Annotated in this window: 105 protein-coding genes, 1 tRNA gene and 2 pseudogenes; 47 read left to right on the top strand and 61 right to left on the bottom strand. The window is 66.9% G+C overall.

The annotated features are described in order from the left end of the window. Positions 1-18: 18 nt before the first annotated feature. Positions 19-897 carry a TauD/TfdA dioxygenase family protein gene (locus RSO01_RS03875; RefSeq protein WP_147146386.1) on the bottom strand — a complete coding sequence of 293 codons (879 nt, stop codon included), beginning with the start codon at positions 895-897 and terminating at the stop codon, positions 19-21. A 159-nt stretch (positions 898-1056) separates the two neighbouring features. On the opposite strand from RSO01_RS03875, the gene RSO01_RS03870 reads away from it, so the two are divergent. Next, positions 1057-2868, top strand: coding sequence for an autotransporter assembly complex protein TamA (locus tag RSO01_RS03870; RefSeq protein WP_147146384.1), 1812 nt, complete (start codon positions 1057-1059; stop codon positions 2866-2868). After that, the gene (locus RSO01_RS03865) at positions 2868-7073 is read left to right on the top strand and encodes a translocation/assembly module TamB domain-containing protein (RefSeq protein WP_147146382.1); all 4206 of its coding nucleotides are present in this window, start codon (positions 2868-2870) and stop codon (positions 7071-7073) included. The genes RSO01_RS03870 and RSO01_RS03865 overlap by 1 nt, the downstream gene beginning before the upstream one ends. Positions 7074-7143: 70 nt before the next feature. Here the strand turns inward: RSO01_RS03865 and RSO01_RS03860 are convergent, their stop codons facing one another. The 14 genes from RSO01_RS03860 to RSO01_RS03805 form a co-directional block, all read right to left on the bottom strand. Next, positions 7144-8274 (bottom strand): glutathionylspermidine synthase family protein, encoded by a 1131-nt coding sequence (locus RSO01_RS03860; RefSeq protein WP_147146380.1) that lies wholly within the window; start codon positions 8272-8274, stop codon positions 7144-7146. A gap of 2 nt (positions 8275-8276) precedes the next feature. Continuing rightward, on the bottom strand, positions 8277-8588 hold the full coding sequence (locus RSO01_RS03855; RefSeq protein WP_170302824.1) for a hypothetical protein: 312 nt from the start codon (positions 8586-8588) through the stop codon (positions 8277-8279). A 1-nt stretch (position 8589) separates the two neighbouring features. Beyond that, positions 8590-9000 carry a DUF350 domain-containing protein gene (locus tag RSO01_RS03850; protein WP_147146376.1) on the bottom strand — a complete coding sequence of 137 codons (411 nt, stop codon included), beginning with the start codon at positions 8998-9000 and terminating at the stop codon, positions 8590-8592. A gap of 18 nt (positions 9001-9018) precedes the next feature. Then, on the bottom strand, positions 9019-9786 hold the full coding sequence (locus tag RSO01_RS03845) for a glucose 1-dehydrogenase (protein ID WP_147146373.1): 768 nt from the start codon (positions 9784-9786) through the stop codon (positions 9019-9021). Positions 9787-9796: 10 nt separating this feature from the next. Further along, positions 9797-10609 carry an enoyl-CoA hydratase/isomerase family protein gene (locus RSO01_RS03840; protein WP_147146371.1) on the bottom strand — a complete coding sequence of 271 codons (813 nt, stop codon included), beginning with the start codon at positions 10607-10609 and terminating at the stop codon, positions 9797-9799. Between the two features lie 49 nt (positions 10610-10658). Further along, positions 10659-11930 (bottom strand): ABC transporter substrate-binding protein, encoded by a 1272-nt coding sequence (locus tag RSO01_RS03835; protein ID WP_147146369.1) that lies wholly within the window; start codon positions 11928-11930, stop codon positions 10659-10661. A gap of 16 nt (positions 11931-11946) precedes the next feature. Next, complete coding sequence (locus tag RSO01_RS03830; RefSeq protein WP_373867868.1) at positions 11947-12783, bottom strand: carbohydrate ABC transporter permease; 837 nt, start codon at positions 12781-12783, stop codon at positions 11947-11949. Next, positions 12780-13709, bottom strand: a complete 930-nt coding sequence (locus RSO01_RS03825) for a carbohydrate ABC transporter permease (protein ID WP_147146367.1) — start codon at positions 13707-13709, stop codon at positions 12780-12782. Before RSO01_RS03825 ends, RSO01_RS03830 begins: the two co-directional genes overlap by 4 nt. After that, positions 13706-14848: an ABC transporter ATP-binding protein gene (locus RSO01_RS03820; protein WP_147146365.1), complete on the bottom strand. Its 1143-nt coding sequence runs from the start codon at positions 14846-14848 to the stop codon at positions 13706-13708. Before RSO01_RS03820 ends, RSO01_RS03825 begins: the two co-directional genes overlap by 4 nt. 91 nt (positions 14849-14939) lie before the next feature. Next, complete coding sequence (locus RSO01_RS47095; protein ID WP_170302823.1) at positions 14940-15635, bottom strand: CBS domain-containing protein; 696 nt, start codon at positions 15633-15635, stop codon at positions 14940-14942. Between the two features lie 20 nt (positions 15636-15655). After that, on the bottom strand, positions 15656-15913 hold the full coding sequence (locus RSO01_RS47090; protein WP_170302822.1) for a hypothetical protein: 258 nt from the start codon (positions 15911-15913) through the stop codon (positions 15656-15658). Between the two features lie 20 nt (positions 15914-15933). Continuing rightward, positions 15934-16230: a glycine zipper domain-containing protein gene (locus RSO01_RS47085; RefSeq protein WP_170302821.1), complete on the bottom strand. Its 297-nt coding sequence runs from the start codon at positions 16228-16230 to the stop codon at positions 15934-15936. Positions 16231-16391: 161 nt separating this feature from the next. Next, on the bottom strand, positions 16392-17924 hold the full coding sequence (gene trpE, locus RSO01_RS03810; protein ID WP_147146360.1) for an anthranilate synthase component I: 1533 nt from the start codon (positions 17922-17924) through the stop codon (positions 16392-16394). A gap of 3 nt (positions 17925-17927) precedes the next feature. Then, on the bottom strand, positions 17928-19862 hold the full coding sequence (locus RSO01_RS03805) for a peptidylprolyl isomerase (RefSeq protein ID WP_147146358.1): 1935 nt from the start codon (positions 19860-19862) through the stop codon (positions 17928-17930). Between the two features lie 122 nt (positions 19863-19984). Here RSO01_RS03805 and tpiA point away from each other — a divergent pair, with 122 nt between their 5' ends. From tpiA to eno, 6 genes are all read left to right on the top strand, one after another. Beyond that, a complete protein-coding gene (gene tpiA / locus RSO01_RS03800; protein WP_147146356.1) occupies positions 19985-20740 on the top strand; it encodes a triose-phosphate isomerase in 756 nt (251 codons plus the stop codon). 157 nt (positions 20741-20897) lie between these two features. Continuing rightward, positions 20898-21272, top strand: a complete 375-nt coding sequence (gene secG / locus RSO01_RS03795) for a preprotein translocase subunit SecG (protein ID WP_147146354.1) — start codon at positions 20898-20900, stop codon at positions 21270-21272. 150 nt (positions 21273-21422) lie between these two features. Then, the gene (gene pyrG, locus RSO01_RS03790; protein ID WP_147146352.1) at positions 21423-23054 is read left to right on the top strand and encodes a CTP synthase; all 1632 of its coding nucleotides are present in this window, start codon (positions 21423-21425) and stop codon (positions 23052-23054) included. A 138-nt stretch (positions 23055-23192) separates the two neighbouring features. Beyond that, positions 23193-23954, top strand: coding sequence for a hypothetical protein (locus RSO01_RS03785; RefSeq protein ID WP_147146350.1), 762 nt, complete (start codon positions 23193-23195; stop codon positions 23952-23954). A 1-nt stretch (position 23955) separates the two neighbouring features. Next, a complete protein-coding gene (locus RSO01_RS03780) occupies positions 23956-24897 on the top strand; it encodes a peptidoglycan-binding domain-containing protein (RefSeq protein WP_147146348.1) in 942 nt (313 codons plus the stop codon). A 138-nt stretch (positions 24898-25035) separates the two neighbouring features. Continuing rightward, the gene (gene eno / locus RSO01_RS03775) at positions 25036-26316 is read left to right on the top strand and encodes a phosphopyruvate hydratase (protein ID WP_147146347.1); all 1281 of its coding nucleotides are present in this window, start codon (positions 25036-25038) and stop codon (positions 26314-26316) included. A 99-nt stretch (positions 26317-26415) separates the two neighbouring features. Here eno and RSO01_RS03770 read toward each other — a convergent pair whose 3' ends face one another. Beyond that, the gene (locus tag RSO01_RS03770; protein WP_147146344.1) at positions 26416-26736 is read right to left on the bottom strand and encodes an antibiotic biosynthesis monooxygenase; all 321 of its coding nucleotides are present in this window, start codon (positions 26734-26736) and stop codon (positions 26416-26418) included. A 1-nt stretch (position 26737) separates the two neighbouring features. Next, positions 26738-27892 (bottom strand): acyl-CoA dehydrogenase family protein, encoded by a 1155-nt coding sequence (locus RSO01_RS03765; protein WP_147146342.1) that lies wholly within the window; start codon positions 27890-27892, stop codon positions 26738-26740. A 68-nt stretch (positions 27893-27960) separates the two neighbouring features. On the opposite strand from RSO01_RS03765, the gene RSO01_RS03760 reads away from it, so the two are divergent. The 9 genes from RSO01_RS03760 to RSO01_RS03720 all read left to right on the top strand — a co-directional run bounded on the left by RSO01_RS03760 (position 27961) and on the right by RSO01_RS03720 (position 36892). After that, positions 27961-28797 (top strand): helix-turn-helix transcriptional regulator, encoded by an 837-nt coding sequence (locus RSO01_RS03760; protein WP_174825913.1) that lies wholly within the window; start codon positions 27961-27963, stop codon positions 28795-28797. A 153-nt stretch (positions 28798-28950) separates the two neighbouring features. Further along, positions 28951-29667: an alanyl-tRNA editing protein gene (locus RSO01_RS03755; RefSeq protein ID WP_147146340.1), complete on the top strand. Its 717-nt coding sequence runs from the start codon at positions 28951-28953 to the stop codon at positions 29665-29667. 62 nt (positions 29668-29729) lie between these two features. Then, positions 29730-30029, top strand: a complete 300-nt coding sequence (locus RSO01_RS03750; protein ID WP_218037228.1) for an FtsB family cell division protein — start codon at positions 29730-29732, stop codon at positions 30027-30029. 195 nt (positions 30030-30224) lie between these two features. Continuing rightward, a complete protein-coding gene (gene pdhA / locus RSO01_RS03745) occupies positions 30225-31274 on the top strand; it encodes a pyruvate dehydrogenase (acetyl-transferring) E1 component subunit alpha (RefSeq protein WP_147146336.1) in 1050 nt (349 codons plus the stop codon). A 6-nt stretch (positions 31275-31280) separates the two neighbouring features. After that, positions 31281-32669 (top strand): pyruvate dehydrogenase complex E1 component subunit beta, encoded by a 1389-nt coding sequence (locus tag RSO01_RS03740; protein ID WP_147146335.1) that lies wholly within the window; start codon positions 31281-31283, stop codon positions 32667-32669. Between the two features lie 16 nt (positions 32670-32685). Next, positions 32686-33993 (top strand): pyruvate dehydrogenase complex dihydrolipoamide acetyltransferase, encoded by a 1308-nt coding sequence (locus RSO01_RS03735; RefSeq protein ID WP_147146333.1) that lies wholly within the window; start codon positions 32686-32688, stop codon positions 33991-33993. 9 nt (positions 33994-34002) lie between these two features. Next, entirely contained in the window at positions 34003-35415 is a 1413-nt protein-coding gene (gene lpdA, locus RSO01_RS03730) for a dihydrolipoyl dehydrogenase (RefSeq protein WP_147146331.1), read from the top strand. Between the two features lie 6 nt (positions 35416-35421). Continuing rightward, positions 35422-36390, top strand: a complete 969-nt coding sequence (gene lipA / locus RSO01_RS03725) for a lipoyl synthase (RefSeq protein WP_147146328.1) — start codon at positions 35422-35424, stop codon at positions 36388-36390. Then, positions 36341-36892, top strand: coding sequence for a type II toxin-antitoxin system RatA family toxin (locus tag RSO01_RS03720; RefSeq protein ID WP_246158016.1), 552 nt, complete (start codon positions 36341-36343; stop codon positions 36890-36892). Before lipA ends, RSO01_RS03720 begins: the two co-directional genes overlap by 50 nt. Here the strand turns inward: RSO01_RS03720 and RSO01_RS03715 are convergent. Beyond that, the gene (locus RSO01_RS03715) at positions 36852-37343 is read right to left on the bottom strand and encodes a CinA family protein (protein WP_147146324.1); all 492 of its coding nucleotides are present in this window, start codon (positions 37341-37343) and stop codon (positions 36852-36854) included. The two genes, RSO01_RS03720 and RSO01_RS03715, sit on opposite strands and share 41 nt — an antisense overlap. A 6-nt stretch (positions 37344-37349) precedes the next feature. After that, positions 37350-38507, bottom strand: coding sequence for a bifunctional 2-C-methyl-D-erythritol 4-phosphate cytidylyltransferase/2-C-methyl-D-erythritol 2,4-cyclodiphosphate synthase (locus RSO01_RS03710; RefSeq protein WP_147146322.1), 1158 nt, complete (start codon positions 38505-38507; stop codon positions 37350-37352). Between the two features lie 126 nt (positions 38508-38633). Here RSO01_RS03710 and dusB point away from each other — a divergent pair, with 126 nt between their 5' ends. From dusB to RSO01_RS03655, 11 genes are all read left to right on the top strand, one after another. Then, positions 38634-39641, top strand: a complete 1008-nt coding sequence (gene dusB, locus RSO01_RS03705) for a tRNA dihydrouridine synthase DusB (protein ID WP_147146321.1) — start codon at positions 38634-38636, stop codon at positions 39639-39641. A 1-nt stretch (position 39642) separates the two neighbouring features. Continuing rightward, on the top strand, positions 39643-40761 hold the full coding sequence (locus tag RSO01_RS03700) for a two-component system sensor histidine kinase NtrB (protein WP_147146318.1): 1119 nt from the start codon (positions 39643-39645) through the stop codon (positions 40759-40761). Next, on the top strand, positions 40758-42236 hold the full coding sequence (ntrC, locus tag RSO01_RS03695; protein WP_147146316.1) for a nitrogen regulation protein NR(I): 1479 nt from the start codon (positions 40758-40760) through the stop codon (positions 42234-42236). Before RSO01_RS03700 ends, ntrC begins: the two co-directional genes overlap by 4 nt. 5 nt (positions 42237-42241) lie before the next feature. After that, the gene (locus RSO01_RS03690) at positions 42242-44473 is read left to right on the top strand and encodes a sensor histidine kinase (RefSeq protein WP_147146314.1); all 2232 of its coding nucleotides are present in this window, start codon (positions 42242-42244) and stop codon (positions 44471-44473) included. A gap of 34 nt (positions 44474-44507) precedes the next feature. Beyond that, on the top strand, positions 44508-45929 hold the full coding sequence (gene ntrX, locus RSO01_RS03685; protein WP_147146312.1) for a nitrogen assimilation response regulator NtrX: 1422 nt from the start codon (positions 44508-44510) through the stop codon (positions 45927-45929). Between the two features lie 5 nt (positions 45930-45934). After that, positions 45935-46798, top strand: coding sequence for a D-amino-acid transaminase (locus RSO01_RS03680; protein WP_147146310.1), 864 nt, complete (start codon positions 45935-45937; stop codon positions 46796-46798). Next, positions 46795-47451: an HAD family hydrolase gene (locus RSO01_RS03675; RefSeq protein WP_170302820.1), complete on the top strand. Its 657-nt coding sequence runs from the start codon at positions 46795-46797 to the stop codon at positions 47449-47451. The genes RSO01_RS03680 and RSO01_RS03675 overlap by 4 nt, the downstream gene beginning before the upstream one ends. Positions 47452-47558: 107 nt before the next feature. Beyond that, entirely contained in the window at positions 47559-47807 is a 249-nt protein-coding gene (gene hfq, locus RSO01_RS03670) for an RNA chaperone Hfq (protein WP_020696000.1), read from the top strand. Between the two features lies 1 nt (position 47808). After that, positions 47809-49158, top strand: a complete 1350-nt coding sequence (gene hflX / locus RSO01_RS03665) for a GTPase HflX (RefSeq protein WP_218037226.1) — start codon at positions 47809-47811, stop codon at positions 49156-49158. 53 nt (positions 49159-49211) lie between these two features. Continuing rightward, positions 49212-49499: a co-chaperone GroES gene (locus tag RSO01_RS03660; protein ID WP_147146308.1), complete on the top strand. Its 288-nt coding sequence runs from the start codon at positions 49212-49214 to the stop codon at positions 49497-49499. A gap of 4 nt (positions 49500-49503) precedes the next feature. After that, complete coding sequence (locus RSO01_RS03655) at positions 49504-50343, top strand: inositol monophosphatase family protein (protein WP_147146306.1); 840 nt, start codon at positions 49504-49506, stop codon at positions 50341-50343. On the opposite strand, the gene mazG is transcribed toward RSO01_RS03655, so the two are convergent. The 10 genes from mazG to RSO01_RS03605 all read right to left on the bottom strand — a co-directional run bounded on the left by mazG (position 50340) and on the right by RSO01_RS03605 (position 60172). After that, entirely contained in the window at positions 50340-51206 is an 867-nt protein-coding gene (gene mazG / locus RSO01_RS03650) for a nucleoside triphosphate pyrophosphohydrolase (RefSeq protein WP_218037225.1), read from the bottom strand. The genes RSO01_RS03655 and mazG overlap by 4 nt on opposite strands. A gap of 75 nt (positions 51207-51281) precedes the next feature. Then, positions 51282-51926 (bottom strand): hypothetical protein, encoded by a 645-nt coding sequence (locus RSO01_RS03645; RefSeq protein WP_147146304.1) that lies wholly within the window; start codon positions 51924-51926, stop codon positions 51282-51284. Positions 51927-52011: 85 nt separating this feature from the next. Next, on the bottom strand, positions 52012-52779 hold the full coding sequence (locus tag RSO01_RS03640) for an MBL fold metallo-hydrolase (RefSeq protein ID WP_147146302.1): 768 nt from the start codon (positions 52777-52779) through the stop codon (positions 52012-52014). Next, a complete protein-coding gene (locus RSO01_RS03635; RefSeq protein ID WP_147146300.1) occupies positions 52770-53573 on the bottom strand; it encodes a TatD family hydrolase in 804 nt (267 codons plus the stop codon). The genes RSO01_RS03640 and RSO01_RS03635 overlap by 10 nt, the downstream gene beginning before the upstream one ends. Continuing rightward, positions 53573-55126 (bottom strand): methionine--tRNA ligase, encoded by a 1554-nt coding sequence (gene metG, locus RSO01_RS03630; RefSeq protein WP_147146298.1) that lies wholly within the window; start codon positions 55124-55126, stop codon positions 53573-53575. The genes RSO01_RS03635 and metG overlap by 1 nt, the downstream gene beginning before the upstream one ends. A gap of 14 nt (positions 55127-55140) precedes the next feature. Next, complete coding sequence (locus RSO01_RS03625) at positions 55141-56274, bottom strand: DNA polymerase III subunit delta' (RefSeq protein WP_147146296.1); 1134 nt, start codon at positions 56272-56274, stop codon at positions 55141-55143. A gap of 4 nt (positions 56275-56278) precedes the next feature. Further along, complete coding sequence (gene tmk, locus RSO01_RS03620) at positions 56279-56926, bottom strand: dTMP kinase (RefSeq protein ID WP_218037229.1); 648 nt, start codon at positions 56924-56926, stop codon at positions 56279-56281. After that, the gene (locus RSO01_RS03615) at positions 56914-58209 is read right to left on the bottom strand and encodes a D-alanyl-D-alanine carboxypeptidase family protein (protein ID WP_218037224.1); all 1296 of its coding nucleotides are present in this window, start codon (positions 58207-58209) and stop codon (positions 56914-56916) included. Before RSO01_RS03615 ends, tmk begins: the two co-directional genes overlap by 13 nt. Continuing rightward, entirely contained in the window at positions 58193-59206 is a 1014-nt protein-coding gene (locus RSO01_RS03610; protein WP_170302819.1) for a septal ring lytic transglycosylase RlpA family protein, read from the bottom strand. The genes RSO01_RS03615 and RSO01_RS03610 overlap by 17 nt, the downstream gene beginning before the upstream one ends. A gap of 93 nt (positions 59207-59299) precedes the next feature. Beyond that, positions 59300-60172 (bottom strand): lytic murein transglycosylase, encoded by an 873-nt coding sequence (locus tag RSO01_RS03605; RefSeq protein WP_147146288.1) that lies wholly within the window; start codon positions 60170-60172, stop codon positions 59300-59302. A 157-nt stretch (positions 60173-60329) separates the two neighbouring features. On the opposite strand from RSO01_RS03605, the gene RSO01_RS03600 reads away from it, so the two are divergent. After that, positions 60330-60854, top strand: a complete 525-nt coding sequence (locus RSO01_RS03600) for a hypothetical protein (RefSeq protein ID WP_147146286.1) — start codon at positions 60330-60332, stop codon at positions 60852-60854. A gap of 60 nt (positions 60855-60914) precedes the next feature. Continuing rightward, positions 60915-61004: transfer RNA gene (locus RSO01_RS03595), tRNA-Ser, on the top strand. A gap of 100 nt (positions 61005-61104) precedes the next feature. Here the strand turns inward: RSO01_RS03595 and RSO01_RS03590 are convergent. After that, on the bottom strand, positions 61105-61446 hold the full coding sequence (locus RSO01_RS03590) for a hypothetical protein (protein ID WP_147146284.1): 342 nt from the start codon (positions 61444-61446) through the stop codon (positions 61105-61107). Positions 61447-62177: 731 nt separating this feature from the next. Continuing rightward, positions 62178-62975 (bottom strand): hypothetical protein, encoded by a 798-nt coding sequence (locus RSO01_RS03585; RefSeq protein WP_147146282.1) that lies wholly within the window; start codon positions 62973-62975, stop codon positions 62178-62180. On the opposite strand from RSO01_RS03585, the gene RSO01_RS03580 reads away from it, so the two are divergent. Beyond that, positions 62938-63462 (top strand): hypothetical protein, encoded by a 525-nt coding sequence (locus tag RSO01_RS03580; RefSeq protein ID WP_147146280.1) that lies wholly within the window; start codon positions 62938-62940, stop codon positions 63460-63462. The genes RSO01_RS03585 and RSO01_RS03580 overlap by 38 nt on opposite strands. A gap of 63 nt (positions 63463-63525) precedes the next feature. Here the strand turns inward: RSO01_RS03580 and RSO01_RS03575 are convergent, their stop codons facing one another. Beyond that, on the bottom strand, positions 63526-64245 hold the full coding sequence (locus tag RSO01_RS03575) for a DUF1428 domain-containing protein (RefSeq protein ID WP_147146278.1): 720 nt from the start codon (positions 64243-64245) through the stop codon (positions 63526-63528). 84 nt (positions 64246-64329) lie between these two features. On the opposite strand from RSO01_RS03575, the gene RSO01_RS03570 reads away from it, so the two are divergent. Next, positions 64330-64791, top strand: coding sequence for a MarR family winged helix-turn-helix transcriptional regulator (locus RSO01_RS03570; RefSeq protein ID WP_147146276.1), 462 nt, complete (start codon positions 64330-64332; stop codon positions 64789-64791). A gap of 36 nt (positions 64792-64827) precedes the next feature. Here RSO01_RS03570 and RSO01_RS03565 read toward each other — a convergent pair whose 3' ends face one another. The 3 genes from RSO01_RS03565 to RSO01_RS03555 all read right to left on the bottom strand — a co-directional run bounded on the left by RSO01_RS03565 (position 64828) and on the right by RSO01_RS03555 (position 67874). Then, positions 64828-65058: a hypothetical protein gene (locus tag RSO01_RS03565; RefSeq protein ID WP_147146274.1), complete on the bottom strand. Its 231-nt coding sequence runs from the start codon at positions 65056-65058 to the stop codon at positions 64828-64830. A gap of 95 nt (positions 65059-65153) precedes the next feature. Next, positions 65154-65480 carry a hypothetical protein gene (locus RSO01_RS03560; RefSeq protein ID WP_147146273.1) on the bottom strand — a complete coding sequence of 109 codons (327 nt, stop codon included), beginning with the start codon at positions 65478-65480 and terminating at the stop codon, positions 65154-65156. 12 nt (positions 65481-65492) lie between these two features. Further along, on the bottom strand, positions 65493-67874 hold the full coding sequence (locus tag RSO01_RS03555) for a tetratricopeptide repeat protein (RefSeq protein ID WP_170302818.1): 2382 nt from the start codon (positions 67872-67874) through the stop codon (positions 65493-65495). Positions 67875-68181: 307 nt separating this feature from the next. Here RSO01_RS03555 and RSO01_RS03550 point away from each other — a divergent pair, with 307 nt between their 5' ends. Next, positions 68182-69168, top strand: a complete 987-nt coding sequence (locus tag RSO01_RS03550) for a Bug family tripartite tricarboxylate transporter substrate binding protein (protein ID WP_147146269.1) — start codon at positions 68182-68184, stop codon at positions 69166-69168. A 157-nt stretch (positions 69169-69325) separates the two neighbouring features. Beyond that, complete coding sequence (locus tag RSO01_RS03545) at positions 69326-70963, top strand: thiamine pyrophosphate-dependent enzyme (protein ID WP_147146267.1); 1638 nt, start codon at positions 69326-69328, stop codon at positions 70961-70963. Between the two features lie 69 nt (positions 70964-71032). Here RSO01_RS03545 and RSO01_RS03540 read toward each other — a convergent pair whose 3' ends face one another. Genes RSO01_RS03540 through RSO01_RS03530 form a run of 3 tightly spaced genes read right to left on the bottom strand, consistent with a single transcriptional unit; the run spans position 71033 to position 73267 of the window. Beyond that, the gene (locus RSO01_RS03540) at positions 71033-71755 is read right to left on the bottom strand and encodes a dienelactone hydrolase family protein (RefSeq protein ID WP_147146265.1); all 723 of its coding nucleotides are present in this window, start codon (positions 71753-71755) and stop codon (positions 71033-71035) included. Between the two features lie 4 nt (positions 71756-71759). Beyond that, positions 71760-72854 carry a mandelate racemase/muconate lactonizing enzyme family protein gene (locus tag RSO01_RS03535; protein WP_147146263.1) on the bottom strand — a complete coding sequence of 365 codons (1095 nt, stop codon included), beginning with the start codon at positions 72852-72854 and terminating at the stop codon, positions 71760-71762. Next, complete coding sequence (locus RSO01_RS03530) at positions 72851-73267, bottom strand: CYTH domain-containing protein (RefSeq protein ID WP_147146261.1); 417 nt, start codon at positions 73265-73267, stop codon at positions 72851-72853. Before RSO01_RS03530 ends, RSO01_RS03535 begins: the two co-directional genes overlap by 4 nt. A 138-nt stretch (positions 73268-73405) precedes the next feature. Between RSO01_RS03530 and RSO01_RS03525 the strand changes: the two genes are divergently transcribed. Further along, positions 73406-74545: an alanine racemase gene (locus RSO01_RS03525; RefSeq protein WP_147146259.1), complete on the top strand. Its 1140-nt coding sequence runs from the start codon at positions 73406-73408 to the stop codon at positions 74543-74545. Here RSO01_RS03525 and RSO01_RS03520 read toward each other — a convergent pair whose 3' ends face one another. After that, positions 74546-75313 (bottom strand): glucose 1-dehydrogenase, encoded by a 768-nt coding sequence (locus RSO01_RS03520; protein ID WP_147146257.1) that lies wholly within the window; start codon positions 75311-75313, stop codon positions 74546-74548. A gap of 60 nt (positions 75314-75373) precedes the next feature. On the opposite strand from RSO01_RS03520, the gene RSO01_RS03515 reads away from it, so the two are divergent. The 4 genes and pseudogenes from RSO01_RS03515 to RSO01_RS48860 form a co-directional block, all read left to right on the top strand. After that, positions 75374-76135: an SDR family NAD(P)-dependent oxidoreductase gene (locus RSO01_RS03515; RefSeq protein ID WP_147146255.1), complete on the top strand. Its 762-nt coding sequence runs from the start codon at positions 75374-75376 to the stop codon at positions 76133-76135. A gap of 50 nt (positions 76136-76185) precedes the next feature. Next, positions 76186-77331, top strand: coding sequence for an MFS transporter (locus RSO01_RS03510; protein ID WP_147146253.1), 1146 nt, complete (start codon positions 76186-76188; stop codon positions 77329-77331). After that, positions 77328-77987, top strand: a complete 660-nt coding sequence (locus tag RSO01_RS03505; RefSeq protein WP_147146252.1) for a DsbA family oxidoreductase — start codon at positions 77328-77330, stop codon at positions 77985-77987. Before RSO01_RS03510 ends, RSO01_RS03505 begins: the two co-directional genes overlap by 4 nt. Before the next feature lie 95 nt (positions 77988-78082). Further along, positions 78083-78286: pseudogene (locus RSO01_RS48860) on the top strand (TetR family transcriptional regulator); the annotation flags it as partial. 388 nt (positions 78287-78674) lie between these two features. On the opposite strand, the gene mfd reads toward RSO01_RS48860, so the two are convergent. Together mfd and RSO01_RS03490 are read right to left on the bottom strand one after the other, a co-directional pair. Continuing rightward, positions 78675-82166 carry a transcription-repair coupling factor gene (gene mfd / locus RSO01_RS03495; RefSeq protein WP_246158013.1) on the bottom strand — a complete coding sequence of 1164 codons (3492 nt, stop codon included), beginning with the start codon at positions 82164-82166 and terminating at the stop codon, positions 78675-78677. Between the two features lies 1 nt (position 82167). Further along, the gene (locus RSO01_RS03490) at positions 82168-82437 is read right to left on the bottom strand and encodes an FAD assembly factor SdhE (RefSeq protein ID WP_147146250.1); all 270 of its coding nucleotides are present in this window, start codon (positions 82435-82437) and stop codon (positions 82168-82170) included. A 74-nt stretch (positions 82438-82511) separates the two neighbouring features. Between RSO01_RS03490 and recG the strand changes: the two genes are divergently transcribed. Both recG and RSO01_RS03480 read left to right on the top strand, forming a co-directional pair. Further along, entirely contained in the window at positions 82512-84593 is a 2082-nt protein-coding gene (gene recG / locus RSO01_RS03485) for an ATP-dependent DNA helicase RecG (RefSeq protein ID WP_147146248.1), read from the top strand. A 213-nt stretch (positions 84594-84806) separates the two neighbouring features. After that, entirely contained in the window at positions 84807-85235 is a 429-nt protein-coding gene (locus RSO01_RS03480; RefSeq protein WP_147146246.1) for a hypothetical protein, read from the top strand. A 348-nt stretch (positions 85236-85583) separates the two neighbouring features. Here the strand turns inward: RSO01_RS03480 and RSO01_RS03475 are convergent, their stop codons facing one another. Further along, positions 85584-86303 carry a GntR family transcriptional regulator gene (locus tag RSO01_RS03475; protein WP_147146244.1) on the bottom strand — a complete coding sequence of 240 codons (720 nt, stop codon included), beginning with the start codon at positions 86301-86303 and terminating at the stop codon, positions 85584-85586. A 183-nt stretch (positions 86304-86486) separates the two neighbouring features. Here RSO01_RS03475 and RSO01_RS03470 point away from each other — a divergent pair, with 183 nt between their 5' ends. The 4 genes from RSO01_RS03470 (at position 86487) to RSO01_RS03455 (ending at position 91024) form a co-directional block, all read left to right on the top strand. After that, on the top strand, positions 86487-87278 hold the full coding sequence (locus RSO01_RS03470; RefSeq protein WP_170302817.1) for an alpha/beta fold hydrolase: 792 nt from the start codon (positions 86487-86489) through the stop codon (positions 87276-87278). A gap of 45 nt (positions 87279-87323) precedes the next feature. Further along, the gene (locus RSO01_RS03465) at positions 87324-88559 is read left to right on the top strand and encodes an LLM class flavin-dependent oxidoreductase (protein ID WP_147146240.1); all 1236 of its coding nucleotides are present in this window, start codon (positions 87324-87326) and stop codon (positions 88557-88559) included. Next, positions 88556-89521: an alpha/beta hydrolase fold domain-containing protein gene (locus tag RSO01_RS03460; protein WP_147146238.1), complete on the top strand. Its 966-nt coding sequence runs from the start codon at positions 88556-88558 to the stop codon at positions 89519-89521. The genes RSO01_RS03465 and RSO01_RS03460 overlap by 4 nt, the downstream gene beginning before the upstream one ends. A gap of 75 nt (positions 89522-89596) precedes the next feature. Beyond that, on the top strand, positions 89597-91024 hold the full coding sequence (locus RSO01_RS03455) for an MFS transporter (RefSeq protein WP_147146236.1): 1428 nt from the start codon (positions 89597-89599) through the stop codon (positions 91022-91024). Here the strand turns inward: RSO01_RS03455 and RSO01_RS03450 are convergent. The 12 genes and pseudogenes from RSO01_RS03450 to RSO01_RS03395 all read right to left on the bottom strand — a co-directional run. Then, a pseudogene (locus RSO01_RS03450) lies at positions 91021-91173 on the bottom strand (CmcJ/NvfI family oxidoreductase); the annotation flags it as partial. The gene RSO01_RS03455 and the pseudogene RSO01_RS03450 sit on opposite strands and share 4 nt — an antisense overlap. A gap of 151 nt (positions 91174-91324) precedes the next feature. Next, positions 91325-92572: a Gfo/Idh/MocA family protein gene (locus RSO01_RS03445; RefSeq protein WP_147146231.1), complete on the bottom strand. Its 1248-nt coding sequence runs from the start codon at positions 92570-92572 to the stop codon at positions 91325-91327. Next, entirely contained in the window at positions 92569-93627 is a 1059-nt protein-coding gene (locus RSO01_RS03440; protein ID WP_147146229.1) for a sugar phosphate isomerase/epimerase family protein, read from the bottom strand. The genes RSO01_RS03445 and RSO01_RS03440 overlap by 4 nt, the downstream gene beginning before the upstream one ends. A 74-nt stretch (positions 93628-93701) precedes the next feature. Continuing rightward, a complete protein-coding gene (locus RSO01_RS03435; protein ID WP_147146228.1) occupies positions 93702-94463 on the bottom strand; it encodes a DJ-1/PfpI family protein in 762 nt (253 codons plus the stop codon). Further along, entirely contained in the window at positions 94460-94966 is a 507-nt protein-coding gene (locus tag RSO01_RS03430) for a hypothetical protein (protein WP_174825912.1), read from the bottom strand. The genes RSO01_RS03435 and RSO01_RS03430 overlap by 4 nt, the downstream gene beginning before the upstream one ends. Then, the gene (locus RSO01_RS03425; protein WP_147146226.1) at positions 94963-96051 is read right to left on the bottom strand and encodes an ABC transporter ATP-binding protein; all 1089 of its coding nucleotides are present in this window, start codon (positions 96049-96051) and stop codon (positions 94963-94965) included. The genes RSO01_RS03430 and RSO01_RS03425 overlap by 4 nt, the downstream gene beginning before the upstream one ends. Before the next feature lie 2 nt (positions 96052-96053). Then, positions 96054-96998 (bottom strand): carbohydrate ABC transporter permease, encoded by a 945-nt coding sequence (locus RSO01_RS03420; protein WP_147146224.1) that lies wholly within the window; start codon positions 96996-96998, stop codon positions 96054-96056. 2 nt (positions 96999-97000) lie between these two features. Next, a complete protein-coding gene (locus RSO01_RS03415; RefSeq protein ID WP_246158012.1) occupies positions 97001-97975 on the bottom strand; it encodes a carbohydrate ABC transporter permease in 975 nt (324 codons plus the stop codon). Between the two features lie 248 nt (positions 97976-98223). Further along, complete coding sequence (locus RSO01_RS03410) at positions 98224-99654, bottom strand: ABC transporter substrate-binding protein (RefSeq protein WP_246158011.1); 1431 nt, start codon at positions 99652-99654, stop codon at positions 98224-98226. 62 nt (positions 99655-99716) lie between these two features. Further along, positions 99717-100814, bottom strand: coding sequence for an ABC transporter ATP-binding protein (locus tag RSO01_RS03405; protein WP_246158009.1), 1098 nt, complete (start codon positions 100812-100814; stop codon positions 99717-99719). 8 nt (positions 100815-100822) lie between these two features. Further along, positions 100823-101470, bottom strand: a complete 648-nt coding sequence (locus RSO01_RS03400) for a GntR family transcriptional regulator (RefSeq protein WP_147146388.1) — start codon at positions 101468-101470, stop codon at positions 100823-100825. Between the two features lie 263 nt (positions 101471-101733). Further along, positions 101734-103776: a DUF4139 domain-containing protein gene (locus RSO01_RS03395; protein ID WP_147146218.1), complete on the bottom strand. Its 2043-nt coding sequence runs from the start codon at positions 103774-103776 to the stop codon at positions 101734-101736. 170 nt (positions 103777-103946) lie between these two features. On the opposite strand from RSO01_RS03395, the gene RSO01_RS03390 reads away from it, so the two are divergent. Next, the gene (locus tag RSO01_RS03390; protein ID WP_147146216.1) at positions 103947-104192 is read left to right on the top strand and encodes a CCDC90 family protein; all 246 of its coding nucleotides are present in this window, start codon (positions 103947-103949) and stop codon (positions 104190-104192) included. 26 nt (positions 104193-104218) lie between these two features. Here RSO01_RS03390 and RSO01_RS03385 read toward each other — a convergent pair whose 3' ends face one another. The 7 genes from RSO01_RS03385 to RSO01_RS03355 form a co-directional block, all read right to left on the bottom strand. Then, positions 104219-104626 (bottom strand): iron-sulfur cluster assembly scaffold protein, encoded by a 408-nt coding sequence (locus RSO01_RS03385; RefSeq protein WP_147146214.1) that lies wholly within the window; start codon positions 104624-104626, stop codon positions 104219-104221. Then, positions 104623-105843, bottom strand: a complete 1221-nt coding sequence (locus RSO01_RS03380; RefSeq protein WP_147146212.1) for an aminotransferase class V-fold PLP-dependent enzyme — start codon at positions 105841-105843, stop codon at positions 104623-104625. The genes RSO01_RS03385 and RSO01_RS03380 overlap by 4 nt, the downstream gene beginning before the upstream one ends. Beyond that, positions 105840-107492, bottom strand: a complete 1653-nt coding sequence (locus RSO01_RS03375) for an NTP transferase domain-containing protein (protein ID WP_147146211.1) — start codon at positions 107490-107492, stop codon at positions 105840-105842. Before RSO01_RS03375 ends, RSO01_RS03380 begins: the two co-directional genes overlap by 4 nt. Then, positions 107489-108217 (bottom strand): XdhC family protein, encoded by a 729-nt coding sequence (locus tag RSO01_RS03370; protein ID WP_147146209.1) that lies wholly within the window; start codon positions 108215-108217, stop codon positions 107489-107491. Before RSO01_RS03370 ends, RSO01_RS03375 begins: the two co-directional genes overlap by 4 nt. Position 108218: 1 nt before the next feature. Beyond that, the gene (locus tag RSO01_RS03365; RefSeq protein WP_147146207.1) at positions 108219-108539 is read right to left on the bottom strand and encodes an XdhC family protein; all 321 of its coding nucleotides are present in this window, start codon (positions 108537-108539) and stop codon (positions 108219-108221) included. A 3-nt stretch (positions 108540-108542) separates the two neighbouring features. After that, positions 108543-109793 carry a vWA domain-containing protein gene (locus RSO01_RS03360; protein WP_147146205.1) on the bottom strand — a complete coding sequence of 417 codons (1251 nt, stop codon included), beginning with the start codon at positions 109791-109793 and terminating at the stop codon, positions 108543-108545. Positions 109794-109934: 141 nt separating this feature from the next. After that, entirely contained in the window at positions 109935-110858 is a 924-nt protein-coding gene (locus RSO01_RS03355; protein ID WP_147146204.1) for an AAA family ATPase, read from the bottom strand. 76 nt (positions 110859-110934) lie between these two features. On the opposite strand from RSO01_RS03355, the gene RSO01_RS03350 reads away from it, so the two are divergent. Next, positions 110935-111678: an SDR family NAD(P)-dependent oxidoreductase gene (locus RSO01_RS03350; RefSeq protein WP_147146202.1), complete on the top strand. Its 744-nt coding sequence runs from the start codon at positions 110935-110937 to the stop codon at positions 111676-111678. Positions 111679-111713 lie beyond the last annotated feature (35 nt).

The raw sequence follows: 111713 nt of genomic DNA, 5'->3' as shown, positions 1-111713 counted from the left end.
GGCCCGCGCTCCCAAAGACTAACCCGCCACCACCGGCTCGCCGACGATCTGCGTGCGGTGCATCAGGCGGCGCAGGCTCTCGTCGAAGGCGTCGCGGCGGTGCATGACGCAGCGATTGTCCCATATCACCAGGTCGCCGGCGCGCCACTTCTGGTACCAGGCGAAGTGATGCTGGGTGGCGTGGGCCCATACCGCGTCCAGCAGGGCCTCGCTCTCCTCGACCGGCAGGCCATGAACGTAGGCGCCAGGCCGACGGCCGAGGAACAGCGCCTTGCGCTTGCTCACGGGATGCAGGCGGACGAGGGGATGCACCGCGCCCGGCGTGCGGCGCACGTCGAGGGTGCGCTGGAAGCCCTTGCGCAGCTCGCCGGCCGAGTTGCGGCTCGAATCGTGGATGCAGGTGCGGCCCTCGACGGCGCGCTTCAACTCCGATGGCAATGTCTCATAGGCCGTGTACATGTTGAGGAAGCCGGTGTTGCCGCCATCGGACGGCACTTCCAGCGCGTAGAGCAGTGAGGCGCGCGGCGGCAGGAGGTTGTAGGACATGCCGGTATGCCAGACGAGCTCGTAGCTCCCCAGTCCGCCGACCGGCTTGCCGTCCTTCACGACGCTCGAGATCACCGTCACCCAGTCCTGGGCATCCTTCTCCAGGCCCGAATCGGTGCGGTCGAAGTTCGCGGCGGCGACCGGCACGCGGTCGAGCTCGCCGAAGCGGGCGCTGAACCGCATCAGCATGCGATCGTCGATGCGCTGCCCCGAGAAGCGCAGCACCAGGTGATCGCTCCACGCCCGCGCGATGCGCTCGAACGCGCCCTCGCTGACCGGCTTGGACAGGTCGACGCCATGCACATCGGCGCCCAGCGCGCCGCCGGTCGGCTGGATCCAGACTTCGCTCATGGTTTTCTCCACACCTCTGGGGAGTTTGCCACGAAACAATCACGCCATGCATCCAATCGCCGCGCCAAGCGTTGATGCATGGAGATCATGCCTGCCCACTGCGCAACTCGTGCCTTCTGGCCCTTTGAGGTCGGCGAAACGGCATGGTTGGCGTGTTTGGTGGCGCTCGCCGCGCTGCTCGCGATGGCGCCCGGCGGGTCGGCCGAGGCACGGACGGCAAAAATCGCCCTCGTCGTCAGCGGAGACGAGCAGATGCAGGCCGACCTCAAGGAACTGGTCGAGCGTTTCGAGAAAGACCAGCCGCTGAGCGGCGACAGCCTCGGCCTGTTGCAAGGCGCACAGGCGGCGGCGGCCAGGATCAATACCGCACTGCGCTCTCGCGGCTACTATGACGCCACGATAAAGGCCACGGTCGATGGCCGACCGATCGCCGAACCCGGCGCGCTGGACGCAATCGATGCGCGGCCGGACAACGAGCCGATCTCCTTCGCCTTCGACATCGCGACCGGCCCGCGCTATCGCGTGGCCGACGTGGCGATCCGCCCGCCGAACGCCCAGACGTCGTTGCCCGGGATCGACCGCGCCAAGCTCGGCCTGTCGCCGGGCGATCCCGCCGACGCAGCGGCCATCCTCGAGGCGCAGGACAAGTTGATCGCCGAGCTGCGCAAGCAGGGCTATGCGCTGGCCAGCATCAAGCGCGATGTCGTGGTCAACCACGCCACGCGCGAGGCCACGGTGACGTTCGTCGCCGAGACTGGCCCGCTTGCTCGCATGGGACCGGTGCGCTTCTCGGGCTCCGACAAGGTCGACATGGTCTGGCTGCAGCGCCGCGTGCCCTTCAAGGAAGGCGACCCTTACGACCCGGCCAAGGTCGAGGCGATGCGCGGGAAGCTCACCTCGCTCGGCGTGTTCAATGCGGTACGCATAAAGCCCGCGGCCACGCTTGACGCCAACGGCGAGCTGCCGTTCGACGTCGAATTGACCGACCGGCTGTCGCGCTCGATCGGCTTCGGCGTCTCCTACGAAACCCAGCTCGGCTTTGCGGTCTCGGGGTTCTGGACCCATCGCAACCTGTTCGGCCAGGCCGAGAGCCTGCGGCTGACGGCCGAGCTCACGCATATCGGGCAGGGCTATGCGATCCTCGACACCGGCTTCGCCTTCCGTGCGGCCTTCCGCAAGCCCGACTGGTGGCTCGCCGGCCAGGATGCCCGGCTGGAGGCCGCCGGGCTGCGCGAGGTGCTCGATGCCTACACGCGCAACGCGGTGACGGCCTATGCCGGCTTCGACCGCGTCTTCTCGCCACGCTGGCGGGCGCAACTCGGCTTCGCCGGCGAGGCATCGCGCATCACCCGCAACGGCATCACCATGGACTACCAGCTGGTCGGCCTGCCGCTGTCGATCCTCTACAACCACGCCAACAGCGACCTCAATCCGACCGAGGGCTATCGCCTCGACCTCGACGTCACGCCCTGGGTCTACAGCCGGGACTTCTTCACCGTCATCCGCCTGACCGGCCGCTACTACTACGATTTCAGCGAGGATGGCCGCAGCGTGCTCGCCACGCGCGCCTCGCTCGGCAGCGAGCCCGCGATCAGCATCGGCGGCATTCCGCCCGACAAGTACTTTTATGCCGGCGGCGGCGGCTCGGTGCGCGGCTTCGTCTATCAATCCGCCGGCCCGCGCGACGCCTTCAACAATCCGCTGGGCGGCGCCAGCGTCGTCGAGACGAGCGTCGAGTTCCGCCAGCGCATCGGCAAGTCGTGGGGCGCCGTGGCGTTCGTCGATGCCGGCAGCGCCTATCCGTATTTCTTCCCCGACGTCTCGCTGTTCGCCCCGCGCGTCGGCGCCGGCGTCGGCGCCCGCTACTACACCGACTTCGGGCCGGTGCGGGTCGATGTCGGCTTCCCGCTGAACCGCCGAGAAGGCGATCCGGCGTTCGGCGTCTATGTCAGCCTGGGCCAGGCCTTCTGATGCGGGCGCGCAGGATCCTGGCGATCGCCGCAGCGGGCCTGGTCGGTCTTCTCGTCATCCTGTTCGGCGCCTTGCAGACTGCGCCCGGTCAAAGTGCCGTGGTCGGGTTGATCTCGAGAGTCGCATCAGGACCGGACGGCGGCCTCGAGATCAGCGGCCTCAGTGGATTCTTTCCTACGGATCTTCGTATCGCGACGATCTCGTACCGCGACCGCGACGGACCCTGGCTGACGGTGGAGAATGTCCACCTTCGCTGGTCTTTCATGTCCTTGGCCCGCGGCCGTTTATCGATCGAGACCTTGAGTGCGGATCGCGTCGCGGTCCTGCGTCCGCCGCTGCCGGCCAAGGAGGAGTCCAAAGACAAGAGCAGCGGGTCGGTGCGACTGCCCGTCGGCATCGACCTCAACGAACTCGAGATCGGCGATCTTCATCTCGCGGCGGCGGTGGCCGGCGTCGATTCACGCTGGAAGCTCAGCGGCCACGCGGTCCTGCCGGCTGACCTCGCCCAAGGCCGAGTGATCCTCAAGGGCACCCGCATCGACGGACCCGACGGCCACTTGTCCGCGGACATCGGCTTCGACGTCGAGAAGCGCACGGTCGATGGCGAGGTGAGCGTGAGCGAAAAGCGCGGCGGCCTCGTCGCGGCGTTGCTGGAGCGGCCGGATGTCGAAGACCTGTCGATACGACTGATCGCCCGCGGCGATGCCCAGGCCGGCAATGCCGAGCTGGTCGTGGCGGCGGGCGAGGCGGCGCGGGCGAACGGCAAGGCGATCTGGAAGCCGGACGGTGCGGCGACGTCGGTTTTGGTCCAGCTCGACACGGCGGGGCCGGGTCTGCCGCAGGGCCGCATCGCCGATGCGGTACGCGAGCCGATCTCGCTCAGCGCCCAGGCCGTTATCGGCGACAAGATCGTCACCTTGGACGCGCTAAAGCTCACCGCCGGCCCGCTCGGGCTGGAGGCATCGGCGCGCTTTGACCGCACGGCCGATCGGCTCGAGGGCACCGTTACGTTGCGGGCCGCCGAGCCCGGTCCCCTCGGGCCGTTTGTCAGCGGCGCGACATGGCGTGGTCTGCACATCGAGGTGAAGCCCGCCCTTACCGGCCTGTCGAGCCGACCGCAGGGAACGATCATGGTCACCGGCGGCGCCGACGATGTCTCGCTGTCCGCCATCGAAAAGCGCCTGCCGCCACTCGGCGCCGTTACGCTGGCCGCGGATATCGGTCTTGCCGAGGACGGCAAGATCACCGCGCGATCACTCGATCTCGGTACGGCGCTGGCGGCGGTGAAGGGCGGCGGCTCATACCTGCCGGAAAGCCAGGTCGGAGACGCCAAGATCACGCTGACGCTGCCGAGCCTGGCGCCGCTTTCGGAGCTTGCCGGCACGCCCCTTGCGGGCAGCTCGATTGTCGACCTGACCGTGAACACCGACCGCGACGGCATCAAACTTGGATGGCGCGGTACGGTGAGCAACGTGACGGCAGACGGCCTGCCGACCGGGCTTGTCACGGCCCCGGTGGAGCTGTCGGGCGTCGCGACATGGCGTTTCGACGAAGCGTGGACGGTGAGCGACGCTCGTGTGGCGAGCGGGGGCGCGGCGCTCGTCGTGACAGGTCGGGGCCGTGCAGCAACCGGCGAGCTCGACTTGGCGCTCGACCTGCCGGCACTCGACTTCCTCAAGGCCGGGGTTGGCGGCGCGGCCAAGGTCACGAGCAATATCCGGCTCGGCAAGGAGCGCACCGACCTCAGGCTGGCGGCCGAACTCAGCGATCTCACGCGCGGACAGATTGCCTCGCGCAAGCTCACGCTGTCGGCGACTGGCTGGCTCGATGCGACGGGAGCGGCGAGCGGCGAGGTCAAGGCGAACGGCGATCTCGCCGCCCAACCGCTGTCGCTCGACGGTCGCTTCTCGCTCGACGCCGCCGGCGGCGTGGTCGTGCCGACCTTCCAGGGGCGATGGGCCAGCGTGGTGCTCGATGTCTCCGATTTCGCCGTGACCAAGGGACGGACCTCTGGCCACGCGCGCCTTCAAGTAGCTCGCCTCGCCGACGCCGCCGACCTGGCGGGCACGCCGCTCGGCGGCTCGCTGGAGGCCGAGGTCGCCGGCGACGATGGCCGGGTCACGGCGCGAGTCCAGGGCAGCGACCTTCGCGTCAACACGCTCGCCATCGGCATACTCGACTTGCGCAGTACCGTTGACGAGCCGATGGCGGCAGCGAAGGTCGACGCCACATTGACCGCCAGCCGCATCGCCGGTGCGGCGGACATCAACAAGTTGAATGCCACGGCGAAAGGCGACCGGCAGGCGATCACCATCTCGCTGCAGGCGGCAGGCGCCCAGACGGTCGCCAACGCCACGGCCAAGGTCGAGCTGTCGGGCGACGATCTTATCGTCGGCCTGAGCCGCTTCGACGGCCGCTATGGCGCGATACCGGTGGCGCTCGCCGGGCCGACGCGCGTTCACATCGCCGGGCCGCGCATCGCCATCGAGCCGACCAATTTGCGCGTCGGCGGGGGACGGCTGAGCGTACGCGGCACGCTCGCCCCGTCGGGCAGCGATCTGCAGCTCGAGATCGCGGCTTTGCCGTTGTCGCTGATCGATGCCTTCGCGCCGGGCACCAATCTCGACGGCACCCTTCAGACCAAGCTTCGGGTTCAAGGCAGCATGGACGCACCGGTGGTCGATGGCACCTACAATGTCACGGGCCTGCGGCTGCGTCAGCCCGAAGCGGCCCTGGTGCCACCGTTGTCGGTGCAGGGATCGGGGTCGCTGATGGGCCGGCAAGCCAGCATCGATGCGCGGGTGAGCGCAAACGCCACGAACCTGACGCTGAAAGGCAAGGCGACGCTGCCGCGGGGCGCCGCGCCGCTGTCCGGCTCGGCCACCATCGGCGGGACCATGGAGCTGGCGCCCTTTGCGCCACTGCTGGGCAACGACATCCGCAATGTCACCGGCCGGCTGCGGCCGGACGTGACGGTCGAAATTTCCGGCTCGCGCGTGACCGGCAACGGCAGCATCGACTTCTCCAACGGCGCCGTCGCGATGCCCGAATCGGGGCTGCGGCTGAGCGGCGGGGAGGGGCGGTTGGTCCTGCAGGGTGACACCCTCCAAATACAGCGGCTCAACTTCCAGACCGTGCGCGGCGGCGGCGTCTCGGCCACCGGCACGCTGCGGATCGACGCGCAGCAGGGGCTGGTGCCCGACCTCACCGTCACCAGCCGCAACGCCCTGCTGGTCAGCCGGCCGGATCTCGTGGCCAGCGTCTCCACCAACATCAAGATCACGGGATCGACCCTGGGCGGGCTCAGCATCGCCGGCCCGGTCACGATCGATCGGGCCGAGATCGCCGTTGGTGCCGAGCAGTCGGCGTCCTTTCCAACACTTGAGGTCCGCGAGATCAACAAGCCCGGCGGCGAGGCGACGGCGACCAACGTCGTACGGCCGCCGCCAGCCAAGCCGGCACCGCGCGCCGCGCCGCCACCGGGAGCCGCGCCGGTTCGCCTCGCCCTGTCGATCCGCGCGCCCCAGGCGGTGTTCGTGCGTGGCCGCGGACTCGATGCCGAGATGTCGGGCCAGCTGGAAGTCGCCGGCACGCCCGCCGCGCCGACGGTCACCGGCGGCCTGACGATGCGGCGTGGCGAGTTCACCCTGCTCGGGCGGCGGCTCACCTTCAGCCGCGGGGTCGTCACCCTCGACAATCTCGACCGCATCGATCCAAGGCTCGACTTCGTCGCCAGCACGACCGTGCAGTCGACGACCATCAATGTCGAGATCGGCGGCACGGCGCGTGCGCCCCTCATCGCCGTGACGTCGGTGCCGTCGTTGCCGCCGGACGAGGCCATGGCGCTGCTGCTGTTCGGCAAGCCGGCGTCGGGGCTGAGTGCCTTCGAACTCGCCCAGGCGGCGCAAGGGCTGGCCGAGCTGACCGGCCAGGCATCCGGCAGCGGCATGTTGAGCCGGTTGCGCACCGGCCTCGGCCTGGACCGGCTGTCGGTCGGCTCAGGCACCAACGCGAACTCGCCGGTCTCGCTCGAGGCCGGACGCTATGTGGCCCCCGGCGTCTATGTCGGTGCGCGGCAGGGCGCCACCGGCAACTCGAGCCGCGGCGTCGTGCAGGTCGACGTGCTGGAGCACGTCAAGATCGAGGGCGACGTCGGCGCCGATTCCAACGGCCGCGTCGGCGTGAAGATGGAGTGGGACTATTAGGCTGGGAGCGCGGGCCTCTGGCCCGCATCATGATCATGAGCGGGCCTGGAGGCCCGCGGTCCGGCAAGATTCAGACAAAATAATGCGGCACGAACCGGCTGTTGTTGTGGGTGATGCGGCGTTCGTCCTCGCGCATGCCGATGCCGGCGGGCTTGCCTTCGATCACCCACGAGCCGACCAGCGCGTGGTTGCCGGCGAACACCGGCAGCGGCTGGTAGGCCTGCCAGACGAAGCCTTCGCTGCCGTAGTCGCCGCCCGCGGTGTCGAACACGCCTGGTCCGACGACGGTGACGTTGTGGCCCTCGCGGCCGAAGATCGGCTTCTTCACGAAGGTTCCGCCGAGGTCGGGATGCTCGCTGTCGAAGGCGGGCAGCAGGTTGGCATGGCCCGGAAAGCCTTCCCACAGCAGCGGCAGCAGCATCTTGTTGCTGAGGATCATCTTCCACGCCGGCTCGAGGAAGGCCGTGGTGTCGGTCAGCACATGCGCGCCGAACGCCTCGCGTGCCATCCATTCCCAGGGATAGAGCTTGCTCAGCACCTGGATCGGCATCTCGTCGAAATCCGTGAAGCGCCGGCCGTTCCAGCCGATCTGCGCGACGGTGAGCGGCTTGCCGGCGAGCCCGGCCTGCAGGGCCGTGTCACGCAGATACTCCGAGGTCGCGAGGTCCTCGGGCTGGTCCTCGAAGCGCGCGAAATGGACCAGGCCCTCGGGCGGCAGGCGGCGCAGCACGCCGCGCCAGGCTTCGATCAGCTTCTCGTGGATCGAGTTGAACTGGTCGGCCTCGGGCTTCACGTCCTTCAGCCAGTACCACTGGATGACGGCGGCTTCGTAAAGCGCTGTCGGCGTGTCGGCGTTGTATTCCAGGAGCTTGGGCGGGCCATTGCCGTCGTAGGCGAGATCGAAGCGGCCGCAGATCGTCGGATCGGATCGCCGCCACACGCGTTCGATATATTCGCCCCAGGCCGGCGGGATGCGCATGCGCTCCCAGAGCTTGCTCGCGACGACGTGCTCGACCGCCTTGAGGCACATTCCGTGCAGCTCCTCGGTCGCGGCCTCGAGCTGGTCGATCTCGTCGGACGAGAAGGCGTAGCAGGCCTGCTCGGTCCAGTACGGCTTGCCGTCCATGACGTAATAGTCGAAGCCGAGCTGCTCGAGCTTGTTCTGCCAGCCCGGGCGCGGCGCCACCGCCTCGCGACGCATCGTCAGCTCGACCCGGACGAGCCGCCTGAGCTGCCCGTCGAGCCGAAGCCGCCGCGCTGGCTCTGCGTCGGCGCAGGTGTGGCCTGGGAGGGGCTTTGCTTGGTCGTCGTCGCCGACTGGCCCGGCGTCGCCGGGGCGGAGACCGACGGGCCGCCGCGGAACAACCAGGGCAGGAGCCAAAAGAAGCCGCTACCGCCTCCGATCGCCGGCGCGCAGGAATAGAGCAGCGCCGCTCCCGCCACGCCCATCAGGACGAGCTTGATGCCGCGCGACATGCGCGGACCGCCGGGGGAATTGGGCGAGGGCATCGACATGTCAGGTCGTGAGACAGGCGGCGCTTATCAAGCCGAAGCAGGCGGCGAATCCGCCGGCCGTGACGCCGGCCGACATCTGGTCGGCTTCGATGGCGCCGCGCAGGTCCGGCAGCATCAGGCGCATCACGACATGAACGATGACCTGCACGACCAGGGCCACCAGCGACCACAGCACGACGTCGACCAGGCTGACCGAATGGGCGATGGTGTTGGCGAGCGGCAGGCAGAAGCCCAGCAGGGCGCCGATCAGGGCGATCGCCGCCGAGGTATTGCCGGCGCGGATCAGGCGAAACTCGCGCCACGGCGTGATCATGACGTAGATCAGCAGGAACAGCCCGGCGAGGGCGAAGCCCACGACCACGTAGCGCACGAAATTGGGGAAGGCCTCTACCAGCCATTGCAACTCGGGCATGGCGAGACTTTCTGCCGGTCAGCCGTGCATGGTCAAGCCACCCGACACGCTGAGCGTCTGCCCGGTGATGAAGGCGGCGTCGTCGCTGGCCAGGAAGCAGACGGCGCCCGGGATGTCCTCGGGCTGGCCGACGCGCTTCATCGGGATGGCGTTGACCAGCGCCGCGCGCATCCGCTCCGCGCGCTCGCCCTCGCCGGCAGCAGCGGCCAGCAGGGGAGTATCCGTGGGCCCGGGACAGACGGCGTTGAGGGTGATGCCCTTGCGCGCCACCTCGCGCGCCACGGTCTTGGTGAAAGCGATGATGCCGCCCTTGCACGCCGAGTAGACCGCCTCCTGCGAGGAGCCGACGCGGCCGGCATCGGAAGCGATGTTGACGATACGCCCATGGCCGCGCGCCACCATGCCCTTCAGCACGAAATGGCTCATGTTCAGTGGCCCGCGCAGGTTGATGGCGATGAGCTGGTCCCACAGCTCGGGCGTGGTGTCGACGAAGTTGATGAAGCGATCCCAGCCGGCGTTGTTCACCAGCACGTCGGTCGGCCCCATCTCGTTCTCGAACTGGCCGATGGCCTTGCCGACCGCCGCGTAGTCGGCGATGTCGACGCTCGAGACGAACGCCTTGCCGCCGGTGTCGGTGATCTCGCCGGCGACCCTGTTGGCGCCGTCGCGGTTCTTGTCGAACACGCCGACCTTGCAGCCATATTCGGCGAAACGACGGCAGATGGCGCCGCCGATCGCACCGCCGCCGCCGGTGACGATGACGTTCTTGCCTGAAAGTCCGCGCATGACGGGTTCCTCAGAGGGGCGAGTAGGGATCGAACTTGGGCTTGCGCTTCTCGAGGTGGGAGGCGAGGCCTTCCTTCACCTCCGGCCCCATGAAGCCCAGCATCTCGAGCGCCGTCGAGGCGTCGAACGAGGGGCCCATCATGCGCAGCCAGTTGTTCAGGGCGTACTTGGTGAAGCGGATCGAGGTCTGTGCTCCCTCGGCGAGCTTGGTGGCGACCTCCAGGCCCTTGGCCTCGAGCTGGTCGTCCTCGACGCACAACGAGACCAGCCCGATGCGTTCGGCCTCCTCTCCGTCGACCGCCTCGCAAAGCAGCAGGTAGTACTTGGCCTTGGCCATGCCGCAGAGCAGCGGCCACACGATCACGGCGTGATCGCCGGCGGCGACGCCGAGCCGTGTGTGGCCGTCGATGATCTTGGCCTTCTTGGAGGCGATCGAGACGTCGGCCAGGATGCCGGCGACCAGACCCGCGCCGACGGCCGGACCACGCATGGTGCTGACGATCGGCTTGGAACAGTTGATGACGTTGTAGACGATGTCGCGCGCCTCCTTCCAGGTCCGCAGCAGCGCGTTGTAGTCCTTCATGTTGTTTTCGATGAGATCGAAGTCGCCGCCGGCCGAGAACACCTTGCCGCCGGCGCCCTGGATGATCACGCAGTTGACCGTGTCGTCGCCGTCGATGTCGCGCCAGACATTGACCAGCTCGGTATGCATGATCGCGTCGGTCGCATTGTACTTGTCGGGCCGGTTCATGGTCACCCGCAGCACCTTGGGATGCGGGCGATCGAACAGCAGGCGCTGGTAGCGTTTTTGCCAGTCGGACATCGAAGTTCCTCCGTTTCCGGAGGAACCTAGCGTTCGAAGACCGCCGTGCCTAGGACTGGCTCGGCAACAACGCCTGCACGTCCTTGGTCATCTGCGGCAGCACGGCGTCGGGCTTGGCCTTCTGGGCCACCACCGACTGCAGGTGATCCTTGATCACATCGGTGATCTTGATGCCGTTGTCGCCCGGGAAGGCGTACCAGCCGGTCGACTTGGGCAGCTGCCTGATGGCGACCATGTGGTTGGGGTTCTTCTCGTAGTACGGCTTCAGGAGCTTGGGATCGTCAGCGGCCGCCAGCGCCGAGGGGAAGTAGCCGGTCGCCTGCACCATCATGGTGGCGCCGATCGGGCCGGTGGCGAACTTGATGTACTCCCACGCGGCCTTCTGCTTGGCGGGATCCTTGGCGAACAGCATGGCGACGTTTCCGCCCAGCGGCAGGCGGCCGTCGGGCTGGGTCGGGAAGGGGCCGGTGATCAGCTTGAACTTGTCGCCGACCTGCTTGGTGACGCCGCCCAGCCGCGAGGTCGAATGGCCCCAGATGCCCATGGTGCCCGAGGTGAAGTCCTGCAGCGACACGCTCTGCGCCACGTCGCGCATGGTGCCTTCGGTCACCATGCGATTCAGCGCGTCGATGGCGCTCTTGCCGGCCGGTCCGTCGAACGCGACCTTCTTCTCGTCGGCGGTCAGCATGGTGCCACCGTTGGAGAAGACCAGCGCCTGCCACATCCAGTTGCCGGTGATGTCCCAGTCGAAATGGAAGCCCTGGACCGGGCCGCCCAGCGCCTTGACCTTGCGCGCCAGCGCGAAGATGCCGTCCCAGTCCGCGGGCAGTGCGGCTGTATCGCCGCCGGCCTTGGTCACGAGATCGGCATTGTAATAGATGATCGGCGTCGATACCGAGAAGCCGATGCCGAGCTGCTTGCCGCCGAAGCGGCCGACGTCGAGCAGGCCGGGCGAATGGCCGTAGTTCTTGAAGTCGGGGTCGGCGGCGATCAACGCATCGAGCGGCTGAGCCAGTCCACGATCGAAGAAGACCCGCTGCCGGTTGAGACCCTGGTAGGCGACGTCAGGCAGCGTGTTGGTGACAGCCGCGCGCAGAGTGGCTTGCGCGGCTTCCTCGTAGGCCGGCAGCGGCGCCAGGAAAGTGACCTTGTATTGCGGGTTGGCCTTCATGAACTCGGCCGCGATCTGTTCGTGCAGGACCTTGAACAGGTCTGGGGTCGAGTAGAGCACCTTGATCTCGGTCTGCGACTGGGCGCGCAAGGCTGGCGCCGCCAGGGTTGCCGCGGCGACGCCGCCGGCGAGCAGTGTGCGTCTCTTCATGGAAGTCCTCCTGTCGTCAGCCTTTCAGGCCGGTGAGGGTCATGCCCTCGATGAAGCGCCGCTGCGCGAACAGAAAGGCGATCACCAGCGGCGCCGTGATGATCGCGGTCCCGGCCATCAGCGGGCCGTAGTCGGTGCCGGCTTCGGTATTGCGCAGGTAGACAGTGCCCAGCGCCGGCATCGCCATGTCGGGCGACGTGACGACCAGCAGCGGCCAGAAATAGTCGTTCCAGTGAAAGACCACGGAGAGGATGCCGAAGGCGACCAGCGCCGGCATCGCCGCGGGCAGCATGATGCGCCAGACGATCGAGAACTCGGAAAGGCCGTCCAGCCGCGCGGCATGGATGAGATCGTCTGGCACCGTGCGGAAGAACTGGCGGATCCAGAAGATGCCGAACACCGAGATGATCGAGGGGAACACTAGCGCCGGATAAGTGTTCAGGAGACCCGCGTGCGACAGCATGATGTAGTGCGGGATCGCCGGCACATGGCCCGGGATCAGCAGTCCCAGCAGCACCAGGGCGAAGAGCGGCTTGGCAAGGCCGAAGCGCAGCTTGGCCAGCGCATAGGCGGCGGGCAGGGCGACCAGCACCTGCAGGGTGAAGATCGCGGCCGTCACTACGACGCCGTTCAGCAGGTAACGGTGCAACGGCACCTTGTTGAATGCTTCGGTGAAATTGCGCGCGGCATCCCATTTCAACGGTAGCAGCCGGATGTCGGTGGTGAAGATCTCGTCGGCCGGCTTTACCGCGAGCGACAGCAGCCAGATGAACGGCGCCAACATGATCACAGCACCGACGGCCAGCACGACGTGGCGGAACACGGCGAAGGGCAGGTGGCGGCGGGCGATCACGAGTAGTGCACCCGCTTCTCGGCGATACGCGCCTTCACCAGCGTCAGCAGCAGGACGAAGGCCAGGAACACCACGGTGATGGCGGCGGCATAGCCCGCGCGGAAGAAGCTAAAGCCTTCCTGATACATCGTGTAGAGCAGGACCTCGGTCGCCTTGTTTGGGCCGCCCTCGGTCAGCACCGCGACGGTGTCGAAGACCTGGAAGCTGCGGATGGCGCTGATGATCAGGACGAACGACAGCGCCGGCCCCAGCATCGGCAAGGTCACGGTGACGAAGCGCGTCCATGGACCGTCGGCTCCATCGACGGCGGCGGCCTCATAGAGATCGCGCGGGATCGACTTCAGGCCGGCCAGCAGCAGCACCATGTTGAGGCCGAGCGCCTGCCAGATGCCGATGCACGCCAGCGAGAACAGAGCCCAGTCGGGATTTTTCAGCCAGTTCTGCTTGGGAAAGCCCAAGGCATCGATGGTGACGTTGATCAGGCCGATGCTGGGATGGAGCATGATCTCCCACACCGTCGCCATGGCGATCAGGGTCGCCGTGACGGGCAGGAAGTAGGCCGCGCGATAGAAGGCGCGACCCGAGGTGCCGGCCTCGATCAGCAGCGCCACGCCGAGGCCGAGACCGACCGACAGCGGCACGACCGCGGCGACATAGAGCACGGTGTTGCCGAGCGACTTCCAGAACACGCGGTCAGCCGCCAGATGGGTGTAGTTGTCGAGGCCGATCCAGCGCAGCGTCGGCGCGCCGAACTGCCAGTCGGTGAAGGACAGCACGACGGTGGCGAGGGTGGGCAGGATCAGGATGCCCAGCAGGCAGACCATGGCCGGTGCGCTCAGCACATAGGCAACGATCGCCTCGGCGCGCGCCTGGCCCGACCGGTGCGTCGTGCGCTCGGTGGCCAGGGGCAGTGCCGTTGTGGTCATAGGCGTCGGCCCGCGCGATCGAACAGCAGGGCGCGGTCCGGCCGCGGCCGCAGGGTCACCGTGGCGTCGGGCGGCACGGCAGCGGCGATCTCCGGCACGCTTCTGGCGACGATGCGATGCTCACCTGCCGTCTCGACATGGACAAAGAGGTCGGACCCGAGATTCTCGCGATGGCGGACCCTGCCGTGGATTCCGCCAGCCCCCAGGCCAGGCGCAACGTCACAATGCTCGGGACGCATGCCAACAGAAACGGCGGTGCCGGCGGGGAGCCGACTCTGGATGGCGAGCGCACCGCCGGGAACATCAATGCCGCCGTCGCTGCGAACTGTTCCGGGCAGGATATTGATCTTCGGGCTGCCGACGAACTCCGCGACGCGCAGCTCGGCGGGGCGGTCGTAGATCTCGGCCGGCGGCGCGACCTGCAGGACCTCGCCGCCCATCATCACGGCGACGCGGTCGGACATGGTCATCGCCTCGACCTGATCATGCGTGACGTAGATACAGGCGACGCCCGAGCGGCGGTGCAGCTCGGCGATCTCGGCGCGTGCGGCCACTCGCAGCTTGGCGTCGAGGTTGCTGAGCGGCTCGTCCATCAGGAAGACGCGCGGGTTGCGCACCATGGCGCGGGCCAACGCCACGCGCTGGCGCTGGCCGCCGGAAAGCTGGCCGGGCTTGCGATCGAGAAACGTCTCGATCTGCAAGGCCTCGGCCGCCCTGCGCACATCGCGAGCGATCGTGCCGGTGGCGGCGCGGGCAACCGGATGCAGGCGCCGGATCAGCGGCAGGCGCTGCCACGACCGCGTGCGGCGCATCAGCAGCGGGAGGCCGATATTCTCGGCCACCGTCATGTAGGGATAGAGGGCGTAGGACTGGAAGACCATGGCCACATCGCGCTCGCGCGGCAGCAGGCCATCGACCGTCTGGTTGCCTAGCGCGATCGAGCCTTCGTCGGCGTGGTCGAGGCCGGCGATAATGCGCAACAGCGTGGATTTTCCACAGCCTGATGGGCCGAGCAGAGTCAGGAACTCGCGCGGCCCGATCTCCAGCGAGATATCGCTCAGCACCCTTGTCTGTCCGAACGACTTGCTGACGCTACGGACGGAGACACCGGATTGAAAGGCATTGGCGGACGAGGTCACGCCCGGTCGTTAACGTTCACCCATTGCGCAACTTTTGCCGTTGCGTTTCAGCAATGTGACCGAATCAATGACAGCCGGGATAACTTGCTCGTCACAGCCCCATTTTGGTCGACGCCGGCATCTGCCGCAGATGGTTGTTCACGCCACGGACGCCCGGCACGTTCTCGGCCGCGATGCCGTAAGCCTTGCGCCCCTGCGCATCGTCGACGAAGCCCCAGAGATCGACGATACCTCCGCTGACGAAGACATGGGTCGGCCATCGCGAGGTCCAGGGACGCTTCTCGAGTGTTTCGACGACGGCCTGTCGCAAGGCCGTGTCGCTTGGCTGCGGCAGCGGCCGGTCGGGCTCACGCGACAGCAGCGCGCACAGCAGGTCGGCGCGGCTCACGATTCCCACCAGCCCGCCGTCGCGAACGATCGGGATGCGCTTGACGCCGTGCCGTTCCATCAGCTCGACCAGCTCGCGCAGCGTGGCATCCGGGCCCGCCGTCACCACCTCCTTGGTCATGACGTCGGCCACCCGCCGCGTATGGGTGGCGACGAAATCGTTGGCAGCCGAGACGTCGCTGTCCAGCAGGCGCGCCAGCCAGTTCTTCCTGGCCGCCGTTCCGATCTCGGCGCGCCGGACGAGATCGGCTTCGCTCACGATGCCGACAACGGCTTTCTTGTCGTCGACGACCGGGACGGCGCTGACGCGCGCGCCCAACAGCAGCTCGGCGGCATCGAAGATCGAATCCCCGACGTTGATGCAGACGATACTTGCAGTCATGACGTCCTTGGCATGCATGGCATTCCTCCTTTCGCGATTCAGCGTCGGCGTACCTGCAGGACGAGGGCCGCGAGCAGGGCGGCAAAGAGATAGGCGCAACCGACGATCAGCGAGGCATGGATGCTCCCCATCGCCTGCGACAGCGCGCGATAACCGGCAAGGGTAAGGAAGCACAGGCTGACGGCGAGCAGGATGCCGACCACGAGATATCCACCCACCGTCGATGCGGCGCGCCGCACGGCCGTGCCGACGGAGAGGGCGCCAAAAGCCGCCAGGGATTTCACCAGGTCCGCCAACAGGGACGATCCTTCCGCACTCATCGCCGCACCAGCACGGCCAGGAGGAAACCGGCCGCTGCCGCCAACGCCACGGCCGCCAGCGGCTGGTCACGAATAGCCTGTTCGAGCTGGCCACGACCCTTGCCCGCCGCGGCAGCAACGGTATCGGCCTTGTCGGCCAGCTCATCGGCGATGCGACGCGCGGCATCGCTGGCAGTCTTGATCGCCTCGGCACCTTCCGCCTTCGCCACTTCCCGAAGCGCTGCCGACAGCTGGTCGAGCTGTTCGCGCAACGCCGTCGGGTAACGGGATGCATCCTTCGCAGACTTGCCCATAGTCGCCTCCTTGCCGGTTGGCGATAAGGCTCGCCGAACTAAAGGCTACGACCGGGAGTTGAGGCGCTGCAGCTTGATCGCCGAGCCGGCAGGGTATTTTCCCGCCAAGCCCATGGCATAGGCAAGCATGGTTCGCGCATGTCAGAGGCCCAAACGGGCCTCTAGCGCCGGATGTTGCCGGCGCTCCACTGGCCGGCGTTGGCGAAACGGACGGCCTCTTCGGCCGCCCGGACCAGGGCGCGGGCCTTCAGCACGCTCTCCTGATACTCGGACTCGAGATCGGAGTCGGCCACGACGCCGACGCCCGCCTGCACATACATCGTGTTGTCCTTCACCAGGCCGGTGCGCAGCATGATGCAGGTGTCCATCGAGCCGTTGGCGGCGAAGTAGCCGGCGCAGCCGGCATAGATGCCACGGCGCACCGGCTCGACCTCGTCGATGATCTCCATGGCGCGCACCTTGGGCGCACCTGACAGTGTGCCGGCGGGGAAGCCAGCCTTGAGCGCATCGATCGCGTCCAGCCCGTCCTCCAGCGTGCCCTCGACGTGGCTCGAGATGTGCTGGAGGTGGCTGTACTTCTCGATGGTGAACTGCTCGACGACCCGCACCGAGCCGATCTTGGCGACGCGGCCCACGTCGTTGCGGGCGAGGTCGAGTAGCATCAGGTGCTCGGCGTGCTCCTTGGGATCGGCCAGGAGCTTGTCGGCGAGCTGCTTGTCCTCTTCGGGCGTGGCGCCGCGCCGGATGGTGCCGGCAAGCGGGCGGATCGTGACGATGTTGTCGCGCAGCCGCACCAGGATCTCGGGGCTGGAGCCCACGATCGAGAAGTCGCCGTAGTCGAAGAAGATCAGGAACGGCGAGGGGTTGATGCGGCGCAGCGCCCGATAGAGCGACAACGGCGGCAGCTCGAAGGGCAGCGAGAAGCGCTGCGACGGCACGATCTGGAAGGCGTCGCCGGCGCGGATGTACTCCTTGCAGGTCGCGACCATCTTCTTGAAGTCTTCCTTCGACATGTTGGCCTGTGGCTCGGGCAGTTCGTCGAGCTCGCTGGCGCTGTCGCGACGGAAGGGCAGGGCACGTTCGAAATCCGAAACGGCATCGGCCAGCCGCTCCTGCGCGGCCTCATAGGCGGCGCGCGCGCTGGTGCCGGCCTCCGGCCAGGCCGGCGTGACCAATGTCACGTTGTCCTCGAGCCGGTCGAAGATGCAGATGATGGTCGGCCGCGTCATGATCGCGTCGGGTAGGCCGATCGGATCGGGGTTCTTGTCGGGCAGCCGCTCCATGTCGCGGACCATGTCGTAGCCCAGAAAGCCGAACAGGCCCGAGGCCATCGGCGGCAGGCCGGGAGGCAGGTCCATCTGGCATTCGCGGACGAGCTGGCGCAGCGTCTCCAGCGGCCGCCCCTCGAGCTTCTCGAAGGCCTGGGCATCGCTGCGGGCGCGGCGGTTGATCTCGACCTGGCCCTTGCGGCAGCGCCAGATCACGTCCGGCTTGAAGCCGATGATCGAATAGCGCCCGCGTACCGATCCGCCTTCGACCGATTCCAACAGGAAGGAGTTGGCGCGGCCGTCGCAGAGCTTGAGATAGGCCGAGACCGGAGTCTCGAGATCGGCGACCAGCTTGGTCGAGACGAGCTGCGGCTTGCCGGCATCGTAGACGCCGGCGAAGGCGTCGAATTCGGGTGAGAGCGACATGGCTTACGGCTGGTTCTGCGGCTTGAAGGCAGCGACGAACGTGGCCTCGTCGACCACCACGCCGTACTTGGTGCGCATGGCTGCGATCAGTTGCAGCAGCAGGTCGTTGGCCACCATCGAATCGAGCTGCTTGCCGAAGCGGTCGAGCGCGTCCTTGTCCTTGCCGAGATCGACCGGCTCGATCTGCTTCAGCCGGACCAGCACGCTGCCCTCGGCCGTCCGCACCGACTGCGTCTTGCCTTCGTGCAGCTTGAACAGCTCCTGCACGACAGGTTGGGTGAGGTAGTTGCCCTGGTCGGCCTCGAAGCGGGACACCGGCTTGGCCGTCCGCATCTCCAGGCCCAGCTCCTTGGCCAGTGCGTCGAAGCCCGTGCCGGCATTCGCCTTCTCCAGCGCCGCCTTGACCTTCGCGTCGGCGAGCTTGCGGCGCTCCTCGGCCTGCCAAGCCTCGGTCACCTTGGCCTCGACCTCGGTCAGGGCAGGGGTGCGGGCGGGCGTGATGCGATCGACGCGCACCATGAAGTACTCGCCGCGCTGGGTCTCCAGCAGCTCGCTCTCCGCGCTCTCGCGCGTGGCGAACGCCGCCTGGACCAGCTCGTTGGCGGCCGGGCCGATCACGATCTGCTTGCCCTCGGCATCCTGGCCGCGGGCATCGACGTTCTCGAAGGTCTTCACCTTGAGGGCGAGGTCTTCAGCGGCGGCCTTCATCGACTGCGTCTTGGCCAGCACGCGCTCGAAATCGGTGACCTGCTTGATCAGGAGGTCGGGCGCCAGCTGGGCGCGCAGCTCCTTCTCGAGCTTCTCCTTGACCTCGTCGAACGGCACCGACTTGCCGGGCGTGATGCTGTTGACGCGCACGATGTGCCAGCCGAGCGGCGACTGGATCGGCGCCGGGCCGACGCCGACCGGCAGGGCGAACACACCGTCGGCCAGCGGGCCGGGCGGCAGGTCCTTCTTGGTGACCGGTCCGAGCTTGATGACGCCGTCGCTGCTGCCCAGCACTTCCTTGGCCGCGTCCTCCAGAGTCTTGCCGGCGGTGACGGCGGCGATGATCGCGTTGGCCTTGTCCTCGCTGTCGGCCATCGCCTGGTCGACGTCGCGCTTCTCGGCCGTGCCGAACTCGCCCTGTCGGGCGTCGTATTCCTGCTTGACCATGTCGGCGGTCACGCCGACCTGCGGCATGACATCGTCGGCCGTCATCATGACGTAGGAGAAGGCGCGGAACTCGGGGATCTGGAACTTGGTCTTGTTGGCCTCGAAATAGGCGCTGAGCTGCTCGGCCGTGGGCTTCGGCACGTCGACGATGATGGAATCGGGGATGTAGATCGTCTCGGCAATGCGCCGCTCGGCTTCCATCTTGAAGATGTCGTCGCGCAGCGACTTGGGCGCGAGCCCGTCGGGTCGCACCGCGCCGAACAACTGGCTGGCCGCGATCTCGCGGCGGATGTCGTTGAGGTATTGGGCCTCGCTGATGCGCGCCTGCTGCAAGCGATTGCGGAACAGCAGGCGATCGAACGCGCCGCCGGTTCCGGCGAAAGCGGGATTGCGGGCGATCGCGGCGTAGACCTCTTCATCGCTCACGACCAGGCCGAACTGCTGGATGGTATAATCGAGCACGGCGCGCTGGATGACTTCTTCCAGGGCGCGCACATGCAGGCCGAAGCGCAGCGCCTGCTCGGGCTCGGGCCGCTGCCCGGTCTGGCGCTGGATGCCTTCGAGCTGACGGTTGAACTGATCCTTCACCTCGTTGACCGACACTGACGCGCCACCGACCCAGCCATAGACCGGGATCTTGGTCCCGCCGACATGCGCGATCTCGGTGCTGCGGCCGCCCATGCGCAGCATGTCGCCGACGCCCCACAAGGCGAAGCTGACGATCAGCATGCCGAACAGGACGAACAGGATGATGAAACGGGCGTACTTACGGAACGTATTCACGGAACAGGCTTTATGAGCGGTGATCGGGCGGTTTTGTCAGGCGGGCATGCCTACCATCCGACCCTGTGGCAGGCAACCAATGGGCCTGCTAGACCACCCAGCAACACAATTCGGGGATTTTCATGGCACGGACGCGGCGGCCGCTGATTGCCGGCAACTGGAAGATGAACGGCCTTCGGGCCGACGGCTTGGCTCTGGCGAAGGGCGTGGCCGATGGCGTGAAGCAGGCGGGCTGGAGCGACCGTGACGTGCTGGTCTGTCCGCCGGCGACGTTGGTTCTTGCGGTGGCGGAGGCGGTGAAGGGCAGCGGCGTGCTGGTCGGCGGCGAGAACTGCCATGCCAAAGCGAACGGTGCCCATACCGGCGAGATCGCGGCCGAGATGCTGCACGATTGCGGCGCCACCTATGTCATCGTCGGCCATTCCGAGCGGCGCGCAGACTGCGGCGAGACCGACGCCATCGTGCGAGCCAAGGCCGAGGCGGCATGGCGGGCCGGATTGGTGCCCATCGTCTGCATCGGCGAGACGCTGGCCGAACGCGAGGCCGGCAAGACGCTGTCGGTGCTGGAGACCCAGCTCAAGGGCAGCGTTCCGGCCGGATCGACGGCGGCCAACCTGGTCGTCGCCTATGAGCCGGTCTGGGCGATCGGCACCGGCAAGACACCGACCACGCCGGAAGTGGCCGCAGCCCACGCGCATATTCGCAAGGTGCTGGGCGGCCTGACGGGGGAGGCGGCCCAATTCCGACTCCTATATGGCGGCTCGGTGAAAGGCAGCAACGCCGCCGAGCTGTTGGCGGCGGGCGACGTCGACGGCGCCCTGGTCGGCGGGGCCAGCCTCAAGGCGGACGAATTTTTGGCTATCGCCAAGGCGGCCTAAAGCGGCTAGAAGCGCGCGCTACATCACTTATCCTCATCCTGAGGAGCCATGCGGTGCAGGGCGTCTCGAAGGATGGGCAACGGCAAGGCAGGTTGCCACCCTTCGAGACGCATCGCTGCGCGATGCTCCTCAGGGTGAGGTATCCCGGTAGGACGAAATGGACGCGGTTCGAGGCTTTTTGCACGATTGGCGGCTGGTGTTGCTGATCATCCATGTCGGCGTCACCGCCGCGATGATCGTCGTCATCCTGCTCCAGCGCAGCGAAGGCGGCGGCCTGGGCATGGGCCGCACCGACGCGCTGTTCTCGGTGCGCGGCCAGGCCAATGTGCTGTCGCGCATGACCGCGATCTTCGCCGGCTGCTTCTTCTTCCTCAGCCTGGTGATGGCCTGGAGCATGACCGACACGCAGCGCAACACGCGCTCGATCATCGATCGTATTCCCACGGCGCCAACTGCGCCCGGCGCGCCCGCGACCGGTGGTGCCGCTCCGGCGCCCGCTGCGCCTGCCGCTCCGGCGGCGCCGACCCGATAGCCCGCCCGCCTTCGCCAAGAAGGCTACGGCGGGCAAGCCCGCCCATCTTTGCCGAGGCTACGGAGGGCCTGCCCGCCGTAGCTCCGCCAGGAGCGAAGGAGGGGATATCCCCATGGCCGCGCGCCGAAACGTTTTGTATGCTGTAAGCCCATGACGCGCTTTATTTTCATAACGGGCGGCGTGGTTTCCTCGCTTGGTAAGGGTCTTTCGTCGGCGGCGCTGGGCGCGCTGCTGCAGGCGCGCGGCTATCGCGTGCGGCTGCGCAAGCTCGATCCCTATCTGAACGTCGATCCCGGCACGATGAGCCCGTATCAGCACGGCGAAGTCTTCGTCACCGACGACGGTGCCGAATCCGACCTCGACCTCGGCCACTACGAGCGCTTCACCGGCGTCGATGCCCGGCAGAGCGACAACGTCACGACCGGCCGCATCTATTCGACGGTGATCGCCAAGGAGCGTCGCGGCGAATATCTCGGCGCCACCGTGCAGGTGATCCCGCACATCACCGACGCCATCCGTGAATTCATCGTCGCCGACACCGAGCAGGAGGACTTCGTGCTGGTCGAGATCGGCGGCACGGTGGGCGACATTGAAGGCCTGCCGTTCCTCGAAGCCATCCGCCAGCTTGGCAACGAGCTCGGCCGCGAGCGCACGATGTTCGTGCATCTGACGCTGCTGCCCTGGGTGCCGACGGCGGGCGAGCTCAAGACCAAGCCGACGCAGCATTCGGTGAAGGAGCTGCTGAGCGTCGGTATCCAGCCCGACCTCCTGGTTTGCCGTTCGGGCGACAAGGAGATCCCGGCCAACGAGCGGCGCAAGATCGCCTTGTTCTGCAACGTCAAGCAGGAGCGCGTCATCGAGGCGCGCGATGTCGACACGATCTACCAGGTGCCGATCGCCTATCACGATCAGGGCTTCGACGCCGAGGTCTGCCGCTATTTCGGCCTGGAGGCGGAAAAGGAGCCCAACCTCGAGCGCTGGCGCGGCGTGGTGCGTTCGGTACGCGAGCCCGAGGGCAAGGTGACCATCGCCGTGGTCGGCAAGTACACGGTGCTGCTCGACGCCTACAAGTCGCTCAGCGAGGCTCTGACCCACGGCGGCTTCGGCAGCAACGTGAAGGTCGGCCTGGAGTGGATGGACTCCGAGATCTTCGAGCGTGACGACGCGGTCAGCCATCTCGAACATGTGCACGGTATCCTGGTGCCGGGTGGCTTCGGCGAGCGCGGCACCGAGGGCAAGATCCATGCGGTGCAGTTTGCGCGCGAGCGCAACGTGCCGTTCCTGGGCATCTGTTTCGGCATGCAGATGGCTGTGATCGAGGCAGCCCGCAACCTGCTCGGCCTGGAAGGCGCATCGTCGACCGAATTCGGCCCCTGTGAGCATCCAGTGGTCGGCCTGATGACCGAGTGGATCAAGGGCAATCAGCTCGAGAAGCGTTCGGCCAACGGCGACCTCGGCGGCACGATGCGACTTGGCGCCTATCCGGCCCATCTGCGGCCGGGCACCAAGGTGCACGAGATCTACGGCGCCGACGTGATCAGCGAGCGCCATCGCCATCGCTACGAGGTCAACGTCAACTACAAGGACCGGCTGGAGCAGGTCGGCCTGCGCTTCTCCGGCATGTCGCCGGACGGCATCCTGCCCGAGATCGTCGAGATCCCGGGCCACCCCTGGTTCATCGGCGTCCAGTACCATCCGGAGCTGAAATCCCGGCCCTTCGCACCCCATCCGCTGTTTTCGTCGTTCATCGGGGCAGCCAAGGCGCAGAGCCGGCTGGTTTAATTCCGCTGTCATCCCGAGCGAAGCGAGGGAACTTTGCTCATGGCCTTAAAGTTCCCTCGCTTCGCTCGGGATGACAGCTTTTTGATAGGCGCTTTCAGGACGTATTTCCGTCATGTTCTTCGGCTGGAATTACCGGTCATGAACCGTCTCTTTGCGCTATTCATCCTCGCTGCTGCGACCGTGGCTTCGGCCATCTGGGCGCAGTCGTTTGCGCAATCGCAGGGCAAGGCCGAGCGTCGCGATGCGATCTTCCTGCGCTTCCCGGAGATGGCGCAGCGATACTGGGAGAATCCCGAGACCAACGCCGCAAGCCACAAGGTCGTGGCCGTGCCTATGCCGCGACAGTGCACCTTCCTCTATGCCGATTCATACTCCAAGGGCCAGATGAGCGAGCGCGAAGTGCAGGAGCTTGCCGTCTCCAACTGTAACCGCAAGCTCTCGGAGCTCGGGCCGCTCGGCGAGAACTACAGCGTCGATTGCCGCTGTCAGGTCGTGATCAGCAACGAGCAATACGTCGTGCCGCGCAACACGCTGCCGACCGAAGCCTTTGGCCCGGTCTCGATCTTCTATCGCGATCCGACCGGCAACGTCGCCCGCCTCAACGGGCTCGCCCGCTACGGCGCCCTGATCGGCCGCGACCGCTCGGTCACCTTCAGGGTCGACAATCCGCGCGGCGAGCAGGTCTGTGAGGGCACCTTCACTAACGATTCGCCCGCCACCGGCCGCTATTCGATGTCGTGCTTCGGTGGCAAGTTCACCAGCAACGGCACCTATCAGAGCAAGACCGGTTCCCCCAACGACCACATCATCGCCCGCGGCCACACCGGCCAGGGGCAGCCCGTGGCCATGGTGATCGGCCTGCCGGCCCAGCTCGCCGGCGGCCTTTATGGGGGTATCTGACATGCGCTTCCTGGCTGTCCTCGCCATCGTCGCCTTCGTCCCCGCGGTCGCGCTGGCCCAGAGCGCCGGTGAGGTCGAGCGCTGCTTTCAGAATCCCGGGGCCTGCGCCCAGGGCGGAGGCGGCGGCGGCGCACCGGCAGCGCAGGCGCCCGCCACCGGTGGTGGCGGCGGTGGTGGTCACGTGGTGAGCCGGCCGACGGCGCCGGCGCCGGACTACACGACCGTGCTGCAGAGCCCCGACCCCGATCGCCGCAAGATCCAGGAATCCCTGCGCACACTCGACAAGTACAACGGCCCGATCGACGGCAACCTGCAGTCCGATGCCACGATCAAGGCGATCCAGGACTGGCAGAAGGCCCGTGGCAGCAATCCGGTCGGCAAGCTGACGCCGCAGGAGGCGCAGCAGCTCAACGCCGAGGCGGCGCGCACGCCGATCCGGCGAGTCGATCCTTCGACGCAGACGGCGACCGCACCGGCCGGGCCGACGCCGTTGCAGCCGGCGCCGAAGTCCAATGCCGATGCGCTGAAGGATCTGCAGGCGCGTCTCGCCGAACGGCGCAAGGCGGCGGAGCCCAAGGCCGAGGCAGCAACGCAGTCGCTGATCCGCGACCTCAAGGCCTATGTCGCGGCCGACGGCAAGGGCGTGGCGGGCGATCAGTTCGCCGACTTCGCCAAATGGTACGCCGACACCAAGGCTGCCGGTCGTGCGGTCGGCGAGATCGCACCGGTGATCGACGACTACGGCGACGCCAAGGCCGGCGCCGCTGTCGCAAGCGAGGTCCTGCTCGAGACCAAGAAGGGCGCGAGCAACCAGTCGCAGTGCCTGGTCTTCGCCTGGATCGAGGGCAATCCGCGCAAGGACCCGAAGGTCTTCTCCTGCGACGACGTCGCCGGCGTCGAGAAATGGAAGACTGACCAGTCGCTCAAGAGCGCCTGGCGTTAACGGGAGCGCGGGCCTCCGGCCTGCCTCATGATCATGAGCGGGCCGGACGCCCGCGCTCCCAAAGACGCCACCATCCCGTCACTTGCTCCTTACCGGTCCGGCCGCTAGACAAGCCGCGCACGAAGGAGTTTTAGCCCGATGAGCGTCATTGCCGATGTCCGCGCCCGCGAGATCCTCGACAGCCGCGGCAATCCCACGGTCGAGGTCGAAGTCGAGCTCGACAGCGGCGCCAGGGGCCGGGCGGCGGTGCCGTCGGGCGCCTCGACCGGTGCGCACGAGGCGGTCGAATTGCGTGACGGCGACAAGAAACGCTACGGCGGCAAGGGCGTCCTGAAGGCGGTCGCCGCGGTCAACGCGGAGATCATGGACCTGCTGGCGGGCCTCGACGCGCGCGAGCAGATCAAAATCGACCGCGCCCTGATCGAGCTCGACGGCACGCCCAACAAGGGCCGCATCGGCGCCAACGCCATCCTCGGCGTGTCGCTCGCCGTCGCCAAGGCGGCTGCTATGGATGCCGACCTGCCGCTCTACCGCTATGTCGGCGGCAGCCAGGCTTCGATCCTGCCGGTGCCGATGATGAACATCATCAACGGCGGCGTTCATGCCGACAATCCGATCGACATCCAGGAATTCATGATCATGCCGGTGAAGGCGAACCGCTTCGCCGAGGCGCTGCGCATGGGCTCGGAGATCTTCCACGCCCTGAAGAGCCAGCTCCACGACGCCGGCCACAACACCAATGTCGGCGACGAGGGCGGCTTCGCCCCCAACCTCGCCTCGGCCGACGAGGCGCTGAGCTTCATCATGAAGTCGATCGAGCAGGCGGGCTACAAGCCCGGCGAGGACGTCATGCTGGCGCTCGATCCGGCCTCGACCGAGTTCTTCAAGAAGGGCAAGTACGAGCTCGAAGGCGAAAAGAAGTCGCTCGATCAGGCGGGCATGGTCGAGTACTACGCCGACCTGGTGAAGCGCTATCCGATCGTCTCGATCGAGGACGGCATGGCCGAGGACGACATGGCCGGCTGGAAGGCGATCACCGACAAGCTCGGCAAGAAGATCCAGCTCGTCGGCGACGATCTCTTCGTCACCAATCCCAAGCGCCTGGCGCAGGGCATCAAGGACGGGCTGGCCAACGCCATCCTGGTCAAGGTCAACCAGATCGGCACGCTGACCGAGACGATGGAAGCCGTGTCGATGGCGCGCCACGCGTCGTACGGCGCGGTGATGTCCCATCGTTCGGGCGAGACCGAGGATTCGACCATTGCCGACCTCGCCGTCGCCACCGGCTGCGGCCAGATCAAGACCGGCTCACTGTCGCGCTCCGATCGTCTGGCCAAGTACAACCAGCTCCTGCGTATCGAAGAGCAACTCGGCCCGCAGGCGCGGTACGCCGGCACTTCGATCCTGCGCGGTCACTGATCTCATCGGAGCGCGGACCTCCAGGTCCGCATCATGTCATCCTGAGCGTAGCGAAGGATCTCATGCCGTAGCAAACGGCGATGAGGTCCTTCGCTGCGCTCAGGACGACTGATTTGTCTCGAACGCGACCTCGTAGTGAGTCGCGAAGTCGTCGAAGTTCGACAGCACCGCGCGCGCCTCGGGTTCGACGACCGACTTCGAGATGTCGGGGCCGGTGAACGCCTCGATCGACTGTCGCGACTCCCAGAGCGTCAGGGCGATGAGTTCCGTGTCGCCGTCGACTTCGCGGCGCAGCAGCCAGGCGCCGCGATGTCCACCAAGGTCCTTGAGTTCCGCCGTCACGGTTCCGGTGAAATGCCGAACATAGGCGTCGGCATTCGCTGCATCGGCGGCGCGGCCGCGCCACAGGCGGGCGATCATTTCAGGTCACTCCTTCGAACTGGGCTTCACCGGCAAGCTGGCGGCCGATCACCAGCCGCTGGATGTCGGACGTGCCCTCGTAGATCGTGGTGACGCGCACGTCGCGATAGATGCGCTCGACCGGGAAGTCGTTGAGATAGCCGTAGCCGCCATGGATCTGGATGGCGGCCGAGCACACCTTCTCGGCCATCTCCGAGGCGAACAGCTTGGCCATCGACGCCTCCTTGAGGCAGGGCCGGCCCTCGTCGCGCAGGCGGGCGGCGTTCAGCACCATCAGTTCGGCGGCCTGCAGCGAGGTCGCCATGTCGGCCAGGCGGAAGGCCACGGCCTGGTGCTCGATGATGGCCTTGCCGAAAGTGCGGCGCTCCTTGGCATAGGCCAGGGCGGCGTCATAGGCGGCGCGCGCCATGCCGACCGATTGCGCGGCCACGCCGATGCGGCCGCCTTCGAGGTTGCCGAGCGCAATGCGCAGGCCTTCACCTTCCTCGCCCAGAATCTGGTCGGGCAGGAGCTCGCACTTGTCGAACACGACGTGGCAGTGATCGGACGAGCGCTGGCCCATCGTGTGCTCGACGCGCGCTACCGTGTAGCCCGGTGTCCTGGTCGGCACGATGAACGCAGAAATTCCCTGCTTGCCCGCCGCCGGATCCGTCACGGCGAAGACCAGCGCGATATCGGCGCTGCGGCCGGACGTGATGAACTGCTTGCTGCCGTTCAGGACAAACTTATTGCCGACACGCTCGGCACGCGTCGTGATGGCGGCGGCATCGGAGCCCGCGCCAGGCTCGGTGAGGCAGAAGGCGCCTAAAAGTTCGCCGCGGGCGAGGGGGCGCAGGAAGCGTTCCTTCTGCTGCGCCGTGCCGTGCCGCAGGATGGGCAGGCAGACCAGCGAGTTGTGCACCTGGAACGCGGTCGACGACGCACCGTCCGCCGCCGCGATCTCCATGATGGCGAGCGCGTAGGAGACGTAGTCGGTGCCGGCGCCGTCGAACTCCGCCGGCACGGTCATGCCCAGCATGCCGAGCTCGCCCATGCGCGCAAAGGCCTCGCGCGGGAAGCGCGGTACGCGATCGCGTTCGGCGGCCGTCGGCGCCAGCTCGCGGGCCGCAAACTGGCGGGCCATGTCGCGGATCTGGCGCTGGCCTTCGGTCAACATGGCCGCAGGCTAGGAGGGCGGCGATGGCCGGTATTGGCGAAAATTGGCCAAGCCGGGTATCTTCAGGCGTGGCCCGCAGCGATCCTAGGAACTCCACGGAATACTGGTGGGACCGGCATCTCACCGGCCTCAGCCTGATGCGCGCCGACTTCACGACCCACGAATATCCGCCGCACATCCACGAGGCCCTGGTCGTCGCCGTGACCGAGAACGGCGGCTCGGTGGTCAAGAGTCGCGGCCAGGTCGAAGAGGCGACACCGTCGACGCTGTTCGTCTTCAATCCCGCCGAGCCGCACGCGGGATGGATGGGCTGGAGCGCGCGCTGGCAGTATCGGTCGATGTATCTCACGCAGGCCGCGCTTGGCCAGCTCGCGGCCGGGCTGGGCATCGAACGCGTGCCGTACTTCACGCACAACATCTTCGCCGACCGCGACCTGATCGAGGCCTTCATGGCGATGCACTGCGCCATCGAGGAGGGGCGCGACGTGTTCCATGAGCGCGAGCTTCTGGTCGGCAGCTTCGGCCGGCTGTTCCGGCGCCATGGCAGCGGCGGCAGTCGTATCCCGCCGGCGCCGGTCGATCGCCAGTTGCTGGCGCGCGTGAAGGATCGCATGCATGCCGACTACGCTTCGGAGCTGCGCCTGGAGGACCTGGCGGCCGAGGTCGGACTGACGACGTTCCAGCTCATCGGCCTGTTCAAGCGCACCGTCGGGCTCACGCCGCACGCCTACCTGACGCAGGTCCGGCTCAACATGGCGTGTCGCCGACTGCGGCATGAGCCGGTCCTGGCCGACGTCGCGACCGACGTCGGCTTCTACGACCAGAGTGCGCTCAACAAGCATTTCAAGCGCTGCTACGGCATCACGCCCACGCAATTCGCGCGCGCCGCAGCTGCGGCCGCCTAGCACTCGATGTCATCCCGAGCGAAGCGAGGGACCTTTCCTGTTGCCTAAAGGCCCCTCGCTGCGCTCGGGGTGACAGCGGGACTCGTCGACACGCGATCTCAGCATCGGCAATTTTCGCCAATACCCTCGCCGCAGGGCGGCCTATCAGGCCGCATGCACCTCTTTTGTCATGAGCAACCCGAGATCCTGACCGTGCAGACCGACGTGGCCGATGCGCGCCCCGGCAAGGTCGCGCTGGTCCAGTCGCCGTTCTATCCCGGCGGCGGCGGACAGCTCGCCGACCGCGGCGTCATTCGTTGGCAGGGCGGCGAGGCGAGGGTCACGGGCTTCGAGATCTCGGCCGGCAAGCTGTGGCACCTTCTCGACAGCCAGAGTGAAATCGCCGGCAGCGTCGAGGCGGCCGTCGATCCCGATTTCCGGCGCATGATGCGCCAGCTCCATACCGACACGCACGTGCTGAACGCCTTGGTGTTCCAGAGCTTTGACGGCGCGCTGGTGACCGGGGTGCAGATGGCGGAGGACGGCACGGCGCGCATGGACTTCGACATCCAAGGGGCAGACAGCGATCGCCTGCGGGCGCTGGAAGGGCCGATCAACGACCTCATCCGGCAGGACATCCCGGTCCGCTTCGCCTATGTGCCGATGCACGAGGCCCAGGCCGAAGCGGGCCTGATCCGCAGCCGCTCCGTCGCGCCACCGCCCACGCCCGACGGCAAGGTCCGCATCGTCGAGATCGTCGGGCTCGATCGACAGGCCTGTGGCGGCACACATCTCGCCTCGACCGGCGGATCTCCGCCCATCCGCATCCTCAAGATCGACAACAAGGGGCGGCACAACAGGCGGGTGAGGATCGGGCTTTCGCGCGCCTGAGCCGCGAAAAATCTTGACTCCTCAACACCATATGTTGCCTTATGGTGTCAGGAAGTTCGTATATGTTGTTGCGGCCACGTCAGATTCTGGCTCCGATCATCTTCGCTACGGTGTTCGGATACTTCGGCTATCACCTGGTGAACGGTGATCGCGGCCTGCTCGCCATGGTGCACCTGCAGCGCGAAGTGCTGGTCGCCGAGCAGAACCTCGCCGAAGCCGAGACCACGCGGAAGATCTGGGAGCGGCGCGTCTCTGCGCTGCGCAACCAGAGCCTCGATCCCGACATGCTGGATGAACGGGCGCGTGTGCTGCTGAACTTCTCACGCAAGGACGACATCGTCATCTTCACGCCGACGCGTTAGGAGCGCATCCGTGACGCGTTGATCAGGTTCGCGTCGCGGCCGGCTGAAACAAACTGTCGACGCGAAGGGGCCGTTGCAAACATTCTCTCAAATGCTGCGCCGCACGCTCTCTCGGCTGGTTTTTTGCTGCTAGATCAACCACATCGCTCCAGGCGATGCTATAAGCGGCAACGGGATACGCGGAGGGGAAATCATATGGCGAAGCCGGCCACGAAGCCGAAGGTCGAATCTTCTCCCGCCACGCCGACGGCATCGACCAGGCCCCCAGGTGCGGGTGACAACAGTGTCACCGCCGACCAGCTCAAATCCTTCTATCGCGACATGCTGCTGATCCGCCGCTTCGAGGAGCGGGCGGGCCAGCTCTACGGCATGGGCCTGATCGGCGGCTTCTGCCATCTCTATATCGGCCAGGAAGCCGTCGTTGTCGGCATGCAGTCGACGATCAAGCTGGGCGACGCCATCATCACCTCCTACCGCGATCACGGCCACATGCTGGCGGCCGGCATGGATCCCAAGGGCGTGATGTCCGAGCTGACGGGCCGGTCCAGCGGCTATTCCAAAGGCAAGGGCGGCTCGATGCACATGTTCAGCCGCGAGAAGAACTTTTATGGCGGCCACGGCATCGTCGGCGCCCAGGTGCCGATCGGCACGGGGCTGGCCTTCGCCCACAAGTACAACGGCAGCGACAACGTCTCGCTGACCTACTTCGGCGACGGCAGCGCCAACCAGGGCCAGGTCTACGAAGCCATGAACATGGCAGCCCTCTGGAAGCTGCCGGTGATCTACATCATCGAGAACAACCGCTACGGCATGGGCACCTCGGTCGAGCGCGCCTCGGCCGTCACCGAGCTCTATCGCCATGGCGAATCCTTCGGCATTCCCGGTGAGCGTGTCGACGGCATGGACGTCGTTGCCGTGAAGGCCGCAGGCGAGAAGGCGGTCGAGCACGCCCGCAATGGCGGCCCGTACATCCTCGAGATGCAGACCTATCGCTATCGCGGTCACTCGATGAGCGATCCCGCCAAGTACCGGACCAAGGAAGAGGTCGACAAGTATCGCAACGAGCGCGATCCGATCGACCATGTGCGCAAGCTGTTGCTGGATGGAAAGATGACCGACGAGACCGCGCTGAAGGCGGTGGATGCCGAGATCCGCAAGATCGTGAACGACTCTGCCGAGTTCGCCCAGCACAGTCCCGAGCCCGACCCGTCCGAATTGTGGACCGACGTCCTGGTCGGAGCCTGATCCATCATGTCGATTCCGGTTCTGATGCCAGCCCTCTCGCCAACCATGACCGAGGGGAAGCTGGCCAAGTGGCATGTGAAGGTCGGCGATGCGGTCAAGGCCGGTCAGGTGATCTGCGAGATCGAGACCGACAAGGCAACCATGGAAGTCGAAGCGGTCGATGAAGGCACCGTCGCCCAGCTCCTGATCGAGGAGGGCGCTGAAGGCGTCAAGGTCAACACGCCGATCTGCGTTCTCGCGGCCGAGGGCGAAAGCGTTGCTGACGCGGCCAAGGCCGCACCGGCTGCGGCGGCGCCTGCGCCCGAGCCGGCCCCCCAGCAGGCCAAGGTCGAAGCTCCGGCGACGGCAAAGGCGGCCGCTCCGGCCGCGCCCGCGGCATCCGCGCCGGCTGCGGAGCCGGAATGGAACGGCAAGACCGTGCACATGACGGTTCGCGAAGCCCTGCGCGACGCGATGGCCGAGGAGATGCGCCGCGACGGCAGCGTCTTCCTGATGGGCGAGGAAGTCGCGCAGTACCAGGGCGCCTACAAGGTGAGCCAGGGCCTGCTCGAGGAATTCGGCGCCAAGCGCGTGATCGACACGCCGATCACCGAGCATGGCTTCGCCGGCCTGGGTGTCGGTGCGGCGTTCGGCGGGCTGAAGCCGATCGTCGAGTTCATGACCTTTAACTTCGCCATGCAGGCGATGGACCAGATCATCAACTCGGCGGCCAAGACGCACTACATGTCGGGCGGCCAGATGACGAGCCCGATCGTCTTCCGCGGACCCAACGGCGCCGCCGCGCGCGTCGGCGCCCAGCATTCGCAATGCTATGCGAGCTGGTACGCCCACGTTCCGGGCCTGCGCGTGCTGGCGCCATGGAGCGCCGCCGACGCCAAGGGCCTGCTCAAGGCGGCGATCCGCGATCCCAACCCGGTGATCTTCCTCGAGAATGAGATCCTCTACGGCCAGTCGTTCGACGTGCCGGAGGATCCCGATTTCGTGCTGCCGATTGGCCGCGCCAAGATCGAGCGGCCGGGCAAGGACGTCACCATCACGGCGTTCTCGATCATGGTCGGCAAGGCGCTGGCTGCGGCCGACGAGCTCGCCAAGCAGGGCATCGATGCCGAGGTGATCAACCTTCGGAGCCTGCGCCCGTTCGACACCGAGACGATCGTGAACTCGGTCAAGAAGACCAACCGCCTGGTCTCGGTCGAGGAGGGCTGGGCCTTTGCCGGCATCGGCTCGGAGCTTGCCGCCCAGATGATGGAGCAGGCGTTCGACTGGCTCGACGCGCCGGTCAAGCGCGTGCACGGCGCCGACGTGCCTCTGCCTTACGCCGCCAATCTCGAGAAGATGGCCCTGCCGCAGCCCGAGAACATCGTCGAGGCTGCCCGCGAAGTCTGCAATCGCTGACGCGGGATCCTAGACCATGTCGATCAATATCCTGATGCCCGCGCTGTCGCCCACCATGACGGAGGGCAAGCTCGCCAAGTGGCATGTCAAAGAAGGCGATACCGTCAAATCCGGCCAGGTGATCTGCGAAATCGAGACCGACAAGGCGACCATGGAAGTCGAGGCGGTCGACGAGGGAAAGGTCGGCCGGATCGTCGTGGCCGAGGACACCGAAGGCGTGAAGGTCAACGCCGTCATCGCCATCCTGCTGGAAGAGGGCGAGACGGAAGTTCCCAAGGATGCCGCAGCGCCGGCCGCTGCGCCTCCGGCAGCAAAGCCTGCACCCGCTGCAGCGCCTGCTGCTGCCGCCGCGCCGGCTCCTGCCGCGCCAAAGGCTGCACCTGCGGCCGCTCCGGCACCTCAGCCAACTGCCGCATCAAGCGGCGCGCGTATCTTTGCGTCGCCGTTGGCCAAGCGAATCGCTGCGGAGAAGGGGCTCGATCTTTCGCGCATCAAGGGCAGTGGTCCCAACGGCCGCATCGTCAAAGCCGATGTTGAATCCGCCAAGCCGGGTGCCGCACCCGCCGCGGCTCCTGCAGCCGCGCCAGCGCCTCGGCCGGCACCGGCGGCCGGCGTGCAACCGGTGTTCGTGGCGCCGGGCGACTCGCGCGTGCCGCACACGGCGGTCCGCAAGGTCATCGCGCGGCGCATGCTCGAGTCCAAGCAGACCGTGCCGCACTTCTACCTGACGGTCGACCTCGAGATCGATGCGCTTTTGGCGGCGCGCCAGGCGATCAATGCCGTCGCGGAAAAGAAGGGGACCAAGGTCTCGGTCAACGACATGGTGATCAAGGCATGCGCCAAGGCGCTGCGTGATCATCCCGAGTGCAACGCCTCGTGGACCGAGGACGAGATGATCCAGTACGGCGCGGTCGACATCTCGGTCGCCGTCGCCACCGATCGCGGCCTGATCACGCCGATTGTGCGCAACGCCGACATGAAGGGCCTGGCGCAGATCGCGACCGAGATGAAGGACCTCGCCGCACGGGCCAAGATCGGCAAGCTCAAGCTCGACGAGTTCCAGGGCGGCGGCTTCACCATCTCCAACCTCGGCATGTTCGGCATCCAGAGCTTCTCGGCCATCATCAACCCGCCGCAGGCCATGATCCTGGCCGTCGGTGCGGGCGAGGAGCGGGCGGTCGTGCGCAAGGGCCAGCTGGTCGCGCGCAACATGATGAGCTGCACGCTGGCGGTCGATCACCGCGTGGTCGACGGCGCCATGGGCGCGCAGTTCCTGCAAACGCTGCGCGCCTATGTCGAGCAGCCCGCTTCCATGCTGGTCTAGGAGCGCATCATGGCCGACACCAGCTTCGACATCATCATCGTCGGCGGCGGGCCGGGCGGCTATGTCGCCGCGATCCGCGCGGCGCAGCTCGGCCTCAAGACCGCCGTCGTCGAGCGCGAGAACATGGGCGGCATCTGCCTCAACTGGGGCTGCATCCCGACCAAGGCGCTGCTGCGCACTTCGGAGGTCTTCGGCCTCATCAAGCATGCCGATTCGTTCGGGATTTCCGTCAAGGATTTCTCCTACGACGCCAAGAAGGTCGTCGAGCGTTCGCGCAAGGTCGCGAACCAGCTTAGCAACGGCGTCAAGATGCTGATGCGCAAGAACAAGATCACGGTGTTCGACGGCGACGCCAAGCTCGCGGGCAGCGATGGTGGGCAGCGCAAAGTTGCCGTCGCGATGAAGGACAAGAGCAACGTCGCGCTCACCGCCAAGAACGTGATCCTGGCGACGGGCGCCCGTGCCCGCCAGCTTCCCGGCCTCGAGTCCGACGGCAAACTCGTCTGGACTTACCGCGAAGCGATGGTACCGCCGGAGTTTCCCAAATCACTCCTGGTGATCGGGTCGGGTGCGATCGGGATCGAGTTCGCGAGCTTCTATCGCACCATGGGCGCCGAGGTGACGGTTGCGGAGGTGCTCGACCGAATCCTGCCCGTCGAGGACGAGGAGGTCTCGGCCTTCGCCAAGCGCGCCTTCGAGAAGCAGGGCATGAAGATCCTGACGGCCGCCACGGTCGGCGGCCTGAAGAAGGGCAAGGACAGCGTCACCGCAACGATCACGGCCGGCGGCAAGAGTCAGGACATCACCGTCGACCGCGTGATCAGCGCCGTGGGCATCGTCGGCAATGTCGAGAACCTGGGGCTCGAAGGTACCAAGGTGAAGGTCGAGAAGACCCACATCGTGATCGATCAATGGGGCTTTACCGGCGAGCCGAACGTCTATGCTATCGGCGACGTCGCCGGACCGCCGTGGCTGGCCCACAAGGCGATGCACGAAGGCGTGCTGGTGGTCGAGAAGATCGCCGGCGTGAAAGGCGTTCATCCGATGAAGACCGAGAACATCCCGGGCTGCACCTACTGCCAGCCGCAGGTGGCGAGCATCGGCCTCACCGAGGCGGCCGCCAAGGCCAAGGGCCTGCAGCTCAAGGTCGGCAAGTTCCCGTTCATCGGCAACGGCAAGGCGATCGCGCTCGGCGAGCCCGAGGGCTTCATCAAGACCATCTTCGACGCCAAGACCGGCGAGCTTCTGGGCGCCCACATGATCGGCGCCGAGGTGACCGAGTTGATCCAGGGTTACAGCATCGCCAAGACGCTGGAGACCACCGAGGCCGAGCTGATCGCCACGGTGTTCCCGCATCCCACCCTGTCGGAAATGATGCACGAGTCGGTACTGGCGGCGTACGGACGAACGCTCCATATCTAGGCCGTCATGGACGGAACCCCCAACGACCTGGGCGACAGGCTCCCGCTGAGCCGCGCCGAGCGCCATCCCGAGAAGGCGCACCGGCCGGACAATCCCATCCGGCGCAAGCCGGATTGGATCAGGGTGCGTGCACCGAACTCGCCGGAATATGCCGAGACCAAGCGCCTGATGCGCCAGTACGGGCTCGCCACGGTGTGCGAGGAGGCGGCCTGTCCCAACATCGGCGAGTGCTGGAAGCAGAAGCACGCCACCTTCATGATCATGGGCGAGACCTGCACGCGGGCCTGCGCCTTCTGCAACGTCGCCACGGGCAAGCCGGGCGCCCTCAATCCGCACGAGCCCGCCAACATCGCCGAAGCTGTCGGCAAGCTCGGCCTCGGCCATGTCGTGGTGACGTCGGTCGATCGCGACGACCTTTTGGACGGCGGGGCAGGGCACTTCGCGGCGGTCATCACCGCATTGCATCACCAGGCGCCCAACACGACGGTCGAAGTGCTGACGCCCGACTTCCTGCGCAAGGAGGGGGCCATCGCGACCGTGGTGGCGGCACGTCCGGACGTGTTCAACCACAACCTCGAGACGGTGCCGCGTCTCTATCCGACCATCCGGCCCGGTGCGCGCTACTTCACCTCGCTGCAATTGCTCTCCAAGGTGAAGGAAATCGATCCCTCGATGTTCACCAAGTCCGGCCTGATGGTCGGTTTGGGCGAGACACGCGAGGAGATCCTGCAGGTGATGGACGACCTGCGCGCGGCTGACGTCGACTTCCTCACCGTCGGCCAGTACCTGCAGCCGACACCCAAGCACGCCCCAATCGACCGCTTCTGGACGCCGGCCGAGTTCGATGAGCTGGCGACGCTCGCTCGCGCCAAGGGCTTCCTGATGGTCTCCGCCTCGCCACTCACGCGGTCGAGCTATCATGCCGGTGACGATTTCGCCCGTCTGCGCGCCGCACGCGCAGCCCGTTCTGCGTGAGCTGGGCCGCTTGAGCGTCACACGCCATACCGAGCGACGGGTCGTCGCCTATACGCCCATGCAGCTGTTCGAGCTGGTGGCCGACGTGCCGCGCTATCCCGAATTCCTGCCGTGGTGCCATGCCGGGCGCATCCGGCGCCGCGAAGGAGCCAACGTGCAGATCGCCGAGCTGGCGATCGGTTTCGGCCCGTTCCACGAGAAGTTCGCCTCGCGCGTCGTTCTGGCGCCCGACGCGCCGGGCGGGCCGCGCATCGACACCACTGGCATCGAAGGGCCGTTTCGCCGGCTGGTCAGCCGTTGGATCTTCCATCCGCATCCCGACGGCTGTCAGATCGACTTCGAGCTGGAGTTCGATTTCCGCTCGATGCTGCTGCAGCAGACCGTGCGCCTGCTGTTCGCCGAAGCGGTGAAGCGCATGGTGGGCGCGTTCGAAGCGCGCGCCAAGGCGCTCTACGGCAAGCCTAACGTTCAGCGAGCGACGCCAGTATCGTCAACGCGGTGATCGTCGCCACGCGGCGAATGCCGTCGCGGTCGCCTGGGAAGACGTGACGCTCGGCGATGATGTCGTGGCCGGTACGGGCGCCGGCGAAATGAACGAGGCCGACCGGCTTTTCAGCCGTGCCGCCGCCGGGGCCGGCCACGCCAGTGACCGATACCGCAAGATCGACGCCCGAGCGGGCGAGGGCGCCAGCGGCCATGGCGCGCGCCACGGGATCGCTCACCGCGCCATGGCCCATCAGGGCATCCCACGGCACGCCCAGCATCTCGCGCTTGGCCTCGTTGGCGTAGGTCACGTAGGCGCGCTCGACGACGTCCGATGAACCCGCGATCGCGGTCAGCGTCGCGGCGACCAGGCCGCCGGTGCAGGACTCTGCAGTGACGAGCTTCAGCCCGCGCTTGCGACAGGCATGCAGCACACGCTCAGCGGCGTCTCTCATTTCGTGATCGAACATCCGAACCTATCTCCTCGGCACCTCGACCGTCGCCACCGCCTGCGCCGCGATGCCCTCGCGGCGGCCGGTGAAGCCAAGCCCTTCCGTCGTCGTCGCCTTGACGCTCACTCTGTCACGATCAATGCCGGCGATGCGAGCGATGCTTTCGACCATGGCGTCGCGATGCGGCCCGATGCGCGGCGCCTCGCAGACAAGGGTAAGGTCGAGATGGACGATGCGCCCGCCGGCCGTCGCCAACAGATCGACGGCGTGGCGCAGGAAGCGGTCGGACGACACGCCGCGCCATTGCGGATCGGATGGCGGGAAATGCTTGCCGATGTCGCCGGCGCCGATCGTACCCAGAAGCGCATCGGTCAAAGCATGCAGGGCGACGTCGGCGTCGGAATGCCCGGCGAGCGCCTGGCTGTGCGGAATGGTGATGCCGCCCAGCATCACGTGATTGCCGGCGGCAAAGCCGTGCACGTCGAAGCCGAAGGCGGTGCGCGTTTCCATCGTCGAGACCATGTCGTCGGTCGTTGTGATCTTGCGGTTGTCGTCGTGCCCCTCGACCATGACGACACGCAATCCGGCGCGTTCGGCGACCGCCGCATCGTCGGTGAGGGCGCTCGTCTCGTGCCTCGCGAGCGATGCCGCCGCCCGGTGTGCCGCGAGCAGTTCGGCGAAGCGGAAGATCTGCGGCGTCTGGGCCCGCCACAGGCCATTGCGCGACACCGTTCCGGCCAGGAGGCCGGCATCGTCGACCTTCTTCAGCGTGTCGGCGACCGGCACGCCCAGGACCGCTCCGTCTATGCCCGGACGCAAGGCTTCCAGGCAGCCGATGATGTCGGATACCCGCACATACGGCCGAGCGGCATCGTGGATGGCCACCAGGTCGGGCGCCTGCGCGGCCAGGGCTTCCAGCCCGTTCAGGACAGATTGTTGCCGGCTGGCACCGCCAACGACCGGCGGCGGCAGGCCCATCCCCCCGACAGCCGCGCGGTAGTGCCCTTCGTCACCGGGCGCGATGACGACCTGGACATGGTCGATGCCCGGCGTCGCCTGGAACACCTCGAGGGTGCGGCGCAAGACGGGTTGGCCTGCCAAAGTGGCATATTGTTTGGGCAGGGGGCCTCCGAAGCGGCTCCCCCGGCCTCCGGCGACGATCAGGGCGGTGCAGGTTGGCACGGCCGGCTAGATAACACTGGGTCAACAATTGCGCACTCAGGACCGCTTGCGCACCCTGCCGGGACCCGCTATTGCTCGCCCAATTATTGTGCACTGCACAAGATGCCTATAAACTGATCAGTAGCCATGGTTTGCACACTGCGTCTCCAACCCGTCGATATCGGCGATGTCCGAATCGACGACCCCGTCATCCTGGCGCCCATGTCGGGCGTGACCGACATGCCTTTTCGCCAGATGGTGAAGCGGGGCGGGGCGGGACTTGTCGTCTCCGAGATGATCGCCTCGGCGGCCATGGTGCGCGAGAATCGCAAGACGCTGCTGATGGCGAAGAACTCGCCGGAAGAGTTTCCAATGTCGGTCCAGCTCGCGGGCTGCGAGCCCGAGGTCATGGCCGACGCGGCCAAGCTGAACGAGGATCGCGGCGCCGCCATCATCGACATCAACTTCGGCTGCCCGGTAAAGAAGGTCGTGAACGGCCATGCCGGTTCGTCGCTGATGCGCGACGAAGTGCACGCCGCGAAGATCCTCGAAGCCACGGTGAAGGCCGTGAAGCTGCCGGTGACGCTGAAGATGCGCACCGGCTGGGACTCGACCAACCGCAACGCGCCCAACCTCGCACGCATCGCCGAGGCCTGCGGCATCAAGTTGCTGACCGTGCATGGCCGCACGCGCTGCCAGTTCTATGACGGCCACGCCGACTGGGCGTTCGTCGCCGACGTCAAGGCGGCAACGAAGCTACCGGTGATCGTGAACGGTGACATCAACACCCTCGACGACGTCGACACGGCGCTGGCGCAGTCGGGCGCCGACGGCGTGATGGTCGGCCGTGGTGCCTATGGCCGCCCGTGGTTCCTGAACCAGGCGATCCACTATCTGCGCACCGGCGAGCGGCTGGCTGATCCGTCGCTTGCCGAGCAGTACGCCATCGTGCGCGCGCACTTCGAAGCGATGCTGTCGCATTACGGCCAGGAGACCGGCGTGCGCATGGCCCGCAAGCATTTGGGCTGGTATTCCAAGGGCCTTCCGGCGTCGGCCGAGTTCCGCGCCGCCGTGAACCGCGAGACCGAGCCCGCCAAGGTGCGCGCCCTGCTGGCCGCGTTCTTCCTGCCCAACCTCGAGCGGCAGGCTGCCTAGGATGCCGGTGCAGCCCCTCAAACGCGCCAACGCGACGAGCGATCAGTTTCCGACGGCGCTTCTCGATTCGCTGTCGGAGGCGATCGTCGTCGTCGATGCGCGCGGGCTGATCCACTACGCCAACCTGTCGGCCGAGCAATTCTTCGGCGTCGGCCGCACCCGCCTGGTCGGCCATCCGCTCGACGAGTTCGTGCCTGAGGACACGCCGCTCTTCTCCCTGCTCGAGCAGGTGCTGTCGACCGGCGGTGCGGTCGCCGAGAACGGCGTCACGCTGGCATCGCCGCGCATCGGCAATCGTTTCTGCGCGCTGCGCCTCTCGCCGATCGTCGACAGCGACGGGCTGGTCGCGGTCTCCCTGGTCGAGCAGACCATCGCCCGCAACATCGACCGCCAGATGTCGCATCGCAGCGCGGCCCGCTCGGTGAGCGCGCTCGCCGCCATGCTGGCGCACGAAGTGAAGAACCCGCTGTCCGGCATCCGCGGCGCGGCGCAGCTGCTGGAGCAGTCGGTGCCCGACTCCGAGCGCGAGCTGACCAGCCTGATCTGCGAGGAGACCGATCGCATCGTCGCCCTGGTCGACCGCATGGAGGCCTTTGCCGACGGCCGGCCGATCGACCGCAGCCCGATCAACATCCACCAGGTGCTGAACCACGTCCTGCGCATCTCCCAGAACGGCTTCGGCAAGGGCGTGCGCTTCGTCGAGACCTACGACCCTTCGCTGCCCGACGTGCATGGCGACCGCGACCAGCTCATCCAGGTGTTCCTGAACCTGGTGAAGAACGCCTGCGAGGCGCCGGGCGACGGCGAGCGCGAGATCGAGTTGTCCACAGCCTACCGGCACGGCCTGCGCCTGGCCGTCCCCGGCCAGCAGGCCAAGGTCAACCTTCCCTTGGTGGTTTCGGTCCGGGACAACGGCCGCGGGGTGTCCGACGAAATCCGCGCCCATCTATTTGACGCCTTCGTCACCAACAAGCCCACCGGAACTGGCCTGGGTCTTGCGTTGGTAGCCAAGATCATCAACGACCACGGCGGGGCAATCGAGTTCGACAGCGAGCCCGGCCGTACGACATTTAGGGTTATGTTGCCGTTGCAGTTGCAGATTTCGCGGCCCGCTCAATGAGCGGAGCCAACACCATCCTGGTCGCCGACGACGACCGGGCGATCCGCACCGTCCTGCATCAGGCGCTGGGCCGGCAGGGCCACAATGTGCGCAGCACAGGGGCTGCGTCGACCCTGTGGCAATGGGTGCAGGAGGGCGAAGGCCAGTTGGTCATCACCGACGTGGTGATGCCCGACGAGAACGGGCTCGACCTGGTGCCGCGCATCCGCAAGCTGCGACCGGACCTGCGCATCATCGTCATGAGCGCACAGTCGACGCTGCTCACCGCCGTGCGCGCGACCGAGCGCGGCGCCTTCGAATACCTGCCCAAGCCGTTCGATCTCAACGAGCTGATCTCGGTGGTGAACCGCGCGCTGTCGGCGCCGGCGACGCCCATGCAGCGCAGCATCCAGGCACCGGAGGAGGGCGAGCGCCTGCCGCTGATCGGCCGCTCGCCGGCCATGCAGGAAATCTACCGCGCCTTGGCGCGGCTGATGTCGACCGACCTTACGGTGATGGTCACCGGCGAATCGGGCGCCGGCAAGGAACTCGTGGCGCGTGCGCTGCACGACTACGGCAAGCGCCGCAAGGGGCCGTTCGTGGCGCTCAACATGGCGGCGATCCCGCGCGAACTGATCGAAAGCGAGTTATTCGGCCATGAGCGCGGCGCGTTCACCGGCGCCGTGCAACGCTCGGCCGGCAAGTTCGAGCAGGCGTCCGGCGGCACGCTGTTCCTCGACGAGATCGGCGACATGCCGCCCGAGGCGCAAACCCGCCTGCTGCGCGTGCTGCAGGAAGGCGAGTACACCACCGTCGGCGGCCGCACGCCGATCAAGGCCAATGTGCGCATTGTCGCCGCCACCCATCGCGACCTGCGTCGCCTGATCCAGCAGGGACTGTTCCGCGAAGATCTGTTTTATCGCCTGAACGTCGTGCCGATTCGCCTGCCGCCCCTGCGCGAGCGGCTGGACGACATTCCCGAGCTCGCCAACCACTATCTGCAGGCGGCGACCGCCGACGGCCTGCCGGCCAAGGTGCTGTCGCCCGAAGCCATGGCGCGGCTGAAGCAGCATCGCTGGCCGGGCAACGTCCGCGAGCTGGTCAACCTGGTGCGCCGCCTGTCGGCGCTCTACTCCGAGGAAGTGATCGGCGTCGAGACGATCGAAGCCGAGCTTGCCGACGCCATGTCGGCGCTCGAGCCGGAGCCCGCCGCGGGCGACTCCGTCGCTGCCGATGTGTCGCTGGCCGACGCCGTCGATCGCCACCTGCAGGCATTGTTCGCGGCCCACGGCGATCGCCTGCCGCCGGATGGCATGTACGATCGTGTCATTTCCGAGGTCGAGCGTCCGCTGTTGTCCCTGGCCCTTGGGGCAACGCGCGGGAATCAGTTGCGCGCGGCCCGCCTCTTGGGGCTCAATCGCAATACGTTGCGCAAGAAGATCAAGGACCTCGACGTCCCCGTGGTACGTACGCCGCAGGTCCGCCGAGGCGGGTGACTATAGTGACAGCTGCGCTGGGCGTTTCACGCTTGGGCGATGCGACAGCGGTGGTGGCCCGCAGGCTGGGCGGCCGCGCCGCCGCCATATCGTTGGCAGTGCTCGCCATGCTCGCCGGTGCGGCGACCTATGCCTGGCTGGCAGGCTTCGTCCCCACCGCCCTGAATACGCGCGGCTGGATCACCGGCCTGCTGGTCGCCGACCTGGTGATCGCCGTGGCGCTGGTGGCGCTGCTGGCGGTGCGGCTGACCCAGCTCTGGCTCGACCGCCGGCGCGGCGCGGCGGGCTCGCGCCTGCACATGCGGTTGGTGCTGGTGTGCAGCCTGTTCACCATCACGCCGACCCTGATCGTGACCATCATTCTGTCACTGCTGGTCATCAACCTGACCGACTTCGTGGTGAAGCCGGCCCAGGCCTCGTACGAGGCGGCGCGGGCGATCGGCGAGCCGGTACGGCGTGCCCGTGAAGAGGAGATCCTGCGCGACATCGGCGCCGTTGCGTCTTCCCTGCAGGCGATCGGCATCGATGCCGTGCGCGACAAGGAGGCGACGACCAGCCTGCTGAAGCGCCTGATCGACGGCCGGCCGATCATCGAGGCGATCGTCATCGATGCCGACAACGGCGTGCTGGAGCGCGCCGTGGCGCCCAACGCCGAAGGCCTCAAGGATCCGACCCCATCGGCTCAGGCGCTGTGGCGCGCCGTCAGGCAGAACGGTCCGGTCGAGATCCAGGCGCCCGACGGCGCCTATTTCGTCATGCAGCTCTTCCTCGGCGAGCCGCTGTTCCTGGTCACCGGCCATTCCGTCGACCTGCGCGTCGTCGACTACATCAAGAGCATCGAGTTCGCTGGCTCCTTCTACTCGCAGATCGAGCAGGCCATGCAGCGCAGCCAGCTCCTGATCTTCGTGATCTGCGGCGCCATTGCGCTCCTGATGCTGCTGGCTGCGGTGTGGCTCGCCATCCTGTTCGCCTCGCGCCTGACCGAACCGATCGGCGGATTGATGGCCGCGGCCGAGCGGGTGAGGGGCGGCGACCTGACGGCGCGCGTCGAGGAGGGGCCGCTCAACGACGAGCTCGGCCAGTTGACGCGCTCGTTCAACCGCATGGCCAGCCAGATCGAGCAACAGCGCGGCGACCTCATCGATGCCAACAAGGAGCTCGACACGAGGCGGCGGCTGACCGACGCGGTGCTGGCTGGCGTCTCCGCTGGCGTGCTGAGCGTCGACATCACCGGCATCATAAGCCGCACCAACCGCTCGGCGCTCGAGCTGCTGGCCCTGCCCGAGGACGGCGTGATCGAGCGCCCGCTGATCGCCGTGATGCCGGAGCTGGCGCCGCTGGTCGAGCAGGCGGGCGATCGACCCGATCGCGTCACGCAAGGCCAGGTCGAGATCCTGCAGGGCGGCACGCGGCGCATCCTGCTGGTGCGCATCAGCGCGGCGTCGGATGCGGGCTCGGTCGTCACTTTCGACGACGTCACCGACCTCATGTCGGCGCAGCGCATGGCGGCGTGGGGCGACGTGGCGCGCCGCATCGCGCACGAGATCAAGAACCCGCTGACGCCCATCCAGCTCTCGGCCGAGCGGCTGAAACGGCGCTACCTCAAGCAGATCAAGGACGACCCGGAAACCTTCTCGATCTGCACCGACACCATCATCCGCCAGGTCGGCGACATCGGCCGCATGGTCGACGAGTTCTCCTCGTTCGCCCGCATGCCACGGCCGACGGTGAAGCCGGAGGACGCCAAGGAGCTCTGCCAGCAGTCGCTGTTCCTGCAGCGCCAGGGCAATCCCGACATCCGCTATGTCTCGACCTTGCCCGATCGTCCGGTGCCGCTGATCTGCGACCGACGGCAGGTGTCGCAGGTCCTGACCAATATCCTGAAAAATTCGGCCGAGGCGATCGAGGGCAGGGCGGTGGCACACGGCCAGACCTTGCCCCCGGGCGAGATCACGCTGTCGCTGCGCGACGATGATGCCACCGTACGCATCATCGTCGACGACAACGGCAAGGGGCTGCCCAAGGAAGGCCGCGAACGGCTGACCGAGCCCTATATGACCACGCGCAGCAAGGGTACGGGCCTGGGCCTCGCCATCGTCAAGAAGATCATGGAAGATCATGGCGGCTATCTCTCCCTGGATGACCGCGAGGGTGGCGGGGCGCGCATCAGTCTGGTATTCCGACGTGACGCGAAGGAAATCGCGTCGGTTCGTGCGCATGCGACGGCCGCACAATGATCCGCACATAACATCGCGGACAGTTTGAAGAGTCATGGGCCACGATATTCTCATCGTCGACGACGAGCGCGACATCTGCACGCTGATCGCGGGCATCTTGGAAGATGAGGGCCACACCGCCCGTCGCGCCCACAACAGCACCGAGGCCATCGACGCCGTGCGCCAGCGCCGGCCGGCGCTGGTGATCCTCGACGTCTGGCTGCAGGGCAGCGAGCTCGACGGCTTGCAGATCCTGGAAGTTATCCGCCGCGAGGAGCCGCCGGTGCCCGTCGTGATGATCTCGGGCCACGGCACGATCGACACCGCGGTGTCGGCCATCAAGACCGGCGCCTACGATTTCATCGAGAAGCCGTTCAAGGCCGATCGCCTGCTGCTGGTGGTCGACCGCGCGATCGAGGCCGATCGGCTGCGGCGCGAGAACGTCGCCTTGCGCCGACGCGCGGGCGGCGAGGTGACGTTCGTCGGCTCCTCGGGCACGGCCGCCAACGTGCGCAGCCAGATCGAACGCGTGGCGCCGACCGGCAGCCGCGTGCTGATCACCGGCCCCTCGGGCGCCGGCAAGGAGACCGTGGCGCGGCTGATCCACCAGGGCTCCAAGCGGGCTGACGGCCCGTTCGTTATCGTGAATTGTTCGGCCCTGCCGGCCGAGCGGCTGGAGATCGAGCTGTTCGGCACCGACGGGGAAAGCGGTGCGGAGGTGCTGCGCGTCTCGGGCGCCTTCGAGATGGCGCATGGCGGTACGCTGCTCCTGAAGGAGGTCGCCGACCTGCCGGTGCCGCTGCAGAGCCGGCTGGCGCGCGTGCTGCAGGAGCAGTCCTTCACCCGCGACGGCGGCACCACCAAGGTCGAGGTCGACGTCCGCGTGCTCGCCTCGACGGCGCGTACCCTGCAGGACGAGATCGCGTCCGGCAGCTTCCGCGAAGAGCTTTTCCACCGCCTGAACGTCGTGGCCTTGCGCGTGCCGCCGCTCAGCGAGCGGCGCGAGGACATTCCCGAAGTCGCCAACGACCTGCTACAGCGCGTCGCCGACGCCACCGGCCTGCCGGCGCGGCCGATCGGCGAGGACACGCTGGCGGCGCTGCAGGGCCACGACTGGCCAGGCAACATCCGCCAGCTCCGCAATGTCATCGAGCGGCTGTTGATCCTCGCCCCTGCCGGCGGTGGGCCGATCCGCGCCGATGCTCTGCCCAACGACGTGAGCGAGGACGCTCCGTCAGTGCTACGCTGGGAGAAGGGCGGCGAGATCATGCAGCTGCCGCTGCGCGATGCGCGCGAGGTCTTCGAGCGCGAGTACCTGCTGGCCCAGGTGACGCGCTTCGGCGGCAACATCTCGCGCACCGCGACCTTCGTCGGCATGGAGCGCTCGGCGCTGCACCGCAAATTGAAGTCGCTCGGCCTGCATGGCGGCGCCCCTGACAATGGCGGCGAGGCCGCGACCGAGACCCGAGGAGCGTAAAAGAGATGGCGCGTTATGCCTACGTCAATGGACGCTATGTCGATCACCGCGAAGCGAGCGTGCACATCGAGGATCGCGGCTACCAGCTCGCCGACGGCGTCTACGAGGTCGTGGGCGTGCGCGACGGCAAGCTCATAGACGAGAAGCTGCACATCGATCGGCTCGGTCGGTCGCTGGGTGAACTGCGTATCGACTGGCCGGTGGCCCGGCCGACGCTGGGCTTCATCATCCGCGAGCTGATGCGCCGCAACCGCCTGCGCGACGGCCTGGTCTACATGCAGGTGACGCGCGGCGTGGCGCGCCGCGACCATGCCTTCCCGACCAAGCCGGTGAAGCCCGCGCTGGTTCTGACCACCAAGAACAGCAAGCGCGCCGAGCCCGATCCCGGCCCCGGCATCGCGGTCAAGAGCCATCCCGACATCCGCTGGGAGCGTTGCGACATCAAGACGGTGGCCCTGCTGCCCAACGTGCTGGCCAAGCAGGCGGCGCGCGAGAGCGGCGCCTATGAGGCGTGGCTGGTCGATGGCAAGGGCAACGTGACCGAAGGCGCCTCGACCAACGCCTGGATCGTCACCAAGGGCGGCGAGCTGGTCACCCGCGCCACCGACAACGCCATCCTGGCCGGCATCACGCGCCATACCTTGAAGGTGCTGGCGGGCGACCTGCAGCTGAAACTGGTCGAGCGGCCGTTCACCCTGGCCGAGGCCAAGGACGCCAAGGAAGCCTTCATCACCAGCGCCACCTCGTTCGTGACGCCGGTGGTCAAGATCGACGGCGACACGGTGGGCGACGGCAAGGTCGGGCCGACGGCCCGCCGGCTGCGCGAGGAATACGTGCGCTTCGCGGCCGACGGCGAGGCGGTTACGTGAGCCGACCGCAAGGTCTGAAACCGCCACGCGCCATCCTGTTCGATTGGGACAACACGCTGGTCGACACCTGGCCGACCATCGTCGAGTGCTATCGCGACACCTTCACGGCGCTGGGCCACACGCCGTGGACGGCACAGGAAGTGAAGGACCGCGCCCACGGCTCCTTGCGCGATGCCTTTCCAGCATTATTTGGCGTGCGCGCAGGCGAAGCCGAAAAAGTTTTCTACGAGACCTTCTTTCGCATCCATCTCGAGCGTTTGACACCGTTGCCGGGAGCGGAGGAGCTTCTGGCGCGCTGCAACGATCTCGGTTGCTATGTCGCGGTGGTGAGCAACAAGGTCGGCGACAATCTGCGGGCCGAGCTTGCCCATCTCGGTTGGCAGCGCTGGATCAAGCGGGCGGTGGGCGCGCGCGACTGCGTGCGCGATAAACCCGCACCCGATCCCATCTACAAGGCGCTCGACGGCACGGGAATTGCCCCGGACGAGACGGTCTGGATGGTCGGTGACACCCCGGCAGATCTCAAATGCGCCCATGCGGCCGGCTGTTTGCCGGTCCTGGTGGGCGGCGCGGAGGAGCTGACAGGGCTGCTGCTCGACCATCCGCCGCGGCTAAGAGCACGCAATTGTAATCACTTGGTGGCATTGCTTTGACCTGATCACCCCCTATATTTGAGCCAACTCGGTAGCGGGTACTGAGACCCGCGCCTTTCCAACGGCTGCCCAAAAAGCAGTCGGACGCCCAGCAAGAGGCCAAGAACATGAGCGAGAAAGCACAGAACGTTCAGGACGTCTTCCTGAACCACCTGCGCAAGAACAAGACGCCCGTCACGATCTTCCTTGTGAACGGCGTCAAACTGCAGGGCATTGTTACCTGGTTCGACAATTTCTCGGTGCTGCTGCGCCGTGACGGCCATTCGCAGCTTGTGTACAAGCACGCGATCTCGACCATCATGCCGGTCACGCCGGTGCAGCTGTTCGACGGCGACAAGGCCGACGCAGCGGGCTGATTTGAGCGAAAACCACGAGCTGAACGGACACGAAAGGCGCAAGCGCAAGCCCGAGGACACTGTCCGCCCGCGGACAGTGGCTGCCGTGCTGTCGCCTTATGCGCCCGGTGTGCATCGTGAGGAGCGTGATCGCGAGGCCAAGCTCGGGGAGGCGGTCGGGCTCGCCCGCGCCATCGATCTCGATGTGCGTGTGGCCGAGACCGTGCCGTTGCGTCGTGTCACGCTGGCCACGCTGATCGGCAAGGGCGTGGTCGAGCGCGTGAAGGACAATGTGAAGGAGCAGGGGATCGGGCTGGTTGTCGTCGACGACCGGCTGACGCCCGTACAGCAGCGCAATCTCGAGAAGGCGCTAGAGGCCAAGGTCATCGACCGCACCGGCCTCATCCTGGAGATCTTCGGCGCGCGCGCCCGCACGCATGAAGGCCGCCTGCAGGTCGAACTGGCGGCGCTCGACTACCAGCGCGGCCGCCTAGTGCGGTCGTGGACCCACTTGGAACGCCAGCGCGGCGGCTTCGGCTTCCTGGGCGGGCCCGGCGAATCGCAGATCGAGATCGACCGCCGCCTGATCGGCGAGCGCATCGTGCGCATCAAGCGCGACCTCGAAGGCGTACGCCGCACGCGCGCCGTCAACCGCGCCGGGCGGCGCAAGGCGCGCCTGCCGACGGTGGCGCTGGTCGGCTACACCAACGCCGGCAAGTCGACGCTGTTCAACCGGTTGAGCGGCGCTGCCGTGATGGCCAAGGACCTGCTGTTCGCCACGCTCGATCCCACCATGCGGTCGATCAAGCTGCCCAACGGCAAGCCTTGCGTGATCTCCGACACCGTCGGCTTCGTTTCCGACCTGCCGACCCATCTGGTCGAGGCCTTCCGCGCCACCCTCGAGGAGGTGCTGGAAGCCGACCTGATCGTCCATGTCCGCGACATCGCCCATCCCGACAGCGAGCAGCAGCGCGCCGACGTCGAGGCCGTGCTGCAGGACCTCGGCGTGATCGAGGAAGGGGGAGGGCGGCTGATCATCGAGGCGCTCAACAAGATCGACACCCTGCCGGCCGACATCCGCCACCGCCTGGAGACCCGGTCCCATACCGGCGCTGAGCGGGCGCGGCAGTATCCGGTCTCGGCCATGACCGGGGAGGGCGTCGACCAGCTTCTCGAGGCGATCGGCGGCTTCCTTGGCCGTGCGGGCGAGGCGCGTGAGGTCGAGGTGCCGCTTTCCGACGGCGCCACGATCGCCTGGCTCTACCGTCACGGCGAGGTCCGCAGCCGCCAGGATGACGGCGAAATCGCACGGCTGACGGTCGCGCTGGACGCCGCTGCATCGGCGCAATTCGAGCGCCGCCTCGCGCGTTGACACTGGGCTGCCCGGCTACCTATAAGCGGCCCACTCCATTCGAAGGAAACACCATGAAATTCAAGCCCTTGCACGATCGGCTGCTGCTGAAGCCGATGACCGCCGAGACCAAGACCAAGGCCGGAATCATCATTCCCGACACCGCCCAGGAAAAGCCCATGCAGGGTGAGGTCGTGGCCGTCGGCAAGGGCAAGCGGCTGGAGGACGGCCGCCTGCAGGCGCTCGACGTCAAGGTCGGCGACAAGGTGATCTACGGCAAGTGGTCTGGCACCGAGGTCAAGCTCGGCGGCGTCGAGCACGTGATCCTGAAGGAAGAGGACCTGTTCGGCATCGTCGGCTGACGACATGCTGGGCTCGGCCGATGCGGAGCGCGTCGGCGAGCTGATGCGCGAGACGGCGGCAGCCGAGCTGCTGCCGCGCTTTCGCTCGCTCGCCAAGGAAGACATCAGGCTCAAGGGGCCGGGCGACTACGTCACCGTGGCCGACGTGGCCTCGGAGCAGCGTCTCGCGAGCGGCCTCGCCAGGATCTTGCCTGGCGTGCCGGTCGTGGGCGAGGAGGCGGTCGAGAAGGAGCCCGACCTGGTCGACCTGATCGCGCGGCCGGGCGAAAGCTGCTGGGTGGTCGATCCGCTCGACGGCACGGCCAACTTCGCAAGCGGCAAGGACCGCTTCGCCATCATCGTCTGCCTGGTGCGCGACACCGTGGCGGTGGGCGGCTGGATCCTCGACCTGCCGACCGGACGGATGGCGATGGCGCTGAAGGGCGAGGGGGTCACCCTCGATGGTGCGCCGGTCAGGCGACCGGAGCCCGTTCGGCCGCCGATCGGTTTCGTCGGGTACAAGGTCAAGAAGGAATTCGACCGCCAGCTTCCGGCTGACAAGCGCAGCTCCCTGGGGCGTGTCTCGACCCTGAACTGCGCCGGCGCGGAGTACCACGAGATCCTGGCCGGCCGGGCGGACTTCAATCTCTATCGCATGACCAAGTCGTGGGACCACGCGGCCGGCACGCTGATGATCGCGGAGGCGGGCGGCGAGGCGCAGCGCTTCGACGGTAAGCCCTATGCGCCGGCGCAGCCGATCAACAGCGGCCTGATCGCAGCAATCCGTCCCCAGACCCTGGCCCAGGTGCGCACCCTGTTCGAGGCGGTGCGCATGCCTCTGCTGGCGGGGCTGCCGAAGATTTAAGAACGGAGCGCGGACCTGGAGGTCCGCGCTCCGATGATTCGCGCCTTCGTCTTCGCCTCCTGCCAGAGGGCTTCCATCTCCTCGAGGGTGGCGTCGGCGGGCTTGCGGCCGCCCTCGGCCAGGCGCTTTTCGATGTGGCGGAAGCGGCGCTCGAACTTGTCGTTGGTGGCGCGCAGCGCCGCCTCCGGGTCGACCTTGCAGTGCCGGGCGAGGTTGGCGACGGCGAACAGCACGTCGCCCAGTTCGTCGGTCAGCCGCTCCTGGTCCGCCGTCCCGGCCGCGAGTTCGGCCCGCAACTCGCCCAGCTCCTCCTCGATCTTGTCGATGACCGGGGCCGTCTTCTTCCAGTCGAAGCCGACCCGGGCCGCCCGCTTCTGGATCTTCTCGGCGCGCAACAGGGCGGGGAGGGCCCGCGCCACCCCGTCCAGGGTGCCGGCCGGCTCCTTGCCCTTGGCGGCCCGCTCCGCCGCCTTGCGCGCTTCCCAGGAGACGGTCTGGGCTTCGGCCGTGTCGATCTTGGCGTCGCCGAACACATGGGGGTGCCGGTCGACCATCTTGTCGGCCACGGCCTCGGCCACCTCGGTGAAGCCGAAGGCGCCGGCCTCGCTGGCCATCTGGGAGTGGTAGACGACCTGCAGCAGGAGGTCGCCTAGCTCTTCCTTGAGCGCCGGCAGGTCGTCGCGCTCGATGGCGTCGGCCACCTCGTAGGCTTCCTCGATGGTGTACGGCGCGATCGTCCGAAAGGTCTGGTCGATGTCCCATGGGCAGCCGTGCCGGCGGTCGCGCAGCCAGGCCATGACGGCGAGCAGGCGGGCCATCGGCTCGCGGGGCAGCGAGTCCGCCGTGGGACGTTCCGACGCCATGACGCTTATCCTCAACTCCGGTTATCGTATAATATATATTATGACAAATATATCTATATTCGTAATATCAATGGACTACCAGTTAATACGTATATTCTGCTTTAAGAGAGCCAAGAGCTTCAGCCCGCGGGCGGTGTCACTGGTCGGCACGCCCAGCGTCATCAGGATGCCCTCCTTGGGATTGCCCGGACGCTGCATCACCAGGTCGAACACCGTGCGGGTCTCGCTGTCGCCTTGGCCCTTGGGCACGTTCTCGTAGACGATCAGGAAGGTGCCGTCGCCGAGCTTGCGGGCCTGGGCCTGGACGCTCGGCCGGCGGGCCGTGATCGAGCCGCTCTTGGTGGCGGCGTAGTGCTCGGCGTCCTTGACGCCCTCGAAGGCGAAATCGACCCGCCAGATGATCAGGCGGTAGTGCTTGTCGAGGCTGTAGGCGACGCCCCGCTCCCAGTCCTCGGTTGCCTGCCAGCCCAGCGGCAGGGCCAGCTCCACCTTGATCGAGCCGAACTGAACCCGGGCAAATCCCTGGGCGCTGTCGACGACAGCGACCCGCGACGATACCTGGTTCGGCCCGCCGGCGATGATGGGATCGACACCGCGGTTGAAGCTGGCGCCATTGTCGTTGATTGCGAAGTCCCGGAAGGTCAGCCCGCCGGCATCGAGATCGGCCGCCCGGGCCGGAAAACCGGCAAAAACGGTCCCCAGACCCGCCAACAGGAACAAGCGGCGACCGGACTCGTTTTGTCTCGCTTGATGCGTAAGTTTTGGAACGCCTTCCAATCGTCTGATAATAATGGATTATTCTCCATTAGATTTCGATGACCAGCCCGTCGTGGCAGGGCCGGACATGCGCCGGTGTCAGTCGATCGAGCTCAGCATAGTCCATATCGACGTGGAGATTGGTCAAAAACGCCCGCCGGGGCGCAATCCTGGCGATCCATTCCAGCGCCCGTTCGAGATGGGCGTGGGTCGGGTGCGGGCGGTAGCGCATGGCGTCGACCACCAGCACGTCCACCCCAGCCATCGTCTCTAGGGCGGCGTCTGACAGCGTCACGCAGTCGTTGGCATAGGCGAACGACCCGAAGCGGAACCCCAGCGAGGTGGCGATGCCGTGGTCCTGCACGAACGGCCGTACGGGCAGGCCCGCGGCCACGAACGGCCCGTCGATGCAATGGTGCCGATAGATCGGATTGTAGAAGCCGTCCTCGGCCGCGAAGCAGTAGCTGAAGCGCCGCAGCAGAATTTCGTAGGTCCGTTCGTCCGACCACGCCTCGATCGGTCCCTGGCGCAGCGTGTACGGCCGGATGTCGTCGATGCCGTGCACCTGGTCGGCGTGCTCATGGGTCCACAGCACGGCGTCGATGCGATCGACCCGGGCGTCGAGGAGTTGGGCGCGCAGGTCGGGTGAGGTGTCGATCAGGATGGTCTTGCCCTGGTCCTGCACCAGGATGGAGCAGCGCCGTCGGCGGTTGCGCGGATCGTTGGGGTCGGCGGCGCCCCATTCGCCGTCGCCGCCCGTGCCCCCTACCCTTGGTACGCCACCCGACGTGCCACAGCCCAGGATCGTCACCCGCACCTCGCGCCCTCCAGGTTGGCGCGCTCGGCCTTGGCGAACAGCCGGAAGAAGTTGTCGGTCGTCGCAGCCTCGAGCTCGGCGACGGAGACGTCCTTCAGCTCGGCCACCTTGGCCGCGGTATGGGCGACGAAGGCGGGCTCGTTGGTCTTGCCGCGCTTCGGCACGGGCGCCAGGTAGGGCGCATCGGTCTCGACCAGCAGCCGGTCGAGCGGGATGTCGCGCACGATGCTGCGCAGGGCCTCGGCCGCCTTGAAGGTGACGATGCCCGAAATCGAGATGTACATGCCGAGCGCCAGCGCCCGGTGCGCCACCGCGGCACCCGAGCTGAAGCAGTGGATCAGGCCCGGAAAGGCGCCCTTGGCGTGCTCCTCCTCGAGGATGTCGCCGGTCTCGCTGTCGGCATCACGGGTATGGACGATCAATGGCAGGCCGGTCTGGCGCGCCGCCGCGATATGGGCGCGAAAGCTCTCGGCCTGTTCGGCGCGCGGGCTGTGCTCGTAATAGAAGTCGAGGCCGGTCTCGCCGATGCCGATCACCTTGGGATGCCGTGCGGCCTCGATCAGGCGATCGGGGGTGCGCTGCCCCTCCTCCTTGGCCTCGTGCGGATGCACACCGACCGAGCACCAGACATTGCCGTGGCGCTCGGCGATGGCCCGCACCTTGTCGAACTGGTCGAGTCGGGTGCCGATGGTCAGCATGCCCGCCACGCCTGCGGTACGCGCGCGCGCCAGCACGCCGCTCTCATCGGCCTGAAGCTCGGGAAAATCGAGATGGCAGTGGCTGTCGATCAGCATCAGCTGGCCGCCTTTGCCGGCTCGACGAAGCGCGGGAACACGCCCTGCGGCGCCGGCAGTGCCGTGCCCGACACCACCTCCTTGTCGAAACAGGCGAACGTCCGATCGGCCGCCGCTACAGCGAGCTGGTCGAGGATCTTGCCCGCCGAGTCCGGCATGAAGGGCTGCACCAGCAAGGTCACGCGCCGGATGGTCTCGGCCAGCACCCACAGCACGGTGTCGCGCCGCACCGGATCGGTCTTGGCGAGCGCCCACGGCGCCTGCGCATCGACATAGCGGTTGGCGTCGGCGATCACTTCCCAGATCGCGATCAGCGCGCGATGGAAGGCCTGCTCGTCGATCTCGCCGCGCACCGTGGCGAGCAGGCCCTTGGCGCGATCGAGCAGCGCGGTGTCGGCCTCGACGATCGCTCCCTTGGCCGGCACCTTGCCGCCGCCGCTCTTGGCCACGATCGACAGCACACGCTGGCAGAGGTTGCCGTAGGCGTTGGCGAGGTCGCCGTTCAGGCGGCCGATCAGGGCCCGGCGCTGCAGGTCGCCGTCATTGCCGAACGGCACCTCGCGCAGCAGGAAGTAGCGCACCGGATCGAGCCCGTAGCTCGCCACCAGTTCCACCGGATCGATGACGTTGCCCAGCGACTTGGAGATCTTCTGGCCTTCGTTGGTCCACCAGCCGTGCGCGAACACCCGCTGAGGCGGCGCCACGCCGGCCGACATCAGGAAGGCCGGCCAGAACACGCAATGGAAACGGATGATGTCCTTGCCCACCATGTGCAGGTCGGCCGGCCAGTACTTCCATAGCGGATTGCTGGTGTCGGGATAGCCGCACTCGGTGATGTAGTTGGTGAGCGCGTCCAGCCAAACGTACATGATGTGCTTGGAATCGCCCGGCACCGGGATGCCCCAGGAGAAGCTGGTGCGCGACACCGAGAGGTCCTGCAGGCCGCCCTTCACGAAGCTCATGACCTCGTTGCGCCGGCTCTCGGGCGCGATGAAGCGCGGGTTCTTTTCGTAGAAGTCGAGCAGCCGGTCGCTCCACGTCGACAGCTTGAAGAAGTACGACGGCTCCTCGACCCATTCGACCTCGGCGCCCGAGGCGGTCGCGCGGCGCTTGCCGTCGGTGCCGACCTCGGTCTCGCCTTCGACGAAGTAGGCCTCGTCGCGCACCGAGTACCAGCCGGCATACTTGCCGAGATAGATGTCGCCCGAGGCGACGAGCTTCTCCCACAGCGCCTGCGAGGCCTCGTGATGGCGCGGCTCGGTCGTGCGGATGAAGTTGTCGGGGCTGTAGTTCATCACCTGGACGAGGTCGCGGAACGACTGGCTGACCTTGTCGGTGAAGGCCTGCGGCGCCAGCCCCGCGGCGGCGGCCGCCTTCTCGACCTTCTGGCCGTGCTCGTCGGTGCCGGTCAGGAAGTGCACGTCGTAGCCGTCGAGCCGCTTGAAGCGGGCCAGCACGTCGCAGGCGAGCGTCGTGTAGGCGTGCCCGATATGGGGCACGTCGTTCACGTAGTAGATTGGCGTGGTGACGTAATAGGTACCGCGGCCCGACATGATGACCGAACTCTTCAGCGCATTGCCGATTGGAGGGCGAGGAAGCTGCCCAGCACCGTTTGCTTGCGGTCGAGATTGACCCGGTCGGCGCCTGACAGCAGTTCGGCGGCCTTTTCCCATGCAACGATCCAGCGATCAAGGCTGGCCGCCGCCAGCAACCGCGCCTGCAGGCCGCGCTCGGCTGGCACGACGGGTGCAGCTTCTCCGCCCAGTGCCGACTGCCGCGCCAGGCCCTTCAGCCAGCCGTCGAACAGGTAGTTCAGCGAGCGCCAGGCGGCGTTCGCCTCCTCGCCGCGACGCGCGAAGCGCTCGGCGAAACCGTGCAGGCGCGCCATGTCGAGCTCAGGCAGGGTCGCCAGCACCGACACCATCTCGCTGTAGAGCTCGAGGCTGCCCGCACCGGCGAGTTCCAGCGCGCGGCCGATGCTGCCTTCGGCAAGCCGAGCCAGCGCCGCCCTCTCCTCCGCCTTCACATCCGGTGCGTAGTCGCCCAGCAGGCGCTCGACGATGTCGTTGGCGAGCGGCTGCAGGGCGAGCCTGCGGCAACGCGAACGGATGGTCGGCAGCAAGCGGCCCGGCGCATGCGCCACGATCAGCAGCACGGCATTGGGCGGCGGCTCTTCCAGGATCTTCAGCACCGCGTTGGCGCTGTTGCGATTCATCTCGTCGGCCGAATCGACGATGGCGACGCGCCACTGCCCCATCGCCGGCGTCATGTGCATGAAGGCGCCGAGCTCGCGCACGTCGTCGACGGCGATCTCGGCACGCATGCGCCCGGTATCGGGATTGAGCGTGCGCCTGAGATGGAACAGGTCGGGATGCGAGCGAGCATCGACCAACGACCGGCCCGGCGCATCGGCCGCCACGTCGAGACCTTCCGGCGCGCCGCCGCCGAACAGCCCGCCTTGCTGCGAGCCGCACAACAGGAAGCGCGCGAAACGCCAGGCGAGAGTCGCCTTGCCGATGCCGCGCGGGCCCGCCATCAGCCAGGCATGGTGCAGCCGGCCGCTCCCGTGCGCCGCGAGCATGGTCTTCTCGGCCGTCTCGTGGCCGAGCAAGCGCACGGCCCGCCACGGCGGCGGCCAGTGGTAGGGCCATTCGAGCTTCTCCAGCTCGCTGGCGTCGACGCTCGCCTTGCCCCTCGCCATTCCGTCAGGCTCCCAGCCGGTTCCTCACCGCATCGGCGATCGCGCCGGCGATCGCATCGATCGTTCCTGTAGCATCGATCACGACGCAGCGCTTGGGCTCCTGTGCGGCGATTTCGAGGAATCCGCGGTGCACCCGCGCATGGAAGTCATGCGGCAGGCTCTCGTAGCGCGTCTCCGAACCGCGCCGCTCCGCCGCCCGCCTGAGCCCGATCTCGATCGGCAGGTCGAGGATGATCGTGAGGTCCGGCCGGAAATCGCCGACCGCAACCTTGTAGAGCTGCTCGAAGATCCCCCGCTCGATGCCATGACCGTAGCCCTGGTAGGCGAGCGTCGAATCGGCGAAGCGGTCGCTCACCACCCAGTCGCCGCGCTTCAGCGCCGGGCACACCGTCGAGCGCAGGTGCTCACGCCGAGCCGCGAAGTGCAGCAGCGCTTCGGTCGTGCCGTCCCAGCGCTCGACCGGGCCTTCGACCAGCAGCTTGCGGATCAACTCGGCACCAGGTGAGCCGCCAGGCTCGCGCGTCGTGGTGACGCGATGGCCGCGTCCCTCGAGCCAGCTCTTCAGTCGCGCGATCTGCGTCGACTTGCCCGCTCCTTCGCCGCCTTCGAGAGTGATGAAACGCCCGGCGGCGTGTTCCGTCACGAGAGCCAGCCGAACAGGTAGTGCCGGATCATGGTGGTGACGCGGCCGAACACGCCCTGCCGCTGGACGTCGGCCCCGGCCTCGAGCGGATACTCGACGACGCGGTTGTCGGGCAGCGTGACCACGGCGGTGCCGAGCTTGGTGCCCTTGGTGATGGGCGCGGCGATCGGCCCGTCGAAGCGGGCAACGACGCGCGGCGTCACCGCCTGCCCGGTGGGCGCGGTGATCTGCACCGGCTTGGCCACGACCAGCGGTACCTTGTCCTGCGAGCCCAGCCACACCGGCGCCTCGGCGACGGTGTCGCCGGCGCGGAACACCGTGGTGTTGGCCGATTCGCGGAAGCCCCATTCCACCAGCCGCGCCGTCTCCTGCGCGCGCTCGGCCATCGAGGTCATGCCGTTCACCACCATGATGAGGCGGCGGCCGTCGCGAATCGCCGAGGTCGCCTGGCCGTAACCACCCTCTTCCGTATGGCCAGTCTTCAGACCGTCGGTGCCGGGCACCGTCCTGAGCAGGCGGTTGCGGTTGTCCTGCTTGATGTTGTTGTAGGTCCAGTTGCTCTCCGAGTAGTAGCGATAGAGTTTCGGGAAATCCTCGATGGTGCGCCACGACAGCACGGCAAGATCACGCGCCGTCGTCCACTGGCCGTCGGCCGGCCAGCCCGAGGCGTTCTTGAACACCGTGCCGGTCATGCCGAGCTCGCGCGCCTTGGCGGTCATGCGTTCGGCGAAGCTGTCTTCGTTGCCGGACAGTCCTTCGGCGATGACCACGCAGGCGTCGTTGCCCGACAGCACGATCATGCCCTTGATCAGGTCCTCGACCGAGACCTCGCTGCCCAGCTCGACGAACATGCGCGAGCCGCCCATGTTGCGTGCCCGCTCGCTGACGCGGAAGCGAGTGTCGAGCTTCAGGCGGCCGGCATTGATTTCCTCGAAGGCGATGTAGATCGTCATCATCTTCGCCATCGACGAGGGATGCATCGGCTTGTCGGCATCCTTGAACAGCAGCACCGTCGAGGTCTGCGGATCGACCATGAAGGCCTGCTTGGCGAGCGTACCAATGCCGACCTGAGAAGGCGGCAGCGCCTCGGTCTTGGCGGCGACCGACGGCGCGGTGGGCTTGGCCGGCGTGGTGGTGGTCGTGCGCGGCTTGGCCGGCGGTTTCTGCGGCTGCTGGGTCTGCCGCTTGGGCGGCTGCTCGGTCTGCGCCAGGGCGGCGAGCGGTGCGCCGGCCAAGCTGGCCGCGACGAGGAGCGCCGTCAGGGGGCGCAAGAGATCATTCAGACACGACACGGGCGTCTCCATAGCCAGATCGCTTCAGCCTGTCCGCGACGATGCCAGCGGCATCTGCGGTCGAATAGGGCCCCAGGCGCACACGCCAGACGTCGCGTCCGCCGGCCGACGCCTGGGAAACCTCCGAGGCGCCGTAGCTGCGTACCGCGCCACGCTGGCGCTCGGCGTTTTCCATCGTCGAGAAGGCCCCTGTCTGCACATAGAAACCGCTGCCGGCAAGCGCCGATGTCGGCGCTGGCGCCGGTGCCGCACCGGCCGCGAGGGAGGCCACGGTGACCCCTCCTCCTCGGCCATCGTAGGCCACCGGCGTTTCCATCGAAGGCGGCTGCTGAGTTGTCTGCCACACCATCTGCGGGGCGGGCTGCGGCGGCACGACCACGGCCTGTGGCGGTGGCGCCGCTGCCATCTGCACCGGTGCCGCTGCAGGCGCCGTGCGCTGACCGGAGGCGACCTGCGCCACGGCTGCATTCTGCTCGGCCGGTCCGCCGCCGGAGATAGCGACGTCGCGCACCGCCCTGCTCTCGGCCGGCAGCTGGTCGATGCGCACCCGGGCCGTGCCGTTCCTGACGATGTCGAGCTCCTGCGCCGCGGTGCGCGAGAGGTCGATGATACGGCTGCGGGCGAACGGGCCGCGGTCGTTGATGCGCACGACCGTGGTCATGCCGTTGTCGAGGTTGGTGACGCGCACGATGGCGGGCATCTGCAAGGTGCGGTGCGCGGCCGTGCGCTCGCTCTGGTCATAGCTCTCGCCATTGGCCGTCGACTTGCCGTGGAAGCCGGGCCCGTACCACGAGGCGACGCCGGTCTCGGTCCGGTTGAATTCTTCTTGCGGGGTGTAGGTGACGCCGTCGATCTTGTAGGGCGAGCCGATCTTGTAGCTGCCGCGCTGCGCCGTGCTGGCCCCGCCGCCGCCCCGGCTTGAAGAGCCGCAGGCGCCGAGAAAACCGGCCAGGCTGCCCATCAACAGCAGCGTCCCCAGGACACGAACGGCCGGCATCGGACGCATACGCGAGCTGACTACTGATAGGGGCATGGCTGCCGGATCATACATCATCTTGAGGAAATCGGGCAGTCACCTTGCTGCCATTGCTCATCGGGCGATCTTGTCGGACAGCAGTCCGACCGCGAGCCCGAAGAAATCCGACTGATTCCAGCGCAGGATGGCCTGGAAGTTCGCGGTCGTCAGGAAGGTCGGGCCACCCGCACCGGCGGGCCGCACGATCTTCTGTCCCTGCCCTGCCCCCGAACCGGCCGGCACTTCCTGGCCCCACGACAGGCCAGGCTTCCAGCCGACGCGCCTGAGGTAGTTGCAGATCGAGGCGAAGACGTCGGCCTTGTTGGTCCAGATGTCCATGCGGCCATCGCCGTCACCGTCGGCGGCGTAAGCGAGGAAGCTCGTCGGGATGAACTGGCACTGGCCCATCGCGCCCGCCCACGAGCCCTTCATGTTGTCGAAGGAGACATGGCCCTGCGCCAGGATCTTGAGCGCGGCGATCAGCTGCTGGCGGAAGAACTGGGCGCGGAAGTTGTTGTAGACCAGGGTCGCCAGCGCATCGACGACCTCGAAGTCGCCGAGCCGCGTGCCGTAGTTGCTCTCGATGCCCCACAGCGCGACCACCGTTGACTCGGGAATGCCGGCAGGCCCGGCGAACCGGCTGACCAGCGCGCGGTTCTCGGCCAGGCGCGCCCGCCCGTTCTTCACGCGCTCGTCCGACACCACGATCTCGAGGTATCGGTCGAACGTCATCTTGAACTCGGGCTGATTGCGCGCCTGCTCCATCACCTTCGGGATTTCCTGGACCTTGGCCAGGGCGGTGTCGAGCGTGCCCGCGTCGACGCCCGCCTTCAGCGCCTCGGCGCGGATGCTGCGCAGGAAGGCGTCGAACTTGGGATCACCGCTTTGCGCCAGAGCCGTGGCCGGGGAGAGAGCCAGGGCAGTACAGAGGAGACGTCGGCTTATCATGATGTTGGCCCACCAGTTGAGCGAGCGAATGAAGAACGATAGCGAAGTAACTGGTGACCTTGCAATATTTGTGGCGATACAATCGGAAGACCTGCCGGGGAGAGCCGACTTGGCGTGTCGCGCCTGGATGCATCGGTGTTGCAGAGCCGCCGCGCGCGTGATCGCCCTGCTGATGCTCTTCGCCCTGCCGTTGGCAGCGCCATCGATTGCGCAGGACGGCGCGGTCGATTGCGGCAACGGCTTCCATTGTCCCAAAGGCAATGCCTGCCTGCTCGACGGATTCTGCGCCGTCGCGCTCGACGCCTTGCCGGGCAGCGTGCCGTCGAAGACCAGGCCGGGTTTCTTCTGTGAGCCGGGTTTCCGCGAGAGCACGGTCCAGCCCGGCAAATGCCTTCCCGGCAGCTACACCGAATGCCCCAATGGCCTCACCTGCGCGACCGGCATGCAATGCGCGCCGGGCGGTGGCTGCACCGGCGGGCCGCCTCCGACCGGTCCGGTGTGCGGCGGCATGCGCTGCGCCGAGGGCCGGATCTGCTCGAGCCGCAACACCTGCCTCAATCCGGAATATTTCCACGACTGCAATAACGGCACGATCTGCACCAAAGGCGCGGCGTGCGAGCAGGGCGGCGGCTGCGTGTTCGTGGCGCCGGAGCGGACGCGCCAGGACGCGAATTCGCGGTGATGGGACGTGAAGCTTTCGTTCCGGGCACGACTTCGCTAAAAGGCCCGCCACACTTGCACCGGATGGGTGGCCGAGTGGTTTAAGGCACCGGTCTTGAAAACCGGCGTGGGTTCACGCCCACCGTGGGTTCGAATCCCACCCCATCCGCCAAGTTAATTCATAGAATGCAGCACCTTCACCGCGCCACCTACGAACTACGGTCGGCGCAACCCCGACGCGGCTTTACCCTGACTGACGCTGCTGTCGTGAATTACGAGTACGTGATGTCGAGCGCAATTTCATTGAACTCGAAGCTATGCGGAACCTCGACGTCATCGCATTGACGCGAGATAGACCTCGTCCATCCGGCTCCAGTGTCGCGAAGCACCTCGACAGCAAGCCAATACGGATCGCTATGGGGCGGGATCGAGCTCGCGACGGTTTCGCAGAGACCAGTGTGCAATTCGACCTTATTGATCTCTTGAATCGGAGAAACCTTGTTGGGCTTGAAGGTGGCCCAGGCACGCACAATGTGCGGGCGCTCCGACCGCCGCGTGACGGTCAGCGTTACACGCTTCCGGCTCTCGCCTACACGGACATAGGTAGGTTCCATCTTCGCTGTATTGTGCCCCGAAGAGCGCCGTGGCGACGTTCAAAGTTGTACATCGCGCCCGATTTAGGGCTCCCCCCGGCGCCATCGACGCCGGTGAGGGATAGCCCGCACTACCTGTCGCGCAGGCTAAGCCCGCAGTGCGCGCGCGATGGCCCAGGCTGACAGTCTATGAAGGGCTCGCCGCAAGCTGCCCACCTTCGTACCCGTAAACTGGCACTCAATGTGGGCTTACGGGCGTTACAAGGAGTGGAAAACCGGGCTTCTCTTTAGTTTGGCTTGTCGACCGTTGTCAGCGGTTAACACTGGTCCGGCGGACACCCCAACCGCCAACCTCCGCTGCGCAGCAGCTCGCTCAATGCGGTTCCTTCTGTGCCGCAACGGCCAGTCGCCAGCGAACTCTGCCTTGAGCTGGCGAGTGCCTGGGGTGGTTCTCCGACGGAAGCGGTTTGGAGGCCTCGGCAACGACTTCGCATCCGCATCCGCCGCATCGATAAATGCCGGGATGGTCGGGTGCTTCTCCGGGATTGTACTCTTTGTCGAACTCCGGACTGATACTGACTTCTATGTCGTTGCTGCGCCTGAAGCGCGTCATGGTCCTCCTCCTTCGTCCGCAAGCCGCAACCGTTCAACCGTCAAGGATGGTGGCGCTTTGTGTCGCGCGCGCGACATTGGTCTTGAGGAAGGATTGAGCCTGCGTGGAGAATTGCTCCAGTTAGCGCTGACAGCGGATATCAGCCTCCGCCGGCCTGGAAGATACCGAACAATCTCAGGCCGATGATGCCTTCGGTCTCGTTCCGCCGCGATCCGCCGAGATCCATCGTCCCGGGCAGATTCACTTCCAGCCACGGGGCCAGGTTGCCCTGAAACTTGGTTCGACCGTCATCGTCCTTTACGGTCAGGCTCGAGACCAGGACGGGCACGTAGTCGGAGGCCAGATCGGCGCTCAGGTGGTTGAGCACCTGGTGCGGGTCGTAGGTGATCCTGCCGTTGGTGGAGGTGACGAACCCCTCGCGGTCCAGATGGACGTTGGCGCCGTCCTGCCGGATCGAGATGTGCAGGCTCGAGTTCAAGCCGGGCTCGCGATAGCTGATGCCGACGGCAGCTGCACTGGCAAGACGCCGCCAGACCCGATCGGGATGCGATGCGCCGGGATCGTCGGGCACCATCTTGCCGCTGGCGGGGCTGTTGAAATTAAACGGACCGGTGTTGCCGATGATCGTGGAAGGATCGACCAGGTTCAGGAACTCCGTCCGCTTGCCGGGCACGAATTCGAAATCCACGCCTTCGGCCTTGGGCGCCTTGAACACCTCCAGGATGTCGCCCACGAAGCTGTCGAGCGGCGTCTTGAAAAGCGTCAGAAAGCGATGGGTTGCCGGGCTCTTGCCCAGCAAATCCCATAAGTCGTCCTGACTCGTGTTCTTCGATGTCTGGTTAGAACGCATGCTAAGAGACGTGACCATGACTTCGTCCTCTCGGAATGCATGTCGCAGGATGACCCTGCTAATTGTCCTTTCCAAGGCACTCGCCATCACCGCCATCCTCGGTGGATGTGCGAGCAGGACACCGCCGGAGGCGGCGCGCATCCATGGCATCGCCGCGTCAGACGCACCGGCCATCGACGCCTGCTGGCGCAAGGTCCTGGCCAGCCCGCAGCACCAGGCGCTCAGGGACAGGATGGGCGATCACGCCGACAGTCCGACCGCGGCCATGAAGAGCAACCCCGCGAAGGCGACGCCGCAGGACGCTGCGCTGCTGCGATCGCTTCAGCAGGAGTATCTCGCGCCCTGCCGGAAGATGGCGCTCGCGAGTGCGGCCAAGGTCCATCCTGCCATCGTGGCGATCCTGACGGACAGCTATGCCCGGGCCGACGCCAATACGGCGCAACTGGTCGATCGCGACATCACCTGGGGCGAGTACGTGTCGGAGAACCAGGCGATCGTGACCCACCGGCGCGCCGAGCTTCTGGCGGCCGGTGAGGCGATGCAAAGGGACCAGCAGTCCCCTCCTTCGCGCTGACGCGCTTCGGAGGGCAAGCCCTGCGAAGCTTTAGCGAAGCAGTGTGGTCCGGAAGAGAAGAAGCTAGGTGTCGAGGATCGGCGCGAAGCCGCCGTAGATCATGCGCTTGCCATCGAACGGCATGGCGTTCTGGCCGGGCTGCATGCGCTCGTCGGCCATCACCTTCTTCCAGCCCTCGTCGCGCGCCTGCTTGTTCGGCCACTCGACCCAGCTGTAGACGATGTTCTCGTCGGCCGTCGCCTTCACGGCGCCCTTGTAGTCGGTGACCTTGCCGTCGGGCACGTCGTCGCCCCACGCCTCGACGACGCGGATCGCGCCGTGATCCTTGAAGACCACGGCCGCCTTTTGCGCCAAGGCGCGATAGGCCTCCTTCTTGTCGTTCGGCACCGGCACGAGGTAGCCGTCGACGTAGCCCGGCTTGGTCCGCGCGCCGTCGTCGATCAGGGTGGCGAAGCCGCCATAGATCATGCGCTTGCCGTCGAACGGCATGCTGGCGCCGATCTCCTTCATGCGCGGATCGCTCATGATCTTCTGCGTCGCCGCGTTGTGGGCGTCCTTGCTCGGGAACTCCATCCACGAGAAGACCACGACCTCGTCGGGCTTGGCCTTCACCGCGCCCTTGAAGTCGGTGACCTTGCCGTCCGGCACATCGTCGCCCCAGGCCTCGACCATGCGGGTGGCGCCGAACTCCTTGAATATGGGTGCCGCTTCGACGGCATGCTTGGCGTACGCTTCCTTGTTCGCCGCAGGCACGGCGGCGACAAATCCGGCAACGTAGGTCATTGCTCACTCCCGACTCTGTTGTAGGTGCAAGGAAGGCCGGTCTTTGGCCTTGACGAATTGAGTTGATATCAACGTAAATATGGCATGTCAAAGCCGAGACCTGTGACATCCGCCGGCGTCCCCTTCGCGACGACGGCGCATGTCCACGACCATTGCCTCTGCCTCGCCGCCCAGCGCGCCGCGCGTACGCTGGCGCGCCGCTTCGACGAAGCGTTGCGTCCGGCCGGCCTGACCAGCGGGCAGTTCTCGCTCCTGATGTCGCTCAACCAGCCGCGGCCGCCGTCGATCGGCGCCATCGCCGGCCTGCTCGCCATGGACCGCACCACGCTGACCGCCAACCTCAAGCCGCTCGAACGGCGCGGGCTGGTGGCGACGGCGGTCGATCCCGATGATCGGCGCGGCCGCCTGGTCTCGCTCACCAAGGCTGGAAGGACGGTGCTGCGCTCGGCCGTGCCGATCTGGCAGCGCACGCACAGGGAAATTGACCGGCTCCTCTTGCCAATCGATGGCAGGACCGTGCGACGCGGATTTCTCGCGTTGTCGTAGATTGCCTGGAGCGTTTGTCGCGACTGAGGCTTGTGCCTACAGGACCATCGCGTGGCGCGGCTGTTGGTCCCTCACCAATGATTGATCCTCGCCCGACCGATGCTGCAACATCGAGAAAACCGCCGTGAGTACGGCGAGCACCACGACCGAAAAGACCGTCGCTACCAGCGCGGGACCAACTTCGTCATGGAGCGTCCGAAACCAGAACCAGAAAATCCCGCCGACGACCAACAGCGCCACGCCGGCGAGCATCAACAGGATCAGCATTGCAGCCCGCCCCCGAGGCGTCGCACACGTCTTAATTGCACACCCATTTCACCTTGCGTTACGCCGATGCCGCACTGGCGTCAACCTTCCCAGGATCACGAGACCAGCACATACCAGCCTTCGACCTGGGAGGTCTCCCCGCCCGTCCCGGCCTTGACGCGGATCTTCTTGCCCATCACGTCGACCGAGGTTCCGACATTGACCTTGATGGTGCGCTTGCCGCCATCGACCTCGACGATCATGGCGTTGCCGGGATCGGTGGCGCCATGGCCGGCACTGCTGCCCGAGCCGTTGTGAAGGCGGTAGATGCTGGGCTTGTCGCGCGCATCGAAGATCGTCTGCCAGTGGACCCGGTCGGCGCCGATGTGCCCAACCGGCACCTGGATGCCGACGCCGTCGCCCGGCAATGATCGCCTCGCCATCTCTCCCTCTCCCTAGCGCATGCCGTAGGCGGCGAACTCGTCGGCGATGCGCCGCTGCACGGCACGTGCCGCTGCGATGTCAGAGGCGCCGCCCTTGCTGTCGCCGCTCCTGCTCTTCGCCAGGCCACGCCCATAGAGCGAGCGCGCCCGCTTGGCATCGAGCTTGAGCGAGGCGTTGAACTGGGCGGCGGCCTTCGCATAGTCGCCCTGCTTCAGGTAGATGATGCCGAGATTGTCGTAAGCGTAGGGATCGTTGGGCTGCAGCTTGAGCGCCTCGTTGCAGTCGGCGATCGCCTTGGGATAGTCCTGCCCCAGCGCGGCGCGCGACAGGCAACGGTTGTTGTAGGCGGCGCTGATCTTGGGATCGAGCTTCAGCACCTCGTCGTAGTCGATGATTGCCTTGTCGTACTTGCTCAGGCCGAAATGGGCGACGCCGCGGTTCAGATAGTAGACGGGCTCGCGCGGCCTCAGCTTGATCGCCTGATCGAGATCCGCCACGGCCTTGGCGTAGTCGCCGAGCGAGTTGTAGAGCATGGCCTGGTTGCCGTAGACCCGCGCATTCTTCGGGTCGAGCTTGATCGATTTGCCATAGTCGGCGATGGCGCGCTCGGATTCGCCCTGGAAGGCCAGGATCTGCGCGCGATAGAAGTACGCGGTGGCGCTGTCCGGCGCGAGCCGGATCGCCTCATTGACGTCGGCCATGGCGCGCGCGTAGTCGCGCTTCAATGCGTAGGCGAAGGCGCGGTGGATGTAGGCGTTGACGTTGTCGGGGCTGAGCTGCAGCGCCGATTCGAAATCGGCCAAAGCCTGGTCGATCTTGTCGATGTAGGTCAGCGCCATGCCGCGGTTGATGAAGGCGATCGGATCCTTGGGGTCGATCTTGATCGCCTCGGTGTAGTCGGCGATGGCGTGCTGGAAGTCGTCGACCGCGTGATAGGCCGTGCCGCGCTCGAAGTAGACGAAGGCCAGGCCCGGCGCGAGCTTGATCGCCTCGTCGAGGTCGCCGACCGCCTGCTTGAGATCACCCTTCTTCAGGTTGGCCGCACCGCGCCCCAGATAGGCCCGCGGCTCCCTGGGGTTGATCCGCATGGTCATGTTGAAGTCGTTGAGCGCGCCCGCGTAGTCCTGCTTGTCGATCAGCGCCATGCCGCGCTGATAGTAGGCATGCGCCACCTGGTCGGCCGACCTGGCGAGGTCGGGGTCCTTGCCACGCTCGGCCTGGTTGACCAGGCGCAGGAGGTCCGCGGTCTGCAGGCCCTGGCGGATCGCCTCGGAAAAATCGTCAAGTGCCTCGTCGGTTTCGCCGCGCTGGCGGTAGGTGATGCCGCGGTTGATCAGCGCGTTCACCTCCTTCGGGTTGAGCTCCAGCGCCTTGGTGAAGTCGTTGATCGCCGGCTCGTACAGGCCCTTCTTGGTGTAGTAGACGATGCCGCGGTTGACGTAGGGCGTCGGATCCCTGGGCGTGAGGTTGATCGCCTCGCTGTAGTCCTCGATCGCCTTGTCGGCTTCGCCGATGCGGTGATAGGCGATGCCGCGCTGCAGGTGGGCGAAGGCCTGCCCCGGCTCCAGTTTCAACGACTCGTTGAAGTCGGCGATCGCCTTGTGCAGCTCGTCCTTGGCCAGGTAGGCGGCGCCGCGACCGACATAGCCTGAGGCGGCGGCGGGATTGAGCCGGATGGTCTCGCTGAAATCGGCAATCGCCTTGTCGTACTGGAGCTTGTCGTAATAGGCGAGCCCGCGCTGGAAATAGATGAAAGCGGCCTGCAGCACGAGGTTGTTCTGATCAAGCACCTTTGACGAGAGTTGGGTCGTGAGGGGATCATAAACCGCGTTCTCTCGGATCGGCTCGAGCTTTGGCGGCAGGCACTTGATGCCGTCCGTGAAGTCGGTGATCGCCCTGTCGATCTCGCCCTTGCGCTTGTAGACGACGCCGCGGTTGGCCCAGGCGGCAACCTCGCACGGCTTGATCTTGAGGGCGGCCGTCAGGTCGGCGAGGGCGCCCTCGTTGTTGTCCTTGCGGAGATAGAGCAGGACGCCGCGGTTGATCAGCGGATAGGTCTCGCGTGGCGCCAGACGGATGGCGTCGCTGTAGTCCAGGATGGCGCGGTCGGCCTCGCCGATCGTCTGATAGATCACGCCGCGCTGGACGTAGTAGTAGGGATTCATAGGCGAGCTGAGGATCAGATCGTTGTAGATGCGGATCGCCGCCTTGTAGTCGTCCTTCGCCCGCGCATCGCTGCCCGGACCGTTCTCCGACAGCCCGCGATTGAGATAGGCGAGCGCCAGGTCGCCGGCGGCGAGCTTGCCGTCCTTGATCGCCTCGGTGCAGGCCTCGACCTTGGTCGGGGCGTTCGCGCCGGTGAGGCCTTTGCACACGTCGAAGGGTTTCGCCATGGCTTGTTGCTGAGGCTGCGGCGCTCGTTGCTGGCCAATCGCGGGCGCAGAAACGCTCGCGCCAACCCAATCGATGGCGACGACGCAGGCTACCGCCCACGCGATCCTGCCCAAGCAACCCCGCATTGCCTTCCTCACGCCTGCCCGCGCACCGACTCCCACAGCCGTTCCGCGATACGGGGCCAAAGTGACAAGATTTTGCGGCTTTTCAAGCGACGCGAAGGCGCAACCCGCCAATTTCGCTGAAAGCCATCGACGGCCTCCGGCCTGTTTGGCACCTTCGCGCTGCTTCTAGGGAGGAAACCAAGTGAGGACTGCAAAGAGTCGCGTCGGGCGGCGCGCCGTGCTGGCCGGATTGAGCGGAGCGCTGGCGGCACCCGGCCTCGTGTCGGCCCAAACCTATCCCAACAAGACCGTCCGCTACATCAACCCGTTCCCCGCCGGCGGCGCCACCGACACCCTGTCCCGCATCTTCTGCGCCAAGATGGCGGAGATCACCGGCCAGCAATGGGTGGTCGAGAACAAGGGCGGCTCGGGCGGCAATGTCGGCATGGATGCGCTGGCCCAGTCGCCGGCCGACGGTTACACGCTCGGCCTGGGGGGCATCGCCAGCCACGCGATCGCGCCTACCCTTTACGCCAAGTTGCCGTTCAAGGTGCCGGACGACTTCACCTTCGTGTCGACGATCTGGCAGCTGCCCAACATGCTGGTGGTCAATCTCGACCTGCCGGCGAAGAGCGTGGCGGAGCTGATCGCGCTCCTCAAGGCGAACCCGGGCAAGTATTCCTATGCCTCGGCCGGCAACGGCACGACGCTGCATCTATCGGGCGAGCTGTTCAAGGTGATGGCCAAGGTGGACATGGTGCATGTGCCCTATCGCGGTGCCGCGCCGGCGATGCAGGACCTGCTGGCCGGCCAGGTCAACATGATCTTCGACAACATTCCTGGAGCGCTTGCCCAATTGCGGGCGGGCAAGGTGCGCGCCCTTGGCGTCACGTCGAAGGAGCGCACCCCGGTCGTGCCCGACGTGCCGGCGATCTCCGAGACCCTGCCGGGCTTCGACATCAATTCGTGGACCACCCTCACCGGCCCGGCCAGGTTGCCACCCGACATCGTGGCGCGCCTGTCCGAGCTGTCGAAGAAGGCGCTGGAGAGCGAGGACATCAAGGCCAAGTTTCTGGACCTCGCCGCGACGGCGATCTGGCGCTCACCGGCCGACACGCTCGCTTATCGCAATTCGGAGGAAGCGCGACTGGCGCCGATCATCAAGGCGTCAGGCGCGCGCGTCGACTGAATCCTCTCTCCTCCCCCGTCATACGGGGGAGGCCGGGAGGGGGAAGGCCTCAGTCCTCTTCCTCAGTCATTTCAGATCATAGTTTTCATACCTCAAGGGATAGCCGACGTGGCTTCCCCCCTCCCCGCCGCCCCCGTATGACGGGGGCGGAGGAATCATGACCACACTGACGACCGCCCAAGCCGTCGTGTCGATGCTCGAAGTGAACGGCATCGACACGATCTTCTGTCTGCCCGGCGTGCAGAACGATCCGTTCTTCGACGCCCTGTACGACCGCACCAACGCCATCAAGCCGATCCATGCGCGCCACGAGCAGGCCTGCGCGTACATGGCGTTGGGCTACGCCATGGCAACGGGATCGCCGTCGGCCTACGTCGTCGTGCCCGGCCCCGGCTTCCTCAACACCACGGCGGCGCTCTCGACGGCGTATGCGGCGAACGCGCCGGTGCTGGCGCTGACCGGCCAGATCCAGCAGGCGATGATCGGCCGCAATCTCGGCCTGCTGCACGAATTGCCCGACCAGCTCGCGATCATGCGCGGCCTCACCAAGTGGGCCGACCGCATCACCTCGCCCGCCGCCGCGCCCGGCCTGGTCAACGAAGCCTTCCGTCGGCTGCTGTCCGGGCGGAGGCGCCCGGTGGCGCTGGAATGCGCGATGGACACCTGGGCGCGCAAGGCGCCGGTCGAGCTGATCTCGACGCCGGCCAACGCGGACCCCTGCCCTGTCGACGAGGACGCGGTCGAGCGTGCCGCCAAGCTTTTGGGCAGCGCCCAGAACCCGATGATCGTGGTCGGCGGCGGCGCCCTGGACGCGGGCGAGCACATCGCGCGCATCGCCGAGATGCTGGATGCGCCCGTCATGACCGGGCGCATGGGCCAGGGCGTGATCGACGGCCGCCATCGACTGTCGGTCACCATGCCCGCTGGCTACCTGTTCTGGGGCGAGGCCGACGTGGTCCTGGCCGTCGGCACGCGTCTACAGCCGCAGCAGCAGAACTGGGGCCTCGACGACAAGCTCAAGATCATCCGCGTCGATATCGACGGCGAGGAGCTCGACCGCCAGCGGCGGCCGGAGATCGGCATCATCGGTGACGCCGCGGCGACCATGAAGGCGCTGGCCGACAGACTCGGCGAGCACGCGTCCAAGCCCAACGGCCGGGCCGAGCACGTGGCCGAGATCAAGGGACGCGCCAACAAGGCAGTGCGCGACAAGCTCGCGCCGCAGGTCGCCTATCTCGAGGCCATCCGCAAGGCGTTACCCGAGGACGGCATCCTGGTCGATGAGCTGACGCAGATGGGCTACGTCGCGCGTCTCGCCTGGCCGACCTACAAGCCGCGCACCTTCCTGTCGACCGGCTACCAGGGCACGCTGGGCTGGGGCTACGCCACGTCGCTTGGCGTCAAGGTCGCCAGGCCCGACACGCCGGTCGTGTCGATCAACGGCGACGGCGGCTTCATGTTCACCGCGATGGAGATGGCGACGGCGGCACAGCATGGCATCGGCGTGGTCGCGGTCGTGTTCAGCGACGGCGCCTACGGGAACGTCAAGCGCATCCAGCAGCAGTCGTTCAACAACCGCACCATCGCCAGCGACCTGCGCAATCCCGACTTCGTCAAGCTGGGCGAAAGCTTCGGCCTGCACGCCGAGCGCGTGAAGTCGCCCGAGGAGCTGAGCACGGCCATCTCGCGCGGCATCGCCCGCGGCGGCCCGGTGCTGATCGACTGCCCGGTCGGCGAACTGCCGGATCCGTGGTCGATCGTGCAGGTGCCACGGAACCGGCCGGCCAAGTCATAGTCTTCCGGACCGCGAGCCTCCGGCTCGCTCATGATCATGAGCGAGCCGGAGGCTCGCGGTCCGGAAGAATCATGAGCCAGATGCGAACGCTTCCCGCAGCAGAGCGAGCATGGCAGTCCACGAGCGCCGGTCCGCTGCCTCGTTGTAGGCGAATGCCGGAATGCCGCCGTTGTCGGCCTCGGGATTGGTGAAGGCATGCACGGCTCCGCCGTAAGTGTGGAGCTGCCAATCGACCTTGGTGCGGCCCATCTCCTCCTTGAAGGCCGCGACCTCGGCCGGCGACACGAGAGGATCGGCCGCACCGTGACAGACGAGCACCTTGGCCTTGATGTTGGCCGCGTCGGAGGGCCGCGGGCTTGCGAGACCACTGTGGAAGCTCACGACGGCGGCCAGCGGGGCGCCGCTGCGTGCCAGTTCGAGCGCTGTGCTGCCGCCGAAGCAGTAGCCGAGCGCTGCCAGCCTGGAGCGATCGACGCCATCCTGTAGTGACAATGCCTCAAGGGCCGCCCGTGCCCTCGCCCGCCAGCGGTCGACGTCGGCGCGCAGGCCGCGCATCAGCTCGCCGGCCTGGGTCATATCGCGCGCCAGCAGGCCTTCGCCATAGAGGTCGGCGACCAGCGTCGGATAGCCGAGCCCGGCCAGCCGCCCCGCGCATTCGATCGCATGGGCGCCGACGCCGCGCGCATCGGGGAACAGCACGATCGCCGGACCGGCCGTTCGCATCTCGCTTCCGACCAGCACGCCTTTCAAGCTGACATCGCCATCGCGATACTGGAGCGTCGTCGATGCCATCGGCCTAAGCGCCGAAGGTCTTCAGCACATCGGGGTCTGGATCGCGTCCCAGCCCCGGTCCGGTCGGCACGACGAAGCCGCCATCGACCGGCATCACCAGCTCGCCGTAGAGACTCGCCTCGAGGTCCAGGTGATAGCGCTCGATCATGCCGCCCGGTCCGCCGTGCGCGGCCAGCAGGTGAAGCGTGGCGAGGAAGCCCGGGCCGAAATAGGGCGAGTGCGGCATCAGCGTCACGCCGGCCGCATCGGCGAGATTGGCGACCTTCAGGAACTCCGTGACGCCGCCGACCTTGGTGACGCTGGGCTGGGCGTAGTCGACGGCGCCGGCGGCGAACATGTCGCGGAACTGGAACGAGGTGCAGTTGTTCTCGCCCGCCGCCATGGGCACGCCCGTGCCTTCACGCAGGCGGGCGATGGCCGTGAAGTCTTCCGGCGGGAAGATCGGCTCTTCCAGCCAGTACAGGTCGTACTGGCGCAGCTTCAGGGTCATGTGTCGCGCCTGCTCGGGCGTCCACGGGCAGTTGGTGTCGACCATGATGGCAATGTCGTTGCCCACCGCCAGCCGCGCCGCCTTGACCTCTGGCTCCTCGGTCTCGTGCAGCTTGACGTGGCGGTAACCCTCGTCGACGGCCAGCTTGGTGCGTGCCGCGACTTTCTCGGGATCGCGGTACTTCAAGAGGCTGGCATAGGCCGGCAGCTTGTCGCGACCGGCGCCGCCCAGCAGCCGATGCAGCGGCAAGCCGGCTGCCTTGCCGGCAATGTCCCACAAGGCGATGTCGAGGCCGGACAGGGCGAAGATCGTGATGCCGTAGCGGCCGAACAAGTGCAGCTTCTGCTGCAGGTCATAGGAGAGCCTGGCGATATCACGCGCATCCTGGCCGATCGCGATGGGCGCGATCATGTTGTGTATGGCGGCGCGCACGGCGTCGGTGCAGGCGTAGCAGAAGGCCTCGCCCCAGCCGACGATGCCATTGTCGGTCTCGACGCGCACCAGCAGGATGTTGTTGGTCGTCCAGGTGCGCAGGCCTTCGCCCTTATGATCGCCACCGAAGGTGTACGGCACCTTCACCGAATGCGTGTCGATACGCGCGATCTTCACTCGATCCTCCCCTTGCTCTTGATGTCGGCTAAAAGCTTCTCGGCATGCGCCTGGTTCGCCAGCCGCTTGGAGGCAAACCGCGGATCGCCGGCGGGCGCTGTCGCCAGCAGGTGGTCGGCGAGGCTGGGCGGAAGTGGCGGCGGTTCGACCTGTTCCTCCGGCATCTCCACCTCGGCCTGCGTGAAGTAGGTGCGGTTGTCGTCTGTCTTGAAGAAGTCGACGTCCCAATGGAAAGGACCGTCGGTCCAGGAGTAGCGCAGCTTCTGCAAGGTCTCGCGGCGCTGCGACCACAGCCGCTCGAAATCGACGGCACTGATCTCCGTTTCGATCTCGACGATCTGACCGTCGACAGGCCGCTTGTAGGTGAAGACGTGGCGGATCGCCCCGCCTTCTTCGACCGATCGGATGCGCATGCCCGAGACATCAAGATAGGCTTGGCGCAAAAAGCTTCTGGTCACGCCAGGGCGCGCAGCCAGACGCGGCTCCAGGTCGCCATCGTCCCTCAGGACAAATTTTCGTTCGTTCTCGATCGGCATGCTAGACTCGCCATTATGGCCGCCCAGACCCTCGATGACCTGCCGACCCCCGCCCTCATTCTCGACCGGGCGATCCTGCGCCGCAACCTCAAGCGCATGAGCGAACGCCTGCGCAATGCCGGCGTCATGCTGCGGCCGCATCTCAAGACCGCGAAATCGATCGAGGTCGGCCGCATGGCGGTCGAGGGCCACGACGGGCGCATCACCGTCTCGACCCTAGCCGAGGCTCGCTACTTCGCCGACGGTGGCTTCAAGGACATCCTCTATGGCGTGGGCGTGGTGCCGTCCAAGCTGCCGGCCATCGGCGAGTTGCGCCGCCGCGGCGTCAACCTGCGCGTCGTCACCGACAACGCCGCCGTGGCCAAGGCGATCGCCGATGCGGCGAAGAACGGCGACACTTTCTCGGTCTTCATCGAGGTCGACAGCGGCGGCGGCCGCGCCGGCCTGCCCTGGCCCGAGCTTCCCGGCCTTTTGGACATCGCCCGCATCCTGCACGACGCGCCGGGCGTCGAATTGGCCGGCGTCATGACGCACGCCGGCCACTCCTATCATGAGAGCACGCCGGACGGCATCGCGGCCGTGGCCGAGCAGGAACGCCGCGCGATCGTCGGCGCGGCCGAGAAGCTCAGGGCCGCCGGCATCCCCTGTCCCATTGTTTCGGGCGGCTCGACGCCGACCGCCATGCATTCGCGCGACTTCACCGGCATCACCGAGATGCGGCCGGGCGTCTATGTGTTCAACGATCTCGACCAGGAATATATCGGCTCGTGCGCGCCATCGGATCTCGCGCTGTCGGTACTGGCCTCGGTGATCGGCCACTATCCGCATCGCAACCAGGTGCTGGTCGATGCCGGGGCGCTGGCGCTCTCCAAGGACATCAGCGCCCAGGAATTCAAGCCGCAGGTCGGCTACGGCACGATCGTCGACGCGCCGGCCAAGGACATGGCCGTGATCGCCTGCTCGCAGGAGCACGGCTTCGTCGGCGCCGAGGAGCCGATCCCCTACGGCAACCTGCCGATCGGCTCGCGCGTGCGCATCCTGCCCAACCACGCCTGCATCACGGCGGCGGCCTACGACCGCTACTACGTCGTCGATAGCGAGCTCGACGGCGGCAAGTCGGTGGTCGACGTCTACGACCGCATCAACGGGTGGTGATCAGAGCGAACTCACGGTGTGGCCGCCATCCACCGTCAGCACACTGCCGGTCATGAAACTTCCAGCGTCCGACGACAGCAGCAGCAGCGCGCCGTCGAGATGCTCGGGCTTGCCGATGCGGCGCTGCGGGATGCGGTCGATCAGGCGCTGACCGGCGGGCGTCTTCCAGAAGTCGCTGTTCATCTCGGTCTCGATGTAGCCCGGGCAGATCGCGTTCACCCGGATGTCGTGCCGCGCCCATTCCATGGCGAGCGCACGGGTGAGATGGATCAGGCCCGCCTTCGAGGCGTTGTAAGGCGCCACCTGCCCGATCGTGCGCAGGCCCAGGATCGAAGCGATGTTGACGATCACGCCGGGCCGCTTGGCCATCAGCCAGCGCTTGCCGGCCGCCTGCGCCACCAGCCAGGCACCGCGCAGGTTGGTGTTGACCACGGCGTCCCAGTCCTCGACCGGCATCTCCAGCGCCGGCTTGACGATCGAGATGCCGGCGTTGTTGACCACGATGTCGACGGGCCCCAGCGCCGCTTCCACCGTTGCAAACGCCGCGGTGATCGAGTCACTCGATTGCACGTCGAGCTCGACGGCGACGGCTTTGCCGCCAAGCTTCTGCAATTCCGCCTGCAGAGAGGCCAGTCGATCGGCGCGCCGTGCAGCAATGGCAACCGACGCACCTGCGGCGGCAAGCGTGCGCGCGAAGTGCACACCGAGTCCCGACGATGCGCCGGTGACCAGGGCAACCTTGCCCGTCAGGTCGAATCGCTTGGACATCGGCCGTGCTCCCTAGTTTGATGCCCCGCCTTATAGGCGGGCGTCGGTTTCGAGGGAATCATGGATCTCGGTCTCAAGGGCAAGCGCGTGCTGGTCACCGGCGGCACCAAGAGCATCGGCCGCGCCATCGTCGAGGCCTTCCTGGCCGAAGGCGCCGTCGTCGGCTTCTGCGCACGCGACGCCAAGCTCGTGAAGGAGCGCGAGACGGACTGGCAATCGAAGCAGCATCGCGCCGAAGGCACGGCGCTCGACGTCACCGACAATACGGCGCTGAAGACGTGGATCGACGACTTCGCCGGCAACGGCGGTCTCGACCACTTCGTCGCCAATGTCAGCGCGATGGGCACTGAGGACACCGAGGCAGGCTGGCGCAAGGCGATCGATATCGACATCGTCTCGACGGTGAACGCCACCCACCATGCGCGTCCACATCTCGAGAAGACCGGAGCCGGCGCCACGCTCGCCATCATCGGCACGGTGGCGTTCGTCGAGGTCTCAGGCCCGACCTCGCCCTACCGCTCGGTCAAGGGTGCCCTGGTGCCGTTCGCCAAGTCGCTCGCCATCGACATGGCGCCCAAGGGCGTGCGCGCCAACGTCGTGTCCCCCGGCACCATCCTGGAGGACGGCAACACCTGGGGCCGCCAGCGCGACGCCGGCGCCGAGCGCTACAAGCGCATGCTGGCGCGCAACCCGTCGGGACGCATGGGCACGCCGCAGGAAGTCGCCTCGTGCGTCGTGTTCCTGGCGGGCTCGCAGGCCTCCTTCGTCAGCGGGACCAACTTCATCGTCGACGGCGCCATGACCGCGCGGGTGCAGTACTGAGCTCAGCGCGCACGCCCTGGGGACTGGTCGGCCTGCTGGTCGCGGCCGGCATGATCGCGGCCTTCCATGTCGGCAAGGTGCCGCCCGCGATCCCGTCGATCCTCGCGGATCTCGGCGCCGGCCTGCGCCAGGCCGGATGGCTGCTGGCGATGGTCAACCTCACCGCCGCCGTCGGCGGCATGACCATCGCGCTCACGGTCGACCGTTTCGGCCATCGCCGCCTGGTCGTGCTCGGCACCGCGCTCTGCTTCGCCACGAGCCTGCTCGGCGCCTTCGCCGGCAGCATCGACCTGCTGTTGGCCTGGCGTTTCCTCGAGGGCGTGGGCTTCATCATCGTCACGGTTTCGCTGCCGACCCTGGTCTTGCGCGTCACCCGACCCGCCGACCGCCATCTCGCCATGACGATCTGGACGTCCTACATGCCGGCGGGCGCCGGCGCGATGATGTTGATCGCAGCCGTCATCCTGCCCGGCACGTCGTGGCATGCCGTTTGGCTGGTCGCCTCGGGCACGTCGCTGATCATGCTGCTGGCGCTGTTGCTGCGCGCCGTGCCGCGCCGGGAGCTCGATGCCCAGCCCATGAGCCGCCGGCCGATCCTGCACGAGGTGGCCGAGGTGGCGACCAGCGGCGGACCGCTCGCGATCGCGCTCTGCTTCGGCGCCTATTCCTGCTGCTGGCTGGCGATCGTGGGCTTCCTGCCGACCCTGCAGGTCGAGCGATTGGGCTTCTCGACCTCGACGGCCGCCATCGTCACGGCGCTGGTGACCGTCGTGAACGTCTGCGGCAACCTGCTGGCCGGCTGGCTGCTGCAGCGCGGCCTGCCGCGCGTCGCGGTGATCGCCGGCGCGGCGTTCTTCATGGCCTTTTGTGCCGCCGGCGTCTTCATCGACGGCGTGCCCGACCTGTGGCGCCTGGTGCTGGCGGGTGTTTACTCGGCGGTGATCGGCGTGGTGCCCGGTGCCTTGTTCACCGGCCTGCCCGTGCATTCGCCGCGGCCCGAGCTGATCGGCGCCTCTACGGGGCTACTGATGCAGGGCTCCAATATCGGCGGCCTGATGGGCCCGCCGATCGCCGGCGCTTTGGTTGCTTCGGGCGGCTGGCCTGCCGCTGCATGGCTGACATCCACCGCCCTGGGGGTGGTCGCGGCCTCCGCTCTCTTTCTGCATTGGCGCGAAAGGCGTAAGCTTGCGGCATGATCTACGTCGACGTCGTTTCCGATACGATCTGCCCCTGGTGCTACATCGGCAAAAGGCGGTTCGAGCGCGCCCTGGCACAGAGCGGCCGCACCGACATTGCCGTGGCCTGGCGCCCGTTCCAGCTCAATCCCGACATGCCGCCCGAGGGCATGACGCGCGACGACTATGTGCGCGCCAAGTTCGGCGGCGGCGACCGGCCCCGCCAGATCTACCAGGCGATCGCCGAGAGCGGCCGCGAGGCCGGCATCGAGTTCCAGTTCTCCCGCATCCGGCGCACGCCCAACACCGTGCTGTCGCACCGGCTGGTCCATTGGAGCGCCAAGAACAACGTCCAGGACGAGACCGTGGCCGAGCTGTTCAAGCTCTACTTCGAGGAAGGCCGCGACATCGGCGACATGGAGACCGTCGTCGAATGCGCCGTGCGCGTCGGCATCGAGGAGCTGCGCGCCCGCCGCTACCTGATGAGCGACGAGGGCCGCCAGGAGGTCGTCGCCTCCGACGTCTACGCCCGCCGCCTCGGCATCAATGGCGTCCCCTGCTTCATCGTCAACCGCAAGTACGCCGTCTCCGGCGCCCAGCCGCCGTCGGCCTTCGTCGAAGTCTTCAACCTCGCCGAACGCGACGCGGCGACCAGCGCGGCGCAGTCGACGGCTTAAGTCTTCTCTTGCCGGACCACGGACCTCCAGGCCCGCCTCATGAATCATGAGCGGGCCTGGAGGCCCGCGGTCCGGCATGACTATGGCCTAATGATATGTTTAATAACATACGATATGTTAGTAAACATATCATGCCTCAAAACCCCGCCCGAACTGCCCGCACCCGCGCCGAAATTCTCGATCATGCCGGCCGGCTGTTCCGTCTGCGCGGCTATGCCGGCACCAACATCGACGACGTCATGCTGGCGGCGGGGCTGACGCGCGGCGCTTTCTATGCCCATTTCAACTCGAAGGACGATCTCTTCACCGAGGCGGTGATTGCCGGGACCGGCCTGCGGGCGCGGCTGCGCGGCGCGGCGCCCGCCGCGGTGCTGAAGGCCTATCTCGACAAGGCCGAGCTGGTCGCGAGCGCGCCCACCTGCGTGCTGGCCGCCCTGCCCTCCGACATCGCCCGCGCACCGCTGCCGGCGCGCCTCGCCTACGCCAACCTGCTCTACGCCGCGATCGCCGAGCTGGCCGGCGCGAAGAAGCGCAAGCTCGACGGCGATGCCACGGTGGCCGTGATCCTGGCGGTTGGTGCCGTCGCCCTCGCCCGCGCCTCAGGCGACACGCGGCTCGGCGACTGGCTGCTGCGCTGCGCCGAACGGGCCGTGCGGCCGCTGCTCAAGCCCGAGGGCAAACCTCGCGTCAAGCGGCGAGCTTCGCCAAAGAGGAAACAATCGAAGTCACGCCGGAAAGCCGCTGGCGCTCGTCGTTCCAGGCGCGCTGCACGATCACGCGGTGGTCGGGGCGCAGCCGCACCAAAGGCGCGTTCTTCTGCAGCCAGGCGATGAGCTTCTCGGGCTTGGCGAACTTGTTGTCGTGCAGCGACAGCACGACCGCCTTCTCGCCGGCATCGATGCGGTCGACGCCCGCCGCGCGGCACAGCACTTTCAGCGCGACGGTGTTGAGCAGGAACTCGGCCTCGGCCGGCATCTTGCCGAAGCGGTCGACCAGCTCGGCGGCGAAGGAATCGATCTCGGCCTGGTCGGCCAGCGCACCGATCCGCCGGTAGAGGCCCATGCGCACCGAGAGGTCGGCGATGTATTCCTCGGGCAACAGCACCGGGATGCCGAGATTGAGCTGCGGCGACCACTCGGCGCGCTCCGCCTCGCGTGCCTGCCCGCGCGCCGCTTCCACCGCTTCCTCGAGGAGCTGCTGGTAGAGCTCGATGCCCACCTCGCGGATGTGACCTGACTGTTCTTCGCCCAAAAGGTTGCCGGCGCCGCGGATGTCGAGGTCGTGGCTGGCGAGCTGGAAGCCCGCGCCCAGCGTGTCGAGGGTCTGCATGACTTCGAGCCGCTTGGACGCCGCTTCGTTCAGCGCCTTGCCCGGCGGCACGGTCAGATAGGCATAGGCCCGTGTCTTGCCGCGGCCGATGCGGCCCCTGAGCTGGTAGAGCTGGGCCAGGCCGAACATGTCGGCGCGATGGATCACCATCGTATTGGCGGTGCTGATGTCGAGGCCGCTTTCGACGATATTGGTCGACAGCAGCACGTCGAACTTGCCCTCGACGAAGTCCTGCATGGTGTTCTCGATGGCTGTCGGCGCGAGCTTGCCGTGCGCCATGGCCATGCGGATCTCGGGTACGAGCTCGCGCAGGTTGGCCGCGACCTCGGCCAAGTCCTCGATGCGCGGGCAGACATAGAAGCTCTGGCCGCCGCGATATTGTTCGCGCAGCAAGGCCTCTCGGATCGTGACGCCGTCGAACGGCGTGACGAAGGTACGTACCGCCAGCCGATCGACCGGCGGCGTGGCGATCAGGCTCATGTCGCGTACGCCGGTCAGCGCCAGCTGCAAGGTGCGCGGGATCGGTGTCGCCGTCAGCGTCAGCACATGGACGTCGGCGCGCAGCTCCTTCAGCCTTTCCTTGTGGCTGACGCCGAAATGCTGCTCCTCGTCGACGATCAGCAGCCCGAGGTCCTTGAACTCGATGCTCTTGGCGAGCAACGCGTGGGTGCCGACGACGATGTCGACGTTGCCCTCCTTGACCGCCTCCTTGGTGGCCTTGGCCTCCTTGGCCGGGACCAGGCGCGACAGACGGCCGATGCGCACTGGCAGGCCCTGGAAGCGCGCGCTGAAGGTGCGGTGATGCTGGCGCGCCAAAAGCGTCGTGGGCGCAATGACCGCGACCTGCTTGCCCGACAGGGCCGCGACGAAGGCGGCGCGCAGCGCCACCTCGGTCTTGCCGAAGCCGACATCGCCGCACACCAGCCGGTCCATCGGCTTGCCTGACGACATGTCGTCGATCACGTCTGAGATCGCCTGCAGCTGGTCGTCGGTCTCGGCATAGGGGAAACGGGCGCAGAACTCCTCGTAGGCGCCTTCGGGCGGGCTCATGGTCTCGCCGCGGCGGATGGCGCGCTCGGCGGCGATCTTGATCAACCGATCGGCCATGTCGGCGATGCGCTGCTTCAGCCGCGCCTTGCGCGACTGCCAGGCGACGCCGCCCAGCCGGTCGAGTGCCGCGCCCTCCTCGGCCGAGCCGTAGCGGCTCAGCACGTCGATGTTCTCGACCGGCACGAAGAGCTTGTCGCCGCCTTCGTAGGTGAGACGCAGGCAGTCGTGGCGAGCGTGCTGGATCTCGAGCGTGACCAGGCCTTCGTAGCGGCCGACGCCGTGCTCGCGATGGACGACCAGGTCGCCTTCGCTCAGCGCAGCCGCTTCGGCGATGAAACGCTCGGACGGCCGGCGCTTCTTTGCCGGACGCGACAGGCGGTCGCCGATGATGTCCTCTTCGCCGATGACCTCCAGGGTATCGAGCACGAAGCCGTGCTCGACCGGCCACACCGCGATACCGAGCGCACCGGCCGGCAGGCCCTGTACCGTGGCGAAGTCGGGAACGGGCACTGGCGTCGTGGCGCCATGCTCCTGCAGGAGGTGTTGCAGGCGGCTCGCCGAGCCCTCGGTGTAGCCCGCGACCAGCACGCGGCGGCCGGCGGCGTTGGCCGCCTTGACGTGCTCGGCCACGACGTCGAAGAGGTTGACGCCCGTCGCCGTGCGCGCACGGGCAAAGCCCTCGTGACGGCGGCCGGCGAGATCGATCGTGTTCGGAGCGTCGGGCGCGGCATCGAAGCTGGTGAACTGGCCGACTGCGTGGCCCTCGAGCAGGCGGTCCCATTCCGACGGTTTCAGGTAGAGGCGATCCGGCGGCACGGGCTTGTAGTCGGCCGCGCCCGTCATGCCGCCTTTGCCGCCGGTCTTGAGCCGCGCGTCGTAGTAGTCGGTTATGAGCTCATGGCGCGCGTCGAAGGCCTCGGCGATCTGGTGATCTGCCGTGACGACCGCTTCGGAGCAGTAATCCAGGAGCGTTTCCAGCCGCTCGTGGAACAGCGGCAGCCAGTGCTCCATGCCGACATGGCGCTGGCCCGCCGACACCGCTTCGTAGAGAGCGTCGTCGGTGGCATTGCCGAACAGCTCGCGATAGCCGCCGCGGAAGCGCGCGATGCTGTCCTTGGTCAGCAGCACCTCGCTCACCGGCAGCAGCACGACCTCCTCGCGCGGGCCGGTCGAGCGCTGGCTCATGGGATCGAACGAGCGGATCTCCTCCAGCACGTCACCGAACAGGTCGAGGCGCAACGGCTCGGGCGTGCCGGGCGGGAAGAGATCGACCAGGCCGCCGCGCACGGCGAACTCGCCCGGCTCCATGACGGTCTCGGAGCGGCCATAGCCGTTCTCGCCCAGGAACTTCGTCAGCCAGTTGACGTCGAGCGTCTGGCCTTTCTTCAGCACCACCGCCGCCTCGGCATAGAGGCTGCGCGGCGGCACCTTCTGCAGGGCCGCACCCACCGACGCCAGGACGATGCGCGCCGGCGCGCCGGGCTTCTTGGGCGCCGCGAGCCGCACCAGGGTCTCCAGGCGCTCGGCGACGATGTCGGGATGCGGCGACATGCGGTCGTACGGCAGGCAGTCCCAGGCCGGGAAGACCAGCACCCCGCGCTCGGGCGCGAAGAAGCGCAGTCCGTCCTGCAGGCGCTCCAGCCGCTGGCCGTCGCGCGCCACGTGCAGGATGTCCTGGCCGCCGGTGGTGCGGGCAAGCTCCGCCAGCGCCAGCGCGTCGGCGCCCTCGGGCAGGCCGGCCACCGTCCAGCGGCCGGGCTTGCGCGGGATGACGGACAGGGTTCCGGAAAGCGACGCCACGCTAAAACCTCACGCGAAACGCTTTTAGCCTGCGCAGTACCGGCGAATCGGCCTCCGGCGGCGTCTCCGCCTGGCCGGTGACCCAGTCGAAGATCTCATTGTCGCTCGCCGCCAGCAGCCGCTCGTACTGGTCGAGCTCGGCGGCGCCGAACTCGGCGATATGGGCGCGCGCGAACTGGCCCAGGAGAATGTCGTTCTCCTTGTTGCCACGATAGACGCTGCGATAAAGCAAGCGCTTGCGCCGCGTCTCGAGATCCAGCTCGCGCGTCATGTTTTCCCCAGAAAGCGGCGTAGCATATAGGTGGCGGCGATGGTGAAGTCACGCGGCCAAAAAGCCCAGAAGCCATGCGTCCGCAGAGCCTGACACCCCTGTTCGCCCAGACCACGTCGCTGCCCGGCATCGGGCCGCGGCTGGGCAAGCTCGTGGAGAAACTTGCAGGCCCGCTGGTCGTCGACCTTCTCTGGCACCTGCCCTTCGCCGTGGTTGACCGGCGCAACGCGCCCGAGATAGTGCACGCCAAGGCGGGCGACATCGCCACCATCACCGTGACCGTCGACGAGCACCTGGTGCCGCGCAATCCGCGCCAGCCCTATCGCGTCTGGTGCAGCGACGAGACCGGCCGGCTCTGCCTCACCTATTTCAATGGCCGCGAGGACTACCTGAAGAATCTCCTGCCCCCGGGCGAGGTGCGCGTGGTGAGCGGCAAGGTCGACATCTACCAGGGCGAGGTGCAGATGACGCACCCCGACCATGTCGTGCCGCTCGACCAGCGCGATCAGATCCTGCGCGTCGAGCCGGTGTATGGGCTGACGGCCGGCCTCACGCAGCGGCCGGTGCAGAAGGCCATCGCCGCCGCCGTCGAGCGATCGCCCGAACTGCCCGAATGGCAGGACGCAGCCTTCAACAAGCGCAACAAGTGGGACAGCTGGCACGCGGCGCTGGCGCGCGCGCATGCGCCGGACGAGCACACCGATCTCTCGCCGATGCATCCGGCGCGCGCCCGCCTCGCCTTCGACGAGCTTTTGGCGAGCCAGCTCGCCATTGCCCTGGTACGCCATCACAATCGCACCGTCGCGGGCCATGTCACCAAGGGCGACGGCAAGCTACGCGCCAAGGTGCTCAAGAGCCTGCCCTTCGAATTGACGCCGAGCCAGACGGCCGCGGTCGCCGAGATCGAGGCCGACATGGCCAAGCCCGAGCGCATGATCCGCCTGCTGCAGGGCGACGTCGGCAGCGGCAAGACGCTGGTCGCCCTGCTTGCCATGCTGATCTGCGTCGAGGCCGGCGCCCAGGCCGCGCTGATGGCGCCGACCGAAATTTTAGCGCGCCAGCATCACGCCACCATCGCGCCGCTCGCCGAGGCGGCCGGCGTGCGGCTCGCCCTGCTGACCGGTCGCGACGGGCAGAAGCAGAAGAAGGAAACCTTGAGCGGCCTGGCCGACGGCTCGATCCATCTCGTCGTCGGCACGCACGCGCTCGTCCAAGAGGAAGTCGAGTTCGCCGACCTCGCTCTCGCCGTGGTCGACGAGCAGCACCGTTTCGGCGTGCACCAGCGCATGGCGCTGTCGTCCAAGGGCCATGCCGTCGACCTGCTGGTGATGACGGCGACACCCATCCCGCGCACGCTGATGCTGGCGGCCTACGGCGATCTCGACGTCTCCAAGCTCACCGAGAAGCCGGCCGGCCGCCAGCCGATCGACACCCGCACCCTCCCGCTGGAGCGTGTTGCCGAAGTGGCCGACGCCGTCGGCCGCCAGATCGCGACCGGCGGGCGTGTCTACTGGGTGTGTCCGCTGATCGAGGAATCGGAGGACATCGACCTCGCCAACGCCGAGGAGCGCTTTCGGCTCCTCAGCGCGCGCTTCCCCGGCAAGGTCGGCCTGGTCCATGGCCGCCTGAAGGGCGCCGAGCGCGAGGCGACCATGGCCGCCTTCTCCGACGGCCGCCTGTCGATCCTGGTCGCGACCACGGTGATCGAGGTCGGCGTCGACGTGCCGGCCGCGACGGTGATGGTGATCGAGCACGCCGAGCGCTTCGGCCTCGCCCAACTCCACCAGCTGCGCGGCCGCGTCGGCCGTGGCGCCGCCAAGTCGACCTGCCTCTTGCTCTACGCCCAGCCGCTCGGCGAGACCGCCAAGGCCCGGCTCGCCATCATGCGCGAGACCGAGGACGGCTTTCGCATTGCCGAGGAGGACCTGCGCCTGCGCGGCGCCGGCGAGCTTTTGGGCACCCGGCAAAGCGGCCTGCCCGATATGCGCCTGGCCGACCTCGCAGCCCATGCCGAGCTCCTGCAGGCGGCCCGCGACGACGCACGCCTCGTCATCGAGCGCGATCCCGACCTGCAGTCCGAGCGAGGCGCGGCGCTCAGGGCCCTGCTCTACCTGTTCCGGCGCGACGATGCGGTGAGGACGTTGCGCGCCGGTTGAGAGGTTGTCCGGCTTGGGCGCCACAGCCCGATACTGCTCGGCTGCCGGCGGCTCGGGCCGCGCGTGCTCTCGGTTCCCTTTCTCGGTTGCGTCGAGCGTCTCCCACCAATTCTCGCCCTTGGGCGGATCGTCGGACGGCGGCCGGGGCCTGGTCGACCAGTCCTGAGGCCGGCGGTTGCGCAGCCAGAAAATGCAGGCGCGGACATCGGGCGGATGATGCACGGTCTTGGTGAGGGTCCTCTCCTCGCCGCGCCACAGCACGGTACGCTGAACCTCGCTGTCGTAGCCGACCGCGCGCTGGTAGAGGCCTCGCGCCACACGGGAGTCGGCCACTGCCCGGCCTTCGAGCACGGCGGCGGCGAACTCGGGAATGCGCGCGATCCAGTTGTCGATGGTCCGCGGCGCCACATCGAAGAAGCCGGCCAGCTCCTCGTTGGTGGCGCCGAGCAGACAGTAGTTGCTGGCCAGCTCGCAGAATTCGGGTCGATAGCTGGTGGGACGGCCGATGGCGTTCATGTGGCGAATATAACCTGGGTGATTGGTGCGGTCAATCACTTCTGTTATTTATCCAAATCTGGAGTTTTTGCGCACCGCAGGGAGGGCTTGATACGCTCGCCGGCGGGCGAGAGCCACAATCCATAGTCTGCCTGCCTCCTCCCACACGCCAGCGACGCCAGCAGTGCCAGCATGGAATGATCGGCTGACTGCTGGTCGAGGATGGTTATGCCCAGCCAGACGACCTGATCCCGGGGAGGCCCGCCCTTGGAAAGACAAACGATCGGCGGGGGGCTTGGCGAGCCGATAAGGGCCGGCCACGAGCATCACACAATCAATGGGGAACTGTGGTGTAGGTTCAAATCCGGGGGGCGCTTCGATCTCAAATTGCGGCATCTCGCCCCCCGTTGGTGGTCTGCCGGCAGCGAGTCATTGCGGGCTATGTCGTACGGCCGCGGAGCAAAGCGGCGAGCAACCCCACGCTGCCAGGTGACGTCAGGAGCTTTCGCTGACGAGAGTCGCGCCCGGCGCGATCTCATCGTCGGAAAGCCGGGCTGTCCAGGAGGCCTCGACGATCTCGGCGGTGCGCCGGATGTGTGCCTGCAACAACCGCACCGCGAGGTCCGCATCGCGCGCCATCACCGCGTCGAGGATTGCCTTGTGCTCGGCCGCCGTATCGCGCGGCCAGCGCGCCGTCGCATCCACCCCGAGATACATGTAGCGGTCGTAGCGGTCGATCAGGGTCGCGAAGAAGTCGTTGATGCGCCGCAGACCGCTCGCGGCAATGAGGCTCATGTGAAAATCGATGTGCCGGCGCTGCCATTCGGGGTCCACGCCCGTTTCATGCGACGGAAGCCGGCTGTCGAGCCGCTGCAGGCGGTGCGCCGCGAGGACCACCGCCTCTTCCCACGCCTCGTCACCCTTGGCGAGTGACTGGCGGAGCGCCACCTCCACCACCCAGCACAGAGTCGTTGCGAGATCGACCAGGTCGGCGCGACTCACCGGCGCGACGCGAAAGCCGCGCTTGCCTTTGCGCAGCACCAGCTCCTCGGCGGAGAGGCGGTTGAGCGCCTCGCGCAGCGGCGTGAGCCCGACGCGATAGCGCTCGCCCAGCGCATCGAGCGGCAGGCGCTCCCCTGGTTCGAACAGGCCGGTGAGGATGTCGCGCCTTAGCCGGCCATAGATGGACATGGCGAGAGTGCCTTCGCCCTGCATGGAGATCGGACCTCATCGATTCGTGGATTTCGGAGACATCATATAGGAACGAAGACGGTACAAATTATAATATATTATTCTCTTGTAATCGCTTCAAAAAATATGAGATGCTTCGCCTACCAAGAAACGAATTTCCGATCGCGCGCCCTCGATGGCGGACCGGCGGTCGGTAGGGAGCGAAGGATGACCGAGACGTTGGCGCCGCCTGCGGACCGGATTCGAGTCCGCGACGTCGATCTGGAGGTTGTTCGGCAGGGTACGGGCCGCACACTCCTCTTCCTGCACGGGTTCCATCCGCTCGCCCCGGATGCCCGCTTCCTCGAGCTTCTGTCGCGGCGAGCCACCATCCTGGCACCGTCCCATCCGGGCTTCGGCACCTCGTCGCGGCCCGCGGATTTCGAGACCCTCTACGACCTCGTCCATCTCTACCGTGAGCTCATCGACGGCCTCGGCGACGACAAGATCACGCTCGTCGGCGCCTCGTTCGGCGGCTGGCTCGCCGCCGAGATCGCCGCTGCGTGCTCGCATCGGCTTGACCGCCTCGTGCTGATCGACGCGCTGGGCCTGAAGCTCGGCGACCGCGAGACACCAGACATCCTCGACATCTTCAACACCCATCCCGACACGGTTCGCCGGCGGAGCTGGCATGACCCCGACCATGAAGCCCCGGATTTCGACGCGATGTCGGACGACGCGCTCACGCGCCACGCGCGCGACTGGGACGCGCTCAGCCTCTACGGCTGGGAGCCCTACATGTACAACCCGCGCCTCAAGCGCTGGCTTGGCCGGATCGCTCTCCCGACCCTGGTGCTCTGGGGCGCCGCGGATGGCGTCGTGACACCCGATTACGGCCGCCGCTACGCCGGCTTCATCCCCGGCGCGCGCTTCGCCCTCGTCGATCGCGCCGGCCACCACCCGGAGCGCGAGCGGCCGGACGCGCTCGCCGACCACATCCTCGATTTCCTCGGCCACTGACCGGCCAGCTAACCCGGCCTGCGAACCTTAGGGAGACACCGCCTCATGGACGCCTGGTGGATGTGCGAAGTGCCTTATCCGCATGTACCAAAAGACGTGCTCGATGCCGCCGACTCGGTGCGCGCGAGCTTGCCCAACCGCTGGTGCGATCCGCGGGTCGCTGCCGGTCTCTTCGACGAGGTGATCGACGAGTACCTGCTGTGCGATGAGATGGGCCTCAATATCGGGGCGACCGAGCATCACGCCGGCATCAACTCGCTCCTGGGCGCCAATCCGATGCTCGTCAGCATCCTCGCGCGGCAGACGCGCAAGGCGCGCATCCTGAGCCTGGGCACGCTGATCTCGCTGCGCCGCGAGCCGGTGCGTGTCGCCGAGGAGTACGCCACCGCCGACGTCATCTCGCGCGGCCGCCTCGAGCTCGGCTTCGTCAAGTCGGGCGGCACCGAGATGGCATCCGCCAACGCCAATCCGGTCAACAACATCGAGCGCTACTGGGAGGCGATCGACCTGATCGGCAAGGCGCTCACCCACCAGGACGGCGCGTTCTCCTGGGAGGGCAAGCATTTCACCCATCGCCACGTCAACATCTGGCCGCGGCCCTGGCAGGAGCGGTTCAGGATGTGGGCAGCGACCGGCGATCCGCACACAGCGGCCGAGGTCGGCCGTCGCGGCATGGTGCATACCCTGGTGCTGCGCGGCCACGAGGGGACGCGGCGCGCCTACGCAGCCTACCGCACGGCGCGCGCCGAGGCGGGCCTGGCGCCCGTCTCGACCGACAACTTCGCTTACAGCGCCTTCGTCTCTGTCGGCGACACCGACGAGGAGGGCGTGCGCGTCGGGGAGAAGCTCCTGTGGTTCCTCAACACGAGCCTCAAATCGGCGCCGCAATACGCCCAGCTCCTGCCCGGCACCGCACCGCCGCACATCGCGGGCCAGGCCTGGCGCACACGCCCCAAGCCGCAATCGGGCGGGCCCAATCTCGTCAACGCCGAGAAGGGTGTCGCCACGGCGCAGGAGAACGCCCTCAAGCTGATGTCGACGACCGTCGAGCAGGCGATGGCGCAGGGCATCATGTTCGCCGGCAATCCCGACAGCGTCTATGCGCAGATCAAGAAGTTCCACGACGATGTCGGCGGCTTCGGCCACCTCACCATCATCGGCCGCACCGGCTTCATGACGCATGCCGAGTCGGAGAAGAACATCCGCCTCCTCGGCACGGAGGTGTTGCCGCGCCTCAAGGCGATCGCGCCGATGACGCCGACCTTGGAGCAAGCTGCGTGAACGCCGTCGCCGCGGCGATCGATCCGGAGCTCGCCGCGGCAGGAGCGCTCCTGCGCGAGCGAGGCCTCGTGGCGCTCAACCCGGCGACGGCGCCGCTCGGCGAGGCGCGTGCCGCCCTCGCCCGCATCTCGGCCTTCCTCAACGAGGGCTCGGTGCCTCTCTGTGAGGAGCGGGATCTCTCCATCCCGGCGCCCGGGCATGACGTCCCGTGCCGGCTCTACCGGCCGGCCGGCATCGCGCGCCCGCCGCTCCTCGTCTACGCGCATGGCGGCAGCTTTGCGCTGGGCGATCTCGACGGCTGGGATGGCGCGCTGCGCGCCCTGGTGCGGGAGAGCGGCGTCGCCGTCCTCCATGTCGACTACCGCCTTGCGCCGGAGCATCGCTTTCCGGCCGGCTTCGACGACATGGTGGCGGTCATCCGCCATGTCGCGCGCGCGGGCGAAGCGCTCGGCATCGATCCGCAGCAGCTGGCGGCGGGCGGCGATTCGGCCGGGGCCAACCTCGCCCTCGGCGCGGCGCTCGCCTTGCGTGACGCCGGCGCCTCGCCGCTCCGCTTCCTGCTCCTTCACTATGGCGCCTACTCGACCGAGGGCGACAGCCCGTCCTGGCAGCGCTTTGGGTCGGGTGCCTACGTGCTCTCGCGGGCGCAGCTCGACTGGGTGTGGTCGACCTATCTCAGCCATCCCGGGCAAAAAGACGACTGGCGCGTCGCGCCGCTCCTGGCGCCCCTTGCCGCGCTGCCACCCGCCCATCTCGCGATCGGCACGCTCGACCCCTTGCTCGACGACAACGAGCGGCTCGCCGCCGGTCTCACGGCGGCAGGCGTGCCCTGCCGCCTCGTCCGCTACGACGGCCTCGTCCACGGCTACATCCGCTACGGCCGGCTCGTCGCATCGGTCCGCCGCGCGATTGCCGACAGCGCCGCGGCGCTCCGGGCGGGGCTCGCGAACCGAACGGCCTGAGGAAACGCGTCGGCCGCGGCTACCGGCAGCTGCGGCCTCGAAGCGCGATCAAACAAAAGCCGGACGGAGGAAACCATGACCAACCCTGCGAGGTCCGAGGACCTGCTCGCGCTCTACGATCGTGCGCCGCTCGATCGCCGCTACTGGACGATCTTCAGCCTGCTCGCCATCGGCATCGCGCTCGATTTCTTCGACTTCTTCATCGTGAGCTACCTCGTCGCCGTGGTCGGGCCGCAGTGGCATCTCACCTATGGGCAGAGCGCGGCAATGCTGCTCTCCGGCGGAGTCGGTGCGATCGTGGGCGCGCTCGCCTGGGGCTCGCTCTCGGACGCCTGGGGCCGCAAGAAGCTGTTGGTCGCCGGCACCTTCATCTGCGCCGCGGGCTCGGGCGCGATCGCGCTGGTGCCGGATGGAGATTGGCTGCTCTTCACCGCGCTGCGCTTCGTCGTCGGCGTCGGGCTCGCCGCCTGCGCCACGCCGATCACCACGCTCATCGTCGAGCTGACGCCGACGCGGCATCGCACCTTCATCACCGGACTGCTCGTCGTCTTCGCGACGGTCGGCAGCTTCATCGCCGCCCTCATTGCCGCGACGCTCCTCGGGTTCCTCGGCTGGCGCGGCGTCGCCGCCGTCGGCGTCGTGCCGGCGGTGATGGGCGTGCTCTTCATCTTCCTCTTGCCCGAATCCGCCCGCTGGCTCGTCGCGAAAGGGCGCTTCGCCGAGGCGCAGGCGACGGTTGCGCGCACGCTCGGCCTGCCGCTCGCCCAGGTGCCGCTCCCCGCCGCCAAGCCAGCGGGCGAGCAGGGCCACGGCATCGCCGAACTCCTCGCCCGGCCCCGCTTCTTCTGGCTCACGGTCATCACCTGGACGGGCGTGGCGACGGCCGCCTACGGCATCTATCTCTGGGGGCCGACGATCATTGCCCTCCTGCTCAAGATTCCGGCGGCGCAGTCGGCGCATTACTTCGTCTACGTCGCCCTCGCCGGCATCATCGGCAAGGTGCTGCTCTCCTGGCTCGCGCAGAAGATCGGCCGCAAGCGGGTCGGCGAAATTCAGGGCTATGTCAGCGCAGTTGGCCTTATCGTCGCCGGCTTGTGTTTTCCGCTGACGATCGGGGGGGTCCCGGTGTTCATCCTGGCGCTCGTCGCGACCGTCCTCTTCCTCGAGGGCGGCGCCTCGAACCTCGCGCCGTACATCGTCGAGGTCTATGGGGTGCGTTTGGGTGCGCGCTCCGCCGGGCTGTCCCAGGCGGCGAACGGCGTCGGCAAGATTCTGGGGCCGCTCTGCCTCGCGGTCATCGCCGGCGCCGACAATCCGCTGTCGCCGCAGGCGACGGCCGACGCCGTATTGCCCGCCTTCCTGTTCCTCGGCGCCTGTGCGTTCGCCGTCGGGCTCGCCTTCTCCTTCCTCGGAATCGAGACGCACGGCCGGCCGCTCGCCCAGGACCACGAGGAGAAAGGCCGGCGGCCGGAGGCCCTCGAGCCAGCGGCGGGCCGGCCCTAACCGGCCGGCGGGAAGAACACCAGCGTACGCACCTCGATGCTCTCGCGCGGCGGAGCGTCCGGAGGAAGCGGATTCTCGAAGGAGGTGTGGAAGGACAGGCGGGCCCGACCGTCATTGGCGCTGTCATGCACCCGGATCAGCAACGCCTCGCCCACGGCCGTGGTGGCCGGCCCAGCAACGTGCCGCTCGTTCAACCACGAAGTAGACAAGCAGAATCAGCCCTTGCTCCACAGCCCGTTGCGTCCACGCGGCAACCCGAGTGGGACCAGGTTACGACGGAACAGTCGGCGCGCCGGCGAGTTACGTCCGAGCGGCGGCGGCGTCCACCCGGCCTTGGTACGCCACACTTCCTGTCGCGTCAGCGGGCCAGGGAAGAGGTGTCCAAGCGCCGTCATCTCGGCTGGAGCTGACCGCGGCAGCAATGAAGCGCATAGCGCGCAGGCCGTCCTCAGCCGTCGGCAGAAGAGCCGCCGACGCATCGGGTGGGCGCCCCGATTCGCGGGCGCGGATCAGCGCTGCTGTGTCGGCGTAAAGCTGCGCGAAGCCTTCGAGATAGCCTTCGGGATGGCCGGCGGGAATGCGGGTCGCGTGCGCCGCCGCGGATCCGGCCGCCGGGCCACCGCGCGTCACGAGCTGTGGCGACTTGCCATACGGCGTGAAGCGCAGCTGGTCCGGGCGCTCCTGATGCCAGATCAAGCCGCCTTTCTCGCCGTAGAGGCGCAACTGCAACCCGTTCTCGTGACCTGGCGCGATCTGACTCGACCAGAGGGCGCCGCGCGCGCCGCCCGCGAAGCGCAGCATCATCTGCACGTTGTCATCGAGCCGACGGCCATCGACGAAGGTGGTGAGCTCCGCCGCCACGCCCTCGACCCGTAGGCCGGAGACGAACTCCGCGAGATTGAAGGCGTGCGTGCCGATATCGCCAAGACAACCGCCGGCGCCGCTGCGCTCGGGATCGGTACGCCATTCCGCCTGTTTCTGACCACTGCGCTCGAGAGGCGTGGTCAGCCATTCCTGCGGATATTCGGCCTGGACGACGCGAATACGACCGAGTTCACCGGCCGAGATCATCTCACGCGCATGCCGGACCATTGGATAGCCGGTGTAATTGTGCGTGAGCACGAAGACCTTGCCGCTCTTGGCCACGGCGCGGACGAGGTCCTCGGCTTCCTCGACCGTGCGGCTGATCGGCTTGTCGCAAATCACGTGGATTCCGGCGTCGAGAAAGGCGCGTGCGATCGGGTGGTGGAGATGGTTGGGTGTGACGATCGCCACCACGTCGATGCCATCGGGCCGTTCAGCCTCGGCACCCGCCATGGTACGAAAATCGGCGTAGGCACGCTCGGGCGCGATGCCGATATCGGCGGCGCTGGCCCCCGCCCGTTCGGGATCGGCGGAAAGGGCACCCGCGACGACTTCATATTGGTCGTCGAGACGGGCCGCGATGCGATGCACCGCGCCGATGAAGGCGCCGCGGCCGCCGCCGACCATGCCGAGCTTGAGACGTGGGCTCCGCGCGCCGGCCTCGTTGACTGCTTCGATGGTCATTGCGCCAGCCCCAGCATCCGCCGGTTCGCGGCGTCGTCGGTCCCTGCGCCGGCGAAGTCGTCGAACGCTTTCCCGGTGACCTCGATGATGTGCCGGCGGATGAACTCAGCGCCCTCGCGCGCGCCCTGTTCCGGACTTTTCACGCAGCACTCCCATTCGAGCACCGCCCAGCCGTCGAAATCATACTGCGAGAATTTGGAGAAGATCGCCTTGAAGTCCACTTGGCCGTCGCCGAGCGAGCGGAAGCGGCCGGCGCGTTGCGCCCAAGGCTGGTAGCCGCCATAGACGCCCTGTTTGGCCGTCGGATTGAACTCCGCGTCCTTCACATGGAACATGCGGATGCGTGGGTGATAGGCGTCGATGAAGCCGAGATAATCGAGCTGCTGCAGCACGAAGTGGCTCGGATCATAGAGGATGTGGCAGCGCCGGTGCCCCTCGACACGCTCGAGGAACATCTCGAAGGTGATGCCGTCGTGGAGGTCTTCGCCGGGGTGGATCTCGTAACAGAGATCGACGCCGGCCTCATCGAAGGCGTTGAGGACCGGTCTCCAGCGTTTCGCCAGCTCGTCGAACGCGGTTTCGATCAGTCCGGGCGGGCGCTGCGGCCACGGATAGATATAGGGCCAGGCCAGCGCGCCGGAGAACGTCACATGGGCGCTGAGCCCGAGATTGCGCGAGGCGCGCGCCGCCTTCATCAGCTGATCGACCGCCCAGGCCTGGCGCGCGGCGGGCTTGCCCCGCATTTGCGGCGGCGCAAAGCCATCGAACGCGATGTCGTAGGCGGGATGAACGGCGACGAGCTGACCTTGCAGATGCGTCGACAGCTCGGTGACCACGGTGCCGACGCTCGCCAGCGTGCCCCTCACCTCGTCACAATAGGCTTTGCTCTCGGCCGCGCGGTCCAAATCGAACAGGCGCGCGTCCCAGGACGGAATCTGCACGCCCTTGTAGCCGAGATCGGCTGCCCACTGTGCAATGGCGCGCAGCGAATCGAACGGCGCTGCGTCGCCGGCGAATTGCGCGAGAAAAATGGCCGGGCCTTTGAGGGTCTTCATGGCGACCTCCGCGTTCCTCCGGTGGCCGGCGACCGCGCCGGCTCAAATGCTTCAGGCGAGATCAGCTGCGACGCTCACTCCGCCGCCGCCTGTTCCGTTTTGGCCAGCAACTGCCGCACCATGGCCTGGACCAGTCGCGGCAGGTCATAGGGGAAGCGCGCCGTGATCAGGTTGCCGTCGACCACGCAGGGTTCGTCGAGAACGGCGGCACCCGCATTCTCGAGGTCGATCTGGATGTTCCACACGGCGGTGGCGCGCTTGCCCTTGAGGATCCTGGCGCTGACCATCACCCATTGACCATGGCAGATGGCGGTCGTCGGCTTGCCGGACTCGTACATGGCGCGCACGAAGGCGAGAGCGTGCTTGTCCATGCGCAGCGCATCGGGATTCCAACAGCCGCCAGGCAGGAGGACGGCGTCGTAGTCCGCTGCCTTCGCCTCGTCGGTGTAGCGGTCGATCTTGAGCCAGCCTGCATTTTCCATCAGGCGGATGGCGAGGACGTGGGTGGCGCACTGCGGCGGAAAGCGCAACCCCAGCGTCGGATCGAATTCGCCGATGCGCGGCGAGACGATGTGGACCTTGGCGCCGCGCTCCGTCAGCCAGCGATGAGCGCCCAGGATCTCCACCTCCTCCACGCCGTTCGTGCAGCAGATGGCGATCCGCTTGCCCGTGAGCAGGTTCGGGTCGGAGGGCGGGTCGAACAGGAAGCTTTTGAGCTCCCGGTTCAGATCGCCGTCGGCCGTAACCAACAGCTCGGTGGAGATGGAGGGTACCGGAGACGCCGACATCAGCTGCTGCATCCGATGGACGGCGGCGGCTTGGACAGGATGGCTCATGTTTCACTCCCTATGGATGTTGATCGATGATGCTCGCCGGATTCTTCCCTGGTTCCGGTTCTCCGGCGGCGCTGCAGTACAAGCGCGCCGGCCAGGACACCGGCGATGATCGCCACAACCCAGGTGAAGCCGTGCATGTACCACGGCTCGGCGCTCAGTTGGGCCCTGCCGGCGACGGTGCTGGGATCCGGCGGTTTCAGGAAGAACACGCCGTACAGATACGCGGCGAGGATTGAGACCAGCAGGACGAGACAGAAGATCATCGCGACGATCATCGCGGCTTTCACGACGGACCGCTTCGGGACGCCGGGCCGCGCCAGCGGCAGCAGGTTGTTTGCCAGTGCCGCCACGACGACGATCACGCCCCCCGCCGTGAACAGGGCGATGTCGAGGGGCTGGAAGATCAGCATGAGCGCCGCGACGCCGAGCCCGATGATCGCGTATTCCAGTCTGCGCGCGGCAGCGGATGACAGCCCGCCGTTGTCCTGGTCATGTCGGCTCATGCGCGGACCGCCTTGCCGTCCGCGGCAAAGATGTGGGTCTGCATGGGATCCGGAATCAGGTGGAGCGGTTCGCCGATCTTCACCTTTTTGTCGCGCGGGATAACCACCCGGATGTCGCCGCCGGTCCTGGTTCGCGCATGGATGAGCGTCTCGGCGCCCATCGGCTCGATGAGCTCTGTCACAGCGTCGATCGTGTCGGCAGCATCTTCGGCGACGACGGTGAAGGCGCGCGGGCGCACGCCGACCGTGACTCGTCCCGGCGCCAGAGCCGCGACCGCAGGCGCCGCGGGGAGATTGACGTCCTGCCGGTCGAAGGTGACGGTCGCCTTGCCGTCGCCGTAGCCCTTGAACTCAGCCTCGATCAGGTTCATCTGCGGCGTGCCGATGAAGCTCGCAACGAATACATTGGCCGGCCTGGCGAAGACCTCGTGGGGGCTTCCCACCTGTTCGATCCGGCCGTCACGCATGATCGCGATGCGATCCGCCATGGACAGAGCCTCGAGCTGGTCGTGCGTGACAATGACCGTGGCTCTCGAGAGGTTGGACAGCACGGCCTTGATCTGGCTGCGCATGGTATGGCGCAGCTCCACGTCCAGCCGCGACAGAGGTTCGTCGAACAGGAAGCAGTTGGGATCGCGCACGATAGCGCGCGCGACGGCGACGCGTTGCTTCTCGCCTTCGGAGATCTGCCCCGGCATCCGGTCCAGAATGTCGCGTAAATGCAGGATGTCAGCCACCTTGCCGACCTGGGCGGCGATCTCCGCTTTGCCGATGCTTTGGTGGTGCAAGGGCATCGCGATGTTCTCACCGACCGTCAGCGCCGGATAGAGCGCATAGAACTGGAAGACCATGGCGATGTTGCGCTCCTGCGGCGGCAGCCCGTTCATGCGCCGCCCCGCGATCACGATGTCGCCCGCCGTTGCCCGCTCAAGGCCGGCGATTATGCGCAGGGTCGTCGTCTTGCCGCAGCCCGACGGCCCGAGCAGGCAGACGACTTCGCCCGCTGCCACCGACAGGTCGGCATCCTGGACGGCGACGAATGCGCCGAATGTCTTGGTGATCCCACGGAGTTCGATGGTCGACATGACTATTTCCGGACCGTGCCGAAGGTAACACCGCGCAGCAGGTGCTCCTGCAGGAAGAAAGTAACCAGGAAGACCGGGATCAGGAACAGCGTCTCGATCGCAGCCAGCAGTGTCCAGTCGGTGCCGCGGCCGCCGGAGGAGACGGCCTGGTTCATCGCCACGGGCACGGTGCGCGTGTCGGGGCCGGTCACCAGCAGGGCGAACAGAAACTCGTTCCAGGTCAGGATCAGACCGAACACGAAGGTCGCGGCGAGACCGGCGACGACCTGCGGCAGGCAGATCTTGAGAAATACCCTGGTCCCGGACGAGCCGTCGATACGCGCGGCGTCTTCGACGTCGGTTGAGAGTTCGTCAAAGAAGCTCTTCATCATCCAGATGGTGAAGGCCAGATTGAAGGCGGTGTAGAGCAGGATGATTCCGAGATAGGACCCGGACAGGCCCACGGCGCGGAACATCAGAATCACCGGAATGATCACGACGATCGCCGGCAGCATGCGCGTGGTCAAAATGATGAACAGGTAGGTATCGTTGCCCTTGAGCGGATAACGTGAGAAGCCGTAGGCAGCCAGCGTGCCCAGGATGAGGGCGAGCAGCACCGAGGCGGACGCGATCACGATCGAGTTGAAGAAGAAGCGGTCGAAACCGGTCGGCTCCGGCTGGCCGCCGCCCGTCATTACGCGCGAGAACACCGAGCTGAAATTCTCCAGCGTCGGCGTGAAGACGAACTGATCGGGGATGAGACCGAACAGGGAAGTCGGCGACAGCGTTGGCGGCACTGACAGCGCCAGCGCCTGCGGCTTGATAGCGGTGAAGATGATGAACAGCACCGGCAGGAAGTAGACGAAGCTGACCCCCGCCACGACCAGGGTGCGTCCCCAGCCGGCCTCCGCCACACCGAAGCTTCGGCGAAAGCCGATGCGCTGCCAAATAGAGGTGTCGGCCGCCATGCTCAGCTCTCCCGGGTCCTGCGATTGGCAAGGTAGAGATAGAGGTTGGTGAGGACGATCACCATGAACAGCATGATGTAGGAGATCGCCGCACCCTCGCTGGTCTTGTTCTGCTCGTTGGCGATGCGGATCAGATGATAGGAGATTGTCATCGTGTCGTTGCCGCCTTTCGTGAGCAGGATCACGAGGTCGGCGAGCTTGAACGCCTCGATGGTGCGGAACAGGAGCGCCAGCATCAGCAGCCCGCGGATATACGGGAAGGTGATGGTCCAGAAGCGCCGCCACGCGGAGACACGGTCGATGGCGGCCGCCTCGTATAGATACTTCGGTACGGACACGAGCCCCGCCAGGACCAGCAGCATGACGAACGGCGACCACATCCAGGCGTCGGCGAAGACGATGCCCGCAACCGCGCCTGCCTTGCTGTCCATCAAGATGAACTGGCCGCCCGCGATGCTGTTGATCGCATAGCTGAGGATGCCGAAGGTCGGGTCATAGTAGTAGGTGAAGAACACGCCCGAGGCGACGACCGACAGCATCATTGGCGTCAGCACGAGGATCAGGAGATACTTCCGCAGCGGAAACTGCTTGGCAAAAAGCATCGCCAGCATGAAGCCGACGATCATCTGGGCTGACACCGTGAGTACGACGAACATCCCCGTGTTGATGAGGGCGTGCCAGTTATCCGCCGCGGCGATATCGTTGGTGAGCACCTTGATGTAGTTGTTGAGGCCGACGAACCATATCGACTGCCGGTTCGATTGGTAGGCAAAGAACGAAAGCCCCAAAGACCACAGCAGTGGAAAGATGTTCATCGCGAACAGCACGGCGATGGCGGGCGCCACGAGCAGCCCCCCGTAGTAGCGCCGGCGATAGGCGTTGACCACGAACGCCACGGCGACCAGCGCGACCAGGGCGCCGACAATCCAGAAGGCGACATCCGCGGGCAGCGCCGCCACGGCGAGCGCGGAGACCACGACACCCACCAAGCTGGCCAGCCGCCAGTTGTCGGCAGAGATCTCGAGAAGCGTCGGCGACGTCCGGAGGCTCGGAACTGAGACGGGCGGTAAAACTAACATGGCAACTCTTGATGGCAGTCCAGCTCGGCGGATCGGGCGCGCCTGGGCGCCGCGCGGGCATCCCTGGCGCACCGGCTGCTCGGTCGGGGCGGGGGCCGCGAGGGAACCCCGCGCACCCGACCGAGGCTCGGGCCGCTTGCCTTACATCATTTGATCAATCCCGCTTCGCTCAGCAGGTTCTGCTGGAACTTCGCGATGTTATCCAAGGTCGTCTTGGCGTTCTGCTTGCCCGTGATCGCGCGATCGAACTGATCCTGCTGTTGGGTCAGCAGTTCGAAGAACTGCGGCACGTGCCACACATCCTTCTGCCAATCCAGCGACGGAGCCCACGTCCTGTTCCACGGGCGATAGGCCACATACTTGGGATCCGAATACACGGATTTGATTCCCGATTGGCCACCCGCCGCCGCGAACTGATGCTGGATGCCAGACGAGAGCCACCATTTCACGAATTCCACGGCCTCCTTGATCTGGGCGTCGGTCGTCCAGGTCGTCAGGACGAATGGCTGCCCGCCGATATTGGACCAACGCACTATCTTGCCGTCAGGCCCCGTGGTTCCCGGCATCATGCCGAACACCAGCTTGTCCGAGACCCTTGAGATCTTCGGGTCGAGCGAGGCTTCCCCCAGGCCGATCCAGTTGACGTTCATGGCCACCTTGCCTTCGCGGAACAGTTCGTCCGTCTTGAAGATGTCCATGGTCCCGGTCTTGGCCACTGGCGGCATGTACTCGAGCAGGCTGAGATACTTCTCGAGAGCCTTTACGGCTGCCGGTGAGTTCACCACGCCTTGCGCCTGGCCTTTGGGTACCTTGGTCTCATCCCAGATGTCGCCGCCCATCTGCCAGATGAGGCCGTTCACCTGCATGGACGAGAAGTCGTACCCCTTACCGGCTTGGACCGCGATGCCATAGAAATCGTCCTCGGCCGGTTTGCCTGCCAGCATCTCACCCTTCCTGCGCCGGAAGAACTCGCCGACATTCCGGAAATCGTCCCAGGTCATTGCGTCGATCTCTTCGCCCGTGCAGGGCAGCTTCTTCTTGTATTTCGCAAGGAAGTTCTTCTGTTCGGTCTCGTCGCAGATGACGTCCTTGCGGGCGTAGGTCACCAGCACGTCGGGAAATTGCGGGAAACCGTAATAGTTCTGGGACTTGTAAGGATAGGTCGAATAGGCATTCAGAAGACTCGGATGGATATCCATGAACGTCTTCTTGAACTCGGGATCGGCCTCGAGGAGATCGTTGACCTTCCGGAAATACCCGCCCTCGACGAAGGCCCCCAGCCATTGCGAGTCGGACACGATGAAGTTGTACTTCCGCTCGCCGGAGGTGAGCGAAGCGTTCACACGGGTGTAGAAGTCGGGCCATGGGATGAAGTCGACCTCGAGCTTCACCGCATTGCCGGACTTCGGCTTGTACTGCTCGTCGAAGAACTTCTTCATGATGCGTGTCGGTGGCCAATCGGGCACGGCCATCCTCAGCGTCACCTCGTCGGCCAGGGAAGGCCCTGCCCCGCCTATCATCAGGGAAGCGGCCAAGCCCGCCGCCACCATCGCGACCTTGATCTTTGTCGTCATCATCTTCAGGTCTCCTCCCATGGGTTATCAGCATCTCGGCTTTTTTCGTCTTCCGACCTCCTGTGTCAGGTGATCGCCTGTCCGTTCGAGGCCCGGAAGACGTGGAGTTTGCTTGGATCGAGCACGATCGAGGCCTGCTGGCCGCGCTCCAGGCCGGAGGCCGCCGCTTCTGGCAGCACCAGCCGAAGCGTCTCTCCGCAGGCCTCCATCGAGATCACTGTGATGTCGCCCAACGGTTCCAGCATGGCGATGCTCGCCGTGACGCCGCTTTCTGCGCCCGTCGCGAGGCGGATGTCGCTCGGCCGGATGCCCACCACGGCCGCCTCCCCCGGTTCCGCAGTGTTCAGTCTGCGGGCAAAGGGCAGAGGACCGATCGCGGACTCGATGACAGTGCCGTCGCCGGCTAGCATGCCCTTGATCATATTCATGGGCGGCGAGCCGATCTTGCCGGCCACGTACAGATCGCGCGGCGTTTCATAGAGTTCGTCCGGCGTCCCGGTCTGCACAACGCCGCCGTGGCGCAGCACGGCAATTTCCTCGCCCATCGACAGCGCCTCGAGCTCGTCTGGCGTCGCATAGACGATCGTGAGTCCAAATTGGCGATGCAGCCGCTTGAGCTCGGCGCGCATCTCGTGCCGGAGCTTGGCGTCGAGGTTGGTCAGGGGCTCGTCCAACAGCAGAATCCGGGGACGCCGGATCAGGGAACGGCCGAGCGCGACTCGCTGCTGCTCGCCGCCCGAGAGCGTGCCAGGTTTGCGGTCGAGCTTCGTGTCGAGCCGGAGCATCGCCGCCGTCTCCCGGACGCGGCTATCGATCTCTTCCCGACCTACCCGGGCTTCGCACAGCGGATAAGCCAGGTTCTTGTACACGGAGAGATGTGGATAGAGCGCGAAGGACTGGAACACCATCGACACGTCGCGCCCCGCGATCGTCCCGTTCGTCCAATCCCGACCGAAGATCTCGACGCGGCCCCGGTCCGGCGCGACCAGGCCGGCGATCAAACGCAGCGTCGTCGTCTTGCCGACCGAACTGGGCCCGAACAGCACAAAGAAGCGGCCTTCCGCGACGCTGAACGACAGATTGTGAAGGGCTCCGACGCGGCCGTAGGTCTTGCTGACATTCTTCAGGCTCAGCGCGATCGACCGCGTGTCGGGCGAAGCCATGGCCTGCATCAGTTGAACGCCGGCAGCAGGCGGTCGCGCGACCGCTCGATATGCGCGCGCATTGCCCGCGCGGCCTCGTCCGGGTCGCGCCGGGCGAAGGCGTCAAGGATGGCTGCATGCTCGCCAAGCGCCTCCTCGGTGACCCGCGAATGGAACATCAGGCGGAAGATGTGGAAATGCGTATGCTGGTGCGCCAGCGTCTCGCGGATCATCTCGTTGCCCGCGACCGTGAGAACCTTGTCGTGAAACGCCGCGTCCTCGCGTGCGAACTGCGCGTACCGGGCCCGTTCGTCCGCCCCCCCTGCGCGCGACATCATCCCCGCCGCTTCGGTCAGCTCCTGCAGCACCGTGTCCGTCATTGTCGCCGCGGCCTTGGCCGCCGCATCGGGCTCGAGCAGCAGGCGGAGCTCGTAGAGCTCGGTGAAGCGCCGGTGCGAAATCTGCGGCGCCGCGCTGTAGCCGACAAGATGCGTCTTGATAACCAGGCCTTCGCTTTCCAGCCGGCTGAGTGCCTCGCGGACTGGCGTTTGCGACACGTTGAACTCGCGCGCCAGGCCATCGACCGTGATGCGGGCACCGGGAGGGACCCTCAGTGCCATCAACCGGGCGAAGATCGCTTGGTAGACCTCTTCGCCGAGGCCGGTTGCTCGTTGAATCACTGGTGCGCTTTCGGCCGCATCGGCCGTCGGACGTGACGCAACGAGTGATTTCCGACTGCGCACTGCTTTGTGCCTCTGGAAAGGTAGCAAAGCTAAGCACGATCCTCCGCCGCCTTCAATCCGATATCCTATACGATTTGATATAGGATGTTTCTGGCCGACAAAGGCCAGCGTGACGCGCTGCCCGCGGTCAGCCGCCGCCTCTGCGAGCGGCGTTGGTCCGCTGCCGAGCGCCCCGCCACGTCATCTGAAGCGGGCCCTCATCCGAGCTGCGCCACGTACGTGCGCAGCGCCTCGCGTGCCGCCTCGACGCCCTTCTCCGCGTCGGCGCGGCGCTTGGCGATCGCCTCGAGGTCGGTCTCCTGCTTGTCGAGCGTGGCGAGGTAGCGGCGCTGCAGGTCGCTGTTGGCCGGCACGCGCGCGAGGTTGTCGCGCAGGCGCGCCTGCTCCTGCACGATCTGCTGGCGCTCGGCGTCGGCTTGCGTGACCTTGCGCTGGGCGTCGCTGACCGCGGCCTGCAGCTGCAAGATCCTGGTCAGCGCCTCGCGCGTCTTGGCATCGAACTCGCGCGCCTGAGCGTAGACCCGGATCTGATCGGCCGAGCCGTCGACCAGGCGCAGCTCCTGCTGCTGGGTCTGCTCCTGGATGACCTCGAAGGTCTGGGTCTGGTCGCCGCCCGGCAGCTGGAAGGTGATGCGGTAGTTGCCCTCGCTCAGCTCGACGCCCTTCGGCTCCGGCTTGACCAGGGTCCAGCCCGGCAGGCGGCGCTGGACAATCACGAGCTGGCGCGGCTCCTTGGCCGGCCCCTTCACGCGATAGGTCACGGTCTGGCGTACGACGCGCGACAGCTTGAGCGCGCCCTGGGCGATCGTGCCCGTGGCGATGCGGTCGGTCTGCGCTGCGTCGCGCTCGATCACGATCTTCTCGTCGAGCGCATAGGCGAGCAGCCGCGTTTCGCCCACCGGGAAGCCCGACAGGCGCGCATCGCCGACATAGGCGACGTAGCCTGCCTTGTCGCGCTCATAGAGCGTGATCAGGCCGGCCGGCAGGCCGCTGTCGCCATCGTTGGTGATGCGGATCGCCGCCAGCGGATTCCTGGGCGCCGTCTCGGCCTGATAGAGCGCCAGCCGCTGCACCGGCATCTGGCGATCGATGATCGGAATCGAGAGTGTGCGGCCGTTGGTTACGCTGACCGGCCGCGGAAATCGGAACACGACCTGGGTCGCGGCATCGGTCGCCTCGAACTGGTCGGCGGCTGCTGCACCGGCCGGCGGTGGCGCCATTGTCGCGGCCACACCACGTTCCTGCTGCGGACGGTAAGGCGCCGGCTGCGGGACGCTGGACGGTGCGGGCGGCGGCGGTGGCGGTGCGGCCTTCATGCGCTCCTGCGCCTCGACGCCGCCGCGATCGACGCCGGGCATCAGGCGGCCCGCGACCTCGATCGGCACTTCGGGGCGCTTCACATAGTAGGCCTCATAGAGCGCCTGACGGAAAGCGACCGGCCGGCCGGAGACCAGCGTCAGGTCGACGTCCTTCCAGTCCTGGCCGCTGAGATTCTCGACCGTCGCCCAGCCCTGCAGCGCCGAGCGCGCAGCGGCTGGATCGGCGGCCAGGGTCAGGCGATAGGACGCCTTCCACACCGGCACCTCGACGATGTAGGCGACGCGCACCGTGCGCTGGCCCTGCCCGCGCGTCGACAGCTCGATGGTGCGCGCATCCTTGGCGCGGTTGGTCTGGATGGCGAGCAGCGCGTTGCCGACCTTTTCGCGCAGCGCGGCGTCGGCGAACTGCAGGTTCTCGGCGTCCTCCAGGATGAACTGCTGCAGGCCGCGGTCGGTCAGCAGGGTGACGCGCGTGCGCTTGGTCGTGGCCTTGCCGTCAATGAGCGCCACCGTCTCCTCCTGCACCGAGACGATGCGGCCGGTGATGGCGCGCGCGCCGCCGACGGTGACCTGCGCGCCCTTCAGCGTCGCCAAAAGATCGGCCGGTGAGGCGAGCGAGTCCTGGTCGAACGGCAGGTCCTTGAAGGCCTGCGCCAGGGGTTCGCGTCCGGGCAGGCTCAAACCGCCCACCCCGCCCTTGTCGTCATAGACCACCAAGCTCTTCAGCACGTCGTCGACCTGCTCGAGCGATACGGTGAGGCGCAGCGTGGCGTCGTCAGTGACCGTGGCTTCGTATTCGAAATAGCCCAGCCCGCCGGACGACAGCATCACGCGCTTCAGCGCGAGGTCTTGAGCGAACACTGACAGCGGAAACGCGAACAGGCCCAGCAGGGCGACGATGGAAATCATCAGGTGGTGCATGAGCTCTCCCGGCGATGCGCGGCGCACGGTGAGCTTGGAGTGTGACACAACCGCGGCAGCCACACGACGAAAGTACGGGAGGCTTCCTGTAACGACCCCGGGTCGACACTCGTCTCCCGGTTGCAGCGCGTCACTTCATGTTGCGCTCGCAACGACGAGGAGGCACATTAATGGCTTACGCGTTCGACACCTTGGGCTATGCTAAACGACTACGGAATGCCGGGGTTAGCCAAGAGCAAGCCGAAGCGCATGCCGAGACAGCGCGGGAGTTCGTGATGGGCGAGCTGGTCACAAGATCTGATCTCCAGGCAGCCATGGATAACCTCGCATTGCGGTTGACGCTCAGGCTGGGTGTCATGCTGGCTACGGGACTCGCCACAAGCATCGGCCTCCTCGCGGCGATCATCAAGTTCTAGAGACCGCCGGCACCTTGCGTGCTCTGTCAGGACAGTGCGTCTTTCAAGGCTTCGAACGGCAGGAGCACGCATTCGTGCCGGGATTTGTGCGCCTTGACCGGCGCGAAGGCCGAGAACGGCTCACCGGCCTCGCCCTCCTCGCGGCCGATGGCGCGCTCGGCGTCGAGGCGGACCTTCTCGATGCCGGCGGCGTTGCGGCCAACGGCGACCGAGGCCAGCGCCGAGGCCGATGCCTGGCACAGCAGGCAGCCGCGCACCTGATGGCCGATCTCGGAGATCTTGCCGCCGTCGTCGAGCTTCACGTCGATGATGACGCGATCGCCGCACAACGGATTATCGCGCCGCGCCGACTTGGTGGGCGAAGCGAGCTTGCCCGCACCGGTCTTGGCCTTGGCCAGGGAGACGATGCGGTCCTGATAGAGCTGGTCGTTCATCGGAGAGTACGCGCCGCGTGCTGGACGCCGGTCAGCAGGGCGTCGATGTCGGTGTTGTCGTTGTAGGGCGCGATCGACACGCGCGTCGTGCCGTCGAGGTCGAAGCGGTCCATCAACGGCTGGCAGCAGTGATGGCCGGCGCGCACCGCGACGCCGAACGAGTCCAGTGTCTGCGCCACGTCGTGTGGATGCACGCCGTCGAGCAGGAACGACACCACGGGATAGCGGTTCTGCGTGCTGGCCGGGCCGAACAGCGTCGCGCCGTCGATCTTCTGCAGGCCGTCCATCAGCCGCTCAACCAGGCCCATCTCGTGCGCATGCGCTGAGTTCCAGTCGAGGGTGCGCATCCATTTGCAGGCGGCACCGAGCCCGATGGCCGGCCCGATCGGCGGCGTGCCGGCCTCGAAGCGCCGCGGCGGCGGCGCCCACGTCGTTTCGGCGAAGGTGACTCGGCCGATCATCGAGCCGCCGCCAAGGAACGGCGGCATGGCCTCCAGTAGCTCGGACTTGGCCCACAGCACGCCGATGCCGTTGGGGCCGTAGGCCTTGTGTCCGGCGAAGGCGTAGAAATCGATGCCCATGGCCGCGAGGTCGAGCGGCCCGTGCGGCGCGCGCTGGGCGCCGTCGAGCATCACCTTGGCGCCGACCGTCTTGGCCAGCGTCACCACGGCATGCACGTCAAGCAGCGTGCCGGTGACGTTGGAGACGTGGGCCAGCGAAATCAGCTTAGTGCGCGGCGTCAGCAGGCGCGGCAGCGCATTGAGGTCGATGCGGCCGTTGACGGTGACCGGCACGACGTCGAGCTCGATGCCGCTCCGCTGGCGCAGCAGCTGCCAGGGCACGATGTTGGAATGATGCTCCAGCTCCGAGACGATGATGCGATCGCCCGGCTTCAGCAGCGAGCCGTAGGAATAGGCGACAAGGTTGATCGCCGCCGTGCAGCCGCCGGTGAACACGATCTCCATCGGAGCGACACTGAGGAAGTCCGCCACCTCGATGCGGGCGTTCTCGTAAGCCTCGGTGGCGCGCTCGGCGAGACGATGCACGCCGCGCAGCACATTGGCGCGACCGGTGGTCTCGTAGGTCCGCACGGCGTCGAGCACGGCGTCAGGCGTCTGGGCCGAGGCGCCGTTGTCGAGATAGTGCACCGGCTGGCCGTCGATGATCTGCGACAGGATGGGAAACTGCCGACGGACGGCTGCAACGTCGAAACTCATGGTTTGCTCCGCGCCCGCCAAGCGGCCAGCGCCTCGGGTGTGTCTATGTCGGTGACCGCGGCCTCGCCCGTCATCTCGACCTCGCAGACGAGATCGGCATGCTCGCCTATGAGATGCTTGGCGCCCGAATCGCCGGAGAGCTTGAACATCTCCGGGAAGAAGCGGCGCGCCCACAGCACGGGATTGCCGCGCTTGCCGGCCACCGTCGGTACGCAGATCGAGCGACCCTCGACGGGACTGAAGGCCGCCATCAGGCGGTCGAGCAGCGGCGCGCCCACGCCCGGCATGTCGCCGAGCTGGACGATGGCCGCGTCGATGTCCTTGCCCAGCGCGCCAATGCCTGCGCCCACCGAGGTGCTGAGGCCTTCGGCGAAGGCCGGATTGACGACGAAGCGCAGCCGCGACTTGGCCGGGATCGCCTTCTCGATGACCGTCCGCACCTCGTCGGCCATGTTGCCCAGCACGACGACGACCTCGACCGCCTGCGAGGCGAGCGCCGCCTTCACGGCGTGCACGACCAGGGGCTGTCCCTCGGCATCGGCCAGCATCTTGTTGGGACCGCCCATGCGCGTCGACCGTCCCGCCGCGAGCACCAGCGCGGCGACGCGCGGTGCTGCCTGCGGACCCGCCTCCTCGCCGTCGCTGTCGTCGCGCGGCTGCGGGCGGCTGGCGATCTCGGCTAAAAGGCCGCCGGCGCCCATGCGCACGATCTCGGCGCGGCCGACCGGCAGGCCCGCGGCGAGCCGCTCCAGCACCATGTCGAAGCCGTTGTACTTGGGCGACTTGGCGCAGCCCGGCAGGCCCAGCACCGGCTTGCCGTCGAGCTCGGCGGTCAGCAGCAGGTTGCCGGGATCGACCGGCATGCCGAAATGGATGACCTCGCCGCCCGCCTCTTCGATACCGGCCGGCACGACGTCGTGGCGATCGACGATCGCCGAGGCGCCGGCGATCAGGAAGATGTCGCAGCCCTCGCCTTTCAGCTCGGCGAGGGCGCCAGCGATGGCCTTGGCGTCATGGGCGACACGGCGCTCGCCGACAAGCGCGCTGCCAAGCGACGTCAGCCGCATGGTCGTGGTGCCGACCGCCTTGTCCAAAACCTTGTCGCGGGTGCCGGGCAGCCGGGTCTGCACCAGGCCGGCGCGCATCGCCTTGAACGGCGCCACGGCGATCAGCGGCTGGTTGGCCGACTGCGCGACTTCGACAGCGCGCGCCACGGCCGTGCGAGGCGCGGCGTAAGGGATGATCTTGACGGTGGCCACCATCTGGCGCGGTTCGACGCGCGCGAAGGGCGGCAGGGTCGCCACGGTGACCGATTCGTCGAGCTCGTTCAGGGCGTCGATGCGCTCGTGGTCGACGACGGCGAGGCCGGCCTCGCGGGCGAAATGGTTGCAGCGGCCGGTGAAAGGCGCGGTGATCTCGATGCCCTCGCCCGCCAGCGCCTTGGCGACGGTGGCCGAGGCCTCGTCCTCGTGCATGTCGTCGGGATCGAGTCGGGCGGCGACGACGCTCGACGCGCCGGCCGACTTCAGCTTGGCGACGTCCTCGCCCGAGAGCACGCGACCCTTGGAGAAGTTCACGCCGTTAGCGCGCCAACTGTGCGCCAGGATGGCGCCGGTCGCCTCGTCGATGGGCGTCTCGCCGAATCTCACGCGGCCGCCACCTTGGGCGCGCTGAGCGCCTCCAGCCGACGGGCCCGCACCTCGACGATCTGGCCCAGGATCGACACGGCGATCTCGGCCGGCGACTTGGCGCCGATGTTGAGGCCGACCGGCCCGTGGATGCGCGAGAACTGCTCGTCGGTGATGCCGGCTTCGCTCAGCCGGTCCTTGCGTTTGGCGTGGGTGCGCTTGCTGCCGAGTGCGCCGACATAGAAGACGTCCGACTTCAGCGCCGCTTCGAGCGCCGGATCGTCGAGCTTGGGATCGTGCGTCAGCGTGACGACGGCTGTCGACGCATCGAGGCCCATCGCCTGGAACGCCTCATCGGCCCAGTCCTGTATGACCTTCACGCCGGGAAAGCGGTTGGCCGTGGCCCAGGCGCCGCGCGGATCGACGACGGTGACGTCGAAATCCAACATGGTCGCCATCGGCGCCAGCGACTGGGCGATGTGCACGGCGCCCACGATGATCAGCCGCGCCGGCGGCACGTAGACATTGAGGAAGATCTTGGCGCCGCCAATATCGACGGTCTCGCTGCGGCCGATATCCATCGCCCGGCGCGCCGCCGAGACAATGGCGGCGTCGCCCGACAGTGCCCCTTCGGCCTTGTCGAGGTAGACCAACGCTTCAGCCGCATCGCTCAGCCGCGTCGCCAGGGTGACGGCGCGGCGTTCGGTGCGGGCGTCCTGCAGGGCCTTGATGGTTTCGGCCTTCATCTCAGTTCACCTTCTCGACGAAGACCTGGACCTTGCCGCCGCAGGCGAGGCCGACGTCCCAGGCCTGCTCGTCGGTGACGCCGAAATCCAGCATCCGCGGCTTGCCGTCCTTGATCGCGGCCAGCGCCTCCTGCACGACCGCACCCTCGATGCAGCCGCCGGAAACCGAACCGACCATGGCGCCGGTGTCGTCGACGCCGAGCTGGCTGCCGATGGGACGCGGCGAAGAACCCCAGGTGGTGATCACGGTCGCAATGGCCACGCCCTTGCCGGAGGCCTTCCACTTGCCGACCTGATCCAGGACATCGAGTGCGTCACTCATCGCCTACTCCTTGCGCAATTCGGTTTGCCAGGTCGAAAGCCGCTTGTCGGCGCCAGCTGGCGCCATGCCCAAGGCGGCTATGAGCCCGGCCAGGCTGTCGAGATTATGCACCGGCCGGAACTCGTCGACATGGGGCAACATCGCCTTGTTGCCCTGAGATTTGGGCTCGTAGGCGCCGTACCGCAAGAGCGGGTTGAGCCAGATCAGGCGTGAGCAGGACTTATGCAAGCGTTCCATTTCCTCAGCCAAGCCCGCGGCGCCCTCGCGGTCGAGGCCGTCGGTGATCAGCAGCACCACGGCGCCCTGCCCCAGCACGCGGCGCGACCACTTGTTGTTGAACTCGTGCAGGGTCTGGCCGATGCGCGTGCCGCCCGACCAGTCCTCGACCTGGGCAGACGCCTTCTGCAGGGCGATGTCGACGTCCCTGTTGCGCAACGCCCGGCTCACGTTGCTGAGTCGCGTGCCGAAGGTGAAGCAGTAGACGCGGTCGCGGTCGTTGGTGATGGCGTGCATGAAATGCAGGAACATGCGCGTGTAGCGGGCCATCGACCCGGAGATGTCGCACAGGATCACCAGCGGCGGCGGCCGCTTGCGCGGTTCGCGCTTGCGCAGCTCGGTCAAGCCCTCGGGTCGGAGCGCGCGGCGCAACGAGGCGCGAAAGTCGACGCGGGGCCCGCGACGGGCCGGCTGGTAGCGCCGCGTGCGGCGCAGCGGCACCGGCAGGCGCAGGCGCGAGATGGCGCGCAGCGCCTCGTCGATCTCCGCCTGGGACATCTGCTCGAAGTCCCGGTGCTGCAGGACCTCGCGGTCGGAGACGGTGAAGGTGGCCTCCACCTCGACCTCGGGCGGCTCGCTTTCCTCCTTCGGCGCCTCGCCGCGGCCGGGCTGCAGCGCTTCCTGCAGGCGGCGGCTGAGCTGCTTCTTGTCGTCGGGATCGGCCGGGACGCTGACCGACGGCAGCAACATCTCCATCATCTTCTCGAGCAGGCGCGGATTGCGCCAATAGACGTGGAACGCCTGATCGAAGATCTCGCGCTGGTCGCGGCGGTTCACGAACACCGAGTGCAGCGTCCAGTAGAAGTCGTCGCGCTTGCGCAGGCCGGCAGCTTCGACGGCCTCGATGGCACGCAGGACCTGCCCCGGGCCGACTCGCAGTCCCGCCGTGCGCAGCGTGCGGGCGAAATGCACGATGTTGTTCGCCAGCATGCCGCTGCGGTGCTCGGGCGTGGCAGAGGATTCGGGCAGCGCGTCCATTACCGCCTCGCGCCCTCAGAACTTACGACATACGCCTCGTGACACCGTTCATGTTCCTCTCCCCCTAGCGGGGAGAGGAGCATGAAGGGGTGGCGGTGGTGGGTGCGATAGTCCGAATGAAGGCGCACGCCGTGCACTCCCCTACCCCAACGGCTGGGCGGCGATGTCGGACTTCACCTTGCGCAGGATCTCGGCGGCTTCCGAGCCCTGCAGCCGTTGGATGTCGTCCTGGTACTTCAAGAGCACGCCCAGCGTGTCGTTGATGGTCCTGGGATCGAGGTCGAGGGCGTTCAGCTCGGACAGCGCGGTCGCCCAGTCGATCGATTCGGCGACGCCCGGCGCCTTGAACAGGTCGAGCTTGCGCAGCTCCTGGACGAAACCCACGACTTGGCGCGACAGCCGTTCGCTGGCGCCCGGCGCCTTGACCTTGAGAATCTCCAGCTCGCGCTTGAGGTCGGGATAGTCGACCCAGTGATAGAAGCAGCGCCGCTTCAGCGCGTCGTGGATCTCGCGCGTGCGGTTCGAGGTGATGATCACGATCGGCGTCTCCGCCGCCTTGATCGTGCCGAGCTCGGGCACGGTCACCTGGAAGTCCGACAATACCTCCAGCAGGTAAGCCTCGAATGGCTCGTCGGTGCGGTCGAGCTCGTCGATCAGCAAAATCGGCGCGCCTTCGGCATGCGGGCTCAGCGCCTCGAGCAGCGGACGGCGGATCAGGAAACGCTCGTCGAAGATGTCGGCGGCGAGCTGGCCGCGATCATGCACGCCCTGCGCCTCGGCCAGCCGGATCTCGATCATCTGGCGCGAGTAGTTCCATTCGTAGACCGCGGAATTGACGTCGAGGCCCTCGTAGCACTGCAGGCGGATCAACGGCCGCTTCAGCGTCGCCGCCAGAACCTTGGCGATCTCGGTCTTGCCCACGCCCGCCTCGCCTTCGCAGAACAGGGGGCGGCCGAGCTTCAGCGCCAGATAGAGGACGGTGGCGAGGCTGCGGTCGGCGATGTAGTCGCCCCCCTTCAGGAGCTCGAGGGCGGCGTCGATGGACGATGGTACAGGCGTGGACATGTGTCAGTGTAGCGGATGGAGGTGAGCCTCGATATGGTAGGAATCGCGAGATAATTCAAGGATTTGGGAGGCAGCCATGCAGGCGGGGTTGTTCAGGGATCGCACCGCCATCGTGACCGGCGGCGCCCGCGGCATCGGGCTTGCCTGCGCGGCCAAGATCGCCGCCGGCGGCGGCCGGGTGGCCGTGTGGGACCGCGACGTCGACCGCGCCAAGCAGTCCGCCGCCTCCCTGGGCAACGCCATCGCCATCGAGGTCGATGTGACCAGCGAGGGCTCGGTCGCCAAGGCGCTGGCCGCCACCGAGGACCAGTTCAGCCCGCCCGACATCCTGGTCGCCAGCGCCGGCATCACCGGCCCCAACACCACGGTCGCAAGCTATCCGGTCGATGCCTGGAGGCAGGTGATCGACATCAACCTGACCGGCGTCTTCCTGTGCAATCGCGCCGTCGCCGGCGGCATGGCGATGCGCGGGCGCGGCCGCATCGTCAACATCGCGTCGGTGGCCGGCAAGGAAGGCAATCCCAACGCCTCGGCCTATTCCGCCTCCAAGGCGGGTGTCATCGGACTGACCAAATCGCTCGGCAAGGAACTGGCGACAACCGGCGTGCTGGTGAACTGCGTGGCGCCGGCCGTGGTCAAGACCGAGCTGTTCAGCCAGATGACCGAGCAGCACATCCAGTACATGCTGAGCAAGATCCCGATGAACCGCTTCGGCGAGGTCGAGGAAGTGGCCGAGATGGTCGCCTGGCTTGCATCGGACCTTTGCACTTTTGCCACCGGTGCGACTTTCGATTTGTCGGGCGGACGGGCAACGTATTGATGTCATCCTCTTCCGGACCGCGCGCATCCTGCGCA

The organism is Reyranella soli (assembly GCF_007992495.1).
GTDB lineage: Bacteria > Pseudomonadota > Alphaproteobacteria > Reyranellales > Reyranellaceae > Reyranella > Reyranella soli.
Note: the sequence above shows the minus strand (reverse complement) of the source record. Positions and strands in the feature narration are given on the sequence as shown.

What these genes read in the sequence shown, in the direction of transcription:
- RSO01_RS03875 (WP_147146386.1), bottom strand. Translation starts at nt 897, where the DNA reads ATGAGCGAAGTCTGGATCCAGCCGACCGGCGGCGCGCTGGGCGCCGAT.
- RSO01_RS03865 (WP_147146382.1), top strand. Translation starts at nt 2,868, where the DNA reads ATGCGGGCGCGCAGGATCCTGGCGATCGCCGCAGCGGGCCTGGTCGGT.
- RSO01_RS03860 (WP_147146380.1), bottom strand. Translation starts at nt 8,274, where the DNA reads ATGCGTCGCGAGGCGGTGGCGCCGCGCCCGGGCTGGCAGAACAAGCTC.
- RSO01_RS03855 (WP_170302824.1), bottom strand. Translation starts at nt 8,588, where the DNA reads ATGTCGATGCCCTCGCCCAATTCCCCCGGCGGTCCGCGCATGTCGCGC.
- RSO01_RS03850 (WP_147146376.1), bottom strand. Translation starts at nt 9,000, where the DNA reads ATGCCCGAGTTGCAATGGCTGGTAGAGGCCTTCCCCAATTTCGTGCGC.
- RSO01_RS03845 (WP_147146373.1), bottom strand. Translation starts at nt 9,786, where the DNA reads ATGCGCGGACTTTCAGGCAAGAACGTCATCGTCACCGGCGGCGGCGGT.
- RSO01_RS03840 (WP_147146371.1), bottom strand. Translation starts at nt 10,609, where the DNA reads ATGTCCGACTGGCAAAAACGCTACCAGCGCCTGCTGTTCGATCGCCCG.
- RSO01_RS03835 (WP_147146369.1), bottom strand. Translation starts at nt 11,930, where the DNA reads ATGAAGAGACGCACACTGCTCGCCGGCGGCGTCGCCGCGGCAACCCTG.
- RSO01_RS03825 (WP_147146367.1), bottom strand. Translation starts at nt 13,709, where the DNA reads ATGACCACAACGGCACTGCCCCTGGCCACCGAGCGCACGACGCACCGG.
- RSO01_RS47095 (WP_170302823.1), bottom strand. Translation starts at nt 15,635, where the DNA reads ATGCATGCCAAGGACGTCATGACTGCAAGTATCGTCTGCATCAACGTC.
- RSO01_RS47085 (WP_170302821.1), bottom strand. Translation starts at nt 16,230, where the DNA reads ATGGGCAAGTCTGCGAAGGATGCATCCCGTTACCCGACGGCGTTGCGC.
- trpE (WP_147146360.1), bottom strand. Translation starts at nt 17,924, where the DNA reads ATGTCGCTCTCACCCGAATTCGACGCCTTCGCCGGCGTCTACGATGCC.
- tpiA (WP_147146356.1), top strand. Translation starts at nt 19,985, where the DNA reads ATGGCACGGACGCGGCGGCCGCTGATTGCCGGCAACTGGAAGATGAAC.
- secG (WP_147146354.1), top strand. Translation starts at nt 20,898, where the DNA reads ATGGACGCGGTTCGAGGCTTTTTGCACGATTGGCGGCTGGTGTTGCTG.
- pyrG (WP_147146352.1), top strand. Translation starts at nt 21,423, where the DNA reads ATGACGCGCTTTATTTTCATAACGGGCGGCGTGGTTTCCTCGCTTGGT.
- RSO01_RS03785 (WP_147146350.1), top strand. Translation starts at nt 23,193, where the DNA reads ATGAACCGTCTCTTTGCGCTATTCATCCTCGCTGCTGCGACCGTGGCT.
- RSO01_RS03780 (WP_147146348.1), top strand. Translation starts at nt 23,956, where the DNA reads ATGCGCTTCCTGGCTGTCCTCGCCATCGTCGCCTTCGTCCCCGCGGTC.
- eno (WP_147146347.1), top strand. Translation starts at nt 25,036, where the DNA reads ATGAGCGTCATTGCCGATGTCCGCGCCCGCGAGATCCTCGACAGCCGC.
- RSO01_RS03770 (WP_147146344.1), bottom strand. Translation starts at nt 26,736, where the DNA reads ATGATCGCCCGCCTGTGGCGCGGCCGCGCCGCCGATGCAGCGAATGCC.
- RSO01_RS03765 (WP_147146342.1), bottom strand. Translation starts at nt 27,892, where the DNA reads ATGTTGACCGAAGGCCAGCGCCAGATCCGCGACATGGCCCGCCAGTTT.
- RSO01_RS03755 (WP_147146340.1), top strand. Translation starts at nt 28,951, where the DNA reads ATGCACCTCTTTTGTCATGAGCAACCCGAGATCCTGACCGTGCAGACC.
- RSO01_RS03750 (WP_218037228.1), top strand. Translation starts at nt 29,730, where the DNA reads ATGTTGTTGCGGCCACGTCAGATTCTGGCTCCGATCATCTTCGCTACG.
- pdhA (WP_147146336.1), top strand. Translation starts at nt 30,225, where the DNA reads ATGGCGAAGCCGGCCACGAAGCCGAAGGTCGAATCTTCTCCCGCCACG.
- RSO01_RS03740 (WP_147146335.1), top strand. Translation starts at nt 31,281, where the DNA reads ATGTCGATTCCGGTTCTGATGCCAGCCCTCTCGCCAACCATGACCGAG.
- RSO01_RS03735 (WP_147146333.1), top strand. Translation starts at nt 32,686, where the DNA reads ATGTCGATCAATATCCTGATGCCCGCGCTGTCGCCCACCATGACGGAG.
- lpdA (WP_147146331.1), top strand. Translation starts at nt 34,003, where the DNA reads ATGGCCGACACCAGCTTCGACATCATCATCGTCGGCGGCGGGCCGGGC.
- lipA (WP_147146328.1), top strand. Translation starts at nt 35,422, where the DNA reads ATGGACGGAACCCCCAACGACCTGGGCGACAGGCTCCCGCTGAGCCGC.
- RSO01_RS03715 (WP_147146324.1), bottom strand. Translation starts at nt 37,343, where the DNA reads ATGTTCGATCACGAAATGAGAGACGCCGCTGAGCGTGTGCTGCATGCC.
- dusB (WP_147146321.1), top strand. Translation starts at nt 38,634, where the DNA reads ATGGTTTGCACACTGCGTCTCCAACCCGTCGATATCGGCGATGTCCGA.
- RSO01_RS03700 (WP_147146318.1), top strand. Translation starts at nt 39,643, where the DNA reads ATGCCGGTGCAGCCCCTCAAACGCGCCAACGCGACGAGCGATCAGTTT.
- ntrC (WP_147146316.1), top strand. Translation starts at nt 40,758, where the DNA reads ATGAGCGGAGCCAACACCATCCTGGTCGCCGACGACGACCGGGCGATC.
- ntrX (WP_147146312.1), top strand. Translation starts at nt 44,508, where the DNA reads ATGGGCCACGATATTCTCATCGTCGACGACGAGCGCGACATCTGCACG.
- RSO01_RS03680 (WP_147146310.1), top strand. Translation starts at nt 45,935, where the DNA reads ATGGCGCGTTATGCCTACGTCAATGGACGCTATGTCGATCACCGCGAA.
- hfq (WP_020696000.1), top strand. Translation starts at nt 47,559, where the DNA reads ATGAGCGAGAAAGCACAGAACGTTCAGGACGTCTTCCTGAACCACCTG.
- RSO01_RS03660 (WP_147146308.1), top strand. Translation starts at nt 49,212, where the DNA reads ATGAAATTCAAGCCCTTGCACGATCGGCTGCTGCTGAAGCCGATGACC.
- RSO01_RS03655 (WP_147146306.1), top strand. Translation starts at nt 49,504, where the DNA reads ATGCTGGGCTCGGCCGATGCGGAGCGCGTCGGCGAGCTGATGCGCGAG.
- mazG (WP_218037225.1), bottom strand. Translation starts at nt 51,206, where the DNA reads ATGGCGTCGGAACGTCCCACGGCGGACTCGCTGCCCCGCGAGCCGATG.
- RSO01_RS03635 (WP_147146300.1), bottom strand. Translation starts at nt 53,573, where the DNA reads ATGCTGATCGACAGCCACTGCCATCTCGATTTTCCCGAGCTTCAGGCC.
- metG (WP_147146298.1), bottom strand. Translation starts at nt 55,126, where the DNA reads ATGTCGGGCCGCGGTACCTATTACGTCACCACGCCAATCTACTACGTG.
- RSO01_RS03625 (WP_147146296.1), bottom strand. Translation starts at nt 56,274, where the DNA reads ATGGCGAGGGGCAAGGCGAGCGTCGACGCCAGCGAGCTGGAGAAGCTC.
- RSO01_RS03610 (WP_170302819.1), bottom strand. Translation starts at nt 59,206, where the DNA reads ATGCCGGCCGTTCGTGTCCTGGGGACGCTGCTGTTGATGGGCAGCCTG.
- RSO01_RS03605 (WP_147146288.1), bottom strand. Translation starts at nt 60,172, where the DNA reads ATGATAAGCCGACGTCTCCTCTGTACTGCCCTGGCTCTCTCCCCGGCC.
- RSO01_RS03590 (WP_147146284.1), bottom strand. Translation starts at nt 61,446, where the DNA reads ATGGAACCTACCTATGTCCGTGTAGGCGAGAGCCGGAAGCGTGTAACG.
- RSO01_RS03580 (WP_147146280.1), top strand. Translation starts at nt 62,938, where the DNA reads ATGACCCTGCTAATTGTCCTTTCCAAGGCACTCGCCATCACCGCCATC.
- RSO01_RS03585 (WP_147146282.1), bottom strand. Translation starts at nt 62,975, where the DNA reads ATGGCGAGTGCCTTGGAAAGGACAATTAGCAGGGTCATCCTGCGACAT.
- RSO01_RS03575 (WP_147146278.1), bottom strand. Translation starts at nt 64,245, where the DNA reads ATGACCTACGTTGCCGGATTTGTCGCCGCCGTGCCTGCGGCGAACAAG.
- RSO01_RS03570 (WP_147146276.1), top strand. Translation starts at nt 64,330, where the DNA reads ATGTCAAAGCCGAGACCTGTGACATCCGCCGGCGTCCCCTTCGCGACG.
- RSO01_RS03565 (WP_147146274.1), bottom strand. Translation starts at nt 65,058, where the DNA reads ATGCTGATCCTGTTGATGCTCGCCGGCGTGGCGCTGTTGGTCGTCGGC.
- RSO01_RS03560 (WP_147146273.1), bottom strand. Translation starts at nt 65,480, where the DNA reads ATGGCGAGGCGATCATTGCCGGGCGACGGCGTCGGCATCCAGGTGCCG.
- RSO01_RS03555 (WP_170302818.1), bottom strand. Translation starts at nt 67,874, where the DNA reads ATGGCGAAACCCTTCGACGTGTGCAAAGGCCTCACCGGCGCGAACGCC.
- RSO01_RS03545 (WP_147146267.1), top strand. Translation starts at nt 69,326, where the DNA reads ATGACCACACTGACGACCGCCCAAGCCGTCGTGTCGATGCTCGAAGTG.
- RSO01_RS03540 (WP_147146265.1), bottom strand. Translation starts at nt 71,755, where the DNA reads ATGGCATCGACGACGCTCCAGTATCGCGATGGCGATGTCAGCTTGAAA.
- RSO01_RS03530 (WP_147146261.1), bottom strand. Translation starts at nt 73,267, where the DNA reads ATGCGCATCCGATCGGTCGAAGAAGGCGGGGCGATCCGCCACGTCTTC.
- RSO01_RS03525 (WP_147146259.1), top strand. Translation starts at nt 73,406, where the DNA reads ATGGCCGCCCAGACCCTCGATGACCTGCCGACCCCCGCCCTCATTCTC.
- RSO01_RS03520 (WP_147146257.1), bottom strand. Translation starts at nt 75,313, where the DNA reads ATGTCCAAGCGATTCGACCTGACGGGCAAGGTTGCCCTGGTCACCGGC.
- RSO01_RS03515 (WP_147146255.1), top strand. Translation starts at nt 75,374, where the DNA reads ATGGATCTCGGTCTCAAGGGCAAGCGCGTGCTGGTCACCGGCGGCACC.
- RSO01_RS03510 (WP_147146253.1), top strand. Translation starts at nt 76,186, where the DNA reads ATGATCGCGGCCTTCCATGTCGGCAAGGTGCCGCCCGCGATCCCGTCG.
- RSO01_RS03505 (WP_147146252.1), top strand. Translation starts at nt 77,328, where the DNA reads ATGATCTACGTCGACGTCGTTTCCGATACGATCTGCCCCTGGTGCTAC.
- RSO01_RS03490 (WP_147146250.1), bottom strand. Translation starts at nt 82,437, where the DNA reads ATGACGCGCGAGCTGGATCTCGAGACGCGGCGCAAGCGCTTGCTTTAT.
- recG (WP_147146248.1), top strand. Translation starts at nt 82,512, where the DNA reads ATGCGTCCGCAGAGCCTGACACCCCTGTTCGCCCAGACCACGTCGCTG.
- RSO01_RS03480 (WP_147146246.1), top strand. Translation starts at nt 84,807, where the DNA reads ATGATGCACGGTCTTGGTGAGGGTCCTCTCCTCGCCGCGCCACAGCAC.
- RSO01_RS03475 (WP_147146244.1), bottom strand. Translation starts at nt 86,303, where the DNA reads ATGCAGGGCGAAGGCACTCTCGCCATGTCCATCTATGGCCGGCTAAGG.
- RSO01_RS03470 (WP_170302817.1), top strand. Translation starts at nt 86,487, where the DNA reads ATGACCGAGACGTTGGCGCCGCCTGCGGACCGGATTCGAGTCCGCGAC.
- RSO01_RS03465 (WP_147146240.1), top strand. Translation starts at nt 87,324, where the DNA reads ATGGACGCCTGGTGGATGTGCGAAGTGCCTTATCCGCATGTACCAAAA.
- RSO01_RS03455 (WP_147146236.1), top strand. Translation starts at nt 89,597, where the DNA reads ATGACCAACCCTGCGAGGTCCGAGGACCTGCTCGCGCTCTACGATCGT.
- RSO01_RS03445 (WP_147146231.1), bottom strand. Translation starts at nt 92,572, where the DNA reads ATGACCATCGAAGCAGTCAACGAGGCCGGCGCGCGGAGCCCACGTCTC.
- RSO01_RS03440 (WP_147146229.1), bottom strand. Translation starts at nt 93,627, where the DNA reads ATGAAGACCCTCAAAGGCCCGGCCATTTTTCTCGCGCAATTCGCCGGC.
- RSO01_RS03435 (WP_147146228.1), bottom strand. Translation starts at nt 94,463, where the DNA reads ATGAGCCATCCTGTCCAAGCCGCCGCCGTCCATCGGATGCAGCAGCTG.
- RSO01_RS03430 (WP_174825912.1), bottom strand. Translation starts at nt 94,966, where the DNA reads ATGAGCCGACATGACCAGGACAACGGCGGGCTGTCATCCGCTGCCGCG.
- RSO01_RS03425 (WP_147146226.1), bottom strand. Translation starts at nt 96,051, where the DNA reads ATGTCGACCATCGAACTCCGTGGGATCACCAAGACATTCGGCGCATTC.
- RSO01_RS03420 (WP_147146224.1), bottom strand. Translation starts at nt 96,998, where the DNA reads ATGGCGGCCGACACCTCTATTTGGCAGCGCATCGGCTTTCGCCGAAGC.
- RSO01_RS03410 (WP_246158011.1), bottom strand. Translation starts at nt 99,654, where the DNA reads ATGATGACGACAAAGATCAAGGTCGCGATGGTGGCGGCGGGCTTGGCC.
- RSO01_RS03405 (WP_246158009.1), bottom strand. Translation starts at nt 100,814, where the DNA reads ATGGCTTCGCCCGACACGCGGTCGATCGCGCTGAGCCTGAAGAATGTC.
- RSO01_RS03395 (WP_147146218.1), bottom strand. Translation starts at nt 103,776, where the DNA reads ATGCACCACCTGATGATTTCCATCGTCGCCCTGCTGGGCCTGTTCGCG.
- RSO01_RS03390 (WP_147146216.1), top strand. Translation starts at nt 103,947, where the DNA reads ATGGCTTACGCGTTCGACACCTTGGGCTATGCTAAACGACTACGGAAT.
- RSO01_RS03385 (WP_147146214.1), bottom strand. Translation starts at nt 104,626, where the DNA reads ATGAACGACCAGCTCTATCAGGACCGCATCGTCTCCCTGGCCAAGGCC.
- RSO01_RS03380 (WP_147146212.1), bottom strand. Translation starts at nt 105,843, where the DNA reads ATGAGTTTCGACGTTGCAGCCGTCCGTCGGCAGTTTCCCATCCTGTCG.
- RSO01_RS03370 (WP_147146209.1), bottom strand. Translation starts at nt 108,217, where the DNA reads ATGAAGGCCGAAACCATCAAGGCCCTGCAGGACGCCCGCACCGAACGC.
- RSO01_RS03365 (WP_147146207.1), bottom strand. Translation starts at nt 108,539, where the DNA reads ATGAGTGACGCACTCGATGTCCTGGATCAGGTCGGCAAGTGGAAGGCC.
- RSO01_RS03360 (WP_147146205.1), bottom strand. Translation starts at nt 109,793, where the DNA reads ATGGACGCGCTGCCCGAATCCTCTGCCACGCCCGAGCACCGCAGCGGC.
- RSO01_RS03355 (WP_147146204.1), bottom strand. Translation starts at nt 110,858, where the DNA reads ATGTCCACGCCTGTACCATCGTCCATCGACGCCGCCCTCGAGCTCCTG.
- RSO01_RS03350 (WP_147146202.1), top strand. Translation starts at nt 110,935, where the DNA reads ATGCAGGCGGGGTTGTTCAGGGATCGCACCGCCATCGTGACCGGCGGC.